Origin of the sequence: Pseudomonas sp. LBUM920 (assembly GCF_003852315.1) — a bacterium.
Lineage (GTDB): Bacteria > Pseudomonadota > Gammaproteobacteria > Pseudomonadales > Pseudomonadaceae > Aquipseudomonas.
This window is the reverse complement of the sequence record NZ_CP027762.1, coordinates 5180220-5295562: the sequence shown is the minus strand read 5'-3', so window position 1 is coordinate 5295562 and position 115343 is coordinate 5180220. Positions and strand designations below refer to the sequence as shown.

Genomic DNA, 115343 nt, shown 5'->3' with positions numbered 1-115343 from the left:
TGGCATCGAAGATCGACGACAGCGGGTTATGGTTGAAGTCACTGGAAACCAGCGGCAGGGAGTTGTAGCCGAGGATTTTCGAGTGCTGGCTGGCTTCTTTGAGCAGCGCGTTGACTTGCTCGGCGGTGGCTTCTTTCTTCAGCTCCACGGTGAGGTCGACCAGCGACACGTTGATCACCGGTACCCGCACCGCCATGCCGGTCAGCTTGCCCGCCAGTTCCGGCAACACCAGGCCCACCGCTTCAGCAGCGCCGGTCTTGCTTGGGATCATGTTCTGGGTGGCCGAGCGCGCGCGGTACGGGTCGGTGTGGTAGACGTCGGTCAGGTTCTGGTCGTTGGTGTAGGCGTGAATGGTGGTCATCAAGCCGTTTTCGATGCCCAGCTCGCGGTGCAGCACCTGAGCCACAGGCGCCAGGCAGTTGGTGGTGCAGGAAGCGTTTGAGATGATCTGGTGGGATTGACGCAAGATGTCATGGTTCACCCCGTACACCACCGTGGCGTCTGCGCCTTTGGCGGGGGCCGAGATGATTACCTTGCGCGCGCCGGCGGTAATATGAGCGGCCGCCTTGTCACGGTCGGTGAACAGACCGGTGCATTCGAACACCACGTCGATCTTGTGCGCCGCCCACGGCAACTCGGCGGGGTTGCGAATGGCACTGACGGCAATCCGGTCACCATTGACGGTCAGGCTTTCCTGATCGTGGGCAACCTCTGCTTCGAAAGTACCGTGTACGGTGTCGTATTTGAGCAGGTGGGCATTGATCGAACTGTCGCCCAAATCATTGATGGCGACGATCTGCAAATCCTGGCGGTAGCCTTGGGTATACAGTGCGCGCAGGACATTACGGCCGATACGGCCAAAACCATTGATTGCGATACGAAGAGTCATTGGAAAGTGCCTGTCGTCGATTTGTTGTAAGAATTACAAGATTATTCGCATAAAAATAGAAAACAAGCCTTTTTAGTGGCAATATTTTGTTCAATCTACAACGAGTGACCTGAATCAACTGGTCCGATGATACAAACGACACCCTGCCATCCCATGAGCTGCGGGCGTTTGATCAGCATAGACACTCAGGTCGCCACATCCGTTAGCCTGGAGTTCTACACATGCATCCCCGCGTTATTGAGGTCACCGAACGGCTTATCGCCCGCAGTCGTGCAACCCGCGAGGCTTACCTTGCGCTCATTCGCGGCGCCGCCAGCGACGGCCCGATGCGCGGTAAGCTGCAATGCGCCAACTTCGCCCACGGCGTGGCGGGCTGCGGCACTGAAGATAAAAATAGCCTGCGCATGATGAACGCCGCCAACGTGGCAATTGTTTCCTCATATAACGACATGCTCTCGGCGCACCAGCCGTACGAACATTTCCCTGAACAGATCAAAAAAGCCCTGCGCGAAGTCGGCTCGGTCGGCCAGTTCGCCGGCGGCACGCCTGCCATGTGCGACGGCGTAACCCAAGGCGAACCCGGCATGGAGCTGAGCCTGCTCAGCCGTGAAGTCATTGCCATGTCCACGGCGGTAGCGCTGTCCCACAACATGTTCGACGCCGCGCTGATGCTGGGCATCTGCGACAAGATCGTCCCCGGCCTGATGATGGGCGCGCTGCGCTACGGCCACCTGCCGATGATCTTTGTGCCGGGCGGCCCGATGCCTTCGGGCATCTCCAACAAGCAGAAGGCCGACGTGCGCCAGCGCTACGCTGAGGGCAAGGCCAGCCGCGAAGAGCTGCTGGAATCGGAGATGAAGTCCTACCACAGCCCCGGCACCTGCACCTTCTACGGCACCGCCAACACCAACCAGTTGCTGATGGAAGTGATGGGCCTGCACTTGCCGGGCGCCTCGTTCGTCAACCCGTACACGCCGCTGCGTGATGCGCTGACCCGCGAAGCCGCGCACCAGGTCACGCGCCTGACCAAAGCCAGTGGCGACTTCACGCCGATCGGCGAGATCGTCGACGAAAAATCCATCGTCAACTCCATCGTCGCGCTCAACGCCACCGGCGGTTCCACCAACCACACCCTGCACATGCCGGCCATCGCCATGTCGGCGGGCATCATCCTCACCTGGCAAGACATGGCCGACCTCTCCGAGGTGGTGCCGACCCTGTCCCACGTGTATCCAAACGGCAAGGCCGACATCAACCACTTCCAGGCGGCAGGCGGCATGTCGTTCCTGATCCGCGAACTGCTCGAAGCCGGCCTGCTCCACGAAGACGTCAACACCGTGGCCGGCAAGGGCCTGAGCCGCTACACCCAGGAGCCGTTCCTGGTCGACGGCGAGCTGATCTGGCGCGACGGCCCGATCGAGAGCCTCGACGAAACCATCCTGCGCCCCGTGGCCCGTGCGTTCTCGCCCGAAGGCGGCTTGCGCGTGATGGAAGGCAACCTCGGCCGTGGCGTGATGAAAGTCTCTGCCGTTGCCCCGGAGCACCAGATCGTCGAAGCGCCGGCCGTGGTGTTCCAGGATCAACAGGACCTGGCCGACGCCTTCAAGGCCGGTGAGTTGGAAAAAGACTTTGTCGCTGTGATGCGCTTCCAGGGCCCGCGGTCCAACGGCATGCCGGAATTGCACAAAATGACGCCGTTCCTGGGTGTATTGCAGGACCGTGGCTTCAAAGTGGCGTTGGTGACAGACGGGCGTATGTCCGGCGCGTCGGGTAAGATCCCTGCCGCGATTCACGTCAACCCCGAAGCTCAAAGCGGCGGACCACTGGCGCGGGTCAAAGATGGCGATATCATTCGCGTGGATGGCGTGAAAGGCACCTTGGAGCTTAAGGTGGACGCCGAAGAATTCGCAGCGCGCACGCCTGCCACGGGCCTGTTGGGCAACAACGTGGGGGCGGGGCGTGAGCTGTTTGCATTTATGCGCTTGGCCGCAAGCTCCGCAGAGCAGGGCGCCAGCGCCTTTACCTCTGCCTTGGAGACGCTTAAGTGAAGCTTGCGCTGGTCGGTGACATCGGTGGTACCAACGCCCGTTTTGCGTTGTGGCGGGATCAGGAGCTGCACTCGATCCGCGTGCATGCCACCGCGGATCACCACAGCCCTGAGGAGGCCATCAAGGTCTACCTCAAGGAAGAAGGCCTGGAAATCGGGGACATCGGCGCAGTATGCCTGTCGGTCGCCGGGCCAGTGAGTGGCGATGAATTTAAATTCACCAACAATCACTGGCGCCTGAGCAAAACTGCATTCTGTAAAACCTTGCAGGTGGATGAGCTGCTGTTGGTCAATGACTTCACGGCCATGGCCCTGGGCATGACTCGCCTCAAGCCCGACGAATTTCGCGTGGTCTGCGAAGGCACGCCGGAACCGCTGCGCCCGGCGGTGGTGATCGGGCCGGGTACCGGCCTTGGCGTCGGCACCTTGCTGGACCTGGGCGAAGGCCGATATGCGGCGCTGCCGGGGGAGGGCGGCCACGTCGACCTGCCGCTGAGCAGCCCGCGTGAAACCCAGCTGTGGCAGCACATCTACACCGAAATCGGGCACGTCAGTGCCGAAACCGCCTTGAGCGGCGGCGGCCTGCCACGGGTGTACCGCGCGATTTGCGCGGTCGACGGGCACACGCCGGTGCTGGACACGCCCGAAGCCATTACGGCAGCCGGCCTGGCAGGAGACCCGGTGGCGATCGAAGTGTTGAACCAGTTCAGCATCTGGCTGGGCCGCGTGGCCGGCAACAACGTGCTGACCACCGGTGGGCGCGGTGGCGTGTATATCGTGGGCGGGGTTATTCCACGCTTTGCCGACTTCTTTATCAACAGCGGTTTTGCCAAGAGCTTCAGCGACAAAGGCTGCATGAGCGATTATTTCAAAGGCATTCCGGTGTGGTTGGTGACCGCGCCGTATTCCGGGTTGACCGGGGCGGGTGTGGCACTTGAGCAGGCTTTTGCGTAGGCAGTGATGGCCTCTTTGCGGAGCAAGCCCGCTCCCACATTAAACTCATTCCAACTGGATGAATGCGGTTGAATGTGGGAGCGGGCTTGCTCGCGAAGGGGGCCTTGAAAGCAACACATGACTCAGGTTTGGCCATAACAACAAGGAGGACCCCGTGAGCGCAATCAGTAAATCGATTCTCCTCGTCGACGACGACCAGGAAATCCGCGAATTGCTGCAGACCTACCTCAGCCGCGCCGGCTTCCAGGTGCGTGGCGTGCCGGATGGTGCAGGGTTTCGCCAGGCGATGAACGAGGCGCCGTGCGATCTGGTCATCCTCGATGTGATGCTGCCCGACGAAGACGGTTTCAGCCTTTGCCGCTGGATTCGCCAGCACCCGCGCCAGGCGCAGGTGCCGATCATCATGCTCACTGCCAGTTCCGATGAAACCGACCGCGTGATCGGTCTGGAGCTGGGCGCCGACGACTACATCGGCAAGCCTTTCAGTCCGCGCGAGCTGCAAGCGCGAATTAAAGCCTTGCTGCGCCGCGCCCAGTTCGGCCAGGAACGCAGCAGCGGCGGCGATGTGTGGGTGTTTGATGAATGGCGACTGGACATGATCAGCCATCGCCTGTTTCACGTGGACGGCGAAGAGGTGATTCTTTCCGGTGCCGACTTTGCCCTGCTCAAACTGTTTCTCGATCACCCGCAACAAATTCTCGACCGCGACACCATCGGCAACGCCACCCGTGGCCGCGACCTGATGCCGCTGGACCGTATCGTCGACATGGCCGTGAGCCGCTTGCGCCAACGCCTGCGCGATACCGAAAAACCCCCACGGCTGATCCGCACCGTGCGCGGCAGCGGTTATCAACTGGCAGCCAGCGTGGTTGCCGGCAATGCCCACTGAGCATTTAAGCGAACGCCGCCGCCGTTTCCCGGTGCCGCGCTCGCTGCTGGGGCGGATGTTGCTGCTGACCTTGCTCGCAGTGCTGTTCGCCCAGGCGCTGTCCAGCGTGATCTGGGTCTCGCAATTGCGCGCCACTCAACTTGAAGGCCTGGTCACCAGCGCCCGCAGCCTGGCGCACTCGATGACGGCCAGCGTGAGTTATTTCCGCTCGTTGCCGGTGGCCTATCGCCCGCTGGTACTGGACCAGTTGCGCAGCATGGGCGGCACACGCTTTGTGGTGACCCTCAACGACCGACCTTTGGATATGCAGATATTGCCCCAGACCCCGCGCAAGCAGGCGGTGTTGCAAGCGGTGGACGAAGTGCTGCGCCAGACCCTGGGCAGCGACGTGCATATTTCGGTGGAATTCGTCAGCGCCGAGGACCTGCGTATTTTCAACGCTGGCCTGAAGCTCGATGAACTGCCGCGGTCCTGGGCGCATTACGCGTTGACCCTGGAGCCGGTGAATCCGCCGGTGCTGGTCACGCAGATCCAGCTGGCGCCGGGCGAATGGCTGTACATCGCTTCGTTGTTGCCCGAGCCCTACACCAGCCTTGAAGAACAGGGGCTGCCGTCGCAGCAGGTGTGGTTTATCGTGCTGACCAGTGGTTTTCTATTGTTGTTTATCGGCCTGTTGGTGCACTGGCAAAGCCGACCGCTCAAGCGTCTGGCGCGGGCAGCGCGGGACATGTCCCTGGGGGCTGACGTGGAGCCGGTGGCCGAAGGCGGCGGCAGCGAAGTGGTAGAAGTGGGCCGTGCGTTCAACGCCATGCGCGAACGCATCAGCCGTTACCTGACCGAGCGCAGCCAATTGTTCAGCGCGATTTCCCACGATTTGCGCACGCCGATCACCCGCTTGCGCCTGCGCGTGGAGCTGCTCGAAGACGAAAACCTGCAAGCCAAGTTCGGTCGCGACCTGGATGAATTGGAGTTGCTGGTGAAGGGCGCGCTGCAATGCGTGAAGGACACTGACATCCACGAAAACATCGAGCCGGTCGACCTCAATCATGTACTCGATTGCCTGGTGGAGCCGTACCTGGCGCCCAACGGCAATGGCCGCATCACCCAGGATGGCCGCGCCCTGGCGCCGTATGCAGGCAAGCCGCTGGCGCTCAAACGCTGCATCGGTAACCTGATCGACAACGCGTTGAAGTACGGGCAGAACGCGCATTTGCACATCGAAGACGATGGCGCGGAATTTGTCCTGCACGTCGACGACGAAGGCCCTGGCGTGCCGGAGCAGCGGCTGGAGCAAGTGTTTGAACCGCACTTTCGCTTGGCCGGGCAGCAGCAGGGCTATGGATTGGGGTTGGGCATCGCGCGCAACATTGCCCATAGCCATGGCGGTGAAGTGAGTTTGCAGAACCTGCGCGAGGGTGGTTTGCGAGTCACCTTACAGCTCCCGCGAACCCTGGACTAAAGCACACAGAGGATCAAATGTGGGAGCGGGCTTGCTCGCGAATGCAGAGTGTCAGTCACCGAAAATTTTGACTGATCCACCGCTTTCGCGAGCAAGCCCGCTCCCACATTTTGAACGCCTTTGGGTCAGATGCTCTGGCGCAACCGGGCCAAATCTCTCAGCGGCGGCGCCCCAAACAACCGGCTGTACTCGCGGCTGAACTGCGAGGGGCTTTCATACCCCACCCGATACCCCGCCGCCGAAGCTTCCAGTCCTTCGGCAATCATCAAACGCCGCGCTTCCTGCAGGCGCAACTGCTTCTGGTATTGCAGCGGGCTCATCGCGGTGATCGCCTTGAAGCGGTGGTGCAACGTCGAGACGCTGAGGTTCACTTCCCGGGCCAGGTCATCAATACGCAGCGGCTGTTCGTAGTTGCCGTTCAGCCACTTGATGGCCTGGCTCACACGATGGCTCTGACTGTTGGCCACGGCGATTTCATACAGCCTGTAACCCTGCGGCCCACGCAGCAAACGGTAAAGAATTTCGCGGTTGATCAATGGCGCCAGCATCGCGATATCTTTGGGCGTATCCAGCAGGCGCGCCAGGCGCAGCACGGCGTCGAGCAATTGGGTGTCGATGCGGTCGACGTACATGCCGCGCGAAGTCGGACGCGACGGCACGCCCATTGGCCCGGCCTCGGCGATCAGCGCCGTGAGTTGCGCCGGGTCGATATTGATGCGCACCGACAGGTTGGGATCTTCCGGCGTGGCATCGATGATCCGCCCGGCCACCGGCATCGCCACGGAGAACACCAGATAGTTGAGCGGGTCGTAGGCGAAGATTTCGTCAGCCAGGCGTACTTCCTTGCTGCCGCTGGCGAGGATGCACAGCGCAGGTTCCACCAGCACCGGCATGAAGTCGCGCGGCGTGTTGTGGCGGTTGAGGAACAACGAGGTGATCGCCGTGCCGTAGGAGCCATCTTCCCAGGTATGCCGGTGCACGATGCTGGCGAGTTCGGCGCGCTGTTTTTCCGTCTCGGCATCGAGGGGAGTGGACTTATGTTCCGACGACGACATGACGTGTCCTCTACAAGCTTTTTGATGGGATCAGCTTAGTGGCGGTCTTTGAGAAAGTGTTACGTCGATCCTGCACGATCCTTGCCTGATCCTGCGATAAGTCGCGAATCAGGCAAGTGCAGTGCCTGTCATCTGCCTGAAACACTGAACATGGCCATGGAATAAACCCGCGGGGCCAAACGTCTTATCTGCGCTTCTGGCAGGATTGTGCAATAAGCCGGCAGGAATTGACTAACCGCGCCCGCACCCGCGCCGTTATCTTTGATCCTGTGGCAGCACGCCCTCACAGTGCTTGCCGAGCATCACTTCTCAACGGGAGAGTCGAACATGTCCACCCCCATTCCCGCGAGCCATATGGCCTTTATCCGTGCCCGTAACGGGTGCAGCACCGAACTCGGTGCACGCTTGAGCAGTTTGATTGAACCGGGCCGTCAGTCTCAGGGTTGCCTGCAATTCTCGTTGCAGCATTCCCAAGTGGATCCCGATGTGTGGCTGATCTGCGGCTTCTGGAGCAGCGAGCAGGCGATGAGCGCCTACTTCAATTCGCCCGCCTTGATGATCTTTACCGAGCTATTGAACGACATGGTGGTGCGCAGCATGGACTTCCAGACCTTTACCGATGCATCCGCTGCGCATGCCTACGGCGAGTACCTGCAACTGGCCGGTTGAGAAGGTTAGAATGGCCGACTTTCCCATTGGCCAGGACCTGCAACATGGCACGTAAAGAGTTTGCCCACCACGAAGCCGTTTCCGCCTTGGTGCGTGAAGAAGAGGGTGGCTACAGCGCTGCCATTGCCGTCAAGGCACTGGATGGCATGGGCGCCCCCAGGTTTCACAAGATCCTTGAAGGACACACATTCAAGACCGCTGACGACGCCGACGATGCGGCTGCCGCGCAATTGCAGCGGTTGGTCGACGTGGACGAAGAAGGGCAATTGACCTGGTCCCCTGCCGCTGACTAAGCAACCCACCGATGCAAAGGTGGGAGCGGGCTTGCTCGCGAATGCACCGTGTCAGTCACCGAATCATTGACTGATCCATCGCCTTCGCGAGCAAGCCTGCTCCCACATTTTTTTGCCTTTCGCTCAGCGCTGAGTGGCGCCTGGGCGATACATCTTGAACAACGCCTGCGGCTCTATCTGGAAGTAATCCGCCGGGCCACCACCGCGCAAGATCGGCTCGGCGGCGGCCGTGTCGTAGATCCCATCCTTGAGCAGCCACTTGGCAATGTGCACCGCGACCACCTCGCCAAGCACCAGCCAGCTCGGCACCAACTCTTTGTCGGCGCGCTGCAGCTGAATAATCTGCGTCACTTTGCATTCAAACGACACCGGACTTTCGCCCACGCGCGGCACGCCGACGATTTTCGAGGCGACCGGCGTCAGGCCGGACAGCTCGAACTCGTTGACCTCTGGCGATACCGCCGCGCAACTCTGGTTCATCTGTTCGGCCAACGGGCGAGTGGCCAGGTTCCACACGAATTCGCCGGTCTGTTCGATGTTGTTCAGGCTGTCTTTGCGCCCGACGCTGGAAAACCCAATGATCGGCGGAATGTAATTGAACGCATTGAAGAAGCTGTAGGGCGCCAGATTCAGGCGGCCTTCGCGGTCGTGGGAGGAAATCCAGCCAATCGGCCGTGGCCCGACGATGGCATTGAACGGGTCATGAGGCAGGCCGTGGCCATTGGCGGGTTCGTAGAAATGGATATCGTCAGACATGGACCGGGGTTCCTGCTGCGGGGGGCTGTGAGGTAGCCATAGTGCAATCCATGACGGCGAATTTCCATTGGCCGGATGGAATTTTCATTGATTGCCCACCTATTTTTCACAGCGTGCCGTTCAGTCTGCGCGCCAGGTCGACACTCCCCATGAATCGGCCCCCTGCATGACTGAGCTTCGGAGCCTTTCGCACAATGAACAAACTTCCTCAGATAACCCTGGCGTTCTGGGTCATGAAAATCTGCGCAACCACCCTGGGCGAAACCGCCGGGGATTTGTTGTCGATGACCCTGAATGTCGGCTACGCCATCAGTTCGATGATCTTGATCAGCGTATTTCTCGTCACCCTGATGACGCAGCTCTGGTCGAAAACCTACAACCCGGTGTTGTACTGGATCGTGATTCTGTCCACGAGTACCGCCGGCACCACGATGTCGGATTTTATGGACCGCACCTTGGGCCTCGGGTACGCCACCGGCTCGATGATCCTGATCGTGATCCTGATGATCATCTTCGCGTTGTGGCACCTCAGCGGTGATTCGCTGAACGTGAACAAGGTCCAGACCTTTCGAGGCGAGCTGTTTTACTGGATGGCGATCCTGTTCTCCAACACCTTGGGCACCGCGTTGGGCGACTTCCTGACGGACGACTCCGGGTTGGGTTTTGCCGGTGGCGCCTTGATGATCGGCTCGGCCATTGCGGTGGTGGTAGCACTCAAATACTTCACCCAGATTTCTTCGGTGCTGTTGTTCTGGGTGGCGTTTGTGCTGACTCGGCCATTTGGCGCGACCCTGGGCGACTTCCTCACCAAGCCCCATGAAAAGGGCGGGCTGGATTTCGGCACCATGGGTTCATCGGCGGTGTTGGCGGCGGTGCTGGTGGTGATGATTGCCGGGGCGTCGTATGCGCAGCGCCGGTATGGGCGCCGGCAGCCCGTAGAGCTGACCTGACGCTGTTTATGAACCGCTGAAGAACAACATGTGGGAGCGGGCTTGCTCGCGAATGCGCCGTGTCAGTCGATTTCGCTCTGACTGATCCACCGCGTTCGCGAGCAAGCCCGCTCCCACACTGTTCAGTCCGTGGTAATGCGCGAATGCTTGCGGGTGTCTTTCATGGTCACGTAGACCACCAGCGACACTGCAATACAGGCCGTCACATACCAGTAGTAACCGGTTTCCATGCCAATGCTCTTGAACCACAGCGCGATGTATTCAGCCGTACCGCCGAAGATCGACACGGTCAGCGCATACGGCAGGCCCACGCCCAAGGCACGAATTTCCGTAGGGAACAGTTCGGCCTTCACCACCGCGTTGATCGAGGTATAGCCGCTGACGATGATCAGTGCCGCCATGATCAGGAAAAACGCGCCCCACCAGGTCTGGATGGTGTGCAGGGTGGTGAGGATCGGCACGGTAAACAAGGTGCCGAGGATGCCGAAGGCGATCAGGATCGGCCGGCGGCCAACCTTGTCCGACAGCCCGCCGACAATGGGTTGCAGGCACATGAACAGAAACAGCGTGGCCGCCGAAATGGTGGTGGAGTCGGAAATGCTCATGCCCACCGTGTTCACCAGGTATTTCTGCATGTAGGTGGTGTAGGTGTAGAACGCCAGGGTGCCGCCCATGGTCAGGCCGACCACGGTCATCAGTTCCTTGGGGTGGCGCATCAAGGTGCGCATGGCGCTTTCCTTGGCCTTTGCCTTTTTGGTGAACGACTCGGTTTCTTCCATGCCACGACGCAGGTACAGCGCGACCACTGCGCACAGGGCGCCGATGGCGAACGGGATGCGCCAGCCCCAGTCGTACAGTTGTTCGGTGGTGAGCACCTGTTGCAGCACAATCAATACTGCCAGCGCGATGAGTTGGCCGGAAATCAGCGTCACGTATTGGAAGCTGGAGAAGAAACCGCGACGTTCCTTGGTTGCCATTTCACTCAAGTAAGTGGCCGAGGTACCGTACTCGCCACCCACCGACAGACCTTGCAGCAGGCGGGCGAACACCAGCAGGATCGGTGCGCCGACGCCGATGGTTTCATAACCCGGGCTCAGGGCGATGATAAGTGAGCCGAAGCACATCAACAGCACCGAAGCCATCAAGGCCGCTTTGCGACCGGCACGGTCGGCGTACAGCCCCATCAGCCAGCCACCGATCGGGCGCATCAGGAAGCCCACGGCGAAGATCGCGGCGGTGTTCAGCAGTTGGGCGGTAGTGTCGCCTTTCGGAAAGAAGGCTTTGGCGAAGTACAGCGAGAAGGCGGCGTAGACGTACCAGTCGTACCACTCGACCATGTTGCCGACCGAGCCGCTGAAAATCGATTTGATCCGGCTGGAAGTACTGCGTTCTTTTGCCGGCGCAGCCGCCGACCCCAGAGGCAGGGAGTTGGAGTTATCCATTGAAGGATCCTTCATCTAGTTGTTTTTATGGAGCCGCACGAGCGCAGCCTGTTCGGGCTATAGCAGGAGCTGTGCCAGTTAGATCAAGGCCCGGTTTAGAAGGGTTTCAGAATGTTTTTGAGCGGAAAATTGCTGATGATTTTAGGGTGATGAGCGGAAATCCGCTTATGGCTGCTGGCCTCTTCGCGGCAAGCCAGCGCCCACCGTTCGATGTGTGAACACATTCAAATGTGGGCGCTGGCTTGCCTGCGATGGCGTCTTGGCAAACACCACAGAAAATGGCCTACAGAAACATCTCCCGCACCAACCCATGCCGCTGCATCTTTTCATTGAAGGTGCGACGCGGCAGCTGCAGCTCCGCCAGTACTGCCTTGATATCGCCCTTGTGCCGCACCAGCGCTGCTTTCAGGCAATGCGCTTCGAAGGCTTCCTGTTGCGCCGCCAGGGATTGCCCGGCCTCGATACCTTCCGGCTCCGGTTCACCCAGGCCCAGCACTTGGCGCTCGGCGACGTTGGCCAGTTCACGCACATTACCCGGCCAATCATGGCTGAGCAGCCGCCCCAGTTGCGCGCCGCTCAAGGGTTCGGCGCTGCGGCCCAGGCGCTCGGCGGCGCTGTGGGCAAAGTGGTCGAACAGTAGCGGAATGTCTTCACGGCGCTCGCGCAGAGGTGGCAGGCGCAGCTGTGCGACATTCAGTCGGTAGGCTAAATCTTCGCGAAAACGCCCTGCGCGTGCCTCTTCCAGCAGGTCCGGCTTGGTGGCGGCAATGATGCGCAAGTCCACGTGAATGCTTTGGTTGGAGCCCAGTCGCTCAAGCTTTTGTTCCTGCAATACGCGCAGCAACTTAACCTGTTGGGCCAGCGGCATGCTTTCGATTTCATCCAGGAACAGCGTGCCGCCATGGGCATATTCCAGCTTGCCGATACGCTTGCCTTGGGCGCCGGTGAACGCGCCACTTTCGTGACCGAACAATTCGGCCTCAAACAGCTGCTCGGGGATGGCGGCGCAGTTGAGCGCTACAAACGGCTTTTTTGCACGCGGGCCAAAATCGTGCAAGCAGCGCGCGACCAGCTCTTTACCGCTGCCGGTCTCGCCACGGATCAACACATTGACCGGCAGGTTCGCCAGGTCGAGCACCTGGCGTCGCAGGTTCTGCAAGCCTCGGGACACGCCCAGCAGGCTCGATTCGAGCTGCGCGCGGTGATCGGCCTGTTGATGCAGACGTCGGTTCTCCAGGATCAGTCCGCGTTTGTCCAGGGCGCGGCGAAGGCTGTTGAGCAAGGCGTCGGGGCTGAAGGGTTTTTCCAGAAAGTCATAGGCACCGTCGCGCATCGCTTCCACCGCCATCGGCACATCGCCGTGGCCGGTGAGCAGAATCACCGGCAAATCGGCATCCCGGCGTTGCACTTCGGCCAGCAGTTCAAGGCCGCTGAGCCCGGGCATGCGCACATCGCTCAGGATCACCCCGGCAAAGTCCCTGGGCAGGTGCGCCAGGCATTCCTCGGCGCGGCTGAACAACTGCACATCAAACCCTGACAGGCTCAACCATTGTTCGACGGCCGTGCGAATGCTGGCTTCGTCATCGACCACAATCACGGCGTTCAACATAGGTCGGGCGTCTCCAGCGCAATCGGTAAGGTCAAGGTGAAAACCGCGCCGTCGCCACGGTTGCCGGCGAGCAGGCGCCCGCCCAGTTCATGCACGATAGCGTAGGACACCGCCAGCCCGAGGCCGAGGCCGTCTCCTACGGGTTTGGTGGTAAAGAACGGGTCGAACACGCTGTTCAAGTGTTCTTCTGCAATGCCGCCGCCGCTGTCGCTGACGGTCAGTCGCCACAACTGTTGGTCGGCGTGCAGGCGGATCTCCAGGCGTTTGCGTGGCGTGTCGGCCATCGCATCCAAGGCGTTGCGCAGCAGGTTGATCAACACCTGTTCCAGGCGGATGGCATCACCGCGCACCCACGCGGGGCGGGTCAGGTCCAGCACCACGCCGATGGCTTCGTCGCGCAGGCGCGCGTCGAGCAAGTGCAGGGATTGGTCGACGACGGTGGCCAGGTCGAGCTTTTCGCGCAAGCCGCTGGGGCTTTTGCGCGCGAAGGTCTTGAGGTGGCCGGTGAGTGCGGCCATGCGCGTGAGCATGTCGTCCAGCGGTGTGAGCGCCTGATAGGCATCGTCCACGCGGCCGTGGTCCAGCAGCAGGCGCAGGGTCGCCAACTGCATGCGTTGGGCGGTCAGCGGCTGGTTGATTTCATGGGCGAGTGCGGCGGACATCTGGCCCAGTGCCGCCAGTTTGGCCGATTGCACCAAGCCATCCTGGGCCGTGCGCAGCGCCTGGGTGCGCTCCTCCACAAGCTGTTCCAACTCTTCGCGGCTGCGCTGGCGCAGGCGGGCCAGGCGCCAGCGCTGGGTCAGGAACAGCACCAGAAACACCAGCGCCAGCCACGAACCTGCAGCGGCGAGGCCGGCGTTGCGCTGATCCTCAAAGGCGAACTGCGGTTTGCGCAGCAGGTGCAGGGTCCAGCCTTCGGCCTTCAGTGGCATGGATTCCCAGATGTAGTTGGCATTGCCTTCAGGGCCGCTGACGCGCATCAAATGGCTGTTTTCATCGAAGCGCTGCACCGTCTGAGTTTGCAGCGGCTGCAATTGCTTTTTATCGTATTGGCGCGTGGCCTTGAGTTCGGCAAGGTCACTGGCCGACAGCGGCCGCAGGTTGCGGTAACGCCAGCCCGGCTGGTTGGCGATAAACACGATGCCGCGCGCGTCGCTGACCAGCAGCAGGTCATTGCCCTGGGCCCACTCACGTTCAAGTTCGGGGAATTCGAGCTTCACGACCATGGCGCCGAGAAACTGCTCATGTTCATCGACCACCGCGCTGGAAAGGAAGTAACCCGGAATGCCGGTGGTGACTCCGACCGCATAAAAACGCCCGGTGCCGTGGCTCAAGGTCTGGCTGAAGTAGGGGCGAAACGCGTAGTTGTGGCCGACATAACTGCTCGGCAAGTTCCAGTTACTGGCGGCCACGGCCAGGCCGTTGCGGTCCATCAGTTCCAGGGTTGAGGACTGTGCTGCGCCGTTGATGCGCTCCAGTTTGCGGTTGAGCAGGTCCTGGATGGTGGCGTCGAGCGGGCCTTTCAAGGCGCTGATCATTTCCGAATCCAGCGCCAGTACGGCGGGCAGGGCGCGGTAGCGTTCGATCAGGGTGTGCAGGGAATTGCCATAGAGCGTGAGCTGTTGATGGGCGCGGGCGGCGTCATCCACCAAGGCTTGGCGTTCGGCATGGCGAGTGGCCAAGGCAGCGGCCAGCACCGCACCGGCGATGATCAACAGTGAGTAGAAGGTCAGGCGCAGTGGGCGTGGGATCACGATCATACGGTGATGGGCAGGCACGGTAAGGGGTGAGCACCATAGCATGGGCTGCTTGGATCTTGTGGCATGCAGGCTTGTGTGGGAGCTGGCTTGCCTGCGATGGCATCACCTCGGGGTCACTGAAAAACCGATGTGCCTGCATCGCAGGCAAGCCAGCTCCCACATGATCGTGTTTGTCATTGCAACATTGCCAGTCATAAAAAAGGCGACTGGGCCATGGGCCGCAGTCGCCTTTATCCGTGCAGTGAAGTGCTTACTGCACTTCTACCGCCAGGCTTTCACTGATCTTTTTCTGCCAGATGGCAGGACCGGTGATGTGGACGGATTCACCCTTGCTGTCCACCGCAACGGTGACCGGCATGTCCTTCACGTCGAACTCGTAGATCGCTTCCATCCCCAGTTCGGCGAACGCGACTACGCGCGACTTCTTGATGGCTTGCGCCACCAGGTACGCCGCACCGCCCACAGCCATCAAGTACACGGCTTTGTGGTCCTTGATCGCTTCGATGGCGGTTGGACCGCGCTCGGATTTGCCGATCATGCCCAGCAGGCCGGTCTGCTCGAGGATCTGACGGGTGAACTTGTCCATCCGCGTGGCGGTGGTCGGGCCAGCCGGGCCAACCACTTCTTCGCGCACCGGATCAACCGGGCCGACGTAGTAGATGAAGCGGCCCTTGAGGTCTACCGGCAGGGTTTCGCCCTTGTTCAGCATCTCGACCATGCGCTTGTGCGCCGCGTCGCGACCAGTGAGCATCTTGCCGTTGAGCAATACGGTTTCGCCCGGTTTCCAGCTTTGCACTTCTTCCGGGGTCAGCGTGTCGAGGTTGACACGGCGGGCCGATGGGCCGGCTTCCCAGACGATTTTCGGGTAGGCGTCCAGCGATGGCGCTTCCAGCGACGCCGGGCCCGAACCGTCGAGCACGAAGTGCGCGTGACGGGTGGCGGCGCAGTTGGGGATCATGCACACCGGCAGCGAGGCGGCGTGGGTCGGGTAGTCCATGATTTTCACGTCGAGCACGGTGGTCAGGCCACCCAGGCCCTGGGCGCCGATGCCCAGTTGGTTGACCTTCTCGAACAGCTCCAGGCGCATCTCTTCGATACGGTTCTGCGGGCCGCGCTTTTTCAGCTCGTGGATGTCGATGGACTCCATCAACACTTCCTTGGCCATGACCGCAGCTTTCTCGGCGGTGCCGCCGATGCCGATGCCCAGCATGCCCGGTGGGCACCAGCCGGCGCCCATGGTCGGAACGGTCTTGAGCACCCAGTCGACAATCGAGTCGGACGGGTTGAGCATGGCCATTTTCGACTTGTTCTCGGAGCCACCGCCTTTGGCGGCCACGTCCACTTCCACGGTGTTACCCGGGACGATGGAGTAGTGGATCACGGCCGGGGTGTTGTCCTTGGTGTTTTTACGCGCACCTGCCGGGTCGGCGAGGATCGAGGCACGCAGGACGTTTTCCGGCAGGTTGTAGGCGCGACGCACGCCCTCGTTGATCATGTCGTCCAGGCCCATGGTGGCGCCATCCCAACGTACGTCCATGCCCACGCGCACGAACACGGTAACAATACCGGTGTCCTGGCAGATCGGGCGATGGCCGGTGGCGCACATGCGCGAGTTGATCAGGATCTGCGCGATGGAGTCACGGGCTGCCGGCGATTCTTCGCGCAGGTAGGCTTCGTGCATCGCCTGGATGAAGTCAACGGGGTGGTAGTAGGAAATGAATTGCAGGGCGTCGGCAACGCTCTGAATCAGGTCGTCTTGCTTGATCACGGTCATGAGTCGCGCTCCTCTATAAGACGGGAACATTCAATAAAGGTGGCTCAGTTGGGTGCATCGGTCGGCTGAGTCCACCTTTCCAAGGCACGCCGTAGGTGCAGGCGCGACGCTAAAAAGGCGCGGCAGTATAACCCGGCGCGGTGGCCGATACACCCGACTATGGTCAAACTCTGTCGGGCATGATTCCCTGTACGCAGCCCTTCTGATTGAGACCTTATATGCCTGAACTGCACGTCGGCGAACGCCACTGGTCGGTAGCCACCGGCAGCAACTTGCTGGATGCCCTGAATCTGGCGGGGGTGGCCGTGCCTTACAGTTGCCGGGCGGGCAGTTGCCATGCGTGCCTGGTGCGTTGCCAGGGTGAGGTCGAGGACAAACAACCCGACGCCTTGAGCCCGGCACAACGTCAGGACGGGTGGCGCCTGGCGTGCCAATGCCAGGTTGTCGGGGACGTGCGAGTCGAAACGTTCGACCCGCTGCGTGACGGTTTGCCCGCCCGGGTGGTGGGCGTCGACTGGTTGAATGCGAGTGTGCTGCGCCTGCGCTTGCAACCGGAGCGTGGCCTGCGTTATCGCGCCGGGCAGCATCTGGTGGTGTGGGCCGGACAGGTGGCGCGGCCCTATTCCCTGGCGAGCTTGCCCCAGGAAGACCCGTTCCTGGAGTTTCACCTCGATTGCCGTCAGCCCGGTGAATTCATAACTATCGCCCGCCAGTTGCAACTGGGAGACGACCTGCGCCTGGGCGAGTTGAGAGGCGGGGCGCTGCAATACGACCCTGACTGGCATTCGCGGCCGCTATGGCTGCTGGCCGCCGGCACGGGGCTTGGGCCGTTATGGGGCGTGCTGCGCGAGGCGTTGCGCCAGGATCATCAGGGCGCCATCCGTGTGATTCACCTGGCTCATGATGCCGACGCGCATTACCTGGCCGAGCCCCTGGCGCAGTTGGCTTTGCAGCACCCAAACGTCACCGTGGAGCTATGGACTGCGGCTGAGTTGACCCAGGCATTGGCGCAACTGCGGCTTGTTTCGCGGCAAACTCTGGCCTTACTCTGCGGGCATCCTGTCAGCGTCGAGGCGTTTTCCAAGCGCTTGTTCCTGGCCGGTCTGCCGCGCAATCAACTGCTGGCCGATGTGTTTGTGCCCCGTGGTTGAGCGCTGACTTCTACAGCCGCGAGATCCACCATGACCGACGCCATCCTGCTGCAACGCGAACGCGGGCTGCTGACCTTGCAGCTCAACCGGCCGGACAAGAAAAACGCCCTGACCCGCGCCATGTACACGCAATTGGCCCACGCGTTGGAGCAGGCCGATGCGGACCCTGACATCCGTGCCGTGCTGATTCAGGGCAGCCGTGAGTGCTTTACCGCCGGTAATGACATCGGCGATTTCCTCGAACAGCCGCCCAGCGACCTCGACAGCCCGCCGTTTCACTTTATGAAAAGCCTGCTCAATTGCCGCAAACCAGTGATTGCCGCTGTGGCCGGCGCGGCGGTGGGCATTGGTACGACTCTGTTGCTGCATTGCGACCTTGTGTATATCAGCCGCGATGCGCGCTTGCGCATGCCGTTCGTCAACCTTGGGTTGTGTCCGGAGTTTGGCTCAAGCCTGATCCTGCCGCGATTGCTCGGGCATGCCAAGGCGGCTGAGCTGTTGCTGCTGGGGGAGGGATTCACCGGTGAGCAGGCGGCAGCGTGGGGCATTGCCACGCAGGCGTTGAGCAGCGGTGAAGCGGCGCTGGCCAAGGCGCGGGAAGTGGCTGAACGCTTTGAGACGCTGGCGCCGGGTGCGGTGCAGGTCAGCAAACACTTGATGAAAAGTGTGGATCGCGAGCAGTTGCGTCACGTGATTGAAGAGGAGGGGGCGTTGTTTACGCAGCGGTTGAAATCGCCGGAGGCGATTGCGGCGTTGTCGGCTTTTGTCACCAGGCGGTGAATTAGCGTCAAGTGGTCGGACGTCTTCGCGAGCAAGCCCGCTCCCACATTCGAGCGTGTTTCTTCAGGGTGTGTGCGGTCAAATGTGGGAGCGGGCTTGCTCGCGAAGAGGCCAGTGACGCCAACACAACCGCCAGCCTCAAATGCAAAAAGCCCCGCCATTCACATGGCGGGGCTTTTGTTTTTCAGCCTGTCACTCAGACCATTGGATCGCCAACGTGCAGGATCTTCATGCCGTTGGTGCCACCGATGGTGTGGTAGCTATCGCCCTTGGTCAGGATGACCCAGTCGCCTTTCTCCACAACGCCGCGCTTGATCAGCTCGTCGATGGCAGCCTGGCTGACTTCATGCGGCGGCAACGAGGCCGGGTCGAACGGCACGGTGTACACGCCACGGAACATGGCCGCGCGAGCCTGGGTTTCGCGGTGCGGGGAGAACGCGTAGATCGGCACCGAGGAACGGATGCGCGACATGATCAACGGCGTGTAGCCACTTTCGGTCAAGGCGATGATCGCTTTAACGCCCGGGAAGTGGTTGGCGGTGTACATGGCTGCCAGCGCGATGCTCTGGTCGCAGCTTTCGAACACTTTGCCGATGCGGTGGCTGGAGGTCTTGCTGGTCGGGTGCTTTTCGGCACCGACGCAGATCCGCGCCATGGCCTGTACGGCTTCCAGCGGGTACGGGCCGGCAGCACTTTCAGCCGAGAGCATCACGGCGTCGGTGTAGTCGAGCACGGCGTTGGCTACGTCGGACACTTCGGCGCGGGTTGGCATCGGGTTCTGGATCATCGACTCCATCATCTGGGTCGCCACGATCACCGCTTTGTTATGGCGGCGTGCGTGCAGGATGATCTTTTTCTGGATACCGATCAGCTCGGCGTCACCGATTTCCACGCCCAGGTCGCCACGCGCAACCATCACAGCGTCGGAAGCCTTGATCAGGCCGTCGAGGGTTTCGTCATCGGCAACGGCTTCGGCGCGTTCGATCTTCGCTACCAGCCAGGCAGTACCGCCGGCTTCGTCGCGCAGTTTACGTGCGTATTCCATGTCGGCAGCATCGCGCGGGAAGGACACGGCGAGGTAGTCCACTTCCATTTCGGCGGCGAGCTTGATGTCGGCCTTGTCTTTTTCAGTCAGGGCCGGCGCCGTCAGGCCACCGCCGCGACGGTTGATGCCTTTGTGGTCGGACAGCGGGCCACCGATGATCACGGTGCAGTGCAGTTCGGTCGGGGTCGCGGTGTCGACGCGCATGACCACGCGGCCATCGTCCAGCAGCAGCTCGTCACCGACGCCGCAGTCCTTGACCAGATCCGGGTAGTCGATACCCACGACTTGCTGGTTGCCTTCGGTCAGCGGATGGCTGGTGGAGAAGGTGAACTTGTCACCGATCTTCAGCTCGATACGCTTGTTGGCGAATTTGGCGATACGAATTTTCGGGCCTTGCAGGTCACCCAGCAGCGCCACGAAGCGGCCGTGCTTGGCGGCCAGGTCACGCACCAGCTTGGCGCGAGCCTTGTGCTCGTCCGGGGTGCCGTGGGAGAAGTTCAGACGGGCAACGTCCAAACCAGCCAGAATCAGCTGTTCGAGGACTTCCGGCGAGTTACTGGCCGGGCCAAGGGTGGCGACGATTTTGGTACGACGGACGGACATGCACAGACTCCTGAGTTCAAGCGCTGGAGAAGGCTACTATGCTCTTTCGTTGTAGTCATTGTTCGTTTGCACTACTTATCGACGATTGGCTTGTTTTTGCAGCGGTTGAATAGACGAACATCCTTGAAGATTTTCGACGAGGGGTCGATACACTGCTCAAGACAGGAGAACCCCCATGCGAATTTTGCTCGTTGCTGCCCTGGCCGTCAGTGTTGTCGGCTGTACCCGCTGGTCGATGGACCACCATTTGAACAACGCTTACCGTGCCTATGGGGTGGGTGATTGCGAGCGCGTCACGCTGGAATTGTCCCAGGTTGACCGCGAGAGCCGCACCCGTCGCTACGTGCAACCGGAGGTCTCGATGTTGCGCGGCCAATGCCTGGAGCGACAGAAATTGTTCGTGGATGCAGTCCAGACCTATCAATTCATCATCAGCCAGTACCCAACAAGCGAATACGCCTACCGTGCGCGAGCCAGGCTCGACACGCTGCAGCAGTTGGGGCATTACCCCGGCGCCAGTGCTGCACAGACGCGGCCGGCGTCTTTGTAATGATATTTGTCATTCTATAGCTGGCCCGTCGCCAGTCTTGAGCTATCCTTTGGGTGTTCGTTTGTACAAGTTTCTATTCGAACGAATGCGAGGCCCGGATTCGGCAGTTGTTTAGTGACCATAGCGACGTCTGTTGGCACACCGAGATCCAGGGAGAGCGAGCCATTGGCTCGTTCCGAATCACTGGACCGGCCAGGGCATGGCCATTGGATGGCGATCTCACATGTTTACCCACCGACGGATCGAGCGGCACCAGTTACATTGCTTCCTGCAGGTATTCAACCGAGTTACCGATAAACCTATCGGTTTTCTGGGCAACGTTTCTGAAAGTGGGCTGATGTTGATCAGCCAGTTGCCCATGATGGTCGATGTGGATTTCGAGTTGCGTCTGAAAATTCCTGGCCCGACCGGCGAGTGCCAGGCAATCGACCTGACCGCGACCTGCCTGTGGAGCCATGAAGATATCAACCCGCAGCATTACGACTCGGGGTTCAGTGTGATTGAAGCGGGCGAAGAGTACAGCCAGTTGATCAGCGCCTTGTTGAATTACTTCAGCTTCGATCCGCTTCAGGCATCCGCTTAGGCATTGAACGTGTTGACCCTGGTTGGGATGGTTAGCCCGGCCTTGGCAACGTGTCTGTGTCACCGCGCTTTCAGAACACTCCGGCTTTTTTCCAACCCAGATAACGCGTGACGAGCGCGGCTCCCAACCCTGACGGGGGGGTGTCCAGTACGGATAACCCATGGGCGCTCAACCGGTCATGGAGTTCGTTGCGTGTATTGAGGTAGTCGACCGTCCCGCAATAAGCCAATGCTTCGGGCAGGGTTTGCACGGGGGCCTGGCGCAAATCATCGAGTACTTCCTCCCTGAGGCTGGCCACCAGTACCCGATGTTGTCGGCTGATACGCTTGACCGCTGTCAGCAATGCTTCATCGTCCTCATCGCGCAGATTGGTGACCACGATCACCAGCGCCCGGCGTTTTTGCCGAGCCAGCAGTTGGCTGGCCGCAGCTTGATAGTCGGCCGTCCGGCGGGTGGTATCCAGGTCGTATACCGCATTGAGCAGCAGGTTCAGTTGGCCGCTGCCCTTGACCGGCGCCAGGTAACGCGGCTGGTCACTGGCAAAGGTGCTCAGCCCCACGGCATCGCCCTGACGCAGCGCAACATAACTGAGCAACAGGCAAGCGTTGAGTGCATGGTCGAAATGTGACAACTCGCCGTCCTGACTGCGCATGCGTCGACCGCAATCGAGCATGAACACAATCTGCTGGTCGCGCTCATCCTGGTATTCACGGGCGATGGGTGTGCGTTGTCGTGCGGTAGCCTTCCAATCGATCTGACGCAGGCTGTCGCCCTCGCGAAATTCGCGCAGTTGGTGAAACTCCAGGCCCAAGCCCCTTCGCTGGCGTTGGCGTACGCCGAGTTGGCTGAGCCAGTTATCCACACCGAGCAACTGTGCGCCGTATAAATGGGCGAAATCCGGGTAGACGCGAGTGGCATCGCTGACCTCGGCAAATTGCCGTGCCGACCATAGCCCAATGGGGCTGGGCAGGTGAATTTCACAGCGGCTGAAGCTGAAGTGTCCACGGCGCAGAGGCCGCAGTCGGTAGCCCAGTTCGCTGCGTTCACCGGGGCGCAGTTCGATGCTTTGGGGCAGGTTTTCCATGCTCAAGCCGTCAGGAACATGATCGAACACCTTCACTGTGATTGGTCGCGAGTAATCGTGCGCCAGGGTCAGGCGCACTTCACCCCAGCGTCCGAGTGCCAGGCTGCCCGGCATTTGCCGCTGTATTTGCACACCGGGGCGACGCCGCAGGCGCACGGCATCCAGCAGCGCCAGCAGCAACAGCGCCAGTAACAAGCCCCAGGCTATCGAGTGCAGCGTGTCGGGCACCTTGAGCTGCAGCGCCGCTGCGGCGCCGAGCAGGATGTTGAGGCCCAACAGCACACTCAGCCAGCTCAGCAACAGGCGGGTCGGCTTCATGGGCGAGTCACTGCCGGGGCGCCGGGATCTGGTCCAGCAGTTGCTTGAGCACTTGGTCTTCCTCCAGCCCGTCGATGTCCAGTTCCGGCGCAATGCGCACCCGATGACGCAATACTGCCAGCGCGCACCCCTTGATATCGTCAGGGGTGACGAATTCACCGCCACGCAACAACGCGCGTGCCCGGGCTCCGCGAACCAGGGCGATGGAGGCCCGAGGGCCGGCGCCGATGGTCAGCCCAGGCCACGTGCGGGTGGCTCGCGCCAGGCGCACGGCGTAGTCGAGGACTTGCTCATCCAGCGCCAGTTCGCTAGCGACCTGCTGTAGGTTCAACACATCATGAGCCTGCAGCACCGTACGTAGCGGGTGCACATCGAGCATGTCTGCCCGGGACGAGCGAGTGACTTCGCGCACCATCTCCAGTTCTTGCTGAGCATCGGGGTAATCCATGCGCACCTTGAGCATGAAACGGTCGAGTTCGGCTTCGGGCAGGGGGTAAGTACCTTCCTGTTCGATAGGGTTCTGGGTCGCCAGTACCATGAAGGGCTGACCGATAGGCAGCGCCTCGCCTTCGAGAGTGACTTGGCGCTCCTGCATGGCTTCAAGCAAGGCGGCTTGAGTCTTGGCCGGAGCGCGGTTGATTTCATCGGCCAGCAGCAAGTGAGTGAACAGCGGGCCCTTGCGCAGTTTGAACTGCTCGGTATGCAGGTCATACACAGCGTGGCCGGTGACATCGCTGGGCATCAGGTCCGGTGTGAACTGGATTCGCGCGAAATCGCCACCAAAGCAACGCGCCAGGGCACGCACCAGCAACGTTTTGCCCAGGCCGGGGACGCCTTCGAGCAGTACATGACCGCCAGCGATCAGCGCGGTAAGTACGTCGTCAATCACCTGATCCTGGCCAATCACCGCCTTGCGCAATTCAACGCGCAGGGCCTGTGCCTGCTGGCTGGCGTGTTGAAGGCTTTCGGCGGTAGGGGCAGTGGCTGCAGGGAGTTCGCTCATAGGGCATTCCTGAGAGTTTGCAGGCATGCCACCTGACGGCTGAAATCGGCGCTGGTGAGCCGCTTTGCCGGGAGTGGGCCAAGGGCCTGACTGATGATGTGGGAGGGTTGGCGCGTCAGGCGTTCAAGTACCTGCCACTGTTCAGCGGTGTCGAGGTGTTCAAAGCCAGGGTGACGTCGGCGGGCAGCGCGCTGGATGTCGCGCTGCAGGGCGTGCAAGAGGGCGCCCTGGCCGGTGCGACGCAGCAGGAAATCGGCGCTGGCCTTCAAGTGTTCCTGCAACTGCCGACGTGCCCTGGGCGCAGGCGCCTGGATCGGGCCCTGGCGCATGCCGGTCCGCCAGAGTGCCAGAGCAATCAACGCCAGGAGTGCCACCAAGGCTTGGGGGAAATAGCGCATCAACAGGGTCAACAGACTGTCTACATCGCTGTTGAACAACAAGGTCACGCCAGTGCCTTGGTTGAGGTACCACAGCAGCCAGGCGTTATCGTGTTGGCCGATGCCCGGGGTTTTCCACAGCTCGCTGTCGGTTACCACGGTGACGGTGCCATGCCCGAGATTGCGTTGCATGAGATGGCTGGATTTGGCGCTGTTGGCTGAAAACTGTGCCAGGTGTTTGGGATCGGTGAGGTTGAAGTCGGTATCGAAACTGAAGTACGCCGGGGCGGTTTCATTGTCGACATAGAGTTTGGTCAGATCCGGCGTTTTCTTTTTGCGCGCCGAGGCTGGCTCATCGAAGGTTTCGCTCAAGGTCTGGTGGATGTCCAACCGATCAAGCAGCAGGTCGCCGCTTTTACCTGTCTCTTCATCCCACAGCGCTTCGGCGACCACCAGCAAATGGCCACCGGACTTTGCCCAATCGAGCAGTTCATCCACCTGGCGTGGTGTCATGTTGCCGCGATCACCCAACAGCAGAAGGCTGTTGCCTTTCGGCTGGAGGTGAGCGAGGCGTTCGAGGCTCTTGGCATGCTCGACGCTCAGGCCTTGCTGGCGCAGAAAGTACTCGGCCGCCAGATAGGGATTTTCCCGTGCTTGGGGCGATGGGCCGCGATCAACCACTTCGTCATAAGGGATCGCTTTGTGCCAGGCATAAAATGCACCAGCCCCCAACAGGCACGCCAGCAGTAGACCTGCCCACAGTAATGGGCGGTTCATTGCGCGGCGTCCGAATTGAACAACGCGCGCCATTCGCTGCAGAGCTTTTGCTGGGCGGCGAGCGGAGGCAGTCGATGGCCGTAGGCCAGGTTTTGCCAGTGGCGTGTCAGCTCATTACTGAACACCAGCAGCTGCGGTTGTTGTAATTGGTGAACACGCTCCAGGACCTGGCCTTCGGTGTCGGCGGTTTTCAGTGCAATGTTGTAGTCATGCAACAGGTGGCTGAGCAGGCCTCGGTACAAAAGGCTGAGGGCTTGCCGTGGTTGTGTGGGCCATAATTGTTCGGCAGCACTGGCGATGTCTGCGGGCAAGGTTTCTATGCCCAACTCCAGGCCGAATAACTGCGTCGGAGCGGGTTTGGTGACCCTGGATTGACTGATTGCGCGCCGACTGACAAAAGCGTGCAACCCGTCGCGGTAGTGCCAACCGAGCAATGCGAGGCCTCCAATCAACAGGCTCCACAGGAGTATTTCCAATCCCTGGCCTACGTGTTTGAAGGTGGTGCTGTTGAGGTGATCGAGCAGTGCCTGTAACCATCCGGGTAATTTGCCGTCACCGTGCGCGGTGCCTTTGGCCGCAGGCTGGTCTTCGCCGAAGCGATAGCGGGTGACGGTTTCCGGGTTTTTGAACGGGGGGAGGGCCAGCAGAGTCTTGATGGATTGACTCGCAGCCGGGGTGCTCAGTTGCGGTTGGCTACTGGACTCATCCGCCATGACCTGTGGACTGGCCTGCAGCATCAGCCCGACCGCCAAAAGCAGTAGCGTCGCCACGCTGCCCAGGCGCTGGCGTAAACGCCGGAATACCAGTTCCAGGTCCCAGGCTTCCAGTACGGTACGGCGGTTGAGGTACAGGCTGAAACCGCACGCAACGTAGATAGGCTCCCAGAACACCAATATCAACGCATAGAACGCGTTGCCCAGATGCCCCAGCCATAGCCATTGCGAACTGGTGGCGAGCGCCAACCGTTGCCAGTCCCAATCGCGTTCAACCTGCTCAGGAATGAAGAGATAGAACAGCGCCATGCAGCCAAGCCACAGGCCGATTTCCAGGTGCATGCCAATGATTGTCAGCCAGCGCGCTGCCCCTGCGTTGCGTTGTAACAGCACGCCGAGGCGGCGTTGGCGCGCCTGGCCACCCAGTCCTTCGAGTTGGCTCACTGGCAGCACGAAACTGCGGCTCAGGCTGAGACGCCGCCAGGTCAGGCTGACCAGCAACTGGCTTTTTAACAGTCGCGGCCAATGGCGCACGGCTTGTTTGACGCTGGGTGTTTCACCAAACAGTGCCTTGGAGAGTATGTACAACGGCAACCGATCGAACGCCGGCTTGAGCCACCAGAACAGCAAAACGGCGGCCAGTGGAGACTCCCATAACAACACGGTGAGCAAGGCAAATACTGGCAAGCTCACCAGCGCCCAACTGCTCATCAACAGCCAGCGATGCTCCCTGGCCATCAACACACCAAGGTCCATGGCTTCCCAGGCAGTACGGGGGCGAATTGCCACGCTGGCGTCACTCAGGCGCATGGTGAACCCGCCCGGCGAGAATCAAGTAAGCGGCCACCAGTAGCCAAAGCGCGGCGCCCACCAGATATTTGATCCAAGGCGTGATAGCGGTGGTGGAAGACCAATAGGCCTCAATCAACGCAGCGATCAGCAGAAACACCATCACCCCGCAGAGCATCTGCACGCTTTTGCGCGCCGCCAAGCGCAAGGATTCGCTGCGAGCGAGCGACCCCGGAGCGATCAGTGACCACCCCAGTTGCAAACCCGCTGCGCCGGCCAGGGCGATAGCGGTCAGTTCGAATGCACCGTGGCCGATGACAAACGACCAGAAGGTCTGGCCATAGCCAATTTCGGTCAGATGGCCGCAGATTGCGCCGATGATCAAGCCGTTGAAAATCAGAAAGAACACGCTGCCCAGGCCAAACAGCAACCCGGCTGCAAAGGTCTGGAAGGCGATGCCGATGTTGTGCATCACGTAGTAGCCGAACATCATCCAGTTTTCGCTGGAGGCTCGCTCGGCGGCGCGCCCAAGGCGGCTGGCATCGGGGTCGTACATGCTTTGCATGTCGGCGACCTGCTGGGCGCTGACGATGCTGTAGATCAGGTCGGGAAACAGGTAAACCAGCAGGGCTATTCCCAGCAGGCTGCCGAAAAACAACAGGCCGGCGATTAACACGAAGCGCCATTGCTCACGTACCAGGCGTGGGAAGTCGGCCAGGACGAAACTCAGGACCTTTGCTCCCAATTGACTGCGATGGCGATAGAGCTGCTGGTGGCCGCGCAGGGCCAATTGCTGCAGCGGATCTACCAGATAACTGCTGTAGCCACGCTCCTGTGCCAGCGCGAGGTGCTGGCACAGGCGTCGATAGTGATGGGGGAAGTCCGCCACGTCGCGGGCCTTGGCCTTGCCTTGCTCCAACTGTGTCAGTTGCGCTGCAAAGGCTTGCCATTGGGGCTGGTGACGGCTTTCGAACAGGCTCTGCTTCATGTCGGCCCCAACAAGCCACGGGCCACACCATTGAGTTGCTCTACGGCGCGTGCAGGAGAAACTTGCAGAGGAACCGCGAGGATGGACGCAAGTTCATGCACCCGTTCGGCAGAGAGGTCGCCCTGGCGTTCGGCGAAGGCGAGAATGGCGCGCTGTTCGCTCAGGTCAAGGGCGAAGGGCAGGCGCAACGCAGCCGCTTGAGGTATCCGGGGGCGGGCCAGTGATTGTTCGCGGTAGATCACCAGGGTGCCGGCGGCGAGGTCGCCGAGCCGTTTGAAATGAGGATGTTGCAGGCAACTGATGGCGCCGAGGAAGTAGCCGAAGGGCAGCATGTCGACAAAGCGCAGCAGGTTGCGGATCAACGAAGCGGACCAGCCGACAGGCGTGCCATCGTCCTGTACGACCCGAAGGCCCATGACCTGCTTGCCTGGAGAGCAGCCTTGATTGAGCACTTCGAACAAGACCATGTACCACCAGCTGACCAGAAACAGCAGCAATGCACCCAGGCCAATACCAATATTGCCCAACAGGGCCAGGGGCACGAGCAGGATGCCCATAACCAAGCCACGCAAGCCCAGGTCGAAAGCAAAGGCCAGTACCCGCGGCGGCAGGCCTGCCGGGCGCAAGGGCAGATCTATCCCCTCAGGGGTCTCGATCTGGTAGCGGGTATCCAAAGGGTTTTTCGGCATTGCGATCCCTGGCAGTGCGAAGCGGCTAAGAGACACGGATGCTAGCAGTGTCGACGGTGGAAGCAACCATTCAAGGTTTTGCTGGATATTTGTACAGCCAAGGTATCGCTGGCTTCGGACGGCCAACAGCGCCTAGACTTTGCCGGTCTTCAGCACAGGAATAGCCCGTGACCTCCATTTTTTGGTACGACTATGAAACCACCGGCATCAACCCGCGCAGCGATCGCCCGCTTCAGGTTGCCGGTATTCGTACCGACCTCGAACTCAACGAGATCGGCCCGCCGGTCAACCTTTATTGCCAGCTCAGCGACGATATCCTGCCTCATCCGGCCGCCTGCGCGATCACCGGCATCACCCCTGACGTCCTGGCGGAAAAAGGCCTGGCCGAAGCCGATTTCATGACCCGAGTGCATGCCGAACTGGCCGCACCGGGCACCTGCGGCGCCGGTTACAACACTTTGCGTTTTGACGATGAAATGACGCGCTACAGTTTGTATCGCAACTTTTTCGACCCTTACGCCCGTGAATGGCAGGGCGGCAACAGTCGCTGGGATTTGATCGATGTGGTGCGCACGGCCTACGCACTTCGCCCGGAAGGGATTGTCTGGCCAGAGCAGGATGGGCGCGTCACCCTCAAGCTTGAGCGTTTGACCGCAGCCAACGGGATCGACCATGGCCAGGCCCACGACGCCTTGTCGGACGTGCGAGCCACCATCGCCCTGGCGCGCCTGGTCCGCGAGAAACAGCCCAAGTTGTATGAGTGGCTGTTTCAATTGCGCAGCAAGCAGCGGGTGATGGATCAGGTACGCCTGTTGCAACCGATGGTACATATATCCGGACGCTTTTCCGCCGAGCGTCACTATTTGGGCGTGGTGCTGCCGCTGGCCTGGCACCCGCGCAATCGCAATGCATTGATCGTCTGTGACCTTGGGCTGGACCCGCAGGGGTTACTGGATCTGGACGCCGATACCTTGCGCCAGCGTCTCTACACGCGCCGTGGCGACCTGGCGGAAGGCGAACTGCCCGTGCCGCTCAAGTTAGTGCATATCAACCGCTGCCCGGTCGTTGCCCCGTTGAATGTGCTGCGGGCGCAGGATCGCGAGCGACTTCAATTGGATATGGACACGTACCAGGCACGTGCGCTGCGACTAACTGACGCACACGAAGTTTGGCGCGATAAGTTGGCGGCTATTTATGCCGAGGAATATTTTGCGCCGAGTGCGGATCCCGAGCAGCAGCTCTATGACGGTTTTATTGGTGATCGCGATCGTCGTTTATGTGAACAAGTCCGGGCTGCCGAGCCTTTACATCTGGCGCATCAGCAGTGGCCATTTGATGATCATCGTTTGCCGGAATTATTATTCCGCTACCGCGCGCGTAACTTTCCTGACACCTTGAACAACGAGGAGCAACAGCGCTGGAAACTTTTCTGTCAGCAACGGTTGTCGAGTTCGGAATGGGGCGCGCCGACTACCCTGTTGGCATTTAAGCAGGCGCGCGAGGAGTTGGCCGTTAGTGCTACATCGTTTCAGTGTCAGGTGCTGGATCAATGGCAGGAGTATGCCGACTCTTTAGCCGCCCGGCTGAATCTGTAGTCAGGCATTGGAGAATATTCTGACAATAAAAAACGCCAGCAAGCTGGCGTTTTTATTTTGTTGCTTATCAGGCGAAAGCCCGACCAGGCTTAGCCCAGCAGGGTAGCCCAGCCTTCAACCACGTCGCCGCCCCACTTGGCTTTCCACTCTTTCAGCGTCTTGTGGTTGCCACCTTTGGTTTCAATCACTTCACCGTTGTGTGGGTTCTTGTATTGCTTGACCTTGCGAGCACGCTTGGTGCCGGTAGTTTTCACAGCGCCGCGGGGTGCTTTAACTTTCGACTCTGGATCCAGCAGCGCGATGATGTCACGCAGGGATTTGGAGTATTCACCCATCAGGGTGCGCAGTTTGCCTTCGAATTCCAGCTCGGTTTGCAGCTTGTCGTCTTGGGACAGGTTCTTCAAACGGGCTTGCAGCTCTTTGATAGCTTCTTCGGTGGCACGGTATTCGTTGATCAGAGACATGTGGACTACCTTATGTAGAGCGCTGATTGGCAGGAGAGTGGCCTAATAATAGTCAGGCACTAACCCCAAGTAAACATTTAAGGATGCATTTATGTGAATTACGTTGAATGTTTGTAGCCCTGCTACGCAATCGAGTTAATTAGTAGGTGGTAGACGTAAAGATAATCTCGTTTATTTTCCGACAATTGCCCGTGCATCACGTTGTACACGCATAAAGCGTTGGTAAAACCTTACGCTATTAAGGGCTGTAGGCAGAGGTTGGGGACAGAATAAGCCGTAAGGAATACTGCAGTTTTTCTGCGCAATCGCTAGAATGGCCGCCTTTGCGAAGTTCTGGAGTTTCCCCCTAATGCGCACTTTTAGGCTGGTGATTGCTTGCCCGGACCGGGTTGGCATCGTTGCCAAAGTCAGTAACTTTCTGGCCTCCCACAACGGCTGGATCACCGAGGCGAGCCATCACTCGGACGATCTCAGCGGTTGGTTTTTCATGCGTCACGAAATTCGTGCCGACACGCTGCCCTTTGGTCTTGAAGCTTTTCGTGAGGCGTTTGCGCCGATCGCCGAAGAGTTTTCGATGACCTGGCATATCACCGACACCGAGCAGAAAAAACGTGTCGTGCTGATGGCCAGCCGCGAGTCCCATTGCCTGGCCGACCTGCTGCACCGCTGGCACAGCGATGAGCTGGATTGCGAGATCGCTTGCGTAATCTCCAACCATGACGACCTGCGCAGCATGGTCGAATGGCATGGCATCCCGTATTACCACGTGCCGGTCAACCCGCAGGACAAGGAGCCGGCCTTTGCCGAAGTCTCCCGCCTGGTTAAGCAGCACGAAGCGGATGTGGTGGTGCTGGCGCGCTACATGCAGATTCTGCCGCCGGAACTGTGCCGCGAATACGCCGGCAAGGTGATCAACATTCACCACAGCTTCCTGCCGTCGTTTGTGGGCGCCAAACCCTACCACCAGGCCTCCCTGCGTGGCGTGAAGCTGATTGGCGCAACGTGCCACTACGTCACCGAAGAGCTGGACGCCGGCCCGATCATCGAGCAGGACGTGGTGCGCGTCAGCCACAGCGACAGCATTGAAGACATGGTGCGTTTCGGCCGTGACGTCGAGAAGATGGTGCTGGCCCGTGGCCTGCGTTATCACTTGGAAGATCGCGTGCTCGTGCATGGCAACAAGACTGTAGTGTTCTGATACAGGTCTTGAAGAAGCACAGGCCTGGGCGTTAAATCGTCCCAGGCCTTTTTTTTTCCTGCTGTTGGGGATTGATCAATGAGCGATCCACTGGACAAAGCCACCTCCCAAGCCCCGGCGACGCTGGGGGAGGGGTGTTTAAGTCGATATGACCCGGATGACCTGGACGCTGAGGACGGCACCGAGTTTCCCGGTGCCGCTGAGTTGTGGGAGCGCGAACAGGCCAAATCCGAGCGCTCGGAAAAATAAGGGCCCGCCGCTCTGAAAAGCGGCGGGCACTGGGCTCAGATGCGGAAACTGCCCACCAACTGTTTCAGGCGTGCGGCCTGTTGTTCCAGGTCAGTGCAGGCGCGCAGGGTGGATTGCAGGTTTTCCACGCCTTCCTGGTTGAGGGTATTGATCTCGGTAATGTCCATGTTGATCGACTCCACCACCGAGGTTTGCTCCTCGGTAGCGGTGGCCACTGACTGGTTCATGCCGTCGATCTCACCAATGCGCTGGGTCACGCTGTTCAAGCGCTCGCCGGCCAGGTTGGCGATTTCCACGCTGTCCTGGCTGTGGCGCTGGCTTTCACTCATGGTGCTGACCGAGTCGCGCGCACCGACTTGCAGCTCCTCAATCATCTTCTGCACTTGCTGCGCCGACTCTTGAGTGCGATGCGCCAGGTTGCGCACCTCATCGGCCACGACCGCAAACCCGCGCCCGGCTTCCCCAGCACGCGCCGCTTCGATGGCGGCGTTCAGTGCCAGCAGGTTGGTTTGCTGGGAGATGCTGGTGATCACCTCCAGAATTTGCCCGATGTTCACAGTCTTGCTGTTCAGCGCTTCTATATTGCTGCTGGAAGCACTGATCATCGCTGACAGTTGGGTCATAGCCTTGATATTGCGATCTACCACCTGCTGGCCGTCTTCGGCCAAGTGCCGCGCATCGCTGGCCTGGCTGGAGGCTTGTGCGGCGTTGCGCGCGATTTCCTGGGCGGCGGCGCCCAGTTCGTTGATGGCGGCGGCGACGCTGTTGGTGCGGTTGGCCTGCTCGTCGGAGTTGACCATCGAGGAATTGGAAGCACTGACCACGCGCAACGCCACTTCGTTGACCTGTTCGGTGGCCGAGGACACCTCGCGGATCGAGGTATGAATCCGCTCCACGAAGCGGTTGAAGGCATTGCCCAGCGTACCGAACTCATCGTTGTTCTGGATGGTCAGGCGGCGAGTCAAGTCGCCCTCGCCATCGGCGATGTCCTGCATTGCGCGGGTCATTACGTGCAGCGGTTGCAGCAGCACGCGGATGAGCATGCCCAGCAGCGCAATGATGATCACCACAGCGATGATCGTGGCGATGACCGCCGAATTGCGGAACTCGCTGAGCATGGCGAACGACTTGTCTTTATCCACCGAAATGCCCAGGTACCAGTTCACCGAGGGCAAGCCCTTGATCGGTGTAAAGGTCACGATGTTGTCTTTACCGTTGGCTTGAACTTCACTGAAGTCAGCACTGATCTTGGGCGTGTGATTGGGGTACACGTCGGCCAGGGTCTTCATCACCAGGTTTTTGTCCGGGTGCACGAGCACTTTGCCATCGGCACTGACCAGGAAGGCATAACCCATGCCGCCGAAGTTCAGCGCGCCAATGTTATCCACCAGCGTTTGCAGGCTCAGGTCGCCGCCTACCACGCCGATGCTCTGGCCAGTTGTGGTGGTGCTGGGGGTGGCGACCGAAATGATCAATTTCCCGGTGGCGGCATCAATGTAAGGTTCAGTCAGGGTTGAGCCATTGCTGGACTGGGCGCCCTTGTACCAGGGGCGAACCCTAGGGTCGAAGCCATCGGGCATCTTGGTGTCGGGGCGGATGGTGAAGGCGCCTTTGCTGTCGCCCACGTAGGTGGCCATGAACGAGGACGTCAGGGCTTTCTGTTCTAGCAGGCCGGCGACGGCGGCGGGTTCAGGGTTGATGGCAATGTTCTGTGCTGCGTTTTCCACCAGCGCTATGCGCCCGGTGAGCCAGGTCTGAATATTGCTGGCGGTGACGTCGCCCATTTCATGCAGGTAATTATTGAGGTCGTCGCGAATCGCGTTGCGTTGCAGGTAGTCGTTGTAGAGGGTAAACAATGCGAAGGCGGCGATGACGATAAGAGCGGCTGCAAGCAGGATTTTGTGGCTGAAGCGCAGGTTTTTATTCATGGCTTGAAGGGTCCGCTAAGGTCTTGATATCCGAAGCGCGTCCTCATGGGATGCGCAAAATGGCAGCGTCAAAAAAGGTGTGGTACTTCTGGTGACAGCTCTGTAAGTCCCTTTAAGAGCCATCTGATCTGTTTTTAGACTTTGTGGGTCTTACAATTATCTGTATCGACCTGGCGGCACTAAAGATTAACCAAAGGTGACGAAATGCCTGACTCCTCGCAATTCCTTATTGGCGCCGGTCCGGACGGCCAACCTGTCGCCCAGGCCATGCGCCTGGCCAACCGTCACGGGCTGATTGCTGGCGCCACGGGCACCGGCAAGACCGTCACTCTGCAGCGCCTGGCAGAGGCGTTCAGTGATGCGGGTGTGGCCGTGTTCGCCGCTGATATCAAAGGCGATCTGTGTGGTCTGGGGGCTGCCGCGAACCCTCAAGGAAAAGTGGCTGAGCGCGTCGCCGGCATGCCCTTCCTTAATTACACGGCGAAGGCTTATCCGGTAACGCTGTGGGATATCCACGGGCAGTCGGGTCATCCGCTTCGCACGACCATCAGCGAAATGGGACCTCTATTGCTCGGCAGCCTGTTGGAACTCACCGACAGCCAGCAGTCGGCACTCTATGCCACCTTCAAAGTGGCGGACCGCGAAGGCCTGCTGCTGCTCGACCTCAAAGACCTCAAGGCATTGCTCAACCATCTGCGCTATCACCCGCAACTGCTGGGTGACGATGCCGCGTTGATGACCACCGGCTCCAGCCAGGCGCTGTTGCGGCGCTTGGCGGTGCTTGAACAACAGGGCGCAGAAGCCTTGTTTGGTGAGCCGGCCCTGCAGCTTGAAGATATTTTGCAGCCAGCCAGCGACGGCCGCGGGCGTATCCATCTGCTCGACGCCAGTCGGCTGGTACACGAGGCGCCCAAGGTGTACGCGACGTTCCTGCTGTGGCTGCTGGCCGAACTGTTCGAGCAGTTGCCGGAGCGCGGGGATGCCGACAAACCGTTGCTCGCGCTGTTTTTCGATGAGGCGCATTTATTGTTTGCCGACACGCCCAAGGCTTTGCAGGATCGACTGGAGCAAGTGGTGCGTCTGATCCGCTCCAAAGGTGTCGGCGTGTACTTTGTCACTCAATCCCCCGGTGACTTGCCTGACACGGTCTTGGCGCAACTCGGTCTGCGTATTCAGCACGGCTTGCGGGCGTTCACCACAAAAGAGCAGAAATCCCTGCGCGCGGTGGCGGATGGCTTTCGGGCCAACCCGGCGTTCGACACCTTGTCGGTGCTCACAGAGCTGGGCACCGGTGAGGCGCTGGTGGGCACCTTGCAGGAAAAGGGCACGCCGCAAGTGGTCCAACGCGTGCTGGTCGCGCCGCCGCAATCGCGCATCGGGCCGCTCAGCGAAGCCGAACGCGCCGCGCTGATTGCCAGCTCGCCGTTGCTGGGGCGGTATGACAAGCCGATTGACCGGGAGTCGGCCTATGAAGTGTTGATGGCGCGCAAGGAGCTCGGGCCGACTGAGGCAGCCACGCCTGCTGCCGAAGAACCAAGCTTTACCGACAAGGCCGGAGCATTTTTGGGCACCACGGCCGGCAAGGCACTCAAATCAGCCATGCAACAGGCCGCCAATCAGATGGGCCGGCAGTTGGTGCGGGGTTTGTTGGGCTCGTTGCTGGGCGGCAGCAAGCGTAAGTAGCTATTCAGATTTGGGCTTGGCGTGCGCGGCCAATCGTTCCAGTGCCGCGCGCAAGCCCGGATCGCTGATCCCGTCGGCCGTTGCCTGAATGGTTTCGGCCGCATTCATCGAAAGGTTGATGGTGTGCCCCACCGCGCCTTGCTGCACGGTAGGCGGCTGCACCTTGAACTGGATACGGGTCAAACTGGCAAATTCGTCAAAGGCCATCAATTGTCGCTGCAGGCGTTTTTGCTGATAGCGCAAACGGGTCGCCCAATGACCGTCGGTGACAATTAACAGCAAATTTCCTTCGCGCCAGGACGCCACATGGCAATGTTCACGTGCGGCAGGTTGTAGCTGGCTTTCTACCAGGCGTTGCAAATGGCCCAAGCGTTGCGCATGGCCGAAGATGGCTTTCAACGGCTTGGCTTCGCGGAGCAACACGCTGGGCGCGCGGGCTGTAAGAGGGCGAAATGCCATGTTTAGACACCTTAAGTAACAGAGCCGCCATCTTAGCAGAAAGCGCCTGTGTGCCCCCCAGCCAATGCGTCACCCAGCGCTTTGCTCGTAAAATCAATAGGTAACTTCTGTGCCAGATGGGTTGAAGTTCCAGCAAAAGCCCTTATTTTAAACAGGCCCTCTCACAGCGCCATGCCAGCATCGGGGAATAACGCCACTTTCCTCACCCACGATTCCGGGTAGAATGCGCGTTCGCATGCGGCCGTGAGGGCTGCTCGGGCCACTCACGGTGCGCCCTCCATCCCTATGTGTGGAAGAACCTGCCGATATGTTTGCGCCTTTGTTAAAGAAACTTTTTGGAAGCAAGAATGAGCGCGAAGTTAAACGCATGCTCAAGACGGTGCAGCTGGTCAATGCCTTCGAAGAGCAGATGGTTGCCCTTTCGGACGAGCAATTGCGCGCCAAGACCCAAGAGTTCAAGGCCCGCATAGCCAAAGGTGAAACCCTCGACAAGCTGCTTCCCGAAGCCTTTGCGGTCGCCCGTGAAGCCGGCAAGCGTGTCATGGGCATGCGCCACTTCGACGTGCAGTTGATCGGCGGCATGACCTTGCATGAAGGCATGATTGCCGAAATGCGCACCGGTGAAGGCAAGACCCTGGTGGCAACCCTGGGTGTTTACCTCAACGCACTGTCCGGCAAGGGCGTGCACGTTGTGACGGTGAACGACTACCTGGCTCGCCGGGATGCCAACTGGATGCGCCCGCTGTATGAATTCCTCGGCCTGACCGTCGGCGTGGTAACGCCGTTCCAGCCGCCGGAAGAGAAACGCGCCGCTTACGCTGCCGACATCACGTACGGCACCAACAACGAATTCGGTTTCGACTACCTGCGCGACAACATGGCGTTCAGCATGGAAGAAAAATTCCAGCGCGAACTCAACTTTGCCGTGATCGACGAAGTCGACTCCATCCTCATCGACGAAGCCCGTACCCCGCTGATCATCTCCGGCCAGGCCGAAGACAGCTCGCGCCTGTACACCGAGATCAACAAGTTGATCCCGCGTCTGGAGCAGCACATCGAAGAAGTGGAAGGCGTGGTGACCAAAGAAGGTCACTTCTCCATCGATGAGAAGACTCGTCAGGTCGAGCTCAACGAAGCCGGTCACCAGTTTGTCGAAGAGATGCTGACCCAGATCGGCGAGCTGGCCGAGGGCGAAAGCCTGTACTCGGCCCACAACCTGGGCCTGTTGACCCACGTGTATGCCGGCCTGCGCGCCCACAAGCTGTTCCATCGCAACGTCGAATACATCGTCCAGGACGGCCAGGTCGTGCTGGTTGACGAACACACCGGCCGTACCATGCCGGGTCGTCGTCTGTCTGAAGGGCTGCACCAGGCCATCGAAGCCAAGGAAGGGCTCAACATCCAGGCTGAAAGCCAGACGTTGGCGTCTACCACTTTCCAGAACTACTTCCGTCTGTACAACAAGCTGTCCGGCATGACCGGTACGGCCGACACCGAAGCGTTCGAGTTCCACCAGATCTACAACCTGGCCGTGATGGTGATTCCACCGAACAAGCCGCTGGCGCGTAAAGACTACAACGACCTGGTGTTCCTGACGGCCGAAGAGAAATACGCGGCAATCATCAACGACATCAAGGACGGCATGGCCCAGGGCCGTCCGATCCTGGTGGGTACTGCCACCATCGAGACTTCCGAGCACGTGTCCAACCTGCTCAACAAGGAAGGCATCGAGCACAAGGTTCTCAACGCCAAGTTCCACGAAAAAGAAGCCGAGATCATCGCTCAGGCCGGTCGCCCAGGCGCACTGACCATTGCCACCAACATGGCCGGTCGTGGTACCGACATCCTGTTGGGCGGTAACTGGGAAGTGGAAGTCGCGGCGCTGGAAAACCCGAGCCCTGAGCAGATCGCTCAGATCAAGGCCGACTGGCAAAAACGTCACCAGGCCGTGCTGGAATCCGGCGGCCTGCAGGTGATCGCCTCCGAGCGTCACGAATCGCGCCGTATCGACAACCAGCTGCGTGGTCGTGCCGGTCGTCAGGGTGACGCCGGTTCGAGCCGTTTCTACCTGTCGCTGGAAGACAGCCTGATGCGCATCTTCGCCTCCGATCGGGTGAAGAACTTCATGAAGGCCCTGGGCATGCAGTCCGGTGAAGCGATCGAGCACCGCATGGTGACCAACGCCATCGAGAAGGCCCAGCGCAAGGTAGAAGGCCGTAACTTCGACATTCGTAAACAACTGCTCGAGTTCGATGACGTCAACAACGAACAGCGTAAAGTGATTTATCACATGCGTAACACGTTGCTGGCCGCCGACAACATTGGCGAGACCATTGCCGATTTCCGTCAGGACGTGCTCAACGCCACCGTCAGCGCGCATATCCCGCCACAGTCCCTGCCTGAGCAGTGGGATGTTGCCGGTCTGGAAGCGGCGTTGAAAAGCGACTTCGGTGTCGACCTGCCGGTTCAGCAGTGGCTGGACGAAGACGATCACCTGTATGAAGAAACCCTGCGCGAGAAGGTGATGACCGAGCTACTGGCCGCGTACAACGAGAAAGAAGAGCAAGCGAGCGCCGAAGCGCTGCGCACCTTCGAGAAACAAATCGTACTGCGTGTGCTGGACGACCTGTGGAAAGACCACCTGTCGACCATGGACCACTTGCGTCACGGTATCCACTTGCGTGGTTATGCCCAGAAGAACCCGAAGCAAGAGTACAAGCGCGAGTCGTTCACGCTGTTCTCCGAGCTGCTGGATTCGATCAAGCGCGATTCGATTCGCGTGCTGTCCCACGTTCAGGTGCGTCGCGAAGATCCGATCGAGGAAGAAGCTCGCCTGCGCCAGGAAGCCGAAGCATTGGCTGCGCGCATGCAGTTCCAGCACGACGAAGCACCGGGTCTGGAAGCGCCTGAGGTGTTGGGCGAAGAGGTCGATGTGGCCTTGGCGCAAACCCCGGTTCGCAATGATCAGAAGCTGGGCCGCAACGAACTGTGCTGGTGTGGTTCGGGCAAGAAGTTCAAACACTGCCACGGCGAAATCAACTAAGATTTTTGCCTGACGCTGCAACACCCCGCGCCGCGACCGGCATCAGCCGTCGCGGCGTTTTGCCATTAATTCCCACCGTCGATAGCGACGGCACAGACATCACCTATTTTTAAGGAGCGCATTCATGGCTGTTGGTCTTGGTCCTTTGCCCACATTGCACCCGGTTGCCGGTTTTGAACTCGGTATCGCTTCGGCCGGCATCAAGCGCCCCGGGCGCAAGGATGTGGTGGTGATGCGCTGTGCCGAAGGTTCGACCGTCGCCGGTGTGTTCACCCTTAATGCCTTCTGCGCCGCGCCGGTAATCCTGGCCAAACAACGCGTGGCCGGTTCGATTCGCTACCTGCTGACCAACACCGGTAACGCCAACGCCGGCACAGGCGAGCCTGGCCTGGTGGCCGCTGCTCGCACCTGCGCCAAGCTGGCCCAGTTGACTGGCGTAGACGCCAGCCAAGTGCTGCCTTACTCCACCGGCGTAATCGGTGAGCCATTGCCGGTAGAAAAAATCGAAGGCGCCCTGCAAGCCGCGCTGGATGACTTGTCTGTGGATAACTGGGCTGCCGCTGCCACAGGCATCATGACCACCGACACACTGCCAAAAGGCGCGAGCCGTCAGTTCGTGCACGACGGCGTGACCATCACCGTGACCGGCATCAGCAAAGGCGCGGGCATGATTCGCCCGAACATGGCCACCATGCTCGGCTACATCGCCACCGACGCCAAAGTCTCCCGCGACGTGTTGCAACGCTTGATGCTGGACGGCGCCAACAAGTCGTTCAACCGCATCACCATCGATGGCGATACCTCGACTAACGACTGCTGCATGTTGATCGCCACCGGCCAGGCCAACCTGCCGGAAATCACCTCCACCGAAGGCCCGCTGTTCGCCGCGTTGAAGCAGGCGGTGTTCGAGGTGTGCATGGACGTGGCTCAGGCCATCGTCCGTGACGGCGAAGGCGCGACCAAGTTCGTGACCGTTGAAGTCAATGGCGGCGGCAACCACCAGGAATGCCTGGATGTTGGCTACACCGTGGCGCATTCGCCGCTGATCAAGACTGCCTTGTTTGCCTCTGACCCGAACTGGGGCCGCATCCTCGCCGCCGTTGGCCGTGCCGGCGTGCCTGACCTGGACGTGAGCAAGATCGACGTGTTCCTTGGCGAGGTGTGCATTGCCAGCCGTGGCGCCCGCGCCGAAACCTACACCGAAGCCCAGGGCTCGGCAGTGATGCAGCAGGAAGAAATCACCATCCGCATCGAACTGGGTCGCGGTGAGTGCAGCGAAACGATCTGGACCACTGACCTGTCCCACGAGTACGTGAAGATCAATGCGGAATACCGCACCTGACAGCCAAGAGGATAAGCGCGGTGAAACGAGTGCATGTAGCAGCAGCGGTGATCCGCGGTGTCGATGGCAGGATCCTGCTGGCGCGCCGTGCCGATACCCAGCATCAAGGCGGCCTCTGGGAATTTCCCGGTGGCAAGGTGGAGGCCGATGAGTCGGTTGCTGCCGCCTTGTCCCGCGAATTGCAGGAAGAACTGGGCATCCAGGTCACCACGGCACGCCCGCTGATCAAGGTGCAGCATGACTACCCGGACAAGCAGGTGTTGCTGGATGTCTGGGAAGTCTCGGCCTTTACCGGCGAGCCCCATGGTGCCGAAGGGCAGCCGTTGGAATGGGTGGCCCCGCGAGACTTGATCAACTATGCGTTCCCCGCAGCGAATGCCCCGATCGTGGCGGCGGCGCGGCTGCCGGCTGAGTACCTGATTACCCCGGGCGAGCTGGAAACCCCGACGTTGCTGCGCGGTATTCAGAAGGCGATTGCCGGGGGCATCAAGCTGGTTCAGCTGCGTGCGCCCAATGGTTACGACCCTAAGTACCGTGACCTGGCGGTGGACGCCGTTGGCCTGTGTGCCGGCAAGGCGCAATTGATGCTCAAGGGCCCGTTTGAGTGGTTGGGGGATTTCCCGGCGGCCGGCTGGCACATGACGTCGGCGCAGTTGCGTAAATACGCGAGCAAGGGACGCCCGCTGCCGAAGGATCGCTGGTTGGCGGCTTCCTGCCATAACGCTGAAGAACTGGCGCTGGCGCAAATGATGGACGTGGATTTTGTCACGCTGTCACCGGTGCAGCCGACACAGACGCATCCGGGTGCTCAGCCATTGGGTTGGGAGCAGGCGGCCGAGTTGATCCGTGGGTTCAGCAAGCCGGTGTTTTTGCTCGGCGGCGTAGGGCCGGCTGAGCGGGAACAGGCTTGGGCCGCTGGGGCTCAGGGTGTGGCAGGTATTCGGGCGTTTTGGCCGCAGGTTTGATGGTGTTCTGACGGGCCTGTTCGCGGGCAAGCCCGCTCCCACAGTCGACCGGGTTCCAGCGTTGGAAAGCAGTCAAATGTGGGAGCGGGCTTGCTCGCGAAGGGGCCAGATCAGTCACCGCAAAACTCAGTGTGGCTTAGCCGCCGCCTGCCACAACACCTCCGCAACCCCCTGGCGCTTGGCAATCACCCGTGCCGCCACAAACAACAAGTCCGACAACCGATTGATGTACGCCAACCCCACGCCTTCCAACGGTTCAATCGCATTCAACTGCTGACACCGCCGCTCCGCACTGCGCGCCAGGCTGCGGCACACGTGCGCTTGGGCGATCAGCGCTGAACCACCGGGCAAGATGAAGTTTTCCAGTGGCCCGACTTCCTCGTTCCAGCGATCAATCGCCGCTTCCAGCCGATCAACTTCGGCCGCATTCAATGCCTTGTACACCGGCATCGCCAGCTCACCGCCCAAATCGAACAACCGATGCTGGCAAGGGGTAAGCACCTCAATCACATCGTCCAGTTGCGGATGCTTGCCGCTCTGCTCTTCAAGGCTGGCCAGCAGTAAACCCAACTGGCTGTTGAGCGTGTCCACCTCGCCGATGGCTTCCACGCGCGGGTGGTCCTTGGGCACGCGGCGGCCGTCGCCCAGGCCGGTCTCGCCTGTGTCGCCGGTACGGGTGTAGATCTTCGACAGGCGAAAGCCCATGGTTATTGCTCCAGTTGAGTCAGGTCAAAGGTTGGCATTTGGCTGCCGGCCAACGGCAGGCGCAGGGTGAAGCAGGTACCTTGGCCGAGGGTGGAATGGACTTCCATCTGGCCCTTGTGGTTATTGGTGATGATGAAATACGACACCGACAGCCCCAGCCCGGTGCCTTGGCCGATTTCCTTGGTGGTGAAGAACGGCTCGAAAGTGCGTTTGCGCACGTTTTCGCTCATGCCGATGCCATTGTCTTCCACCTGGATCTCCGCCCAGGGCGGGTTGAGGCGGGTACGCAAAATAATGCGCCCGGGCTCGCGGTCGTCTTCACGCAGGTGAATGGCCTGGGCGGCGTTTTTCAACAGGTTGAGCAGTACCTGTTCCAGTTCGTTGGCGGTGCCGGGCACCGGGCCTAGCTGCGGGTCGAACTGGCGGATGATTGCCTGACCCTTGAAGTCGAAGCCGATCGTCAGGTCGAAGTCATTACCGGCAATTTCCACTGCCTGGTCGATCAGTGCCGGCAAATCGCAAGGCGCCATTTGGCGATTGCTGCGGCGGCTGAAGCTGAGCATGTGCGTGACGATCTTCGCCGCGCGTGCGCCGGCTTGCTGGATGCCATCGAGCAATTGCGGGACTTCGCGGCCCTGCAGGTAGCGGTTGACCACCTCCAGTTCGATGCCCGCCTGTTCCGCGTGTTCCAGGTTTTTCGGCAGGTCGGGAGACAGGCGGCGGCGGATGTTCTGCACGTTGTGCAGGATTGCCCCGAGCGGGTTGTTGATTTCGTGGGCCATGCCCGCGGCCAGGCCGCCGACGGAGAGCATTTTTTCCGACTGCACCATCATTTCTTCCAGCGACAAGCGCTGGGTGATGTCGTCGATACGGATCACCACCCCGCGCCCGGCGCCGCCCATCAAGGGGTAGAAGGTCAGGGCGTAATGCTTGGCCTCGTCATCCTTTATCCAGGTGACGCGCTCAATGCGTTCAACCGTGTGTTGCTCAACCGTGGCCTTGATTTGCGGCAGGTAGGGCTTGAGTGGCTGGAACGCGAGGAAGATCGGCTGGTTCAGCGCTTCGTCCAGGCGCGTGCCGGAAAGCGCAGTGGCTTCCTGATTCCACTGGGTGACGTAGAGTTGTTCGTCCAGGGCGATCAGCGCAGAAGGCATCGAGTCGATAATGCTGTTGAGGTAATTCTGGAAGCCCGTAAGTTTTTTCTCGATCTTGCTGCGAACCTGCACCTCGAGTTCCAGCTTGCGGTTGGTGTGGCGCGTCTCTTCGGCCAGGCCCTGGGCTTGTGCGTAGGCGGCCTGGGAGTCGTCCCGCGCTCGCTTGAGCTGATGCTCGCGGGCTTCGATACGCGACAGCATGGTGTTGAACGCTTCGGCCAGGCTGCCGATTTCATCATGGTTGCCGCGCCCGGCACGCAGGGCGTAGTTTTCTTCGCGGGTCACCTGGCGCGACAGTTCTTCGAGTTCGTGAATCGGGCGGGTGATCAAGCGTTTGATCTGCCGGGCGATGACCAGCCAGAGCAATACGCTGAAAATCAGGATGCCGAGGCTGGCTGTCAGCGTGCCGGTATAAAACGCCACGGGTAGCTCGCTGCTGGCGACCAACAGTAAATGCCCCGGAGGCTGGCCGGCGCGGGGCAGGGTGATGACCTGGTTGCTGCGAAATTCGGTGACGCGCCAGGCCTCGATATGCCGGTAGTTGTCCGGCAGGTGCAGGCGGTTGCCATGTTGCATTTGGGCCAGGCGGGTGCCTTCGCCGTCATACAATGCGGCGGCGCGTAATGGCGAGTAACTGGTCAATTCGCTGAGCAGGGCGTCGGCCTTGGCCGGGGATTCGAGGGCTTCGGCGGCGAGGGCGGGGTTGGACACCAGGCGACCGATGGCCTGCAACGCCTGCGGGGCCATGCTTTCCTGGGAAATCCAGTAGGCGGCGCTGATAAACGTCAGATTGGCCACCAACAATACGGTGGTCAACAACACCAGCAGGGCGGCCAGCAGTTTCTGCCCTACCGGTAGGTTTTCAAGACGCTGGCGCAATGGCATCAGGGTTTTTCCAGGTGATAGACAGGTAGGCAGGGTAGCGCGTGCCTCAGTCGGTGGCTAATCCGCGTGTGCGTAAGTGGTCGATCAGCCGCGCTTGCACCTGTTGCAGATGCGGCAGGACCAACTGATGGCGGGCTGCCGCCTGGCAAGCGTAGCCCAGCAGGTAGCTGATTTCGGTGCGCCGGGCGTTGGCCACGTCTTGATACATGGAGGAGTAGTTGGCCGCCGTCGCGTGGATGACCCGCTCTACTTCGCTGTGTAACGCCTCTGCGGCGGCCGGTTGACCGCAGCATTCGAGCAACTCGGTCAACTCGGCGCACAAGGTCGCCACTTCGCATTGGTGGTCGTGCAGGCCGCCATTGCGGCACTGGTAGAGCACGGTCAACGGGTTGATCGCGCAATTGAGCGCCAGCTTGCGCCACAGGCGGGTGAGAATATCGGTGCTCCATTCGTGGGGAATGCCGGCGGCGTGCAGGTCGTCCAGCCACAGCGGTGGCGTCGGGTGGCCCGCGTCCCCCAGCCAAGTGTAGCCATGGCCGGCAAAGACCACGCGCCAATCGCCGTCGCGGAATGCGCCTTCGGTGCTGGAGGCGAAGATGCAGCGGGCCTGCGGCAGCTGCGCGGCCACGGCATCCTGGCTGCCCAGGCCGTTTTGCAACAGGATCAGTTCGGCGTCCGGTACCAGCCGGTGTTGCAGCTGTGCGATGGCGTTTTCGGCGTCGTAGGCTTTGCACGCCACCAGCAGACGATGAATGGGTTCTTGGCTGTGGGGCGTTTCGCCGATCACTGGGTAGGTGTGTGCTACGCCATGCTCTACCAGCGTCAGGCCTTTTGCCTGCCGGTAGCTGGACAGGCGGGCCTCATCCCGCAGGATCAGCCGCACGGGCACGCCCGCGCGCGACAGGCGTGTGGCCCACAGTGTGCCCAGGCTGCCGGCGCCGAGAATGTGCCAGGTAGTCGACATGAGTTTTTGCTCCGTAGGGTCGCTCACAGTGAACAGCTCGAAAGAACCGCTATAATGCCTCGGCATTTTAGCTTGGGCGCGCTCCATCTCTACTGAGCCCGCCCCTTATATTGGAGAAATGACATGCCTTCGTTCGACGTGGTATCCGAACTGGACAAACACGAAGTCACCAACGCCGTCGAGAACGCCGTCAAGGAATTGGACCGCCGCTATGACTTGAAAGGCAAGGGCAGCTTCGAGTTCAAGGAAAAGGAACTGACCGTCAACCTGACCGCTGAAGCCGATTTCCAGCTGGAAGCGATGATCGAGATTCTCAAGCTGGCCCTGGTCAAGCGCAAGATCGACGTGCAGTGCCTTGAAGTCAAGGACGCCTACGCCTCCGGCAAGCTGATGAAGCAGGAAGCCGTGCTCAAGGAAGGCATCGACAAAGAGCTGGCGAAGAAGATCGTCGCGCATATCAAGGATGCCAAGCTGAAAGTCCAGGCCGCCATCCAGGGTGAACAGGTTCGCGTGACCGGCAAGAAGCGTGACGATCTGCAAGAGGCAATCGCGGCCCTGCGCGCCAAGACTTTCGACATGCCGCTGCAGTTCAATAACTTCCGCGACTGATGGCACTTTGCGGAACCTGCGGGTGTTTTTGACGTCCCACGCCCCAGAGTCTGTGCCTACACTTGAGCCCCACGGGGCTCATTTGCGTTTTATGGCAGTCAATCAAGCCGCACATCCGCGCAACAGGAGAAGATAGATGGATTTGAACGCTGAAGTGGATCACCTGATCAAGACCTCGCAGTCCTGGATCCCGATGATTATGGAATACGGCAGCCGGGTGTTGCTGGCAGTGATAACCCTGGCCATTGGCTGGTGGCTGATCAACGTATTTACCCACCGCGTAGGGCGCTTGCTGGCCATTCGCAATGCGGACCTGGCGCTGCAGCACTTCATCACCAGCCTTGCCAACATCGCATTGAAAGTCATGCTGATTGTCAGCGTGGCCTCGATGATCGGCGTGGCAACCACCTCGTTCGTCGCCGCCATCGGTGCGGCCACCCTGGCTATCGGCCTGGCGTTGCAAGGCAGCCTGGCCAACTTCGCCGGCGGCGTGCTGATTCTGCTGTTCCGCCCGTTCCGCATCGGCGACTGGATCGAGGCTCAAGGCACGTCCGGGACGGTCGACAGTATTCAGATCTTCCACACCGTGCTGCGTACCGGCGACAACAAAACCGTGATTGTGCCTAACGGCATCCTGTCCAACGGCATCATCACCAACACCAACCGCCAGCCTACCCGCAAGGTAGTGTTCGACGTGGGTGTCGACTACGAAGCCGACTTGCAGAAAGCCCGTGAAGTGCTGCTGGAACTGGCGAAAGACCCGCGCGTGCTGACAGACCCAGCAGCGGTGGCGGTGGTGTCGACGTTGGGCGACAGTTCGATCACGGTGTCTTTGCGTTGCTGGACCAAGACTTCCGATTACTGGGACGTGGTGTTCATGCTTAATGAACTGTCGCGTGATCGCTTGAAAGGCGCGGGCATTGATATTCCGTTTCCACAGCGCGTTATCCGCGTGATGCAGGAACCGGCTGCGAAATAACTAAGCGCAGTGTATCGAACTTGGCCGAATGGTCAGGTTCAATGCGCGCCGTTAACCTCGTTAGTTAGCTTGCTAGTTATTTTTTCAGCGAAATAAAACTGCAATAAAAAAGCCGCTCCCTTGTAAACAGGGGAGCGGCTTTTTATTTAAGGCCGAGGCCTTAAGCCATCGTTGTAATCAAACTGGCAATTACAAGATGTTCAACGGGTATTGCGCGATCAGACGCAGTTCGTCGATAGACGCCGAACCGTAGTACACGCCATCAGACGAACGATAGGTCGCTTGACGCACGCGCAGGCTCAGGTCTTTTGCTGGACCGCTCTGAATCACGTACTTGGCTTCGATGTCACGTTCCCACTCTTTGCCGTTGGAGGTCTCTGCGGTATTAGCGCCGGTACCTTTGACGTAGCGAGTCATGAAGCTCAGGCCCGGCACGCCGAAGGTGGCCATGTTCAGGTCATAACGAGCCTGGAACGATTTTTCGTCTTCTGCGTTGAAGTCGGAACGGGCGATGGAGTTGGCCAGGAAAATCGTGCCGCCGCCGTCTACGCCGTAGCCGTAGTCACCGTCACCGCTGACTTTCTGGTAGGCCAGGGTGAACGTGTGAGCCTGGATGGTGTACGCGCCTTGCAAGCTGTAGGCACGGTTGTCCAGTTTGGTGGTGCCGTCTTTTTCTGCGCGTTGCAGGCCGGCGCCGTCGCTCTTGGTGCTGTAGATGTTGAAGTCAACGGCCAGGGACTGTTCGTTGCTCAGCGCGTGAGTCCAGTTCAGGTTGGCGTAGGTTTTCTTCCAGTAGTCTTCAGTCTTCGCGTAGTAGAGGCTGGCGCTGACTTCTGGAGTCAGGGCGTAGACACCGCCGATGAAGTCGGTTTTGGTCAGGCCCAGGCTGTCACGGTAAGTCTGTGCTTGTGCCACGCTCGAGGTGAAGTGACCACCTTCAAGTTTCAGGCCCTTGATCTCGTTGCTGGTGATCGAGATACCTTGCGGCAGCTCTGGCAGCAAGCGGCTGTCATCGGAGGCGAATACCGGCGCGGTGGTGTACTGGTCGCCGACTTTGAGCACGGTGTCGGAGATGCGGAACTTAACAGCGCCGCCGCCTTTGGAGTAGTCGTCTTGCGCGCGGCCGTCTGCACCGGTAGGGAACAGGCCAGTGCCCGAACGACCCTTGCCGCTGTCGAGTTTCACGCCCAGCAGGCCGATGACATCAACACCGACGCCGATGGTGCCTTGGGTGTAGCCCGACTGGAACAGGCCGTTGAAGCCCAGGCCGGTTTCGTCTACACGGCTTTTGCCGGTGTCGTTGTTACGGAAGTCGCGGCTGAAGTTCAGCAAGCGAGTGTTGATGCTGAAAGTACTGTCTTCAACAAAGCCCTTGGAATCGTCCTGGGCGGACGCCATTGCGAACTGCGAGGTGCCTGCTGAAACAGCCAGGGCGATCATGCTCCACTTCATCACGCGCATCGTGATTTGCTCCTTTGGTTTTAGGAAGAGTACTGCCGTCCCACCTGTATTTTTATCTGGGCGGCTCTTTCTTTTTTGTGTCGGCGCAAAGTTATATCACGCGGACCCTATTGACGATACTTACCCATCTATCCTTTCAGCTTCTTTACGAGGCTGTCGTAAATTGCTATTTCCATGTCGCAAATTCACAGCCCGATTGTCACCAGGCTGACAACTTAAGTGCTGTTTTCAGACCGCTTTCGAAGTTTGAAATCTTCCGTGATACGCACTCAATCGCTTGTGTTTTTATCGCGAAACACCTGCTTCCAAACGGGTGTCGTTGCCGACGATAGTGGGGTGAATGCAACAAGCGTGCACAAAGCGGTAACCGAATGTCATTTTTTCGTGAAAAACGTTACGGGAGTGTAAAAACCGCATAAGCACGGGCTTTTTACGCCGTTCGATTTGGGCTTGACGTCCAGGTGTTACACCTGTGAAGACGTACCTAAATCCTGTGCCAGAGAAAAACGTTACCGGTTGACCCCCATGAGTGGGTAATCGGCGGATCCCTTTGAAGCACAGGTGGGTCATTTTGGTGCATCCCGTCGAGGCCCGATTTAGCGTAGCTCAAATATTCGCCTGCCTCTAAAGGGTGCAAGTTTTTTATCCGCATGCATCCAGGCTTTCCGCATTCGCCGTGAAGCGTTGCGCATTCAAAGGTATGCTGGGCACCTGAAATTGACCTGCCAAACGGAGTGCCCGCGTGTTCGCCTTAGACCAACGCCTGCAACAAGACACACTGGCTATTGGGGACTTCCCGCTCTGCCGCCTGCTGCTGTCCAATGACTCGAATTACCCATGGTTCATCCTGGTGCCGCGCATTGACGGTATCAGTGAAGTGTTTCAGCTGGATGTCGCCGATCAGCACACCTTGTGGCAGGAAACCACGGCCCTGGCGGCGTTATTGAACGAAGGGTTGGCAGCCGACAAGATGAACATTGGTGCGCTGGGTAACGTTGTCAGCCAGTTGCACGTGCATGTGATCGTGCGCAAGCGTGATGACGCCGCCTGGCCTGCACCGGTGTGGGGCAAACATCCGGCCCGACCGTACACCGAAGAGCAAGTAACGGCGATACGCACCCGACTGCGCGCTTTATTGCCTGCCGGCTTCATCTTTAGCCAGGACTGAATTATGGATCTGCAAGACCGCGTCACCGACCTGGAAAGCCGCCTGGCCTTTCAGGACGACACCATCGAGACCCTCAATGACATTCTGGTCACCCAGCAGCGGGCGGTAGAGCGCCTGCAGCTGCAGATGACGGCGCTGCTCAAGCGTCAGGAAGAAATGGGTGGCCAGTTCGAGTCATCCGAAGAAGAAGCGCCGCCGCCACATTATTAGGGCGCGCCATAAAAAAACCGCGACCCAGCCAGGCTGGATCGCGGTTTTTTTGCGCCGAGAAAGTATCAGCGACGCGGCAATGCCGCGATCACGTCTTCGGCTTGCAGGCCTTTGTCACGGTTCATGACGGAGAACTCCACGCGCTGGCCTTCGACCAGAACGCGGTGACCTTCGCCACGGATGGCCCGGAAGTGGACGAAGATATCGTCGCCCGAATCGCGGGAAATAAAGCCGAAGCCCTTGGATGTGTTGAACCACTTCACGGTACCGGTATCCCGGTTGGTCATGTCGTAGTTTTGCGTGGCTGCCGCTGGAGACGAACGGTAGAAGCTGATGGCCAGGTGAAGAACGATAGCGACCACAGCAATCACCAGGCTGAGCAGGATAGCCGGGTGGCCGCCGACTTCAGGCATAGGTGCCAGGAGGGTGAGGGTTTGAACGACAACGGTCAGTACCAGCAGCGCGCTGACCAGGTTTTGCAGTTGATGACGTGTGCCTTTGTTCCAGTACGGGATCACCGGTGCCAGCGTCAGGTTAAGAAGGCCGAACAAAGCCAGGTACAGAGCGTCGTGTTGTTCCAGGTAGGGAGGGCTTCCCTGTTGCAAGCTCGGTATAAAGGACAGCAGCAACGCTGCAACGCCCGTTAGCAGGTGGACGATTTTCAACATTTTGATTAACTCACGTTAAGAAGGATCACAAGGAAGAGCTGACGGGCACGGTTCGCTTCTGAACAATGGGAGGCGTTGGGCACGTGCACGGGTATCAGCCTATGTGGTGCGCCGCGCAAATTAACGGCAACCACACGCCGTCTATTTAACAGCAAAGGCTGTGCCTACTCAAATCAAGCATTTCGGGGTGTTGCAGGCGCGATGGCATTTCTGCTTCAAACACTTGTCCTAGACAGGTGCGGAGTTTTTCGGCGGCATTTCGGGCGTTTTCTTACTCAAGGCTGAGGCCTGCGCGCCGCCGATTGAACGGGGACCGCTGGGTGTTGCAAGCCTGTCATGCAGCGGGGCGATTTGCCGCACGCCAGTTGCGTGTGTCGGGCTGCACACAGCCTGCACTCTTGCTAGAGTGGTCCTGCACCTGATCAATGAATGCTCGTCAATTGAAGGGGAAAAACATGGCAATCGATATTGGTATCAGTGAAGAAGATCGTAAATCCATCGTCGATGGGCTTTCACGGCTGCTGTCCGATACCTATGTACTGTATTTGAAGACCCACAACTTCCATTGGAACGTCACGGGCCCCATGTTTCGTACGCTGCACTTGATGTTTGAAGAGCAGTACAACGAACTGGCGTTGGCAGTGGACTCCATTGCCGAGCGTATTCGTGCCCTGGGTTTCCCGGCGCCGGGTGCCTATTCGATCTACGCCCGTCTGTCTTCGATCAAGGAAGAAGAGGGTGTGCCCAGCGCAGAAGAGATGATCAAGCAATTGGTGGCGGGCCAGGAAGCCGTGACCCGCACCGCGCGCGGTATCTTCCCGTTGCTCGATAAGGTCAGCGATGAGCCGACCGCCGATCTGCTGACCCAGCGTATGCAAGTCCACGAAAAAACGGCGTGGATGCTGCGTTCCCTGCTCGAAAATCAGTAACGCTCCAGCCCCAAAAGCAAACCGAGCGGTGCCGTCCTGGCGCCGCTCGCTTGTTTCTCTGCGCTTCCTGGCGTTGTCCTACGACTATCGACTCCGCGTCTTCTGGCTGCCTGGCACGTCCTGCTGTTTTATAGGGCCACTGTCCGATGGGAGAAACCCATGGGCTGCTGTTTGGCAATGGAGTGTCAGGTGTATGTCACGCGGAGTGGGTAGTGGAGTGATGGAAACCTGCGGTTTTCATAAGATAAAAGTCGATCCTTTCGCTAAAGGCTTCGATATGGGACTGGCCAAGCCATTGTCCCGGTCGGTCAGGCTCAACGGGTTTTCCACGTGCCTGCGGCTTGAGCAGATCTATTGGAATATCCTCACGGAGATAGCCAGGCTCAATGCCTGCTCAGTCAGCGCATTGCTGTCTTATGTCGATCGGGAAGTGCATTTGCGGTACGGAGGAGTGAAGAACTTCAGTGGCTTGGTCAGGGTGGTATGCGTGGTTCACGTATTAAAAGGCAATACGGCGTCGCACCACCCTGACTAGTCAGGTGGCACCGGGCCGGCCCGCTACCTGGCGGGCAAGGCCTGGGGCAGAAAGCCGGCTGCGCTGCTTCGATTTACCAGATATAATCCCGCGCTTTGCTGCGCGTGCCGGGTCTTTACCCACAGGGCGGGTGCAGCGCAGTAATGATCTGATCGCCGAGACATCTCCATGCCCATGTACGATTATCAATGTGCTTCCTGTGGTCATCAGTTGGAAGCCATTCAGAAAATCAGCGCAGCGCCGCTGGTCGATTGCCCTGCCTGCCAGGCACCTGAGCTGAAGAAGATGTTGTCCATGCCGGGCTTTCGCCTGAGCGGCGGTGGCTGGTACGAGACCGACTTCAAGACCGGCGCCAAGAAGAATCTGGCGGGCGGCGACAAAGCAGACTGAGTTGAACTCTACGCGCAGGCTCCTGCATTATCCGTCCCCTGCTTAACTGTACGGTGACGAGGCGAGCCTCCACCGAAATTCGAATTACGAGAAGTGAAACCACTATCATGATGCGCAGCCACTATTGCGGCCAACTGAACGAGACCCTGGATGGTCAGGAAATCACCCTGTGCGGATGGGTTCACCGTCGCCGTGACCACGGCGGGGTGATCTTCCTCGATATCCGTGATCGTGATGGTCTGGCCCAGGTGGTGTTCGATCCGGACCGCGCTGAAAGCTTCGCCGCCGCCGACCGCGTGCGCAGCGAATATGTTGTGAAAATTACCGGTAAGGTTCGCCTGCGTCCGGCCGGTGCCGTGAACGCGAACATGGCGTCCGGCGCGATTGAAGTGCTGGGCTACGAGCTCGAAGTGCTGAACGAGTCGGAAACCCCGCCGTTCCCGCTCAACGAATACTCCGACGTCGGCGAAGAAACTCGCCTGCGCTACCGCTTCCTGGACCTGCGTCGTCCGGAAATGGCCGAGAAGCTGCGCCTGCGTTCGCGCATGACCACCAGCATCCGCCGCTTCCTCGACGAAAACGGCTTCCTCGACGTCGAAACGCCGATCCTCACCCGGGCCACTCCGGAAGGCGCGCGTGACTACCTGGTGCCGAGCCGTACCCACGCCGGTTCCTTCTTCGCCTTGCCGCAATCGCCGCAACTGTTCAAGCAACTGCTGATGGTGGCCGGCTTCGACCGTTACTACCAGATCGCCAAGTGCTTTCGCGACGAAGACCTGCGCGCCGACCGCCAGCCGGAATTCACCCAGATCGACATCGAGACCAGCTTCCTCGATGAAAAAGAGATCATGGGCCTGACCGAACAAATGATCCGCAACCTGTTCAAGGAAGTGCTGGACCTGGAATTCGGCGAGTTCCCGCACATGACCTTCGAAGAGGCCATGCGCCGCTACGGTTCCGACAAGCCAGACCTACGTATCCCGCTGGAACTGGTAGACGTGGCCGACCAGCTCAAGGAAGTTGACTTCAAGGTGTTCAGCGGCCCGGCCAACGACCCTAAATGCCGCATCGCCGCCCTGCGCGTGCCTGGCGGCGCGAGCATGCCGCGCAAGCAGATCGACGACTACACCAAGTTCGTCGGCATCTACGGTGCCAAGGGCCTGGCGTACATCAAAGTCAACGAGCGCGCCAATGGCGTTGACGGTCTGCAATCGCCGATCGTGAAGAACATTCCGCTGGACAACCTGAACGCGATCCTCGATCGCGTTGGTGCGGTCGACGGCGACATCGTGTTCTTCGGCGCCGACAAAGCCAAGATCGTCAGCGAAGCCCTGGGCGCGCTGCGGATCAAGCTGGGCCACGACCTGGACCTGCTGACCTGCAAGTGGGCACCGATGTGGGTCGTCGACTTCCCGATGTTCGAAGAGAACGACGACGGCAGCTTCAGCGCCTTGCACCACCCGTTCACTGCGCCGAAGTGCTCGCCTGAAGAGTTGGAAGCCAACCCGGCAGGCGCGCTGTCGCGTGCCTATGACATGGTCTTGAACGGCACCGAGCTGGGTGGCGGTTCGATCCGTATCCACCGCAAAGAAATGCAACAAGCGGTGTTCCGCCTGTTGGGCATCAACGAAGCCGAACAGGAAGAGAAATTCGGCTTCCTGCTCGATGCCCTGAAGTACGGCGCGCCGCCGCACGGTGGCCTGGCATTCGGTCTGGACCGTCTGGTGATGCTGATGACCGGCGCCCAGTCGATCCGTGAAGTGATCGCCTTCCCGAAAACCCAGAGTGCTGCGGACGTAATGACCCAGGCTCCGGGCGTGGTGGATGCCAAGGCGCTGCGCGAGTTGCACATCCGTCTGCGCGAGACGCCAAAGGCTGAGTAAGGCTGCTGCGTGGAAGCGCACTGAGGTTTACGCAGTCTAAAAAGGCGCATCTTCGGATGCGCCTTTGCGTTACAAGGGTTGTGCTTTCAAGAGGGAAATCCTGCCTGGGGCGGGATTGATAAGGTTTCTAGAGAATTTCGGAGTTGTGTTATGGCTGGCCATTCCAAGTGGGCGAACATCAAGCACCGCAAAGAGCGTCAGGATGCCAAGAAAGGCAAGATCTTCACCAAGTGGATTCGCGAGCTGACCGTCGCTGCCCGCCAAGGCGGTGGTGACCCGGGCTCCAACCCGCGTCTGCGCCTGGCGCTGGACAAGGCTCTGGGCGCGAACATGAGCCGCGATATCATCGACCGCGCCGTGGCCCGTGGTGCCGGCGCCGCCGACACCGACGACATGGTCGAACTGAGCTACGAAGGCTACGGCCCGGGCGGCGTGGCGGTGATGGTCGAGTGCATGACCGACAACCGCAACCGTACTGCGGCAGCCGTGCGCCATGCGTTCAGCAAATGCGGCGGCAACCTGGGCACCGACGGTTCGGTGGCCTACCTGTTCGAGCGCAAGGGGCAGATTACCTTTGCGCCGGGTACGGATGAAGACGCGCTGATGGAAGCTGCGATGGAGGCTGACGCCGACGACGTGGTGACCAACGAAGACGGTTCTATCGACGTGTTCACCTCGTTTGCCGGCTTCTATGCGGTGCGCAACGCGCTGGAAGCGGCAGGTTTCAAAGGCACTGACGCGGAAATCGTGATGCTGCCGACCACCAGCGCCGAACTGGACCTGGACGGCGCGCAGAAAGTGCTGAAGATGCTGGATATGCTTGAAGACCTGGATGACGTGCAGAACGTGTACTCGAACGCCGACATCCCTGAGTCTGTGGCCGAGCAGCTAGGCTGAAGGGCGATGTAGATCAAAATGTGGGAGCGGGCTTGCTCGCGAAAGCGGTGTATCAGTCAGCATATGAGTTGACTGACACATCGCTTTCGCGAGCAAGCCCGCTCCCACATTAGAGCTTCTCTGTATCAAAAATTGTTTTTACCCAACCCGCAGGCGTTATGACTTTAATCCTAGGTATCGACCCCGGTTCGCGCATCACCGGTTTTGGCGTGGTGCAACAGACCCCGCGCGGCTGCGTCTACGTCGCCTCGGGCTGCATCCGTACCGGCGCGGGCGAGTTGGCCGAGCGCCTGCAGATTGTCTACCGCGGCGTGCGTGAAGTGATCCAGACCTACGGCCCGGTGACCATGGGCATCGAAAAGGTGTTCATGGCCAAAAACGCCGACTCTGCGCTCAAGCTTGGCCAGGCCCGTGGCGCCGCGATTGTTGCCGGCGCGGAGGAGGGCATGGAAATCGCCGAGTACACTGCGACCCAGGTCAAACAGGCTGTGGTCGGCACCGGTGCGGCGAATAAGGAGCAGGTGCAGATGATGGTCATGCACATGCTCAAGCTCACCTCAAAACCGCAAATCGACGCCTCCGACGCCCTGGCCATTGCCATTTGCCATGCGCACACGCGCTCAAGCTTGCTGCCGCACGGCTTGGGCACGGCACGCAGTCGTGGCGGCCGGCTGCGTCTCTGATAGCATCAGCGCAATCGTTATTTCCGGTCAGGCCTCGATCTGACCCCAAGCTTTAAGGATCTGAACCGTGATTGGACGCTTGCGCGGCACCCTGGCTGAGAAACAGCCGCCGCACCTGATTCTGGATGTGAATGGGTTGGGGTATGAGCTGGAAGTGCCCATGACCACCCTGTATCGCCTACCGTCGGTCGGCGAGCCGCTGACCCTGCACACCCATCTGGTGGTACGGGAAGACGCGCAACTGCTCTACGGTTTCATTGGCAAGCGCGACCGCGACTTTTTCCGCGAGTTGATTCGCCTGAATGGCGTAGGGCCAAAGCTCGCGCTGGCATTGATGTCGAGCCTGGAAGTCGATGAGCTGGTGCGCGCGGTGTCGGCCCAGGACACTTCGGCGTTGACCAAGGTGCCGGGCGTCGGCAAGAAAACCGCCGAGCGCCTGCTGGTAGAACTCAAGGACCGCTTCAAGGCCTGGGAAGTGGTGCCGAGCATGTTTGCCCTGGTGCCGAACCAGCCGGACATGCCGGCAGGCCAGGTCGCCAGCGCCGAGAGCGATGCGGTCAGCGCGTTGATCTCCCTGGGCTACAAGCCTCAGGAAGCGAGCAAAGCCGTATCGGCCATCAAGGACAAGAACCTGAGCAGCGAAGACATGATCCGCCGAGCCCTGAAGGGAATGATTTAAGTGATTGAAGCTGATCGTCTGATCGCGGCCACTGGCCCGCGCGACCGTGAAGAAGTCCAGGACCGGGCCATCCGCCCGCTGAGCCTGGCCGAATACATCGGCCAGCCCACCGTGCGCGAGCAGATGGAGTTGTTCATCCAGGCCGCGCGCGGGCGCAGCGAGTCCCTGGACCACACCTTGATCTTCGGCCCGCCGGGGCTGGGTAAAACCACGCTGGCGAACATCATCGCCCAGGAAATGGGCGTGTCGATCAAGTCCACCTCCGGCCCGGTGCTGGAGCGTCCGGGTGATCTGGCGGCCCTGCTGACCAACCTTGAACCGCACGATGTGCTGTTTATCGACGAGATTCACCGGTTGTCGCCCATCGTCGAAGAAGTGCTGTACCCGGCCATGGAAGACTTCCAGCTCGACATTATGATCGGCGAAGGCCCGGCGGCCCGCTCGATCAAGCTCGACCTGCCGCCGTTCACCCTGGTGGGCGCGACCACCCGCGCGGGCATGCTGACCAACCCGCTGCGAGACCGTTTCGGCATTGTTCAACGTCTAGAGTTCTATAGCACCGCAGACCTGGCGACGATTGTCAGTCGTTCGGCGAGTATTCTTGGCTTGCCGCTCGACCCGGAAGGCGCCTTTGAAATCGCCCGTCGAGCGCGGGGCACGCCGCGGATTGCCAACCGTTTATTGCGACGTGTGCGCGATTTTGCTGAAGTGCGCGCCAAGGGTCATATCACCAAGGCCGTGGCCGATTTGGCGTTGAACCTGCTGGATGTGGACGAACATGGCTTCGACCACCAGGATCGACGTCTACTCTTGACCATGATCGAGAAGTTCGACGGCGGCCCGGTGGGTGTGGACAGCCTGGCGGCGGCGATCAGCGAGGAGCGTCATACCATTGAGGATGTGCTGGAACCGTACCTGATCCAGCAGGGGTACATCATGCGCACGCCAAGGGGGCGGGTGGTGACGCGTCATGCTTATTTGCACTTCGGGTTAAACATTCCGTCACGATTGGGCGAGATGCCTGTAGTAGACGAATTCCTGGATGCAGTGGACGATTAAAAAGCTCACGTCAGTCGATTTATCTGATGTTTGTGCTGTCCTAGTGGCTGGTAGCGTCATTCAGTTGCTGCAAATGTTTCAGAGAATGGAAAAAACAGTTGCCCAGCCGGATTGGCAACCTGAGGAGTAAGCACTAGAGTATGCGCGCGCAAAACGGGGATCAGTCGTTCGCACATCGCTGTCGCGTTTATTACGAGGACACCGATGCCGGCGGCATCGTTTATTACGTCAACTACCTCAAGTTCATGGAGCGGGCTCGAACCGAGCGGCTACGGGAGCTGGGCTTTGCCCAATCCCAGCTGGCAGGGGAGGACCTGTTATTCGTCGTGCATTCCAGCGAGGCGCGTTATCACGCACCGGCGCGATTGGACGACGAGTTGCTGGTCAGCGCTGAAGTAATCGAATTGAACCGTGTCAGCCTGCGCTTTAAACAGCAAGTCAGGCGGGCAACGGATGCAACGCTGCTCTGTGAGGGGCAGTTCCTGGTGGCCTGTGTGCGCACCAATAGTTTGAAACCCCGGGCCATTCCCGAAGCTCTACGTGCGGCCTTTGCCGGCGTAAGCGGCGCGGGTAAACAATCAAAGCAGGAGATTTAGCGTGGAACCTACCGTCGTCGACCATTCCTCCATGTGGAGCCTGGTCAGCAATGCCAGTGTCGTGGTTCAACTGGTGATGCTGGTCCTGGTAGCCGCATCGGTTACCTCTTGGGTCATGATTTTTCAGCGCAGCAATTTGCTGCGTGCCGGTCGACGTGCCCTGGAGAGCTTCGAAGAGCGCTTCTGGTCGGGTATCGACCTGTCCAAGCTGTACCGCCAGGCCGGCAGCAACCCGGACCCGGATTCGGGCGTCGAGCAGATCTTCCGCGCTGGCTTCAAGGAGTTCTCCCGCCTGCGTCAGCAACCGGGCGTTGACCCGGAAGCAGTCATGGAAGGCGTGGCCCGTGCCATGCGCGTCGCGATTTCCCGCGAAGAAGAGAAGCTGGAGCAGAGCCTGCCGTTTCTCGCCACCGTCGGTTCCGTGAGCCCGTATATCGGCCTGTTCGGTACGGTGTGGGGCATCATGAACTCCTTCCGTGGCCTGGCTCAGGCCCAGCAAGCGACCCTGGCCACCGTGGCCCCGGGTATCGCCGAAGCCCTGATCGCTACCGCGATCGGCTTGTTCGCTGCTATCCCCGCAGTAATTGCCTACAACCGTTTTGCCGCGCGCGGCGAGACCTTGATCAGCCGTTACTACACCTTCGCCGACGAATTCCAGGCGATCCTGCACCGTAAAGTGCACACCAGCGAAGAATAAGCAGGTAATTCCCAATGGCTTTAATCGCTCGAGCTCGCAAAAAGCGCAAGCCGGTCGCCGAGATGAACGTAGTGCCTTACATCGACGTGATGTTGGTGCTGCTGGTCATCTTCATGGTGACCGCGCCGATGCTCAATCAGGGCGTGAAGGTTGATCTGCCCAAGGTTTCCAGCGAAGCCTTGCCGCAAGACAACAACACTCAGGTCCTGACCATTTCGATCAAGGCTGACAAGACCTATTACTGGAACCTTGGCAGCGAAGTCGACACTCAGAAACAGCAGGACAAGGCCATGACCTTGCCGCAGATGACCGATGCCGTGACCAAGATCATCCGGTCCGGCAACGAAGGCGGCAAGCACACCCAGGTGTTCATTCGCGGCGACAAAGTGGTCGACTATGGTTCCGTCATGGGCGCCATGGGTGGGCTGCAGAAGGCCGGCGTGGGTAACGTTGGCTTGATTACCGAGGCGCCCTGATGCAGCAACAGCGAGAGCCGTCCGCCTCGGAAAGCTACTTCTGGCCTAGCGTCTGGGCAATTGCCCTGCACGTCCTGGTGTTTGGCATGCTGTTCGTCAGCTTTGCCATGACCCCGGACTTGCCGCCAGCCAAGCCGATCGTGCAGGCGACCCTGTATCAGCTGAAATCGAAAAGTCAGGCCACCACCCAGACCAATCAAAAGATTGCGGGTGAGGCCCAGAAGTCGGCTGCGCGCCAGACTGAAGTCGAACAGATGGAACAGAAGAAGGTCGAGCAGGAAGCGGTGAAGGCTGCTGCGGAACAAAAGAAAGAAGAGGCGGCTCAAAAGGCCGAGGAATCGAAAAAGGCTGACGAAGCCAAGAAAGCTGACGAGGCGAAAAAGGCTGATGAAGCCAAAAAAGCCGATAAAGCTGCCGAAGCTAAAAAAGCCGAAGAGAAACAATTGGCTGATATAGCTAAAAAGAAGTCTGAAGAAGAAGCCAAAAAAGCTGCCGAAGAAGAGGCCAAGAAAAAGGCCGCTGAAGACGCCAAGAAAAAGATAGTCGAAGACGCGAAGAAGAAAGCCGCCGAAGACGCCAAGAAAAAAGCTGAAGCAGACGAGGCGAAGAAGAAAGTCGCCGACGACGCGAAGAAGAAAGCTGCCGCCGACGCCAGCAAGAAAAAGGCCCAGGAAGCAGCACGTAAATCCGCCGAAGAGAAAAAGGCCCAGGCCTTGGCAGATTTGCTTTCCGACACGCCGCAGCGTCAGCAAGCCTTGGCCGATGAACGTGGTGATGAAGTCGCGGGCAGTTTCGACGACCTGATTCGGGCACGGGCAGCGGAAGGCTGGACACGTCCACCTTCGGCACGCAAAGGCATGACAGTAGTGCTGCAGATCGGCATGTTGCCGGACGGTACGGTGACTTCGGTCAGCGTGGCCAAGTCCAGTGGTGACGGTTCGTTCGACAGTTCGGCGGTTGCCGCGGTCAAGAACATTGGCCGGTTGACCGAGATGCAGGGAATGAAACCAAGCGACTTCGCTCCCTATCGTTCATTCAAGATGACATTCACACCTGAGGATCTAGCCTTGTGAGAAACCTTCTTCGAGGAATGCTTGTCGTTATTTGCTGTATGGCAGGGATAGCGGCGGCGGATGAAAAGAACATCCTGGTTACCAGCGGTAGCGATCGGGCCACCCCGATTGCCGTAGTACCGTTCGGCTGGCAGGGCGGCAGCGTGCTGCCGGACGACATGGCCCAGATCGTCAGTGACGACCTGCGCAACTCCGGTTACTACGCGCCGATTCCGAAAGGCAACATGATCAGCCAGCCTAACCAGGCCAGCGAAGTTGTGTTCCGTGACTGGAAGGCGGTGGGCGCCCAGTACCTGATGGTCGGCAACATCACGCCGGCCGGCGGTCGCCTGCAGATCCAGTACACGTTGTTCAACGTGGCCACCGAGCAGCAGGTCTTGACCGGCAGCGTATCGGGCACCGCCGAACAACTGCGGGACATGGCGCACTACATCTCGGACCAGTCGTTTGAAAAGCTGACCGGTATCAAGGGTGCTTTCTCGACACGTCTGCTTTATGTAACGGCTGAGCGTTTCTCTGTAGACAACACTCGTTACACTTTGCAGCGTTCGGACTACGACGGCGCACGCGCTGTAACCTTGCTGCAATCGCGTGAGCCAATCCTGTCGCCGCGCTTTGCGCCGGACGGCAAGCGTATTGCCTACGTATCGTTCGAGCAGCGCCGTCCACGTATCTTTGTTCAGCATATCGATACAGGTCGTCGCGAGCAGATCACCAACTTCGAAGGCCTCAACGGTGCACCAGCCTGGTCGCCGGATGGTTCGCGCCTGGCGTTCGTGCTCTCCAAGGACGGCAACCCGGACATCTACGTGATGAACATGGCTTCGCGCCAGATCAGCCGTGTTACCAGCGGCCCGGGCATCAACACCGAACCGTTCTGGGGTAAGGATGGCTCGACCATCTACTTCACCTCCGACCGTGGCGGCAAGCCACAAGTTTATAAAGCGAACGTGAATGGCGGTGGCGCAGAACGCGTGACCTTTATTGGTAACTACAATGCCAATCCTAAGCTTTCGGCCGATGAAAAGACGTTGGTGATGATTCACCGTCAGGATGGTTTCACTAATTTCCGGGTTGCGGCCCAGGATTTGCAGCGCGGAACCGTAAAAATCCTCACAGATACCAACCTTGATGAGTCAGCTACTGTTGCGCCCAACGGCACCATGGTAATCTACGCCACCCGCCAGCAGGGCCGGGGAGTCTTGATGCTCGTGTCCATTAATGGACGCGTAAGGCTCCCGCTTCCTACCGCTCAAGGCGAAGTCAGAGAACCGTCCTGGTCCCCTTACCTGAACTGACGCGGCGCTACAAAAAGAAGTACTTAACACACTGGGGTTCATTAGGAGTTTCACGATGGAAATGCTGAAGTTTGGTAAGTTTGCTGCTCTGGCTCTGGCTCTGTCCGTAGCCGTTGGTTGCTCGTCTAAAGGCGGCGACAATGCCGGTGAAGGCGCAGCTGTTGATCCAAACGCTGGTTACGGCGCTAACACTGGTGCAGTTGACGGCTCCCTGAGCGAAGAAGCTGCTCTGCGCGCTATCACCACTTTCTACTTCGAATACGACAGTTCGGACCTGAAGCCAGAAGCCATGCGCGCTCTGGACGTTCACGCGAAGGACCTGAAAGCTAACGGCGCTCGCGTTGTTCTGGAAGGTAACACTGACGAACGTGGTACTCGTGAGTACAACATGGCACTGGGCGAGCGTCGTGCGAAAGCCGTTCAGCGCTACCTGGTACTGCAAGGTGTTGCTCCAGGCCAACTGGAACTGGTTTCCTACGGTAAAGAGCGTCCAGTTGCTACTGGCCACGACGAGCAGTCCTGGGCTCAAAACCGTCGCGTCGAACTGCGTAAGTAATTCGTCATGCGAACGTGCCGTCGTGCTCTAACTGTATTGGCTCTCAGCCTCGCACCGCTTGCGGTGTGGGCTGCGGTTCCTGTGGAAGATAGCAACTCTGGCTATAACAATAGCGGGAGCAGTTATCCGCCAGCGGGTTATGGCACGAACGGCGCCTATGCTGGGGGAGCGGCTACGTCCGCTCCCTCGGCACAGGGCGAACTGTTCAACCAGCTGCAACGCATGCAGGATCAATTGTCGCAGCAACAAGGCACGATTGAAGTGCTGCAGAATCAAGTGAACCAGCTTAAGCAAGAAGGCCTGGAGCGTTACCAGGATCTTGACCGACGCATTGGAGCCGGCGTTACACCTGCCGCCACTCCTGATAATTCTTCTGCCGGTGGCGCACCAAGCGCCGCCGGTGGTGCAGCAGCAGGGGCCGCGGCGGCAAGCCAAGCCCCTGCCGCCAGCAGCGAACCGGGTGATCCGGCGAAGGAAAAGCTGTATTACGATGCAGCCTTCGACCTGATCAAAGCCAAGGATTTCGATAAGGCCAGCCAGGCCTTTACCGCATTCCTGCGCAAATACCCGAACAGCCAATACGCGGGCAATGCCCAGTACTGGTTGGGCGAGGTCAACTTGGCCAAGGGTGATTTGCAAGGTGCAGGCCAGGCTTTTGCCAAGGTCAGCCAGCTTTACCCAAAGCACGCCAAGGTGCCTGATTCGCTGTACAAACTCGCTGACGTAGAACGCCGCCTAGGTCACACCGACAAGGTCAAAGGCATTCTGCAGCAGGTGGTTGCCCAGTATCCGGGTACCTCCGCTGCCCAGTTGGCACAGCGGGATCTGCAGCGCTTGTAAGCGATGCTTCCCGTTTAGAAGAAACCCGCGCCTGGCGCGGGTTTTTTCGTTAGAATCCACGCCCTTTTATGAAACACGCTTCCTGGGGTTTACGCGTTTGCGCAATTCCTTGAAGTGCCTGACGGAGGCGGACAGCCTGTTTAGCTGTTACGCCCGTGGCGACTATGCAAGACACATTACGTATTACCGAAGTTTTTTACTCGTTACAGGGTGAAACGCGCACTGCTGGCCTGCCGACTGTATTTGTACGGCTGACCGGCTGCCCCTTGCGTTGCCAATACTGTGACAGCGCCTACGCCTTCAGCGGCGGCACCGTGCGCACCCTGGACAACATCATCGAGCAGGTTGCCGGTTTCAAGCCGCGCTACGTCTGTGTGACGGGCGGCGAACCCCTGGCCCAGCCCAATGCCATCGCGCTGCTCAAGCGGCTGTGTGACGCCGGTTACGAGGTTTCACTCGAAACCAGCGGCGCCCTGGACATCTCGGCCGTGGATCCGCGCGTCAGCCGTGTGGTCGACCTCAAGACCCCTGGCTCCAAAGAAGCGCACCGCAATCTGTACGCCAACATGGACCTGCTGACCGCCAATGACCAGGTCAAGTTCGTGATCTGTTCCCGCGACGATTATGACTGGGCGGCTTCCAAGCTGATCCAGTACGGGCTGGACCGTCGTGCAGGCGAGGTGCTGTTCTCTCCCAGCCATCACGACCTGAACGCTCGCGAACTGGCTGACTGGGTGGTGGCGGACAACCTGCCGGTGCGCCTGCAGTTGCAGCTGCACAAATACCTGTGGAATGACGAGCCGGGGCGCTGACATGGCTGATCAAAAGCGTGCAGTCATCCTGCTTTCCGGCGGTCTGGACTCGGCCACCCTGGTGGCCATGGTCCGCGCCCAAGGCTTCAACTGCTACACCCTGAGCTTCGACTACGGCCAGCGCCACCGCGCCGAGCTGAACGCCGCCGCGCGCGTGGCCCGTGACATGGGCGTGGTCGAGCATAAGGTGATCGGTCTCAACCTCAATGGCATCGGCGGGTCCGCGCTCACCGACAGCAGCATTGCCGTGCCCGAGGCGCCCAGTGAAGGCATTCCGCTGACCTATGTGCCAGCGCGCAACACCGTATTTCTGTCTCTGGCGCTTGGTTGGGCTGAAGTATTGAATGCGCGCGACATCTTCATCGGTGTCAACGCGCTGGACTACAACGGCTATCCAGACTGCCGACCAGCGTACGTCGAGTCATTCGAGCGCATGGCCAACCTGGCCACCAAGGCCGGCGTAGAGGGGCAGGGCTTCCATATTCAGGCGCCGCTGCAGAACATGACCAAGGCGGACATTGTGAAGACTGGTGTAGCACTTGGCGTCGATTACACGCTGACTGTTTCCTGCTACCAGGCAGACGATGACGGCCGTGCATGTGGGAAATGCGACGCCTGCCGACTGCGCGCAGAAGGCTTCCAAGCGGCCGGAATTACTGACCCCACGCGTTATTTCTGATTTATTTAAAATAAGGTGTTGAATAATCCTTAGAAATCAGTATTATACGCGCCACCACACAGCGGGTCGTTAGCTCAGTTGGTAGAGCAGTTGGCTTTTAACCAATTGGTCGTAGGTTCGAATCCCACACGACCCACCATTTTTGGCGGTTTAGAAAATCCGGAAGGCCCACGCAAGTGAGGATTTCCGGGTTTTTTTTTGCCTGTGATTTGGGCCTTGCGACGCCAGGCTCTACTGCGAGCCCTTGGCATACAGACTTATCGCAGCCTGTGCATCGATCAATAGGTAAACCCAGCCCGCTCGGGCTGAGCCTGCCACCAAGCCCCCAATGCTTTGCCACGCCGAGCGGTTAGCCAAACCGCCCGGTAATGTAGTCCTCAGTCTGCTTCATCTTCGGCGTGGTAAAGATCTGGTCGGTCTTGCCGTACTCAATCAATTCCCCCATGAACATGAACGCGGTGTTGTCCGACACCCGTGCGGCCTGCTGCATGTTGTGGGTCACGATGATCACCGTGTACTGCGTCTTCAATTCCGTAATCAATTGCTCGATGCGCCCGGTGGAAATGGGGTCGAGCGCTGAGGTCGGCTCGTCCAGCAGCAACACTTGCGGGCGCAGCGCGATGGTGCGTGCGATGCACAGTCGCTGTTGCTGGCCACCGGAGAGGCTCTGTGCGCTCTGGTTGAGTTTGTCTTTCACCTCATCCCACAGGGCGCCGCCGCGCAGGGCTTGTTCGACGCGATCGTTCATTTCGCGGCGGGAAAGTTTTTCGTGGTGGCGCACGGCGTAGGCGATGTTGTCGTAGATCGACATCGGAAACGGCACCGGCTTTTGGAACACCATGCCCACGTGGCTGCGCAGGCGATTCATCGAGTAGCCGGGAGCGAGGATGTTTTCGCCGTTGAGCAGCACTTCGCCACGGGCTTCCTGCTTGGGGTACATCGAGTAGATGCGGTTGAACACGCGCAGCAAGGTGGATTTGCCGCAGCCTGAAGGGCCGATGATGGCGGTGATACGTTTTTCCGGGATATCAATGTCGATGGCGTTCAGCGAGCGCTGGTTGTTGTAGAAAAACTCCAACCCGCGCACCTGGATTTTGGTTTTTTCGTGAGCAATGCCGGTGGCGTCCATCAGTGAGACCTATTGCGTAAAAGAATCAGGCGGGATGTCAGGCTCAGCACCAGCACGAACAGCGTCAGCACCAGTGCACCCGCCCAGGCGAGCGCGTGCCAGTCATCGAACGGGCTCATGGCGTACTGGAAAATAACCACGGGTACGCTGGCAATCGGCTTGAGCAGGTTGCTGCTCCAGAACTGATTGCCGAAGGCGGTGAACAGCAAGGGCGCGGTTTCCCCGGTGATCCGCGCCAGGGCGAGCAGGATGCCGGTGACGACGCCGGCCTTGGCCGCTCTCAACACAATCTGCAGCGTCAGCTTCCATTGCGGTACACCCAATGCCAAGGCTGCTTCGCGCATGGTCGAAGGTTGCAGCTGGAGCATTTCATCGGTGGTGCGCACCACTACCGGGATCACCAATAACGCCAGGGCCAGGGCGCCGGCGATGGCGGAAAACCCGACCTGATGGTTGGTCAGCAGGTTCAGCGGCAGGATGACGCCGGTATAGATAAACAGGCCCAGCACAATCGACGGCGCCGACAGCAGGATGTCGTTGATAAACCGCACCGTGGTGCCCAGACGCGAGTGGCGGGCGAACTCCGCCAGCCAGATTCCCGCCATCAGCCCGATGGGCGTGCCGATCAACAGCGCGATGCCGGACATCAGCGCGCTGCCGTAAAACGCATTGGCCAGTCCGCCTTCGGTGCCGGGTGGCGGAGTCATCTGGGTAAACAGGCGCAGGTTGAGCGCCTGAAACCCATTGATGAGGGTGGTCAGCAGTATCCACGCCAGCCACAGCAAGCCAAAGGCGGTGGCGCCGCAACTGAAGAACATGGCCACGGCGTTTTTAAGCGCGCGTTTGCGGTACAGGCGTTCGTGAGTGTTCATAACCCTTCCTTACGCGACAGGCGCATCAGCATCAGGCGCGCCAGTGCCAGCACCACGAATGTCACGATAAACAGCAAGAAGCCCAAGGCGATCAGCGCGGAGCGATGCAGGTCGGTGTAGGCTTCGCTGAATTCGTTGGCGATGACCGAGGCAATCGAGCTGCTGGGCATCAACAGGGACGCGGAAAACTGTTGCGCGTTACCCAGTACGAAGGTCACGGCCATGGTCTCGCCAAGGGCGCGGCCCAAGGCGAGAAAAATCCCGCCTACGACGGCCGAACGGGTGTAGGGCAAGACGATGTCCCACACCACTTCCCAGGTAGTGCTGCCAAGCGCGTAGGCCGATTCTTTCAACGGCGTGGGCACACTACGAAACACCTCATGCATCACCGAGGTGATAAACGGCATGATCATCACCGCCAGCACGATGCCAGCAGTGAGCATGCCAATTCCCAACGGCGGGCCCTGGAACAGCGAGCCAACAAAGGGCAGGGCACCCAGGTAGTCATTGATCAAGGGCGAGAGGTGTTCGGCCATGAACGGCCCGAACACGAACAGGCCCCACATCCCATAGATGATCGAGGGGATACCGGCGAGCAGTTCAATGGCCGACGCGACCGGCATCTTCAGCCAGGGTGGCGCGACTTCGGTGAGAAAAATCGCAATGCCGAAACTCACCGGCACCGCAATCAGCAAGGCCAGAAACGAGGTGACCAAGGTGCCGTAAATCGGCACCACAGCACCAAAGTGGTTGTTCACCGCATCCCATTCGGTGCTGGTGATAAAGCTCCAACCAAAGGTCTTGAACGCCAGGCCACCGCCCCACAGGGTCGAGGCCGCAATGGCACCCAGCAGCACCAACACCAGCATGGCTGCGCCGAACATCGAGCGTTTGAACCACAAGTCGTGGCGTTGATCGCGGGTGGCACGACGGTCGCCCGCGGTCTCGCCTGCGTGAGTAGTCATAACCAGCGGGTGGACGGTGTCGTTCATATCAGATGTGCTCACCGCCTCCCGCAATCAATGAGGAAGGCGGTTGTAGGGCGAATCAGTTGGCGAAGTCAGACTTCCAGTAACCTTCGATGCGCGACACCAGGGAGTCCGGCAGGGCTACGTAGTCCAGCGCTGCTGCCTGTTGCTGGCCTTTTTCCAGCGACCATTTGAAGAAGCTGAACGCTGCCTGGCTTTGCTCGGCATTCTTGGGCTGCTTGTACATGATGATCCAGGTGGTCGCCGTGATCGGCCACGCGCCTTCGCCTGGGGCATTGGTCATGATCAGGTTGAAGTCTTTGGCATTGGCCCAGTCGGCGGTGTCCGCGGCTGCCTGGAAGGCCTTGGCGTCAGGTTTGACGAATTTGCCCGACGCATTCTTCAGCTGGGTGTAGGTCATTTTGTTCTGCAGCGCGTAGGCGTATTCCACAAAGCCGATAGAGTTCTTGATCTGCTTCACGTAGGCCGAAACGCCTTCGTTGCCTTTGCCGCCCACACCCACCGGCCACGGCACAGTGGTGCCGAAACCGATCTTGGTTTTCCAGCTGTCACTGACTTTGGCCAGGTAGTTGGTGAAGTTGTAAGAGGTGCCCGAACCGTCGGAGCGGTGCACCACGGTGATGTTTGCCACCGGCAGGTTCAAGCCAGGGTTGAGCGCGGCGATGGCCGGGTCGTTCCAGGCCTTGATGTCACCGAGAAAGATCTTCGCCAGCACGTCGCCGTCGAGCTTCAACTGGCCCGGCGCAATACCTTCGACGTTCATCACCGGCACGATGCCGCCGATCACGCTGGGGAACTGGCCCAGGCCGCCGGCCTTGAGTTCATCGGCGGACAGCGGGGCGTCGGAGGCGCCGAAGTCCACGGTGGCGGCCTTGATTTGGGCAATACCGCCGCCGGAGCCGATCGACTGATAGTTGATGCGGTTGCTGGAGTTCTTGCTGTAGTCCTGCGACCACTTGGACAGCACCGGGTAGACGAAGCTGGAACCGGCGCCGGTAACGTCAGTGGCGTGGGCCACGCCGCTCAGGCACAGGGCGGCGAACAGAACAGACAGACTTTTTTTAGTCGGCAACATCACGACAACACCTCAAGGGAAGGGGTAAGTGGATAGGTCCACCTGTCCAGGACGTGACGATTTAATTCCTGAGATATGTCTGTTTAATGACGGTTTGGCTTTATGAAGAAACATTTAGAAATGTTTGCGGCGATGAACGCGGGCTTGCCCACGTCCACCGCCGCCGTGCTGCTTAGTTGATGCTTTGGTCGACCCCCGCCTGCAGCACCTGGTTGTCACTGTGCCCGCCCACCCGCAGCGGCCCAACGTTGAAGGCTTGATCCTTACGCGTGGCGTCGTCCTGTTTCTGGGTCAATTCATCCTTGGCCCCCAACGCCAGGTTGACCGGTGATTTGGACAGGTTCAGCCCCACATCCGCGCGGTAGTCGCTGCCAGCCAGCGTCGTTGCCGTCACCTTGGAACCGCCCAAGTCGACCTTGCCATTGTCCGCACTGATCCGCGCGCCCGTGAGGCGAGTTTCACCACTCACCTGCAGGTTGACGGCCTGGGTACCGCGCAGGCCCGACGCTTGAGTGACGCTGTCTTTCACCCCATGGCTGACGTCCAGCTTCAATGTCGGGGTGTAGGACGTGTTGCCGCTTTTGTCGCCAAACAGCACGCCTTCTGCCGTATCGGCCACCGCACTGCCGGTGGTGTTCTTGCCGCTGACGGCGTAGCTGTCAGTGGTTTTTGGCCAGACCTTGTCCTTGAGGTCGGACAGCCGAGTGCCCACGGCCTCCTTCTTGTCCGCCAGGTAAGCCTTGGCTTTGTCCACGCCTGTACCGAAGGCGCCACGCGGCTTGGGGTTCAGGTCGTAGCTGCCGCTGCGGGTGAGTTTTTCGCCGAGGCGCTCCTTGGCGTTGCCGACGCTGTTGACCACACTGTCCTTGGCCGAAGCCAGATGCTCGGTGCCTGTGTCCACGGCGTTTTCGAGCTTTTCACGGTGCTTGTCGAACGCGCCCTCGGCCTTGGCTTGCACCTTGTCCTTGAGCGGGCCGCTGGCCTTGGCCAGTTTGTTGACCACGCCGGGCTGGTTTTTTTCGGCATCCAGCTTGGCGTCGACGTTGACCTGGGTGCTGCTGACTTGATCCTTGCGGCTCTCGACAACGAGGTCGCCGCCGACGTTGCCACTGACGTGCTGCGCTTCGATCCGCGCGCCAGCCAGGTGCGTATCACCGGCACTGTTGATGATCACGTTATCTGCCTTGATCAGGCTGTTCTGCTGGGTGGTGCCCTGCAGGCGATCCACGTCGACCTTGGCCCGCGCATTGATGGCGTGCTGGGTCTTGGGTGTGTCGTGCTCACCGGCGTCGGCCAGGGTGGTTTTGCCGCCGCTGCCGCCTGCGCCCAGGGTCACGCCCCAGGTGTTATTCGCCTGGGTCGATTGCGCCGATTCTTGCAGGATGCCGCCGTTCTGCGCCTCCAGATTGACGCTGTCAGCCACCACCTGGGTGCCTTGCAAGTGGATGGCATCCGCCGTGGCGGCGCCGCTGGTGAGGCTCACGTTGCCGTTGCTGTGCAACTGGCCGACGCTAACGCCTTGGTCGTTTTCCGCGCCTTTGCCGATGTTGAAGTTGGCGCTCAAGCTGCCAGTCGTGCCGCTGCTTTCGGCGCTGCTGGTCTTGCCGGCCCCCAGCGTCAGGCCGCCGCCCAGGTTGCTGGTGCTGCTTACGTGAGTAGCGGTGGCCGCCTGCAGGTTCAGCTTGCCGCCGGCGTTGAGGCTGATGTCACCGGTCTTCGCGGTGCTACTGCCGACCTGAGTGCCTTGCAAAGTCATGTCGCCACCGCTGCTGAGCTGGACCGGGCCGTTGCCCTGCAGCGTCGCGACGCGCGCCTGACTGTCGTGGGCGTCCAGGCGCTTGTTGTCCAGTTGCACACCGGCACCGAGGTTGATGTTCGTACCGTTGCTGCCGGTTGCCGTGCCCACGGTCAATGAACCGCTGCCACGCAGGCTGTTATCGCTGTTGTTCTGGGTATCGTTGGCCTGGTTCAGCGCCAATTCGCCACCGGCCTTGAGGTTGACGCCGGCCTGGCCGCCGTTGAACTGGCTGCCTGCATAACGCGCGTCGCCCTTGGTTTGGATGTTCACACCCTGGGCTCCGGCATAGCTGCCAACCACCGCCGTGCTGCCGGACTCGCGCACATCGCTGCTGCCGCCCGCGCCGCTGCCGCGAATGTTCAAGTCTTCACCGGTGCTGGTGTAGACCCGCACGCCGGCCTTGGCGTCCACGCCTTGCTCGCTGCTGCTGTGGGTGTTGGCGGCCGCCGTGGCGAAGTGCTCGCCGGCCTTGATCTTCAGCCCGCCCTCGCTGGCGCGGTATTGGCTGCCTTGATCCTTCAGGGTGTTGGCGACATTGACCTGCACCGTGCCACCACTGAACTGGCTGACCACGGCAGTGCTGTCCTGCTGTGTGCGGGCCTTGTTGGCATGGCCGACTTCCACATCCAGCCCGACATTCGGTTGCTCCAAGGCATCCAGCAGGCCGGGCTGATGGAATTTGGCCTGGGCCACGCCTTCGACGGCTTTTTCGATTGGCCGGGTGAGGCCTTTGTATTCAACATTGGCACCGACGTCGGCGGTCCAACCGTTCTGCTTGTGGGTACTGGTCTGGGTGTTATGCGCCGCCTGGTTATCGACCTGGGCCGCATTGACCTGCAACGCGGACCCCGCCTTCACCTGCGCGCCCTGGCTGGTGAGGGTGTTGCCGGCGTTGATCGTCAGCGTGCCGGCCGACGTCACGCGGCTGGTGTGCGCTGTGGTTTCGTCACGGGTGTCATTGCTGCTCTGATGGCTGAACTGCGCACCACTGCCGGCTCGGTCCAGGCCGCCGGTGTAGTACACGCCGCCGGCAGTGGTGGTCGCGTCGGTTTGATTGCGGGTGCTGTCATCGGTCGCCAGCAATTCGACGTTTTTACCCCTCACGCTCGCATCGCCTGCTGTGGCTTTAAGGTCGGAGCCTTTGATGCTCACGTCGCCACCCGCCGTCACGGCCAGGCTGGCGCCGCTGAGGCTGGAGGCCTGCTGCTTCGTGGTGGCGGTTTTGCTGGTGTGCTGCTGGTCTGCATAGTTCACGCCCGCCCGGTATTGACGGCTGCCGTCGGCGGTTTCCTTGGCGTAGCCATCAAAGCCCCGCGTGTGAGTGCTGGTGGTGGTGTGGGAGGTGTTTTCAGCCGAAGCGACTTTGATGTCTCCCTTGGCATCCGCTTGCAGTTCGCCTGCCGCAGAAACCTTGGCGCCGCTGACGCTGATGTCCTTGGCGCTGCGCAGTGTGAGGTTGCTGTCCGAGCGCAGGTCGCTGGCGACCACGGTGCTGTCCTTGAGGTTCTTGCGACTTTCATCCTTGCTGATGCCGAAGAACTTACTGTCGTTGCTGTGGCTGTTGTCGTGGGACGTGTCTTGCACGCCGTCGATCACCAGCGAGCCGTTGTCGCTGATCACGCTGGCCTGTTGGCCGCCGCGCGCCTGGCTGCCGCTGATGCGCACCTCGTCGGCCTTGACGATCAGCTTGCCGTCGGCGTTGACCTTGCTGCCGGTGTTCAGGGTCTTGCCCTTGTCGCCGTCGCCGTTCTTGCCGAAGAAACTGCCGCCAGTCAGGTCACCGGAGTAAGCGTTGTCGCGGCTGCTCTGGGTGCGGCTGGCGCTGGTGATGTCCACTTGGCGGGCGGCCAATTGAATATCGCCCGCCGATTTCAACTCGGCGCCCTGCAGCTGCAATGTTTGCTGGCTGGTCAGCGCCAGCGTCTTGCCGGCCTTGAGGCTGCTGGTGACGCTGCGCTGTTCGCTGCTGGAGTTGTCCCAGTTGGCTTTCCACAAGTGCTTGCGATGGTTGCCCTGGTCGCGGGTTTCATGGGTTTGGGTGGCGGCACTCAATTGCAGGTCGGCGCCGCTGTCGACGCGCAGGGCTTGGCCCGCTTCGACGGTGCTGGCCTTGATCTCGGTGTTGGCGCCGGACGACAGCGCGGCGTTTTGCTGCGCGACGACGCTGTTGCCGTGCTGGCGCGAGTCCTTGTCGGTGGTGGTGCGCTCGTAGGTTTCGTAGGTGAACAGGAAGTTGCTGTTGTTCCACTGTTCACGCTTCTCTTGCAGCGTGCGGCTTTCCAGCGTGCTGAGCGTCAGGTTGCGGCCGGCGTCGAGCTTGACGTTGCGCCCGCTGACGTCAGCGGCAGCCAGGCTCAAGTCCTTGGCGCTGTGCACGTCGACATCGCCCTGGCGACTGTGCACGCCGGCGCGGGTGGCGGCGAGGCTGTCGGCGTGGACCTGGCCGCTGATATCGAGGTCGCCGGCCGAGCTGACCTTCACCCCGTCGCGGCCTTCGACTTGCACCGCGCCCACCCGCACGCCGGCACCTTCGGCGGTGCTGATGATGTTGATGCGGCCAGCCTGCATGGCCCCAAATAGACGAGCGTCGATGCGCTGGTCCTGGGTTTTGCTCGCCGGGTCAACCTGGCGCACCTGGCCGCTGGCATAGTCAACCTGATTGCGCCCCACCGTGAGGTTCAATTGGTCACGCGCGCTGAGGCGCCCGTCGCTGTCGATGCGCGGCGCGATCAGGTTGATCGAACCCGCGTCGTTTTGCAGGCCCTGGCCTTGCACCGTCAGCTGGCCGCTGGCATCGCGCGTTGTCAAACCTTGCAGCTTGCCGTCGTTGAGTTCAGGGCGGCCCACCACCAGGTTGGCATTCGGCGTGTTGATGAAACTGCCGCCGTTGACGGAAATCCCGTTGGGGTTGGCCAGCACGTAATCGGCGGCGCGGCCAAAAATCTCCTGGGCGCCGTTGATGGCCGAGGCGTTGCGGCTCACCACTTCGTTAAGGATCACGCTCGCCGCCTGGCCCTGGAACTGCGGGTTGGCCGCCAACTGCCCGGCGAGTTGCGATTGGCCGGCCTGCAAGGCGTTGTTCAACACCACGCCCTGGCGATCGACGTTGTAGTCCAGGAACTGGTTGTGGGACAGGCCACCGGCGTTCGGCGCGACGATGTTGACGATGGGCACGCCGCCCTGGTTTTGCAGCTGCGGGGTACCGCCAGGCCCTTCGACTACCGTCAAGCCACCGGCCAGCACCAGCTGCGGCAGCAGGAACAGGCTGGCGATGGCCCAGCGCAGTTTGCCCTGAGGGGAAAGGTGAAACGTATGGGTGTCAGTCGGCATAAATATATTCGCTCTGTGTTGGCTGATCCGCGACGTGCGTTGTTCGTTGCAACGCTGCTGAGGGGGTCAGGTACGGCGGTTGACTCAGGCTAAAAACCGGTGGTTGCTCATATTTGCAGGCTCAAGCGCGTCAGCCAGACCTCCGGCTCCTGGCCAAACCTTGTGGGGGTGTTGAGGTTGCGTTGGTAATCGAGGTCCAGTTGCACGTTCTTCCAGCTGAGGTTGAGCCCGGCACTGGCCCCGCTCAGGCGTTGGCCCGGTGCGCCGTGTTCGCGCTTGACCCAGCCGTTGTCCAGGCCCAGGCGTGGCGTGATTTTTACCGGCAGGTCGCTGTTCAGCGGCAGACGCAAGGTGTTGCGCCACACCGCGCCGATGGCCCCCGACGCACTGTTGTCGCGGTAGCCGCGCACCGCCGAGTCGTCGGTGCCCAGCAATTGTTCGATGGCGGGCAACGTATCCGGGCTGTATTGCGCCGAGAGCTGGCTCTGCCATTGCCACGCTTGGCCCAGCCATTGGCCGTTGCGCCATTGGGTGAGGTTGGCGCGGTACTTGTGGAATTGCGCCTGGGGCAGGTTGTTCTGCGTGTGGTCAGCATCGCGATCGGCGCCGAACCAGGTCAGGCCCTGGGCGTAATTGACATCGAGGTTCCACACCGCGCTGTTGAGCCAGAACAGATTCACGCCAGCCTCGGCCACAGTCAGCGTCGGGCTCTGGATGCCCAGGCGAACCTTTTGCAGGTAGCTGTCGACGTCCTTGTAGGCCAGTTGCAGGTTGGCGCTGAGTTGATGGCTTTGGTCGCGCCACAGCACGCGGTCGGTGCGCAAGCTGACCTGATCGGTGCGGCCACTGTTGTAAAACGTGGCGCGGCTGAGCTTATACGGCGAGCGGTATTCGGTGTGGCTGGCGAACAGGCTGTAGGTCCAATAACCATAAGGGATCGAATAAAACAGGCTGTTGCTGCGGCTGTAGCGCGGGCCGTGGTTGAGGGTGTCGCTGAAGCTCAGGTTGAGCGCATCGTTAAGCTGCAGCGGGCTGTCCAGGCTCAGGCTGATCGCGTTGCGATCACGCCCGGTGCCGGCGCTGCCGAGGTTATCCACGCCCAGCCCCAGACCCCAGCGTGAGGCGCTGCTGCGCGAGCGCAGGATAATGCGCGAGGCGCCCGGCGCACTGCCAGGGGCGATGTCGGCAGTGAGGTCGACCGAGCGCAGACGGTTGAGCTGGTCCAGGCCTTGCTCCAGGTCGCGCAGGTTCAGCGGCTTGCCGAGCATCCCCGCAAACGCGCCGCCTAACGACACCGGCAGGCTTTGGTCGGCCAGCTCGATGGCTTCCAGGTAGCCTTCTTCGACGTGAACATCCAGCGGCTGACCGGCAACGGGCGTGCTGACGAGGTACGGACGGCTGGCGATATAACCGGCTTCGACATACAGCCGGGTGATCTCCGCCAGCAGGCGATTGATCTGGATAACGCCCATGCAGGGCGCAACATAGGGGTCGATGTGCTTGCTCAGCTCAGCCTTGCTGAACAGCGTGACACCGACCAGGCGTGTACCGCTCAACGGCCAGCAACGCTGGTCTCTGGTGATGTCCGCAGGCAGGGCTGGCGTGGCGGGCTGCGTACCGAAGCTGCCTCGTTGCATCTGCCGTTGGCGCTGCTCCAGTTGTAATTGCTGCAGGTCGCGCTGCTGTTGCTGCTGCAGGCGCAACGCTTCCTGACCTGGCTGCGGCGCATCGGCGGCGGCAGCCGGCAGCGCGCACAGGCAGAGCAGGGCAATACCCAGTCCGCGCAGATAACACCGGCGTTCGGTTGAGGGCTGACTCGGCACTCGACATCCTTAACGTAGAAATACTGACAAACGGCCGCTGAGCCAAACCTTGGACTCAGGGGACTTGCCGCACTTGAGTCATCATTAAACGGTTTGTTACATCGGCTGTAGGATTTATTACGTAAAACGTGAGGAATGCCGCGTTATTCAGTAAAAAAATGCACAAAGGTGGTGCGAGTGCGGGGCCTGGGCGCGGGTTGGGGGTTGGTTTTACGGGTTTTGGTGGCAGTGCCAGGGTGCGGGTCGGTTTTTGATTGTTGCAGAGGAGTGGCTTAATCGAAGTGTTTATAGACGGGGCGGGTGCGGCCCCGTCTCAGGCTTAGCTTTGTGCGGTGAGGTTCAAGCGACTCTTGACGACTTTCTGCAGGAGCACGGCCAGTGCTTCGGTGGAGTAGGGCTTTTGCAACAGCACAAAACGCTGGGCTTCTTCCTGGGCGATACGTGCGTATTCGTCGTTGTAACCCGTGGTGAGCACCACCGGCAGCCACGGGTAGAGGGCTTCGAGCGCATCGAGCAATTCCAGTCCGCTCATGCCCGGCATGGAAATGTCGGAGAACACCACCTGGAAGCTTTCCGGGTTCGGCGCGAGGGCCTCGAGCGCACTGTTGGCGTCCGCGACCCAAAGCACTTTGAAACCCATTTGCTCCAGGGTCTGCGAGGTGTAGAGGCCGACGTCGGGGTTGTCCTCAACCATCAGCACGCACAGGTCCGTGGCGATGGGTACGTCGTAACTGTCCTGGATGACGGGCATCAAGCCGGCCTCGACCTTGGGCAGGTACAACATAAACTGGCTGCCCTTGCCGCATTCGCTTCGCACCAGGATTTCACCGCCCGACTGCTTGGCAAAGCCGTACACCTGCGACAACCCCAGCCCGGTGCCCTGGCCAATGCCCTTGGTGGTGTAGAAGGGTTCGAAGATTGCGTCGAGCTTTTCCGGAGGAATGCCCGAACCGGTGTCGCTCAACTCAATGGTCACGTATTCGGCGACTCGCACCGGATGGGCGCGCACTGAAGGCAGCCACGTAGCGGTTGCCACCCGGATCGCCAATTGGCCATTGCCGGCCATGGCATCCCGGGCATTGACCACCATATTCACCAGGGCAGTGTCGAATTGGCTTTCATCGGCGTTGATAAAGCAGGGTTCCTGCGGCACCTCGATGGTGACCTTGACGCGTGAGCCGGTCAGGCTGTCCATCATTTCGCCCACGCGCAGTACGCTGTTGCCGACGTTGAAAACCTCCGGACGCAGCGCCTGGCGGCGCGCGAAGGTCAGCAGTTGGGCGGTCAGGCGCGCGGCGCGGTCCACGGTGCTGGCGATGGCTTCCACGTACTTGATGCGCCGCTCTTCGCTCAAAGAAGGCGTCTTGAGCAAGTCAGCGCAAGACTTGATGACCGTCAGCAGGTTATTGAAATCGTGTGCGACGCCGCCGGTGAGTTGGCCGATCGCTTCAAGCTTCTGCGATTGACGCAGGGCGTCTTCCGACAAGCGCAGGGCTTCCTTGGCTTCTTCTTCGGCCTGGATATCCCGGCCCACCGCGTGGATGTAGTCGCTGTCGGGCACGGCGGTCCAGGCGATCATGCGGTAGCTGCCATCCTGGTGGCGGTAACGGTTCTTGAAGTTGGGAAAATTCTTGCCGTCCCCCAGGCGGCTGACCGCCGAGGAGGAGACCGCGAGGTCTTCCGGGTGCACCAGGGCCAGCAGCTGGCTGCCCACCAAATCATGTTCGGTGTGGCCGAGCATGCGTGTCCAGGCCGGGTTCACCGCAGAGATGACGCCGTCGAGCTGGGCGACCAGCATCAGGTCCGGCGACAGGCGCCAGATACGATCGCGATCGCGCGTGCGCTCCATCACCCTTTGCTCAAGGGATTCGTTGAGTGTGCGCAGGGACTCTTCGGCTTCACGCAGGGCGGTGATATCACGCGAGACACACAGGATCTGTTCCGGCCGGCCGTCGCTGTCGAGGATCGGGCTGACCTGCACATGCCACCATTTCAGGTTGCCGGCCAACGTCTCGGCAGGGCCGATGAAACTTGCGCTTTCGCCATTTTTGGCGGCCTCTACGGCAGCCTTGGCATCCGTGTTTCCCTTGGCCTGCCAGAAGTCGGGCCAGGGGCAGCCGCGGATCGCGTTGAAGTCACTGACTTCCATGATTTTCATGCCGCCTTCGCTCATGAAGGTGAGGCGGGCATCGAGGTCCAGAACCTTGATGCAATCGTTGATGCTGGCCAGAACGCGCTCGGTAAACGCTTCGCTTCTGCCCAAGCCGGTGGCGGCCAGCTCGCTTGGCTCTGAGCCGATCCCGACAGTGGTATTCATTTGAGTTTGGCCGAATGGGTTAAATGGGCCTTATCATGTCATTACGATATCTATCCCACCAGCGACTTCCGCACGTACGGTGCTGACTGGCGCCGGCAAAGCGTTGGGGTTGACGCTCAGGCGTCGGGTACTCGCGACGCGTCAGCCAGACACCCTCAATGCAATCAGCTTTCAAGGGCGGGCCGCCCAGGCGTGACGGGCAGATAAAACCGGGCGGTCACGATCAGGTTCAAAGGTCATAAAAAGACGCTTAAAAACGAGCAAAGTCTTTGAAAAATCTAGAATTGTCCGACAATCCCGCGCATGAAAAACTCTTCATAAACGCCGCGCTCGAACGTTGGTAGTTTTCCCGGCGCTGACCAATTATTCGAGTCCTAATAATGAATAACAAAACTCTTAAAGGCGCCCTGGCGCTTTGCGTTTCGCTTGCCTCTACACAACTGCTGGCCGGTGGCTTCGCCCTCAATGAACAAAGCATCAGTTCAATGGGCACCGGTTACGCCGGGCGTTCTTCCTCGGCCGACGACGCCAGCACGGTGTTTGGCAACCCGGCCGGCATGTCGCGCCTCAAGCACAATGAAGTCAGCATCGGGGCGACCTACCTGGATGCCAAAACCAATATCAAGGACGCCAGCTCCAGCCAGGGCGGCGTCGATAATCCCGGCACCAACAAGGGCGACATGGTCCCCGGCATTGCCGTGCCGATGGGTTACCTGGTCACGCCGATCGATGAGCACTGGGCGTTTGGCCTGGGGGTCTACGCACCGTTTGGCCTGGTGACCGACTATGAACACAGCTTCCAGGGCAATGGCTTTGGGAATAAGAGCAAGATTCAAGTCCTCACCGTGCAGCCGACCGTCAGCTACGCGTTCAATGACAAAGTGTCGGTAGGTTTCGGCCCGACCTTCAACAAAATCAGCGGCGAGCTTGACTCCAAGGTACCGGCGTTCGGGCTGGGGACGGAAACGGCCAAGATCAAGGGCGACGACACCGCGATGGGCTTCAACGCCGGTATCCTGGTGCAGGCGCTGGACAGTACCCGCGTCGGCCTCACCTACCATTCGCAAGTGGTGTATCACTTGAGTGGCCATACCGACGCCTCGGGCGTGCTCTCCGACCTGTTGGATGGCGGGGCACAGAAGTACGACGCCAAGCTGAATGTGACCACGCCGTCTTCCGTGGACTTTTCCGTCACTCACCAACTGACCGATGCCTTGACCCTTTACGTGGGCAGCACCTATACCCGCTGGAGCCAGTTGAAGAAGATCACGGTGAACAATTCCGGCGTGTCCGAACTGACGGCTGAGCTGGCAGGCCTGGATTCCATCACCGAGCAGGAGCACTGGCACGACACGTGGTCCCATGCGATCGGCCTGTCGTATCAGCTCAACAAACAACTGGTGCTGCGCACCGGCTTCTCGGTGGACCAGACCCCGACCAACAATACCGACCGTTCCGTACGTATTCCTACAGGCGACCGTACCGTGTTCAGCCTCGGTGCCGGCTGGACGCCAGTGGATAACCTGACCTTTGACGTGGCCTATTCCTACCTGAAGGAAGAGCCGATCAAGATTCGCGACAACAACCCTCAGTTGGCACTGACCTACGATGCCAAGTATGAGAACAGCGCCAATGGTTTCGGGGGCTCGGTGACTTACCGCTTCTGACGTGCGCCATCGCGTAAAGAGCCAGTTTTTTGGCATGGCTCTTTGCCTTTCATTTTGGTTTCAGCGCTGTTAATCCCGGCGTGTCTTGGTTAGATTGAACGCTACTCAGCTTTTAAGACACGGACTGTCATGACTACGCTAACGCCTATTATCGCGACCAATCCCCTCATTGTTCGGGCTGCGACCACCGCGCCTCCCGCCACCCTGGCGAACACTGTCGGCGTCTCACCGACGCGGCCTTCTTCAATAGTCAGCCTTGGCAATCCGGCAGCCGATGTCGTCGATACCTACTCTCGAAACGGTGTGTTGCCCGGCCAGGAAAGCGTGCGGACCTGGGAAAACAACAGCGATGATTCGATCACCTGGGTCATCAACTCCAGCTTCCACTCGGTCACTACGGCCAGCCGCTACAGTGGGCTGGGCGCTGCGTTGGTGGACCAATTCACCAAAGGTGGCGGTGCCGCTATTTCCCAGTCGCTGCTCAACACCACCGCTGACCGCGCCGGCGACACCGATGCAATCAAGGCGGACCAGACGCTGCTGCACAGCAAGGCCGACAACCAAGTCAGCCTCAGCATCAAGACTGCCAGCGGCAAGACGGTGACGTTCAGCCTGTCCAGCCAGAAAGATGGCCTGGGCGTACAGGCCACTGTAGAAGGCGGGGAGTTGAGCGCCGATGAACTCAAGGCCGTCGGCCAGTTGGGCAGCGCATTCCAGGCCTCGGTCGACGGGCTGACCGCCGTGCCGCCGAAACTCGACTTGAGCAAGCTGACTCAGTTCGACGCCAAGCTGCTGTCGTCGGTGGACCTCAATGCCAAGGTGAAGGCCTCGAACGGTGAGGACATTACTCTGGCCTTTCATGCCGACAGCGATAGCCGTACCACGCGCATGAGTGGCCCGGCGGGTCAGATTGACCTCACGGTGGACCTGAGAAACGCGGCGATCCTCGGCGATGCCAAGCAGCAGGCCAAGGCGCTGCAAACCTACCTAGCGCAGTTCGACCGCGTCGAGCAGCGCGGCAGTGCCAACGCGGACCTGATGACCATGTTCAAGGACGCGTTCAGCGCCATGAACAGCAACTATCCGCCCGGGGCTGGCGCTGCGAACCCGCTGACTCATAACCCGACCGACAAAGGCTTGCTGACGGGCCTGGCTGACTTCAAGGCCTCGATCAAACAGGCGGCGGGTGCGCCCAATTCGATGCGTCGGTCGGAAGTTGAGGGCTTTTCCTACAGCGTGTCGCAGAAGACCCAGGTCAATGCCCGCAGCACGGGCGACCGCAGCGTCACCCAGAACCAGCAATCGCTGCTGTCGGCCAGCTTCCATAAAGGCCTCGACGGTGGCAAACCGCCGGTTTTTGACGGCTCTCGCGAATCGCAGAATTACCTGTATGTGCAAGTGCAGGACAAGGCCAGCAGCACCGCAACCTTCGCCTATAAAGACGGCCGACTGACGAATGCGTCCGTTACCCAATCGGCTTCCCAGAACACCCACACGCAGAAGTACGTGATGGGCAACCGGGTGCAAGACAGCGTGGTGCCGAAGGAAGCCTCAACCAGGCGTGACTACCTGGCGCTGCTTGAGCACGCCGCCCAGGCGAGCAAAAAGCACAAGGATGCCTTGGAGCATTCAACGTTGAAGGATGCCTTGGCCAACATGCATGACTCGATCCTGTTGCAGAACGATCCGGATGTGCTGATGCGCTGACGTTCGGCGTGGTCAAAGCGGGAAGGCCCAGTCATGAGCCTTCCCGTTTTTTTGCCGGACCAGCGCGCCTGCGCAGGCCAGATTAGGCTTTTGAATCGATTCGATATTCTGTAGCCTTGCGCAGCTTCACCCGTGCTTGATGAACACAATCACTTCGTCCGGCGGCGCCCGAAAGGCTCCAGAGCCGGTGGTACACTCGACTTTCGCGCAACTGCGCCTGCAGGTCTTGCGAACATGACGCAAATTTCCGAACGCCTACTGGTTCAAGCTCACCTCGACGCCAAGCAGCCCAAGGCGCTCAGCGCCGAAGAAGAGGTAAGCCTGCGTACCGCCATCGCTGCCGAGCTCAAGGCTCAGGACGCGGTGTTGGTCGCCCACTTCTACTGCGACCCGGTGATTCAGGCCCTGGCCGAAGAAACCGGCGGCTGTGTCTCCGACTCCCTGGAAATGGCCCGCTTCGGCGCAGCCCACCCGGCCAAGACCGTACTGGTCGCCGGTGTGCGTTTCATGGGCGAGACCGCCAAAATCCTTACGCCCGAAAAACGCATCCTCATGCCCACCCTGGAAGCCACCTGCTCTTTGGATCTTGGCTGCCCGGTGGAGGAATTTTCGGCGTTCTGCGATCAGCATCCCGAGCGCACGGTGGTGGTGTATGCCAACACCTCGGCGGCGGTGAAGGCGCGGGCCGATTGGGTCGTTACCTCAAGCTGCGCACTGGAAATCGTCGAAAGCCTGATGGACAACGGCGAGACGATTATCTGGGGGCCGGACAAGCACCTGGGCACCTACATTCAGCGCCAGACCGGCGCAGACATGCTGCTGTGGGACGGCGCGTGCATCGTCCACGAAGAGTTCAAGTCCAAGCAGCTCGAGGACATGAAGGCGCTGTACCCGGATGCCGCGATTCTGGTGCACCCGGAGTCGCCGACGTCGGTGATTGAATTGGCCGATGCCGTGGGTTCCACCAGCCAATTGATTGCAGCGGCCCAGCGCCTGCCGAACAAGACGTTTATCGTCGCGACCGACCGCGGCATTTTCTACAAGATGCAGCAGCTGTGCCCGGACAAGGTCTTCATCGAGGCACCGACTGCCGGCAACGGCGCGGCCTGCCGTAGTTGCGCGCATTGCCCGTGGATGGCGATGAATACACTGGAACGCACGCTGCAATGCCTGCGTGAGGGCAGCAACGAGATCTTCGTCGAGCCGTCGGTGATTCCGCACGCGGTGCGCCCGTTAAAGCGCATGCTGGACTTCACCCAGGCGGCGCGGCTCAAGCTTGCCGGCAACGCTTAATTTAATTGTAAACACGGTCAAAATGTGGGAGCTGGCTTGCCTGCGATAGCATCACCCTGGTCTGCCTGATAGACCGTGGTGCTGCATCGCAGGCAAGCCAGCTCCCACAGTTGTTTTGCGTAGTTTGGAATTACTTTTTCTGCTTCGGAATTCGCACCAGCTGCGTATCCGAATAGATGTCATGCCAGCTGCGTTTTTGCTTATCAAACAGCGACCAGATAAAACCCAGCCCAACGCACAACCAGGACGCAATCGACACCACAAACCGCAACAGCGCCTGCCACAGGCTGATCCGCGAGCCGTCGGCGTTCTGCACGCGCACGCCCCACACCTGCATGCCCAGGGTCTGGCCGGAATAGGTCCAGAACTTGGCGAAAAAACCAAATAACACAAAAAACAGAATCGTCGACAGCAACGGGTCACCGTCCAGTGCACCGGACTCGGTGAGTGCGCGCATCTTCGCCTCGCCGATAAAGGCCATCCACACCAGCTTGTAGATAAACGCCGTGACGATCAGCAAGGCAGTGCACAGGAGAAAGTCATAAAACATCGCTGCCAGGCGACGGCCCAGGCCAACGGCGGGAAACTCGCCTTGAGGGCTCAGCAGGGGTTTGGACATGGCAGTCTCTCTAGAGGAAAAAGCCATTTTACGAGCAAACGCTTATAAAAAAGCCCCTGATGTCACCATCAGGGGCTTTTTGTCGCAGCAAGGATCAGCCTTCTGCTTGTACTTCGTCAGCCTGCATGCCTTTCTGGCCTTGCACGGCGACGAACGTCACTTTCTGGCCTTCTTTGAGGCTCTTGAAGCCGTTGCCCTGAATAGCGCGGAAGTGCACGAACAGATCCGGACCGCTTTCTGGAGTGATAAAACCAAACCCTTTCTCGTCGTTAAACCACTTGACGGTACCGCTCTGACGATCAGCCATTTTCTTATTTCCTTGACGCAAAAAAATTAATGACAGCCCCTTTCACATGAAAGAGTACTGGGCTGAGTTGCAGGAAAGTAAGAGACGTCGAACGGGTTGTAGCAAACTTTGGCTACTGCCCAGGTCCAGGTTCAAAGCGACCCATGCAAACACAGTGGGCAAACTCTACGCCAACTAACAGAGAAAAAACAAGCCCCGCCAAAAGCCCAGCGTTTGCTTGGCTTCGTGACTGTTTGATGGGTAATGTGGATCCCGTTTATTCGATAGAGTTGATCACTTGTTATAGGTTGTCCGCTATTACATTGACTATCGTCGATGCACTGTTTTATGGCGGTTGCGTTACAGTTTAGTGCACGTTAACGCAACCGCGTTACTTATAGGAACAGTCAATCAGCCTCGGAAGTAACGTTGTGGCACGAATGGCATTTTACTTACACGTAATGGCACCTTTTTCCCACGTACCAACGCAGACAATTCGGTGTCCAGTGCGATGAATGCGCTGTCCAGGTAACCCATGGCAAGCGGGCCGCCCAAGGTCGGGCCAAAGCCGCCGCTGCACACGCTGCCGATCACGGTGCCCTGCGCATCGACGATCTCTGCACCTTCACGCACCGGGGTACGTTCCTGTGGCAGCAGGCCGACCCGCTTGCGGCTCACACCGGCTTGTTGCTGGGTGAAAATGCGGTCGGCGCCAGGGAAGCCACCGGCACGCGCGCCATCGGCACGGCGAGCCTTGGAGATGGCCCACAACAGGCTGGCCTCAATCGGCGTGGTCTCGGTATTCATGTCGTGGCCGTAGAGGCACAGACCGGCTTCCAGGCGCAGCGAGTCACGGGCGCCCAGGCCGATGGCCTGCACTTCGGTCTCGGCCAGCAGGCTGCGCGCCAGGCTCTCGGCGTTGGCGGCGGGCACGGAGATTTCAAACCCGTCTTCGCCGGTGTAGCCGGAACGGCTGACATAGCAGTCCACTCCCAGCAGGCGCAGGGTGGCGAACTGCATGAAAGTCATCTTGGTCACTTCCGGCGCCAGGCGCGCCAGTACCTTCACCGCCGCCGGGCCTTGCAGGGCCAGCAGGGCGCGCTCTTCAAACAGCGGCTCGATCGTGCACTGCTCGCCAATGTGTTGGCGCAGGTGCGCCAGGTCCTGGTCCTTGCAAGCAGCGTTGACCACCAGGAACAGTTCGTCGTTACCCAGGTTGGCCACCATCAGGTCGTCAAGAATGCCGCCCTGATCGTTGGTGAACATCGCGTAGCGCTGCATGCCCACCGGCAGGTCGATGATGTCGACAGGCACGAGGGTTTCCAGGGCCTTGGCGGCATTCGCGCCGGTCAGGCGGATCTGGCCCATGTGCGACACGTCAAACAACCCGGCCTGTTCACGGGTGTGCAGGTGTTCCTTCATCACGCCCAGTGGGTATTGCACCGGCATGTCGTAGCCGGCGAAGGGCACCATGCGCGCGCCCAGCTCAAGGTGCAGCGCATGCAGTGGAGTTTTCAACAGGGTTTGGGTGGACATATTCAGCTCCTGAAAAACGTGCGGACGCGCTGTTAGGCGTCAGCACTCGATAATGTTGACCGCCAAACCGCCACGGGCGGTTTCCTTGTATTTGCTTTTCATGTCGGCGCCGGTCTGGCGCATGGTGCGGATGACTTTATCCAGCGAGACGAAATGCTGGCCGTCACCGCGCAAGGCCATGCGCACCGCATTGATCGCCTTGACCGAGCCCATCGCATTGCGCTCGATGCACGGCACCTGCACCAACCCGCCAATCGGGTCGCAGGTCAGGCCGAGGTTGTGTTCCATGCCGATCTCGGCGGCGTTCTCCACTTGAGACACGCTGCCGCCCAGCACTTCACACAGTGCGCCGGCTGCCATCGAACAGGCCACGCCGACCTCGCCCTGGCAGCCGACTTCGGCGCCTGAGATCGAGGCGTTTTCCTTGTACAAAATCCCGATGGCGGCGGCGGTGAGTAAAAAGCGCACCACGCCGTCTTCATTGGCGCCGGGGATAAAGCGCATGTAGTAATGCAAAACCGCCGGCACAATCCCGGCCGCGCCGTTGGTGGGCGCCGTGACCACGCGGCCACCGTTGGCGTTTTCTTCGTTGACCGCCAGCGCGTACAGGTTGACCCAGTCGAGCACCGACAACGGGTCGCGCAGCGCCGACTCAGGGTTCTTGCACAGCTGTCGATGCAACGCGGCAGCACGGCGCTTGACCTTCAAACCGCCGGGCAAGATGCCTTCATTGCGACAACCCGCATCCACACAGTCCTGCATGACCTGCCAGATGTTCAGCAAGCCAGCGCGGGTTTCCGCTTCCGGGCGCCAGGCACTTTCATTGGTCAGCATCACCTGGCTGATCGACAGCCCATAGGTGGCGCAATGCCCAAGCAAGTCCTTGGCGTGTTTGAAGGGGAAGGTCAGCGGCGTGGTGTCTTCGACAATCCGGTCGGCGCCGGCCGCGTCTTCGTCCACCACAAACCCGCCACCGACCGAGTAATACTCGCGGCTGCGGATCTGGATGCCGGCGGCGTCGAAGGCCCGAAAAATCATGCCATTGGGATGGTAGGCGAGGGGTTTGCGAATCATCGCCAAATGTTCTTTCTCGTTGAACGCAATGCTGTGTTCACCGAGCAGGTTCAAGCGGCCGTCGCTGCGCATCTGCGCCAGGCGTGCAGCCACGGTTTCAGTATTCACGGTGTCCGGGTGTTCGCCTTCCAGGCCCAGCAACACGGCCTTGTCGCTGCCATGGCCTTTGCCGGTGGCGCCCAGCGAGCCATAGAGTTCCACCTTGATGCCGGTGGTGGCGCTCAACAGGTTGTCGCGCTTGAGGCCCTCGACGAAGCGAGCGGCGGCGCGCATCGGGCCAACGGTGTGGGAACTGGAGGGGCCGATGCCAATCTTGAACAGGTCGAACACGCTAAGGGACATGGTTGTTCTCCGGTTTCTTATTATTTTTGAAGACTGGCTCGGTTCAAATGTGGGAGCGGGCTTGCTCGCGAATGCGTTGGTTCAGTCACCAGATGTATCAACTGGTACACCGCATTCGCGAGCAAGCCCGCTCCCACATTTTTGACCGTGTTCCTCCAGTCAGATCAGGCGTAGCTTTCGATCGACGGGCACGCACACACCAGATTGCGGTCGCCAAACACGTTGTCGACCCGGCCAACCGGCGGCCAGTACTTGCCCTCAATCAACGACGCAACCGGGTACACCGCTTGTTCACGGCTGTACGGGTGGCTCCATTCGCCGACGATTTCAGCGGCAGTGTGCGGCGCGTTTTTCAGCGGGTTGTCGTCCTTGTCCAGCGTGCCGTTTTCCACCGCGCGGATTTCTTCGCGGATGGCAATCATCGCGTCACAGAAACGGTCCAGTTCTTCCTTGGATTCACTTTCGGTCGGCTCGATCATCAACGTGCCGGCCACCGGGAACGACATGGTCGGCGCATGGAAACCAAAATCGATCAGGCGCTTGGCCACGTCGTCCACGCTGATGCCGCTGCTGTCTTTCAACGGGCGCAGGTCCAGGATGCACTCGTGCGCCACCAGGCCATTGCTGCCGGTGTAGAGCACCGGGTAGTGCTCTTCGAGACGACGGGAAATGTAGTTGGCATTCAGGATCGCCAGTTGGGAGGCGCGCTTGAGGCCCGCGCCGCCCATCATGCTGATGTACATCCAGGTGATCGGCAGGATGCTCGCGCTGCCAAATGGCGCTGCGCACACCGCGCCTTCCTTGCGTTCCATGGCCGCGTGGCCAGGCAGGAACGGGGTCAGGTGCGATTTGACGCCAATCGGGCCAACACCCGGGCCGCCACCGCCGTGCGGGATGCAGAAGGTTTTGTGCAGGTTCAGGTGGGACACGTCGCCGCCGAACTTGCCCGGTGCGCACAGGCCGACCATGGCGTTCATGTTGGCGCCGTCGATGTACACCTGGCCGCCGTTGTCGTGAATGATCCCGCAGATCTCGCGGATGCCTTCTTCGAACACGCCGTGGGTGGACGGGTAGGTGATCATCAGCGCGGCAAGGTGCTCGCGGTGCTCGATGGCCTTGGCGCGCAGGTCTTCGATGTCGACGTTGCCGCGTGCATCGCAGGCGGTCACGACCACGCGCATACCGGCCATGTTGGCGGTCGCGGGGTTGGTGCCGTGGGCCGACGACGGGATCAGGCAGATGTCGCGGCGCGCTTCGCCACGGCTCTGGTGATAGGCACGAATCGCCAGCAGGCCGGCGTACTCGCCCTGGGAACCGGCGTTCGGCTGCAGCGAGATGGCGTCGTAACCGGTGGCCGCGCACAGCATGGCTTCCAGCTCGGACGTCAGTTGCAGGTAGCCAGCGCTTTGCTCGGCCGGGGCGAACGGGTGCAGGGCACCGAATTCGGCCCAGGTCACCGGGATCATTTCGCTGGCGGCGTTGAGCTTCATGGTGCACGAGCCCAGCGGGATCATGGTGCGGTCCAGCGCCAGGTCCTTGTCGGCCAGCTTGCGCAGGTAGCGCATCAGCTCGGTTTCGGAGTGATAACGGTTGAACACCGGGTGGCTGAGGATCGGCGACTGGCGCAGCAGCGCGGCCGGCAGGGTGCTTTGAACGTTGGCGTCGAATTCCGGCAGGGCTTTGCCGTCCGCGAAGATCGACCACAAGGCTTCGATATCCGCCTGGGTGGTGGTTTCGTCAACCGACAGGCCCAGGCGCTCAGCATCCACCACACGCAGGTTGATGCGCTGGGCGCGCGCCTTGTCGTGCAGGGCCGCGGTGTTGGCGCCGGTGTTGAGGGTCAGGGTGTCGAAGAAGTGTGTTTGCTCAACCTTCAGGCCCAGCGCGCTCAGGCCTTTGGCGAGAATCGCGGTCAGGTGATGAATGCGGTTGGCGATCTGGGTCAGGCCTTTGGGGCCGTGGTACACGGCGTACATGCTGGCGATGTTGGCCAGCAGCACTTGCGCGGTACAGATGTTGCTGGTGGCCTTCTCGCGGCGGATATGTTGCTCGCGGGTCTGCATGGCCAGGCGCAGGGCCGGCTTGCCGAAACGGTCGACGGACACGCCGACCAGACGGCCCGGCATGTCGCGCTTGAACGCATCCTTGGTGGAGAAATACGCCGCGTGCGGGCCACCAAAGCCCAGCGGCACGCCGAAGCGTTGCGCGCTGCCGATGGCCACGTCGGCGCCGAATTCACCCGGTGGGGTCAGCAGGGTCAGGGCCAGCAGGTCGGCGGCGACCGCGACCAAGGCATTGGCAGCGTGGAAACGTTCGGTCAGTTCACGGTAATCAAACACGTCACCGTTGCTGGCCGGGTATTGCAGCAGGGCGCCGAAGAATGCGCTGACGTCGGTCAGTTCACGCTCGTCGCCCACGACCACGTCGATACCCAGCGGCTCGGCACGGGTGCGCAGCACGTCGAGGGTTTGCGGGTGGCTGTGGATCGAGGCGAAGAAGGCGTTGCTGCCCTTGTTCTTGCTCAGGCGCTTGCAGAAGGTCATGGCTTCGGCGGCGGCGGTGGCTTCGTCGAGCAAGGACGCGTTGGCGATCGGCAGGCCGGTGAGGTCGCTGATCAGGGTCTGGAAGTTCAGCAGCGCTTCCAGACGGCCTTGGGAAATCTCGGGTTGGTACGGGGTGTAGGCGGTGTACCAGGCCGGGTTTTCCAGCAGGTTGCGCAGGATCGGCGACGGCGTGTGGCAGTTGTAGTAGCCCTGGCCGATGTAGGTCTTGAACAGTTGGTTCTGGCTGGCGATGGCCTTGATCTTGGCCAGGGCCTGAGCTTCGCTCAAGCCGTCTTCCAGGCCGAGCACGCTGGTGCCCTTGATGCTTTCCGGGATCACGCTGGCGCTCAGGGCTTCGAGCGAGTCAAAGCCCAGCTTTGCGAGCATTTGCTGCTCGTCTTCCTGGCGTGGGCCGATATGACGGGCGATGAATTCGTTGGCGGTGCTGAGATTGATCGTCATGGCGCGCTCCTCAGGCTTGGGCGTTGGCTTTGATCAGGCGGTCGTACGCATCCTGATCCAACAGCTTAGCCACTGCGTCGGCATCGGCGGGTTTAAAGCGGAAGAACCAGCCTTCGCCCATCGGGTCTTCGTTGACCAGTTCCGGGCTGTCGCTGAGTTTGTCGTTTACGTCGAGAACTTCGCCGTCCAGCGGCATGTACACGCCGCTCGCTGCCTTGACCGACTCAACGGTGGAGGCTTCTGCGCCCTTAGCGTAAACCTGCAACTCCGGCAGTTGCACGAAAACCACATCACCCAGCGCGTTTTGCGCAAAAGCGGTGATGCCCACGGTGACGCTGCCATCGGCTTCGGCGCGCAGCCATTCGTGATCTTCAGTGAAACGCAACTCGCTCATGGAAACTCCTCGGGGCCAGATTCGTCTGGTGGACGGGATTGGAATAATGAGGAGTTACTTAGCAATATCGCGGCCAATGTTATTAATTCGTTATAAATCAACGGTTTAATAAAATCGGTGAGGAGTTGGAAAGATTGGCCTGTAGCGATTTCGCTACAGCTGGGCCGCTGAAAAAAAGCCTATGTGGATCAAAGCCTTGCATGGCGCGCAAAAAACAGGGTTGTAGCGATATCGTTACGCTGTAGCGCTTTCAGTACGCTGGATGTCGTTCTCAGACTAGATTTGGCATGCAATCCAATGTGGGAGCGGGCTTGCTCGCGAAAGCAGTGTGTCAGTCAGCACATCTGTAGCTGACCCACCGCTTTCGCGAGCAAGCCCGCTCCCACCTATAGATCGAGTGCGTTCAGGGTTTGTTTGGGATGCCGTACTTGCGCAGGCGGTGGGCAATCGCGGTGTGCGAAGTCTGCAGGCGGCTCGCCAGTTGGCGGGTCGAGGGGTAACTGGCGTAGAGCTTTTCCAGCAGGCTGCGCTCGAAGTCTTCCACTGCTTGTTCGAGGCTGTCGACTTCACCGTCGCTTTGGCGCGCCACCGACGTGCCGGCGATGTCCAGGTCGCCGATGTCCACCAAACTGCTTTCGCAAATCGCGGCGGCGCGGAAGATCACGTTTTGCAGCTGCCGAACGTTGCCCGGCCAGCGGTTTCCCAACAGCGCCGGATAGGTGCCCGGCGCCAGGCGGCACACCGGGCGCTGGATCTGCGCGCAGGCCTGCTGCATGAAGTAGCGGGCGAGCAGCAAGATGTCCTGGCCGCGCTCGCGCAACGGCGGCACTTCGACGTTGAGCACATTGAGGCGGTAGAACAGGTCTTCACGAAAGGTGCCTTCGCTGACCATCTTTTCCAGGTCGCGGTGGGTGGCGCTGAGGATGCGCACATTGACCTTTACTTCGCGGTCGCCGCCGACGCGCCGGAAGCTGCCGTCGTTGAGAAAACGCAGCAGCTTGGCCTGCAAATACGGTGACATCTCGCCGATTTCATCCAGAAACACCGTGCCTTGGTTGGCCAGCTCCATCAGCCCCGGCTTGCCGCCGCGCTGCGCGCCGGTAAAGGCGCCGGGGGCGTAGCCGAACAGTTCACTCTCGGCGAGGTTTTCCGGCAGCGCCGCGCAGTTCAAGGCCAGAAACGGCGCACTGTGGCGCGCGCTGATGGCGTGACAGGCCCGCGCGACCAGCTCTTTGCCGGTGCCGGTTTCGCCTTGGATCAACAGCGGCGCATCGAGTGCCGCGACGCGCTGCGCACGCGCCTTGAGGGTGCGGATCACCGGTGACTCGCCCAACAACGCATCAAAGCCTTCGGCATGGTCGTGGTGCAGCGCCGACAGTTGCTCGCCGATGCGGTTGGGCTGGTACAGCGTCAGCAGGGCGCCGGCGTCGGTGATCGGCGTGGCGTCCAGCAAAAAAGTCTGGCCGTTGACGCTGATTTCGCGCAGCGGCAGGCGAAAGCCGTGTTCCAGCAAGGTCTCCAGCAGCGCCGCGTCGTTGAACAGCTCGCTGATGCTTTCCCCCGCCGGCTCGCGGCCGTACAGGGCGATCAGCGCCGGGTTGGCCAGCAGGATCTTGCCGGCACTGTCCAGCGCCAGCACCGGGTCGGTCATGGCGGCCAGCAGGGCGTCGAGTTGCAGGTGGCGGCGTTGGCCGGGGAGGATGTCCACCACCGTGACCGCCTGTACACCGTGCACGCTGAACAGCGCGTCGCGCAGTTCTTCGAGTACCTCGGCGCTCAGCGTCGGCGCATCGATGTAGACGTTGGGCGGCACCATCTCCACCGCATCCAGGTTGAGATTGCGCCCACCGAGCAGGGCCAGGACTTCCTGGGTAATGCCGACGCGGTCGATGAAGCTGACGTGGATACGCATGGGGCGGTTAACGATTCTGGGGAGCGTGAGGCGGCAAGTATGCCTTGGCGCTGAGGGAGATCAAAATGTGGGAGCGGGCTTGCTCGCGAATGCGGTGTGCCAGTCGCTTGATTCATTGACTGAAAGACCGCATTCGCGAGCAAGCCCGCTCCCACATGGAGGGTGTTGTGTCAGTGCGAACGTGTTATCCCAAGTGCTCGGGCTTGACCGGATCCCCGGGCTTCACATCCAGCTGATGCCGTACGTCCTCAAACATCAAGTCGTACTGCTTGTGCATCTGGCCGTTAAGCGTCGCGATCTTGGGCATGCCATATTTCTGCGCGATGTTCATCGCATGGCGCGCAAAATCAAAGGCCTGGTCCTTGGGCAAAAAGAATTCCTCCTTGAGGTCCTTGCCCTGCACCGAACCGTGCAGCTTGAAGAGCATTCCCTTGCCTTCCTTTGGGTCCTGGCTGACCTCGTAGTCGATGCACAGGTTGTAGCTGTAGTCATCCTTGTTGAGCGCGTGACGTTCGACGTGCAAGTGACCGGGTTCAAAGGTGGCCATAGGCGTATCTCCTTTACTTCACAGATAGGTGATGCCAGGTTTTGCCGTGCTGATGCGTGTACCGGCACTGCCCTGGACGATGGCTTCGATGTCCGAGAGTGAACCGATGACGGCGGTTTTTCCAGTCTGGCGGGCGAACTCGCAGGCGGCTTGTACCTTGGGGCCCATGGAGCCGGCGGCGAAGCCGAGTTTTTCCATGTCGTCGGGGTGGGCCTGGCCGATGGCTTTCTGGGTCGGCTTGCCGAAGTCGATAAAGGCCGCATTAACGTCGGTGGCGATCACCAGCAAATCGGCGTCCAGTTGCGCGGCCAGCAGGGATGAGCACAGGTCTTTGTCGATCACCGCTTCAATGCCACGCAGCTTGCCGTCCTCGCCGTACATGGTCGGGATGCCGCCGCCACCGGCGCAGATCACGATGGCGTTTTTTTCCAGCAGCCACTTGATCGGGCGGATTTCAAAGATGCGTTTGGGGCGTGGGCTGGCAACCACACGACGATACTTATCGCCGTCCGGGGCGATGGCCCAGCCTTTTTCGGCGGCGAGTTTCTCGGCTTCGGCTTTGGCGTATACCGGGCCGATGGGTTTGGTCGGGTTTTTGAAGGCCGGGTCGTTGGCGTCCACTTCCACCTGGGTCAGCAAGGTTGCGAACGGCACTTCGAAGTCCAGCAGGTTGCCCAATTCCTGTTCGATGATGTAGCCGATCATGCCTTCGGTTTCGGCGCCCAGCACGTCCAGCGGGTAGGGCGACACGCTGGTATAGGCCGCCGCCTGCAACGACAGCAGGCCGACTTGCGGGCCATTGCCGTGGGCGATCACCAACTCGTTGCCGGGATGGATCTTGGCGATCTGTTCGGTGGCGATTCGGATGTTGGCGCGTTGGTTATCCGCGGTCATGGGTTCACCACGGCGGAGCAGGGCGTTACCGCCCAGTGCAACGACGATACGCATAAAGAATGTCCTTCTGAAAGTTCTAGGTTGCGAACACAGGACCCAATGTGGGAGAGGGCTTATGTGGGAGCCGGGCTTGCCTGCGATGGCATCACCTCGGTACATCTGAAATACCGAGGCGTCTGCATCGCAGGCAAGCCAGCTCCCACAGAAGCACTCCCACATTGACTGCGTTCCAACAGTGGGAGCGGTGTTGGGTTAGATATCCGCCAGCGCCGACACCAGAATCGCCTTGATGGTGTGCATGCGGTTTTCCGCTTGCTCAAAGGCGATGTTGGCCGGCGACTCGAACACCTCTTCGGTCACTTCCACACCATTGGCCAGGTTCGGGTAACGCGCGGCAATGTCCTTGCCCACCTTGGTTTCGCTGTTATGAAACGCCGGCAGGCAGTGCATGAACTTCACGCGTGGGTTGCCCGAGGCCTTCATCATTTTGGCGTTGACCTGGTACGGCAGCAGTTGCTCGATACGCTCGTCCCACGCTTCCACTGGCTCGCCCATCGACACCCAGATATCGGTGTGGATGAAGTCCACGCCTTTGACCGCTTCTTTCGGGTCTTCAGTGATGGTGATGCGCGCGCCGCTCTCTTCGGCAAACGCCTGGCACTGCTTGATGAAATCCTCGTGTGGCCACAGGGCTTTCGGCGCGCCGATGCGCACGTCCATGCCCAGCTTGGCGCCGATCATCAGCAGCGAATTGCCCATGTTGTAACGCGCATCGCCGAGGTAGGCGTAGCTGATGTCATGCAGCGGCTTGTCGCTGTGTTCGCGCATGGTCAGGGTGTCGGCGATCATTTGCGTCGGGTGGAATTCGGCGGTGAGGCCGTTGAACACCGGCACGCCGGCGAACTTGGCCAGCTCTTCGACGATTTCCTGTTCAAAGCCACGGTACTCGATGGCATCGAACATGCGGCCCAATACGCGGGCGGTGTCTTTCATGCTTTCTTTGTGGCCGATCTGCGACGACACCGGGTCGATGTAGGTGACGTGGGCGCCCTGGTCGTGGGCCGCCACTTCGAACGCGCAACGGGTGCGGGTCGAGGTTTTTTCGAAGATCAGCGCGATGTTTTTGCCCTTCAGGTGTGGACGCTCGGTGCCGGTGTATTTGGCGCGCTTGAGGTCGCGGGACAGGTCCAGCAGGTAGTGCAGCTCGCGGGTGGTGTGGTGCATCAGCGAGAGCAGGCTGCGGTTGCGCATATTAAAAGCCATGGTGGATCTCCTTCTGTTTAGGTTATCCCCTTGGCCGGCGCCTCATGAGCGGCGGCCAAGGTTTGAAAGTTAGTAGTCGATTGGGTCGCGGATGATCGGGCAGGTCATGCAGTGGCCGCCGCCACGGCCGCGACCGAGTTCACCGGCGCTGATGGTGATGACTTCCACGCCGGCCTTGCGCAGCAGGGTGTTGGTGTAGGTGTTGCGGTCGTAGCCGATCACCACGCCAGGCTCCACGGCCACTACGTTGTTGCCGTCGTCCCACTGCTCGCGCTCGGCGGCGAAGCTGTTGCCGCCGGTCTCGACCACGCGCAGCGCCTTGAGGTTGAGTGCTGCGGCCACGGTTTCGAGGAAGTTGGTTTTCTCCCGCTGGATATCGATGCCGTGGGGCTTGCTTTCATCCGGGCGCAGGGTGAAGGGGATGATCTGGTTGACCACTTCCGGGAAGACGGTGACCAGGTCGCGGTCGCAGAAGCTGAACACGGTGTCCAGGTGCATCGCCGCGCGGGATTTGGGCAGGCCGGCAACGATCACGCGTTCCACGGCTTTGTTTTTGAACAGGTTGCGCGCCAGTTGGCCAATGGCCTGGTGAGAAGAGCGCTCGCCCATGCCGATCAACACCACGCCATTGCCAATCGGCATGACGTCGCCGCCTTCCAGCGTGGCGGCCCCATGCTCCTGGTCGGGGTCGCCGTACCAGATCTGGAAGTCTGCGTTGGTGAACTCGGGGTGGAATTTGTAGATGGCCGAGGCCAGCAGGGTTTCCTGGCGTCGCGCCGGCCAGTACATCGGGTTCAGCGTCACGCCGCCGTAGATCCAGCAGGTGGTGTCGCGAGTGAACTGGGTGTTGGGCAGCGGCGGCAGAATGAAGCTTGCGTGGCCGAGGAAGTCGCGGAACATCTCGATGGTCTTGCCACCGAAGCTGCTCGGCAGGTCCTCGGCCGACACGCCACCGATCAGGAACTCGCTGATTTTGCGCGGCTCAAGGCTGCGCAGCCAGGAACTGACTTCATCGACCAGGCCAAGGCCCACGGTGTTTGGGGTGATCTTGCGTTCCAGAATCCAGTCCAGCGCTTCGGGGATGGCAACGATGTCGGTCAGCAGGTTGTGCATTTCCAGCACATCGATATCCCGCTCGCGCATCTTGGTGACGAAGTCGAAGTGGTCGCGCTTGGCCTGGGCCACCCACAGCACGTCATCGAACAGCAGTTCATCGCAGTTGTTGGGGGTCAGCCGCTGGTGGGCCAAACCTGGGGAGCACACCATGACTTTGCGCAGTTTGCCGGCTTCGGAATGTACGCCGTACTTCACTTTTTCCGTGGTCATTACAGATCCTCCAGTAGAAAACACTTACAGAGTCAAGAAGCCGTCGTAGAGGCCATAGGCAGCCACCAGGGCGCCAATGACGACGGCGGCGAAAATCAGCTTCTCGACGTTGGTGAAAATCGGTTTGCCCAATTCATGCTTGGCTTTGGCGAACAGGATTACGCCAGGTGCGTACAGCAGGGCGGACAGCAGCAGGTATTTCACGCCGCCGGCGTAGAGCAGCCAGACCGCGTAGATCAACGCGATGGCGCCGATGAACAGGTCTTTCTTGCGTTCGCGCAGGGCGTTTTCGTAGGTCTCGCCGCGCACCGCCAGCAGCAACGCATAAGCGGCCGACCACAGGTAAGGCACCAGGATCATCGAGGTGGCGAGGTAGATCAGCGACAGGTAGGTGCTGGCGGAAAACAGCGTGATCACCAGGAAAATCTGCACCATGGCGTTGGTCAGCCACAGGGCGTTGGCCGGCACGTGGTTGGCGTTTTCCTTACGCAGGAACTCCGGCATGGTGTGGTCCTTGGCGGCGGCGAACATGATCTCCGCACACAACAGCACCCACGACAGCAGCGCGCCCAGCAAGGAAATGATCAAGCCGACGCTGATCAGCACTGCGCCCCAATGACCGACCACATGCTCCAGCACGGCGGCCATCGACGGGTTCTGCAACTTGGCCAGTTCCGGCTGGGTCATGATCCCCAAAGACAGCACGTTCACCAGCATCAGGAACAGCAGCACGGTGATAAAGCCAATCACCGTGGCCTTGCCCACGTCGCTGCGTTTTTCCGCCCGCGACGAGAAGATGCTCGCGCCTTCGATGCCGATGAACACCCACACGGTGACCAGCATCATGTTGCGCACCTGGTTCATCACACTGCCCAGGTCCGGGTTTTTAACGCCCCAGATGTCAGCGGTGAAGATGTCCAGCTTGAACGCGAACAGTGCGATCAACACGAACAGCACCAGCGGCACGACCTTGGCGACGGTGGTCACCAGGTTGATGAACGCCGCTTCCTTGATCCCGCGCAGTACCAGAAAGTGCACGGCCCACAGCAACACCGACGCGCCAATCACCGCTGCCGGGGTGTTGCCTTCGCCAAAGATCGGAAAGAAGTAACCGAGGGTGCTGAACAGCAACACGAAGTAACCGACGTTGCCCAGCCAGGCGCTGATCCAGTAACCCCAGGCTGACGAGAAGCCCATGTAGTCGCCGAAACCGGCCTTGGCGTAGGCGTACACGCCGCCGTCGAGGTCGGGTTTGCGGTTGGCCAGGGTCTGGAACACGAAGGCGAGGGTCAGCATGCCGATGGCGGTAATCACCCACCCAATCAACACCGCACCCACATCGGCGCTGGCGGCCATGTTTTGCGGCAGTGAGAAGATCCCGCCACCAATCATTGAGCCCACGACCAGCGCAACCAGCGCGCCTAATCGAAGTTTTCCGGGAGATTCAGACATTGCATGACTCCAATGCAGGAGAAGAGAGACCACAGAATAATTCCGTGCGCTAATCAAACAGCTGACTCAGATCACTTCATTGGCACATTCCATTGTGAATTAATGACTTAGGGGTAAGAACCCTGAGCAATAGTGTTCCTCGCAAAGTCGCGTCCCAGAGCGGCTCTGCGTTGTGATTAATCATTTAGTGCGTTTATGTGGACTTTTGAAGCTAGCCCCTTTTGCTGAATGTGCAAACTTTTTCGGGACGGACTGCCAAATAGCCGGAAGCTGGCAAAGTGCCTGCCTATTTAAATTCTAAATAAACCTAAACTATATAAACTGTCATGCCATTACGTTATGAGCTTGACCGTTTTATCGCTGTCTTTAATAAACGTTACACTCGCTGAACTAATTAGTTGAGTGCACGGTCGTCAGCTCAATTGTTAGTTATTCAGGAGTGTCCATGTCGCAACCGGCCCAAAAACTCAAACTCAGTGCGCTGATCGCCCTGGTGGTGGGCTCAATGATTGGCGGGGGGATTTTCTCCTTGCCGCAGAACATGGCTGCACGCGCTGAAGTGGGCGCCATATTGATCGGCTGGGCGATCACCGCCGTGGGCATGCTGACGTTGGCCTTCGTGTTTCAGACCCTGGCCAACCGCAAGCCCGAACTGGACTCCGGGGTGTATGCCTACGCCAAGGCCGGTTTTGGCGACTACATGGGGTTTTCGTCGGCCTGGGGTTACTGGATCAGCGCCTGGATGGGCAATGTCGGTTACTTCGTGTTGCTGTTCAGCACCCTCGGCTACTTTTTCCCGGTGTTCGGCCAGGGCAACACGCCGATCGCCATCGCCTGCGCCTCGCTGTTGTTGTGGGCCGTGCATTTTCTAGTGATGCGCGGGATCAAGGAGGCAGCGTTCATCAACCAGATCACCACCGTGGCGAAGATCGTGCCGCTGCTGATGTTTATCGTGATCGCCGGTGTGGCGTTCAAGGCGGATATCTTCACCCGTGACATCTGGGGCCTGGGCAACCCGCAAGTCGGCAGCGTGGTTGATCAAGTGCGCAACATGATGCTGGTCACCGTGTTTGTGTTCATCGGCATCGAAGGCGCCAGCGTGTATTCGGCGCGGGCCGAGAAGCGTTCGGACGTCGGCCGGGCCACGGTAATCGGGTTTCTTGGGGTCCTGGCGCTGCTGGTGCTGGTGAATGTGTTGTCCTTGGGAATCATGAGCCAGCCGGAATTGGCGCAGTTGCAAAACCCGTCCCTGGCGGGCGTGCTGGAACATATCGTCGGCCCTTGGGGCGCGATGGCGATCAGCATTGGCCTGGCCGTGTCCTTGCTTGGCGCCTTGCTGTCCTGGGCGCTGCTGTGCGCGGAAATTCTGTATGCCACTGCCCATGACAAGACCATGCCGGCTTTCCTGAAAAAGGAAAACGCCAACCAGGTGCCGGTCAACGCGCTGTGGCTGACCAATGTGATGATCCAGATCTTTCTGGTGATCACGCTGTTTTCCCACAGCACCTACACCACACTGATCTACCTGGCGTCTTCGATGATTCTGGTGCCGTACCTGTGGTCGGCGGCCTATGCGGTGCTGTTGAGTGTGCGTGGCGAAACCTACGAAGGCGCCCGCCGCCAGCGCATGCAAGATTTGCTGGTGGGCCTGATTGCCCTGGCGTATGCCGTGTGGCTGCTTTATGCCGGCGGCTTGAAATACCTGCTGCTGTCGGCACTGCTGTATGCGCCCGGTGTGATTCTGTTCGCCCTGGCCAAGCGCGAGCAGGGCCAGCCCTTGTTCACCCCTGTGGAAAAAGGCATTTTCAGCTGCGTTGTCGCCGGCGCGGGGTTGGCGGCATATGGCTTGTATGGCGGGGTATTGTCGTTGTGAGACTGGCGTATCAGCCGCCCTATGACTGGGCGGCGATGCTGGGCTTTTTGTCCCTGCGTGCGATCACTGGGCTGGAAAGTGTCGAGGCAGGTGTGTATCGGCGCAGCATCCATGTTGACGGTTGCCACGGCTGGATCAGCGTTGCGCCGGGCGCGGGCGATTGGTTGGAAGTAGGCGTCGAGGTTTCTGACGCGGCGGCGCTTGCTGAGGTCGAGCGGCGTTTGAGAGCCATGTTCGACCTGGACGCCCAGCCCGGGTTGATCAACGCGCAATTGGCTGCCGACCCGTTGATGGCGCAACTGGTGGCGGCGCGTCCGGGCCTTCGCGTGCCGGGCGCGTGGGACGGTCTGGAACTGGCGATTCGCGCAGTATTGGGCCAGCAGATCACGGTGGTCGCAGCCATTCGCCTGGCGGGCAAGCTGGTGGCGCAGTATGGCCAGCCACTGGCAACCCCACACGCGGGTATCACCCATCTGTTCCCGACGCCGCAGGTGTTGGCGCAGGCGGATCTGGCGACGTTGGGCATGCCCAAAGCGCGGGGCCGCACGATGTCCGGTGTGGCTCAGGCGTTGCTGGATGACCCGCAGTTGTTTGAGCCCAAAGCCAGTCTCAACGACGGCGTGGCCCGGCTGGTGGCCTTGCCGGGGATTGGCGACTGGACCGCGCAATACATCGCCATGCGTCAAATGCGTGAGCCGGATGCGTTTGCGTCGGGGGATGTTGGGTTGATCAATGCATTGGCGGCATTGGAAGGCGGGCCGGTTTCGGCGCGCCAGTTATTGGTGCGGGCTGAGGCGTGGCGGCCGTTGAGGGCGTATGCAGCGCAGCATTTGTGGGCGTCGCTGCAACGGGCGGATTGATGGCGTCTGTTAGGGCCTCTTCGCGGGCAAGCCCGCTCCCACAGGTTGACCGCATTTCAAAGGATGTACTCGGTAAAGCCTCTTCGCGGGCGAGCCCGCTGCCACAGGTTGACCGCGCTCCAAAGGATGTACTCGGTAAGGCGTCTTCGCGGGCAAGCCCGCTGCCACAGGTTGACTGCATTCCAAAGAATGTACTCGGTAAAGTCTCTTTGCGGGCAAGCCCGCTCCCACAGGTTGACCGCATTCCAAAGGATGTACTCGGTAAAGTGTCTTCGCGGGCAAGCCCGCTCTCACAGGTTGACCGCACTCCAAAGGATGTACTCGGTAAGGCGTCTTCGCGGGCAAGCCCGCTCACACATGTTGACCGCGTTCCAAAGGATGTACTCGGTAAGGCGTCTTCGCGGGCAAGCCCGCTGCCACAGGTTGACCGCGTTCCAAAGGGTGTACTCGGTAAAGCGTCTTCGCGGGCAAGCCCGCTGCCACAGGTTGACCGCATTCCAAAGGATGTACTCGGTAAAGCGTCTTCGCGGGCAAGCCCGCTCCCACAGGTTGGCCGCGTTCCAAAGGATGTACTCGGTAAAGTGTCTTCGCGGGCAAGCCCGCTCTCACAGGTTGACCGCATTCCAAAGGATGTACTCGGTAAAGCGTCTTCGCGGGCAAGCCCGCTGCCACAGGTTGACCGCGTTCCAAAGGGTGTACTCGGTAAAGTGTGGGAGCGGGCTTGCCCGCGAAGGCGGTCTTCAGGTCACCACTGAGCCCGGTGCGAGCCCAATTCCCCCGCCGGCAAATCCCACTGCAGCGGCGTGCCGCTGAGGGTGACCGGTGCCAGCAACCGATGGGCCTGACCCCACGCCGTCTGCTCCACCACCAACCCCTGGTCACTCGGCTCTTCGGCCCGTAACGCCGGTTGCTGCGGCACCTGTCCGGCTTCCACCAGCAACTTCGCCGTGCGCGCCAGTGACAATCGCGCCGAGCCGCCACGCCCGGATTTAAAGCGTTCGCTTAGCGCCTGGATCGCGCTGGCTGCCATCAAATACCCGGTGGCGTGATCCAGCGCCTGCACCGGCAGCGGCACCGGTTTATCCGACTGCTTCCAGGCCATGCCCGCGTCGGCAATCCCGCTGCTCATCTGCACCAGGCTGTCGAAGCCGCGGCGATTGCGCCAGGGGCCGCTCCAGCCATAGGCATTGAGGCTCACGTCGATCAGCCCGGGGGCGAGGGTCTGCAGTTCTGCGGCGGTGTAGCCCAGTTGCTCAAGGGCGTCGGCGCGGTAACCGTGAAACAGGATGTCGGCGTCCTTGAGCAGCGCTTCAAACACCTGTCGGCCTTCGGGGCTCTTCAAGTCCAGACGTGCGCAGCGTTTGCCCAAGGTCATTTCCGGCACCACGCCGGGTTCGTTCCAGTCAGGCGAGTCGATGCGCAGCACGTCGGCGCCGAGCCCGGCGAGGAAGCGACTGGCCACGGGGCCGGCCAATACGCGCGTCAGGTCCAATACCTTGATGCCCGCCAACGGGCGCGCCACCGAGCCAAGCCAGGGTTTGTCGGTGGTGGTGTCGAAGGTCTGGCGCTGCACCAACTTCTCGGCATTCACCGCCAACCCCTGGGGATGGGTTTGCCAGGCCTGCCACGCGCGCATCTGCGCTGCGCAGCCGTTGACATCGACAATCGCCTGCTCCAGCTCGGCGGCGTTCCACGTAGCAACGTTTGCGGCCATTTCGGCGCGGTCATTGACCTTGCCCAAGACCCGTTCGGCGGCGGCGCGGTGATGCGGGGCGTTGGTGTGCAGGCGAATCCAGCCATCGGCGCAGGCATAGTCGCCGGCCACCGGGTCCCACAGCGGCGGTGTTTCCCAACCCAAGGGGCGAATCGAGGACGAAAACCAGAAGGAGGCGAGGCGCCGGTCCACGCTGACGCTGGGCAAACGCCCGGTCTGTTGGTGGATAAGGTGAGCCACGGCCTGGCCGGCTGCGCCAATGCTGGCGCTGGCCAGTTCGGTGACGGCGAAGGTCGAGGGCAGGGCGCCAGCCTCGGTGAAAGTCAGCGGGGATTGCGGTAGATCGAGTGCGGCTTGGATGGGAGTCAGCAGGTCAGTCATCAAAGGCCCTCCGTTAGAGAAGGGCCACTATAGAAGATCCTCACACCGGTGTGACAACTCCCGGTTCCAACGGCAGGTCGATGCTGGCGATGAAACCTCCGTCGGGGTGATTGGCCAGGATCAGGCTGCCGCCATGGCGTTCCGCTGCGCGCCTGGCAATCGCCAGACCCAGGCCGTGGCCTTGGGCAGCCTGGCCGGGCGCGCGGTAAAACGGTTCGCCCAATTGGCTGAGGTGTTCGGCTTCGACGCCGGGGCCGTGGTCGCGCACGCTGATCAGAATGCGCTCGCCGTGGCGCCGGGCGTGCAACTCGATCGGTTGACCCTGTGGGTTGAAGCGCTGGGCGTTGCGCAGCAGGTTATCCACGGCGCGCTCGATCATGGTCGGCCAGCCCTTGAGCGCCAGCTCGGGGTCGGCGGTCAGTTGCACCACCTGGTCGGGAGCGCCGAGCTGGGCGTCCTTTTGCAGGCTTTTGAGCAGTGGGTTGAGGTCGACTTCTTCGGCACTCGCGTTGTCGGCATCGACGCGGGCCAAGACCAGGATTTCGCTGATCAGCGCTTCCAGGCGATCGCACTCGCGGGTCAGGCGTGGCCAGAGTCTTTCGCGTTCTTCAGGGCTTGCGCGTTCGGCCAACGCCAGGGCGATGCGCAAGCGGGCCAGGGGTGAGCGCAGTTCGTGGGACACGTCGCGCAGCAACTGGCGCTGGCTGCCGATCAGGCTTTGCAGGCGGGCGCCCATGCGGTTGAAGTCGGTGGCCAATACGCCGAATTCATCGCGTCGGTTGGCCAGGCGCGCCAGGCTGTTTTGTTGGTAGGTGGCCTGGCCCAGGTCATGCACCGCGCCGCGCAGACGGCTGAGCGGGCGGGTAATGGACAGCGTCACCAGCAGGCTGAAGAGGGTCAGCACCACCAGCGCAATCGCCAGCGCACTCAGCGGCCAGAGCAGGCTACTGCGGTGCCAGGCGTCGAGTTCCGGGTGCGGGATGCGGTAGATCAGCAGGTAGGTGTCGCCGGTTTTTTCACTGGTGTACTCGGCGGTCAGGCGGCGCCACGGCAGGTGGCCGTCCTGGCTGTCATTTTGCCGGGCCTCGAAGGCGGCGGCGCGGCGGGGGAACGTACCGCGCACCACCGGCTCGCCGCTTTCATTGAGCACCTGCACGTCGATGTGGTACTGGCGTTTGCGTTGTTGCAGTAAATCCTGAGCGGCGTCCTCGCCCTGGGCTTCGTAGAGTTGCGTCCACTCCTGCGCCAGGTTGTTGAGGCCGGGATGACGGCTGAGAATCCAGGCGTCCTGGTTGAGCATGTGCCCAAGCAGGATCGACAGCCCGGCAACCAAGGCGATGGCCAGCCAGAAACTGGCCAGGATGCGCCAGAACAATGAACGCACAGGAAACCCTCAAGCAGGAAAAGCCCAGCGGCGCGAGCCACTGGGCTGGGGTGGTAAAGCTAGAGCATTATTGCGCTTTTTGCGGCTGCTGGGCTTTCCAGGCCTGGAATTCCTTCCACTCGGCGCGGCGTTCGGCTTGTTTCTTGACGATCTCGTCGAATTTCTTCTGTTGATCGGGCTTGAGCACGGCGCGGATGTCAGCCTGGGTTTTTTGCTTGGCGGCGGCCATTTCGTTTTTCATGGCTTGCTGGTCAGCGGCTGGGAGTTTGTCCAGGTACTTGCGCACGATCTCTTTGCGGCCGTGCCATTGTTCACCCATCAGCTTGCCGATTTGCTCGCGCTGTTCGCGGCTCAGGTCGAGTTGGCTCAGCGGGCCGCCTTTGCCACGCGGACCGTGTTCACCGCCGTGGCCCGGGCCACCCATCATGTGGCCTTCAGGGCCGCCCATCGGGCCTGGGCCTTCTGGCGCGGCGGCCATGGCAACGGTCGGCAGGGCAGCGGCGAACATCAAAGCGATAAGGGTCTTGCGCATGGTGATTCTCCTGTCTCTATTCCGGTGAGTCCGGATGTGAGTAGGTTACTCAGATCAAGGTCAGCGGCGGTCAGGTGTGGGTAAAGCTTGGGTAAAGAGGGGGTTGGTGGGGGCTGACAAAACTTGGGGTGGGGTTGGGGCTGAGTGCATATCCGTTGCTGCGGTTATGGCCACTTACGGTTCCGCTCTTACAGCGGGTCACTTTTGGCAAACGCCCCAAAAGTAACCAAAAGGTCTTTGCCCCACCACTCGGCACCTCGCCCAGGCTCGGTGTGCCCTCACTCCGGCTTGAATCCGTGGGCCGCCGCGACGGGCCATCCATGGCCCAACGCAGCTAACCCGGCGTCCTGCCGGGTTACCCACGGATTCAAGCCTGCGTTCGGCCAGCGTGGTTGACGGGGCCTGTCAGATCAAAGTCAAAAGCAGATCAAAAGCAGAGCACGGCGGCCTAGTAGCCGACCTGAGTGGTTGAAGCAAAAGCAGATCAACAGCACGGCAACGCACCTCTATCTGATGCACAGAGATCCAAATGTGGGAGCGGGCTTGCTCGCGAAGGCGGTGGGTCAGTTAGTTCATGTGTAGCTGACACGCCGCCTTCGCGAGCAAGCCCGCTCCCACAAGTTGACCGAGTGCAGCCGCCAGCACTGCACCGCTCTGCTTTTGCTTTTCTGTGGGAGCTGGCTTGCCTGCGATGCAGACAACTCGGTCTATCAGGCACAACCAGTTGATGCCATCGCAGGCAAGCCAGCTCCCACATTTGATTGAGTTCAGCCTTCAAGATCAGGTCGGCTGTCAGGCCGCCTTGCTTGCGCTTTTGATCTAACCACTCAGGTCGGCTACCAGGCCGCCGTGCTCTGCTTTTGATCTTGATCTGCTGTTGACTTTGATCTTAGGCGCCCCGTTAAACCACGCTGGCCGAACGCAGGCTTGAATCCGTGGGTAACCCGGCAGGACGCCGGGTTAGCCGTGTTGGGCCATGGATGGCCCGTCACGGCGGCCCACGGATTCAAGCCTTCGTTCGGGCACACCGAGCCTAGGCGAGGTGCCGAGTGGTGGGGCAAGAGCCCTTTGGTTACTTTGGGGCTTTTCCAAAGTGACCCGCCGTAAGGGCGGAACCCAAAGCGGCCATCACCCAAACAACGGATATACCCCCACCCCAAAAGCTCGCCCCAAGGCCCAACCCCCCGCAATCCTCAGAGGCTGTAATAATACCCGCGACTACGCAACGCCACGATCCGTGGTCGGCCATCCGGGTGTGGGCCGATCTTTTTACGCAGGTTGCTCACGTGCATATCCAAGCTGCGATCGTAAAGGGTCAACTTACGCCCCAGGGCAATCTGCGCCAGTTCCTGCTTATCCAGCGGTTCACCCGGCTGGCGCAGCAAGGCTTCAAGCAGGCGACTCTCGGAAACGGTGAGGGCAAATTCCTGCTCATCGATGGTCACCACCCCACGCACCGGGCTGAAGCACAGGTCGCCCAGTTCCAGCTGAGTAGACACCGCCGCCGGATGACTGCGGCGCAATACGGCGCGCAAGCGGGCAGTCAGTTCGCGCGGGTCGCAGGGCTTGGCCAGGTAATCGTCGGCGCCCAGCTCCAGGCCGAGGATGCGGTCCAGCGGCTCGCCCCGTGCCGAAAGCATCAGCACCGGCAGTTCCGGATGGTCGTTGCGCAATTGCTTGAGCAGCTCCAGGCCGCTGCCGTCGGGCAGCATCACATCAAGCACCACTGCTGCAGGGGCGCTGTCGGCCAGGGCTTTGCGCGCGCTCAAGCCGTCGTGGCAGGCGCGCACCTGGAAACCTTCCTGGCTCAGCCAACTGGTCAGCAGCTCGCAGAGCTCCTGGTCATCATCTATCAGTAACAGCTCGCTCATGACTCACTCAATTTAGCCATTGTCGACGGCGACGGTGCCCACCGCTGGCGAAGATACCGCACAGCAGGGCGATCAGGGCGACGGCCCCTCCGGTGACAAACCACTGTTGTTGCTCGGTCAGCCAGCGGGTCAAGGCGCCGCCTTGTGATGCTTTGAGTTGCTGGGCCAGGCGTTGGTTCTCTTGGCGCAAGCGACTCAGTTGGGCACTTTCGCGGGCAGTGTCTGCGCTTTGCAATTGCTTGCTCAGCTCTTCACGCAGCCGTTCACTTTCTTTCAAACGTTGCTGCAACTCGGTGATCTGGCTGCCGGCACTCAGGGACAGGGGCGTGGAACTGCCGGTGTTCGAGGTTTCTTCAGCGTGGGCGGTAGCCCCGATCGTTAACACGGCCAACAGACACAACTGACGTAAGCGCATCGGAACTCCTGATTCCACACGAATATTCAGAACGTTGTCGGCAGGTTACCGAGAATAATGAGCAATTAGGAGCGCGCCGAACCGAATAGGTTCGGCCCGGCTTTATTAAAGAAAGCGGTTCAAGGCAGGACTTGCTTGAACGGCTTGATCACCACATCAGCGTAGACGCCTGCTGCTACATACGGGTCGGCCTTGGCCCAGGCTTGGGCGTCGGCCAACGACGCAAACTCGGCGACGATCAGGCTGCCGGTGAAGCCGGCGTCGCCTGGGTCGTTGCTGTCCACGGCCGGGTGTGGGCCGGCCAGCACGATGCGGCCTTCGGCTTGCAGCTGTTTGAGGCGTTCGATGTGGGCCGGGCGCACGGACAGGCGTTTTTCCAGCGAGTTGGCAACGTCGGTAGCAATGATGGCGTAGAGCATGTCAGTCCTCGGTTTTCGGCGTGGTAGGGGCGGTGTCATGCAGATGGCGCGACAGGTAGATACCCTGGCCGATCAGGAACAATACGGTCATGCCCAGGCTGCCGAAGACCTTGAAGTCGACCCAGTAGGCCTGGAAGGTAAAGGCCACGAACAGGTTGGCGGCGCCGCAGAACAGGAAAAACACGATCCAGGCCACGTTCAAGCGTGTCCACACCGGGTCCGGCAGGGTCAGTGCATGGCCCATGATGCGCTTGATCAGCAGGCGATCACCGATGAAGTGGCTGCCGATGAAGACCAGGGCGAACAGCCAGTTCACCACGGGGGCTTTCCATTTAAGGAAGGTTTCGCTGTGGAAGGCCAGGGTCAGGCCACCGAATACCAGGCAGGCAATCAGGGTCAGCCATTGGCTTTTTTCCAGCTTGCGCTGGGAGATGAAGATGGCGCCGTAGACCACGATCGAGCTGATGATCAGCACGGCGGTGGCGCTGTAGATGCCCCCGAATGTCAGCTCGTGACCGGCGATATCAATGAGCCTGGGGTCGAGTTTGGTAACGATGAAAAACAGCAACAGCGGGATGAAGTCGATGAATTGTTTCACAGTAAGAGCCAGAAGCTGGATGTGGCGGCATAATAACAAACATCCTTGGTTGCGATAGCGCCAGCTGACTTGAGGTTACACACCCCCGTGAATGTTGATTTGCACTGCCACAGCACGGCCTCCGACGGCGCCCTGGCGCCCGCGGTACTGGTTGCGCGTGCGTTTGAAAAAGGCGTGCGAGTCCTGTCTTTGACCGACCACGACACCCTCGAAGGCCTCGATGAAGCCCGTACGGCCGCGCATGCGTTGGGCATGCAGCTGGTCAACGGCGTGGAATTGTCCTGCACCTGGGGCGGCGCCACCATTCATGTGCTCGGTTACGGTTTTGATCAGAACGCCGCGCCGTTGGTCGAGGCCATTGCCCAATTGCACGATGGCCGCTGGCTGCGGTCCGAAGAAATAAGCCGCAAGCTCAGCCTTAAAGGCATGCCCAATGCCCTGGAGGGCGCCCGCGCCATCCAGCAGGAACTGGGCGACAGCGGCAACGCACCAGCCCGTCCGCACTTTGCCGACTGGATGGTGCGTGAAGGTTTTGTAAAGGATCGCGCCGAGGCCTTTCGCAAATGGCTGGGCGCCGGCAAGTTGGGTGACGTCAAGCAACACTGGCCGACCCTGGAAGACACCGTCGCCACTCTGCGGGCCGCTGGGGCCTGGGTCAGCCTGGCGCATCCTTGGCATTACGATTTCACCCGCAGCAAGCGCCGCAAGCTGATTGCCGACTATATTGGAGCGGGCGGCCACGCTATCGAAGTGGTCAACGGGCACCAACCCGCCGATCAGGTGGGCAGCCTGGCGATACTTGCTCGCGAATTTGGTCTGCTGGTCAGCGCCGGCAGTGACTTTCATGGCCCAGGCGGCTGGTCCGAGATTGGCGAGTATCGCCAGGTACCGGAAGATCTGCCGCTGTTGTGGGGGCGATTCAAGCATGACCCCATTATTGCCACCGTCTGAACAGGTAGAACACGTGAGTCAATTCTTCCAGATTCATCCGGAAAACCCTCAAGCGCGCCTGATTAAACAGGCCGTGGAGATCATCCGCGCCGGCGGCGTGGTGATCTACCCAACCGACTCGTCCTACGCCATTGGTTGCCAAATCGGCGACAAGAACGCGGTTGAACGGGTCAGACGCCTGCGTGACCTGGACAAGAATCACAACTTCGCACTGATTTGCAGCGACCTGTCCCAACTTGGGCTGTTTGCGAAGGTCGACACCGGCACCTTCCGCCTGCTCAAGGCCCATACGCCGGGGCCCTACACCTTTATCCTCAACGCCACCCGCGAAGTACCGCGTTTGTTGCTGCACCCCAAAAAGCGCACCATCGGCCTGCGTGTGCCGGAGCATCCGATTGCCCTGGCGTTGCTGGCTGAACTGGGCGAGCCGCTGATGAGTGTGTCGTTGATCCTGCCCGGTGAAGAAGAGCCGCTGTACGACCCGTACGAAATGCGCCGCCTGCTGGAAAAACACGTCGACTTGATCATCGACGGCGGCTACGGCGGCAACAAGGCCTCCACCGTGATCAACCTGGCCGACGGCGAGCCGGAAGTGGTGCGTGTGGGTTGCGGCGATCCGACGCCGTTCATGGTCGAGGCCTGAATGTCGGTCGTCGAAACCGTCGACAGCCAGGCCGGCGCCCAGCAGGAACTGCCGTTTGCCATGGTCTATGGCCAGGCGGTCCTGGAAATGCCGCTGGACCTGTACATCCCGCCGGACGCCCTGGAAGTGTTCCTTGAAGCCTTCGAAGGCCCGCTGGACTTGCTGCTGTACCTGATCCGCAAGCAGAACATCAATATCCTCGACATCCCGGTGGCGGAAATCACTCGCCAGTACATGGGGTATGTCGAGCTGATGCAGACCGTGCGCCTGGAGCTGGCCGCCGAGTACCTGGTGATGGCCGCGATGCTCGCCGAGATCAAGTCGCGCATGCTGTTGCCGCGCTCGGAGACCATCGAAGCCGAAGAGGACGACCCGCGCGCCGAACTGATCCGTCGCCTGCAAGAGTACGAACGTTTCAAGGCCGCCGCCGAAGGCATCGACGGCCTGAGCCGCGTTGGCCGTGACGTGGTGGTGCCCAAGCTCGACGCCCCGGAAGCCCGGGCGCGCAAGCTGCTGCCGGATGTGAGCCTGGAAGAATTGCTGATGTCCATGGCCGAAGTGCTGCGCCGGGGCGACATGTTTGAAAGCCACCAGGTCAGTCGCGAGGCGCTGTCGACCCGCGAGCGCATGAGCGATGTGCTCGAACGCCTCAAGGGCGGCGGGTTTGTACCCTTTGTCGAGTTGTTCACCAAAGAAGAAGGGCGCCTGGGGGTGGTGGTGACCTTTATGGCGATCCTTGAGCTGGTCAAGGAATCCTTGGTCGAGCTGGTCCAGAATGAGCCTTTTGCGGCTATCCACGTGCGGGCGCGAGCCGAATAACGAGCTGAATCGATGAATTTGACTGAACCCCGCGAACTGGCGCCGCTGCTGGAAGCCTTTCTCCTGGCCTCGGGTAAACCGCAATCCCTTGAGCGCCTGTTCGAACTCTTTGAAGAGGCCGAGCGCCCTGAGCCACCGGTGTTCAAGAAGGCATTGGAGATCCTGCGCAAGTCCTGCGATGGTCGCGCCTTTGAGCTGCGCGAAGTGGCGTCGGGTTATCGCCTGCAGATCCGTGAGAAGTTTTCCCCCTGGGTCGGCCGTCTGTGGGAAGAGCGCCCACAGCGTTATTCGCGGGCGATGCTGGAGACCATGGCGCTGATCGCCTATCGCCAGCCAATCACCCGGGGCGAAATCGAGGACGTGCGCGGTGTGGCGGTCAACAGCCATATCGTCAAGACATTGCTGGAGCGTGAGTGGATCCGCATCGTCGGCTACCGCGATGTGCCCGGCAAACCGGCGATGTTTGCCACCACCAAGGTGTTCCTCGACCACTTCAACCTGAAAAACCTGGATGACCTGCCGCCGCTCGCCGAACTGCGCGAGATGGAGGCCGAACCGGTATTGGATTTCGACGACGCACCGGTTCCTGCCAGCCTGCAGGAACTCGCCGACGCCACGGCCGAGCCGGAAGAGCCGAAGGACGAGACCAGTTTCCATACCTTGTTACTCGAATTGGACGACATGGAGCAGGGGATCAAGACAGACTTCGACGACTTGCTGCGTGACGGTGCGAGTGAACCGCAAACCCAGGTGAACGGTGAAACCGCGCCCGAGGTCGAAGTTGAACCGGAACCGGAACCGGAACCGGAACCGGAACCGGAACTGGAACCGGAAGCCGAGCCAGAACCGGAGCCCGAGGAAGACATCCTTGGCGTGGCTGAAGCCCGCGAGAAACTCCTGGCTGCCGTCGCCGCCCTCGAACAACCGCCGTTGAGCGACGAGGAAGACGAAGCCCGGGCGCTGGCCGAGGCCATCGAAAACGAACGCCGCCAACTCGAAGACTGACGCACTTCGATGTGGGAGGGGGCTTGCCCCCGATAGCAGTGCCCCAGTGACAAAAATGCAGGCTCACACACTGCATCGGGGCAAGCCCCCTTGCCACATTGGATCTCCATTGTCTGGATTGTCTGGGAGAAAACATGAGTTCCACCAAAGACCCGTGCATCAGCATCTGCAAATTCAGCGACGATATCTGCGTCGGCTGTGGCCGCAGCAAGCGCGAAATCCGCGCCTGGAAGAAGCTCGACAAGGTCGACAAGCGCACAGTATTGGCCGAAGCCGAGCTGCGCCTATTGGCGTTGGGCGCCACCGGTCGGCGGAAAAGCAAATGACTGCGCCTTAATCGACTAGTCTGTGATGCGCGACGCGCGCCATGCGCGTATGATTCGCGACCCTTTGGCGACGTATTCGCCCAAAGCCCCGCTTTCAACACTCCTCAGGCCACGCCTGAATCGACCCACCGGGAGGTGCTTAAGATGAACGACCAAGACCAGAACGACAGCCAGGAAATCGGCCCAGCAGGCGAAAAACTGCAAAAGGTGCTGGCGCGTATCGGCGTGGGCTCGCGCCGCGACGTCGAAGCCTGGATCACCCAGAAGCGCATCAAGGTCAACGGCGTTGAAGCCACCCTTGGCCAGCGCGTCGACCTGCACGATGCAATCACCATTGATGGCAAGGTCATCAAGCGTGAAGAGGCCGCCGAATCGGTGCGCCGCGTCATCATGTACAACAAGCCCGACGGCGAGATCTGCACCCGTGACGACCCGGAAGGCCGTCCGACCGTGTTCGACAAGATGCCCAAGCCGAAAGAAGGCCGCTGGATCAACATCGGCCGTCTGGACATCAACACCACCGGTTTGCTGATGTTCACCACCGACGGCGAGCTGGCCAACCGCCTGATGCACCCGTCCTACGAGATGGACCGTGAATACGCCGTGCGTGTACGCGGTGAAGTCGATGACGAGATGATCGAGCGCTTGAAAGCGGGCGTCGTCCTTGAAGACGGCCCGGCCAAGTTCACCGACATCAAGCAGGCGCCAGGCGGCGAAGGTTTCAACCATTGGTACCACTGCGTGGTGATGGAAGGCCGTAACCGTGAAGTGCGTCGCCTGTGGGAATCCCAGGGCCTGGTGGTCAGCCGCCTGAAACGCGTGCGTTTCGGCCCGGTGTTCTTGAACTCCGACCTGCCGATGGGCCGCTGGCGCGAAATGAGCCAGTACGAGGTCGATATCCTCAGCGCTGAAGTTGGTCTGACGCCGGTTGCCATGCCGCAGATGAACGCCAAGAGCAAAGACAAGCTTGAGCGTATGCAGCGTAAATCGTCGCGTCCTGTGGCCCGTACCGAACGTGTTGCCCGCACCCTGCGCCCCGCGCTGAACGCGCCGGCCACCGGCGGTCGCATCTCGCGTGAGCCGCACATCGAAGGCGAGCGTCGCCCAACCGCGCCGTCCCGCCAGGAAGGCGAGCGTGGCCCTCGCACCCCGCGTCCTGCGCGTGGCGGCGAAGCACCAAGCGGCGGTCGCGGCAACCGTGGTGAAGGCCGTGGTGCTCCGGCATCCGACCGCCCAGCCGACAGCGCCAGCACCAAGCGTCCAGCCAAGCCGGCAGCGAACAAGCGTCCTGGGCCGAAACTGGTCGCGGACGAGCCGTCGGGCAAGCGCCGTGGCGCCCCGGCCGGTTCGGGCCAGCGTCCTGGTTTTGGTCGCAAGAAGCCGCAGTGATGTAAGTGCTGCACAAAAAAAACGCCAACCCTTGGGTTGGCGTTTTTTTGTGCCATGAAATACGGTCAAAAATGTGGGAGCGGGCTTGCTCGCGAATGCGGTGGAGCAGTCAGTACATCGGGTGACTGACACTGCGCATTCGCGAGCAAGCCCGCTCCCACATTTGTATCTCCGGTGTTTCTGAATTTTGTGCTCAGAACGCAAACGTTCCATCAAACACCGGCTTGTCATCCAGCGCCAACACGCCGCTGGCAAAGATCAAATCCAGGTGATGACTGCCTTTCTGCCCGCCGCCCAAGCCCAGGTGCAAGCCGCAATGGCGCTCCTCGAACCCGGCATTGCGCGCGTACAAATCCTTGACCCCTTCATTGGTGCCAATCCCCAGCTCTTCCACGCGACGGTTGGACGGGTTGGCATTCAAGTACTTGTTGAAATCGTCCGCCAAGCCCGGCACATCGCTGGCCACGCTGCAAATCGTCGAGTTCTCGATCCACAGCTCCAGCGGTGATTGCAGTACGCCGTATTTGCGCGCAAACGGGATGGTGCTCAGAAACGTGCCGACAAACCGCACCTGGCCGTTGATGGCCTCGCTGTGCGTGGCGATCTCGCCCGGCGCCAGGTCATGGTTGCCGACGCCATTGATATTGGTCCACTTCTTGATGCTGCTCATCGGCGCTTCCAGGCGCGAGCCGTGTTTGTCGGTAAAGCTCAGCACGTTGGCCTGGGACATGCGTCGGATCAGCGTGGCGTTGAGGTCGGCAATGCGTTGCGGCTCGACGCTGAAGGTGTCGTAGAAATAGTCGCCGTAATCCTTGAACAGCAGGGATTTCTTCCAGTGCTCGGCCATCACCTCCTGCAGGGCGCGGATAAAGTCCGGGCCTTCGGCGCGTGGGTTGGGCAGGGTCGAGGAATCGTAGAGAAACAGGTACAGGTCACAGGTTTCGATGGCCTGGGCCAGGGTATCGCCGGCGGCCAGGTCCAGGCGCTGCAACTGGAAATTGAATCGGGCGGCGCTGCCGTGGGTGATCGCCTGGGCAATGGCGTCATAGCGCTCGGTGTGGCCCAGCAGCACGGTTGGGCGGCTCAGGCCATTGAGGGCCGGGTGATGCGCAAGGTAGTAGAGAAAGTGTTCGACGGCGCGGGCCTTGTCCATGACGTGTGTCCTTCTGTGCCTGGGGTAAGGGGGCAGGTGCCGTGCACAACACCTGCCGGTTGCCTGCCGGGTGTTAGAAAGGCCACATCGCGGTGCCAAAGGGCACAACGGCATCAGCTTGCATCATTTCAACGGCGGCCTCATGGGTCGGCGCTTCAAACCAATCGTCGAGTTGCAGTTCGGTTTCCAGGTCGTTTTCCAGTGCTTGCATGGTGTATCTCCTAGAGGACGTTGTTTGAGAACGGCTTGCCAACGGGCTTCGCTGGCAAGTGAAAGAACCTAGGAGAGTGTGTTTCAGAATGCAAAATATTTATTGACACGGTCTCATTTGGATTTTTTCTTCTGTTTTTTAGCGGCGGTTTTTTATTCAGAAAAAACAACGGACTGGCGAAGCTAATTTGTAGGATTTTTCATACTGACATTTTTCCGTTTTCTGACGGATCAAGCGCGGCTGTAACGCTTATTTTCCGGGCTGTAACGATTAATTTACGATAAACACGCGCCCTTATTGGACACCCCGGCGCTGTAAGGAATGCCTGACAGATTGTCACAGGCACGCCCCGGGGGCGGCCCGAAGCTGTCGAGCGGTGTACAATGCGCCGCGTTTTACTGTGACTCCCTTGCGTACCTACGCAAAAGGCCAAGACCTCAGGGTTTATCCACCCTGATCACTCCGCCTGGCCACGAGCCGGACGGGTTCGATTTCGTCACAGATAAAAACAAACAGGTGACGCATGACCGTTAGAAAGACGCTGTACTCCTGGTGCCTGCGCTGGGGTTTGAGCGGCGCTGCTTGAGTCGAGATTCAAGGCAGCAACGTGCATTCAACATCATCAAACCTTGCGTGAGATCCTTTTCATGAGTGGACCCCATTCCTCTTCAGGCGAGCTGAAACGCGGCCTGAAAAATCGGCATATCCAGTTGATCGCCCTCGGTGGCGCCATCGGTACCGGCCTGTTCCTGGGCTCGGCCGGGGTGCTTAAATCAGCCGGGCCGTCGATGATCCTGGGCTACGCCATCTGCGGCTTTATCGCCTTCATGATCATGCGCCAGCTCGGCGAGATGATCGTCGAAGAGCCGGTCGCCGGTTCCTTCAGCCACTTTGCCCATAAGTACTGGGGCGGTTTCGCTGGCTTCCTGTCGGGCTGGAACTGCTGGATTCTGTACATTCTGGTGGGCATGTCGGAGCTGACGGCGGTCGGCAAATACGTGCACTACTGGTGGCCGGAGATCCCGACCTGGGTCTCGGCGGCAGCGTTCTTCGTGCTGATCAATATGATCAACCTGGCCAACGTCAAAGTCTTCGGCGAGGCCGAGTTCTGGTTTGCCATCATCAAGGTAGTGGCCATCGTCGGCATGATCGCCCTGGGCAGCTACCTGCTGGTCAGCGGCAGTGGCGGACCGCAAGCCTCGGTGAGCAACCTGTGGGACCACGGCGGTTTCTTCCCGCATGGCGTCAGCGGTTTGGTGATGGCCATGGCGATCATCATGTTCTCGTTTGGCGGCCTGGAGATGCTCGGTTTTACCGCAGCCGAAGCTGACCAGCCGCGAACGGTGATCCCAAAAGCGATCAATCAGGTGATCTACCGCATCCTGATTTTCTACATCGGCGCGCTGGTGGTGCTGTTATCGCTGACACCGTGGGACAGCCTGCTGGCAACCCTCAATGCGTCCGGCGATGCCTACAGCGGCAGCCCGTTCGTGCAGGTGTTTTCGATGCTGGGCAGCAACACTGCCGCGCACATCCTTAACTTCGTGGTGCTGACCGCAGCGCTGTCGGTGTACAACAGCGGCACCTACTGCAACAGCCGCATGCTGCTGGGCATGGCCGAGCAGGGCGATGCGCCCAGAGCCCTGGCGAAGATCGACAAGCGTGGCGTACCGGTGCGTTCGATCCTCGCGTCGGCGGCGGTCACCCTGGTGGCGGTGCTGATGAATTACCTGATCCCGCAACACGCGCTCGAGCTGCTGATGTCGCTGGTCGTGGCCACGCTGGTGATCAACTGGGCGATGATCAGCTTCTCGCACGTAAAATTCCGCCAGCACATGGACCGCACCGGCCAGGTGCCGCTGTTCAAAGCGCTGTGGTACCCGTACGGCAACTACGTTTGCCTGGCGTTCGTGGCGTTTATCCTGGTGATCATGCTGATGATTCCGGGCATTCAGGTCTCGGTGTACGCGATTCCGGTATGGGTGGCGTTCATGGGGCTGTGCTACTGGATCAAGAACAAGCGCAGCGCTGAAGCGGCGTTGACCACGGCGAGTGCGGCGTTGAAGTAAGCCGTGTTGCCTCAACAGAAAACCCGGCGCCTTGCCGGGTTTTTTGTCGGAGCCGACAGGGTAGACTCGCGCCTTCTTTTTCATCGACCCTTGCCCGGAGGCTTCATGCAGCACATCGATATCGACGGCGGCAGCTTGCAGCGCGATGAGGTGCAAGACCTGATCGACCAGCACCGCGGGCCGTTGCGCTTGATGGGCGTCGATTTGAGCGGGGCAGACCTGTCGCGGATGGTGCTGGAGCATTGGGTGTTCGAGCGCTGCACACTGGCGCAA

102 protein-coding genes, 1 tRNA gene and 1 pseudogene (2 of these 104 cut by a window edge) are annotated in these 115343 nt (G+C 60.3%); 53 read left to right on the top strand and 51 right to left on the bottom strand.

Features of this window, described 5'->3' with window-relative positions; all coding sequences use genetic code 11:
• Positions 1 to 889 carry the 5' portion of a type I glyceraldehyde-3-phosphate dehydrogenase gene (gene gap, locus C4J83_RS24505; RefSeq protein WP_106578345.1) on the bottom strand. 113 nt of this gene lie to the left of the window's left edge, so only the first 889 of its 1002 coding nucleotides appear in the window; its start codon is at positions 887 to 889; its stop codon lies beyond the left edge, outside the window.
• 221 nt (positions 890 to 1110) lie between these two features.
• On the opposite strand from gap, the gene edd reads away from it, so the two are divergent.
• The 4 genes from edd (at position 1111) to C4J83_RS24485 (ending at position 6238) form a co-directional block, all read left to right on the top strand.
• The gene (gene edd, locus C4J83_RS24500; protein ID WP_124418382.1) at positions 1111 to 2937 is read left to right on the top strand and encodes a phosphogluconate dehydratase; all 1827 of its coding nucleotides are present in this window, start codon (positions 1111 to 1113) and stop codon (positions 2935 to 2937) included.
• Entirely contained in the window at positions 2934 to 3890 is a 957-nt protein-coding gene (locus tag C4J83_RS24495) for a glucokinase (RefSeq protein WP_106578347.1), read from the top strand. The genes edd and C4J83_RS24495 overlap by 4 nt, the downstream gene beginning before the upstream one ends.
• Positions 3891 to 4044: 154 nt before the next feature.
• Positions 4045 to 4779: a response regulator gene (locus tag C4J83_RS24490; RefSeq protein WP_106578348.1), complete on the top strand. Its 735-nt coding sequence runs from the start codon at positions 4045 to 4047 to the stop codon at positions 4777 to 4779.
• A 31-nt stretch (positions 4780 to 4810) separates the two neighbouring features.
• Entirely contained in the window at positions 4811 to 6238 is a 1428-nt protein-coding gene (locus C4J83_RS24485) for an ATP-binding protein (RefSeq protein WP_372239339.1), read from the top strand.
• Positions 6239 to 6363: 125 nt separating this feature from the next.
• Here C4J83_RS24485 and C4J83_RS24475 read toward each other — a convergent pair whose 3' ends face one another.
• Complete coding sequence (locus C4J83_RS24475) at positions 6364 to 7293, bottom strand: AraC family transcriptional regulator (protein WP_106578351.1); 930 nt, start codon at positions 7291 to 7293, stop codon at positions 6364 to 6366.
• Positions 7294 to 7620: 327 nt separating this feature from the next.
• On the opposite strand from C4J83_RS24475, the gene C4J83_RS24470 reads away from it, so the two are divergent.
• Together C4J83_RS24470 and C4J83_RS24465 are read left to right on the top strand one after the other, a co-directional pair.
• A complete protein-coding gene (locus C4J83_RS24470) occupies positions 7621 to 7962 on the top strand; it encodes an antibiotic biosynthesis monooxygenase family protein (protein ID WP_124418380.1) in 342 nt (113 codons plus the stop codon).
• 44 nt (positions 7963 to 8006) lie between these two features.
• A complete protein-coding gene (locus C4J83_RS24465) occupies positions 8007 to 8255 on the top strand; it encodes a hypothetical protein (protein ID WP_106578353.1) in 249 nt (82 codons plus the stop codon).
• 123 nt (positions 8256 to 8378) lie between these two features.
• On the opposite strand, the gene C4J83_RS24460 is transcribed toward C4J83_RS24465, so the two are convergent.
• Positions 8379 to 9011: a flavin reductase family protein gene (locus tag C4J83_RS24460; protein ID WP_119736923.1), complete on the bottom strand. Its 633-nt coding sequence runs from the start codon at positions 9009 to 9011 to the stop codon at positions 8379 to 8381.
• A gap of 194 nt (positions 9012 to 9205) precedes the next feature.
• Between C4J83_RS24460 and C4J83_RS24455 the strand changes: the two genes are divergently transcribed.
• Entirely contained in the window at positions 9206 to 9961 is a 756-nt protein-coding gene (locus C4J83_RS24455; RefSeq protein WP_124418379.1) for a COG4705 family protein, read from the top strand.
• 122 nt (positions 9962 to 10083) lie between these two features.
• Here the strand turns inward: C4J83_RS24455 and C4J83_RS24450 are convergent, their stop codons facing one another.
• The 4 genes from C4J83_RS24450 to C4J83_RS24430 form a co-directional block, all read right to left on the bottom strand.
• Positions 10084 to 11403 (bottom strand): MFS transporter, encoded by a 1320-nt coding sequence (locus tag C4J83_RS24450; protein ID WP_106578356.1) that lies wholly within the window; start codon positions 11401 to 11403, stop codon positions 10084 to 10086.
• Between the two features lie 283 nt (positions 11404 to 11686).
• Complete coding sequence (locus tag C4J83_RS24445) at positions 11687 to 13012, bottom strand: sigma-54-dependent transcriptional regulator (protein ID WP_106578357.1); 1326 nt, start codon at positions 13010 to 13012, stop codon at positions 11687 to 11689.
• Positions 13006 to 14772: an ATP-binding protein gene (locus tag C4J83_RS24440; RefSeq protein ID WP_124418378.1), complete on the bottom strand. Its 1767-nt coding sequence runs from the start codon at positions 14770 to 14772 to the stop codon at positions 13006 to 13008. The genes C4J83_RS24445 and C4J83_RS24440 overlap by 7 nt, the downstream gene beginning before the upstream one ends.
• A gap of 250 nt (positions 14773 to 15022) precedes the next feature.
• Entirely contained in the window at positions 15023 to 16546 is a 1524-nt protein-coding gene (locus tag C4J83_RS24430; RefSeq protein WP_119736934.1) for a fumarate hydratase, read from the bottom strand.
• Between the two features lie 218 nt (positions 16547 to 16764).
• Between C4J83_RS24430 and C4J83_RS24425 the strand changes: the two genes are divergently transcribed.
• Positions 16765 to 17697 (top strand): iron-sulfur-binding ferredoxin reductase, encoded by a 933-nt coding sequence (locus C4J83_RS24425; RefSeq protein WP_124418376.1) that lies wholly within the window; start codon positions 16765 to 16767, stop codon positions 17695 to 17697.
• Between the two features lie 30 nt (positions 17698 to 17727).
• Positions 17728 to 18477, top strand: a complete 750-nt coding sequence (locus C4J83_RS24420) for an enoyl-CoA hydratase-related protein (protein WP_106578360.1) — start codon at positions 17728 to 17730, stop codon at positions 18475 to 18477.
• A 196-nt stretch (positions 18478 to 18673) separates the two neighbouring features.
• On the opposite strand, the gene pyk is transcribed toward C4J83_RS24420, so the two are convergent.
• Positions 18674 to 20125: a pyruvate kinase gene (gene pyk, locus C4J83_RS24415; protein ID WP_106578361.1), complete on the bottom strand. Its 1452-nt coding sequence runs from the start codon at positions 20123 to 20125 to the stop codon at positions 18674 to 18676.
• A gap of 175 nt (positions 20126 to 20300) precedes the next feature.
• On the opposite strand from pyk, the gene C4J83_RS24410 reads away from it, so the two are divergent.
• A complete protein-coding gene (locus C4J83_RS24410; protein ID WP_106578362.1) occupies positions 20301 to 20675 on the top strand; it encodes a tetratricopeptide repeat protein in 375 nt (124 codons plus the stop codon).
• 223 nt (positions 20676 to 20898) lie between these two features.
• On the top strand, positions 20899 to 21258 hold the full coding sequence (locus C4J83_RS24405) for a PilZ domain-containing protein (protein WP_106578363.1): 360 nt from the start codon (positions 20899 to 20901) through the stop codon (positions 21256 to 21258).
• A 70-nt stretch (positions 21259 to 21328) separates the two neighbouring features.
• Here C4J83_RS24405 and C4J83_RS24400 read toward each other — a convergent pair whose 3' ends face one another.
• The 6 genes from C4J83_RS24400 to C4J83_RS24375 are packed head-to-tail and all read right to left on the bottom strand — an operon-like array spanning position 21329 to position 27996.
• Positions 21329 to 22660 (bottom strand): DUF58 domain-containing protein, encoded by a 1332-nt coding sequence (locus C4J83_RS24400; RefSeq protein ID WP_124418375.1) that lies wholly within the window; start codon positions 22658 to 22660, stop codon positions 21329 to 21331.
• Positions 22661 to 22667: 7 nt separating this feature from the next.
• Complete coding sequence (locus C4J83_RS24395) at positions 22668 to 23663, bottom strand: AAA family ATPase (RefSeq protein WP_124418374.1); 996 nt, start codon at positions 23661 to 23663, stop codon at positions 22668 to 22670.
• Positions 23660 to 24817, bottom strand: a complete 1158-nt coding sequence (locus C4J83_RS24390) for a DUF4350 domain-containing protein (RefSeq protein WP_124418373.1) — start codon at positions 24815 to 24817, stop codon at positions 23660 to 23662. The genes C4J83_RS24395 and C4J83_RS24390 overlap by 4 nt, the downstream gene beginning before the upstream one ends.
• On the bottom strand, positions 24814 to 26340 hold the full coding sequence (locus C4J83_RS24385; protein ID WP_119736949.1) for a DUF4129 domain-containing protein: 1527 nt from the start codon (positions 26338 to 26340) through the stop codon (positions 24814 to 24816). Before C4J83_RS24385 ends, C4J83_RS24390 begins: the two co-directional genes overlap by 4 nt.
• A complete protein-coding gene (locus tag C4J83_RS24380) occupies positions 26327 to 27307 on the bottom strand; it encodes a stage II sporulation protein M (RefSeq protein ID WP_124418372.1) in 981 nt (326 codons plus the stop codon). Before C4J83_RS24380 ends, C4J83_RS24385 begins: the two co-directional genes overlap by 14 nt.
• The gene (locus C4J83_RS24375) at positions 27304 to 27996 is read right to left on the bottom strand and encodes an RDD family protein (protein WP_124418371.1); all 693 of its coding nucleotides are present in this window, start codon (positions 27994 to 27996) and stop codon (positions 27304 to 27306) included. Before C4J83_RS24375 ends, C4J83_RS24380 begins: the two co-directional genes overlap by 4 nt.
• A gap of 167 nt (positions 27997 to 28163) precedes the next feature.
• On the opposite strand from C4J83_RS24375, the gene sbcB reads away from it, so the two are divergent.
• A complete protein-coding gene (gene sbcB, locus C4J83_RS24370) occupies positions 28164 to 29591 on the top strand; it encodes an exodeoxyribonuclease I (RefSeq protein ID WP_124418370.1) in 1428 nt (475 codons plus the stop codon).
• An 89-nt stretch (positions 29592 to 29680) separates the two neighbouring features.
• Here the strand turns inward: sbcB and mvaT are convergent, their stop codons facing one another.
• Positions 29681 to 30055 carry a histone-like nucleoid-structuring protein MvaT gene (mvaT, locus tag C4J83_RS24365; protein ID WP_005790963.1) on the bottom strand — a complete coding sequence of 125 codons (375 nt, stop codon included), beginning with the start codon at positions 30053 to 30055 and terminating at the stop codon, positions 29681 to 29683.
• A gap of 349 nt (positions 30056 to 30404) precedes the next feature.
• Between mvaT and purU the strand changes: the two genes are divergently transcribed.
• The gene (purU, locus tag C4J83_RS24355; RefSeq protein ID WP_005790961.1) at positions 30405 to 31253 is read left to right on the top strand and encodes a formyltetrahydrofolate deformylase; all 849 of its coding nucleotides are present in this window, start codon (positions 30405 to 30407) and stop codon (positions 31251 to 31253) included.
• A 78-nt stretch (positions 31254 to 31331) separates the two neighbouring features.
• Positions 31332 to 31502: a hypothetical protein gene (locus C4J83_RS30560; protein ID WP_164487960.1), complete on the top strand. Its 171-nt coding sequence runs from the start codon at positions 31332 to 31334 to the stop codon at positions 31500 to 31502.
• A gap of 35 nt (positions 31503 to 31537) precedes the next feature.
• On the opposite strand, the gene C4J83_RS31190 is transcribed toward C4J83_RS30560, so the two are convergent.
• Complete coding sequence (locus C4J83_RS31190) at positions 31538 to 32302, bottom strand: methyl-accepting chemotaxis protein (protein ID WP_370004806.1); 765 nt, start codon at positions 32300 to 32302, stop codon at positions 31538 to 31540.
• A 141-nt stretch (positions 32303 to 32443) separates the two neighbouring features.
• Positions 32444 to 33286, bottom strand: a pseudogene (locus tag C4J83_RS31185) (HAMP domain-containing protein); the annotation flags it as partial.
• A 348-nt stretch (positions 33287 to 33634) separates the two neighbouring features.
• Between C4J83_RS31185 and C4J83_RS24345 the strand changes: the two are divergent.
• Positions 33635 to 35113, top strand: a complete 1479-nt coding sequence (locus C4J83_RS24345) for a helicase HerA-like domain-containing protein (RefSeq protein ID WP_124418368.1) — start codon at positions 33635 to 33637, stop codon at positions 35111 to 35113.
• Here the strand turns inward: C4J83_RS24345 and C4J83_RS24340 are convergent, their stop codons facing one another.
• Complete coding sequence (locus C4J83_RS24340) at positions 35114 to 35572, bottom strand: DUF721 domain-containing protein (RefSeq protein WP_124418367.1); 459 nt, start codon at positions 35570 to 35572, stop codon at positions 35114 to 35116. It abuts the gene before it with no gap.
• Between the two features lie 307 nt (positions 35573 to 35879).
• Here C4J83_RS24340 and secA point away from each other — a divergent pair, with 307 nt between their 5' ends.
• The 3 genes from secA to C4J83_RS24325 all read left to right on the top strand — a co-directional run bounded on the left by secA (position 35880) and on the right by C4J83_RS24325 (position 40922).
• Entirely contained in the window at positions 35880 to 38615 is a 2736-nt protein-coding gene (gene secA, locus C4J83_RS24335) for a preprotein translocase subunit SecA (RefSeq protein WP_124418366.1), read from the top strand.
• Positions 38616 to 38739: 124 nt separating this feature from the next.
• The gene (gene argJ, locus C4J83_RS24330; protein WP_106578376.1) at positions 38740 to 39957 is read left to right on the top strand and encodes a bifunctional glutamate N-acetyltransferase/amino-acid acetyltransferase ArgJ; all 1218 of its coding nucleotides are present in this window, start codon (positions 38740 to 38742) and stop codon (positions 39955 to 39957) included.
• A gap of 20 nt (positions 39958 to 39977) precedes the next feature.
• Entirely contained in the window at positions 39978 to 40922 is a 945-nt protein-coding gene (locus tag C4J83_RS24325; protein ID WP_124418365.1) for a Nudix family hydrolase, read from the top strand.
• A 126-nt stretch (positions 40923 to 41048) separates the two neighbouring features.
• Here the strand turns inward: C4J83_RS24325 and C4J83_RS24315 are convergent, their stop codons facing one another.
• From C4J83_RS24315 to C4J83_RS24305, 3 genes are read right to left on the bottom strand one after another with little or no spacing between them, the layout of a single operon-like run.
• Positions 41049 to 41627: a cob(I)yrinic acid a,c-diamide adenosyltransferase gene (locus C4J83_RS24315; RefSeq protein ID WP_106578378.1), complete on the bottom strand. Its 579-nt coding sequence runs from the start codon at positions 41625 to 41627 to the stop codon at positions 41049 to 41051.
• A 2-nt stretch (positions 41628 to 41629) separates the two neighbouring features.
• Positions 41630 to 43666: a sensor histidine kinase gene (locus tag C4J83_RS24310; protein WP_106578379.1), complete on the bottom strand. Its 2037-nt coding sequence runs from the start codon at positions 43664 to 43666 to the stop codon at positions 41630 to 41632.
• 46 nt (positions 43667 to 43712) lie between these two features.
• Positions 43713 to 44630, bottom strand: coding sequence for a putative 2-dehydropantoate 2-reductase (locus C4J83_RS24305; protein WP_124418364.1), 918 nt, complete (start codon positions 44628 to 44630; stop codon positions 43713 to 43715).
• A 123-nt stretch (positions 44631 to 44753) separates the two neighbouring features.
• On the opposite strand from C4J83_RS24305, the gene C4J83_RS24300 reads away from it, so the two are divergent.
• The gene (locus tag C4J83_RS24300) at positions 44754 to 45239 is read left to right on the top strand and encodes a YajQ family cyclic di-GMP-binding protein (protein WP_003193880.1); all 486 of its coding nucleotides are present in this window, start codon (positions 44754 to 44756) and stop codon (positions 45237 to 45239) included.
• Between the two features lie 136 nt (positions 45240 to 45375).
• Positions 45376 to 46218 carry a mechanosensitive ion channel family protein gene (locus C4J83_RS24295; protein WP_106578381.1) on the top strand — a complete coding sequence of 281 codons (843 nt, stop codon included), beginning with the start codon at positions 45376 to 45378 and terminating at the stop codon, positions 46216 to 46218.
• A gap of 189 nt (positions 46219 to 46407) precedes the next feature.
• On the opposite strand, the gene C4J83_RS24290 is transcribed toward C4J83_RS24295, so the two are convergent.
• Entirely contained in the window at positions 46408 to 47679 is a 1272-nt protein-coding gene (locus C4J83_RS24290) for an OprD family porin (protein ID WP_106578382.1), read from the bottom strand.
• A 742-nt stretch (positions 47680 to 48421) separates the two neighbouring features.
• On the opposite strand from C4J83_RS24290, the gene C4J83_RS24285 reads away from it, so the two are divergent.
• Complete coding sequence (locus tag C4J83_RS24285; protein ID WP_106578383.1) at positions 48422 to 48847, top strand: HIT domain-containing protein; 426 nt, start codon at positions 48422 to 48424, stop codon at positions 48845 to 48847.
• Between the two features lie 3 nt (positions 48848 to 48850).
• Positions 48851 to 49057, top strand: coding sequence for a SlyX family protein (locus C4J83_RS24280; RefSeq protein ID WP_017847119.1), 207 nt, complete (start codon positions 48851 to 48853; stop codon positions 49055 to 49057).
• Between the two features lie 65 nt (positions 49058 to 49122).
• Here C4J83_RS24280 and C4J83_RS30950 read toward each other — a convergent pair whose 3' ends face one another.
• A complete protein-coding gene (locus C4J83_RS30950; protein ID WP_106578384.1) occupies positions 49123 to 49725 on the bottom strand; it encodes a cold-shock protein in 603 nt (200 codons plus the stop codon).
• A 455-nt stretch (positions 49726 to 50180) separates the two neighbouring features.
• Between C4J83_RS30950 and C4J83_RS24270 the strand changes: the two genes are divergently transcribed.
• From C4J83_RS24270 to C4J83_RS24185, 18 genes are all read left to right on the top strand, one after another.
• Positions 50181 to 50654 carry a Dps family protein gene (locus C4J83_RS24270; protein ID WP_003193874.1) on the top strand — a complete coding sequence of 158 codons (474 nt, stop codon included), beginning with the start codon at positions 50181 to 50183 and terminating at the stop codon, positions 50652 to 50654.
• 193 nt (positions 50655 to 50847) lie between these two features.
• Entirely contained in the window at positions 50848 to 51189 is a 342-nt protein-coding gene (locus C4J83_RS24265) for a ribbon-helix-helix domain-containing protein (protein ID WP_119736966.1), read from the top strand.
• Positions 51190 to 51357: 168 nt separating this feature from the next.
• On the top strand, positions 51358 to 51579 hold the full coding sequence (locus C4J83_RS24260; protein WP_017139808.1) for an FmdB family zinc ribbon protein: 222 nt from the start codon (positions 51358 to 51360) through the stop codon (positions 51577 to 51579).
• Between the two features lie 107 nt (positions 51580 to 51686).
• The gene (aspS, locus tag C4J83_RS24255; protein ID WP_056858570.1) at positions 51687 to 53462 is read left to right on the top strand and encodes an aspartate--tRNA ligase; all 1776 of its coding nucleotides are present in this window, start codon (positions 51687 to 51689) and stop codon (positions 53460 to 53462) included.
• Positions 53463 to 53612: 150 nt separating this feature from the next.
• The gene (locus C4J83_RS24250; RefSeq protein ID WP_106578386.1) at positions 53613 to 54359 is read left to right on the top strand and encodes a YebC/PmpR family DNA-binding transcriptional regulator; all 747 of its coding nucleotides are present in this window, start codon (positions 53613 to 53615) and stop codon (positions 54357 to 54359) included.
• A gap of 158 nt (positions 54360 to 54517) precedes the next feature.
• Positions 54518 to 55042, top strand: coding sequence for a crossover junction endodeoxyribonuclease RuvC (gene ruvC, locus C4J83_RS24245; RefSeq protein ID WP_016975450.1), 525 nt, complete (start codon positions 54518 to 54520; stop codon positions 55040 to 55042).
• Between the two features lie 67 nt (positions 55043 to 55109).
• Positions 55110 to 55721: a Holliday junction branch migration protein RuvA gene (ruvA, locus tag C4J83_RS24240; RefSeq protein WP_025854761.1), complete on the top strand. Its 612-nt coding sequence runs from the start codon at positions 55110 to 55112 to the stop codon at positions 55719 to 55721.
• A complete protein-coding gene (gene ruvB, locus C4J83_RS24235) occupies positions 55722 to 56780 on the top strand; it encodes a Holliday junction branch migration DNA helicase RuvB (RefSeq protein WP_003193867.1) in 1059 nt (352 codons plus the stop codon).
• A 140-nt stretch (positions 56781 to 56920) separates the two neighbouring features.
• Positions 56921 to 57376: a tol-pal system-associated acyl-CoA thioesterase gene (gene ybgC, locus C4J83_RS24230; RefSeq protein WP_071484353.1), complete on the top strand. Its 456-nt coding sequence runs from the start codon at positions 56921 to 56923 to the stop codon at positions 57374 to 57376.
• Position 57377: 1 nt separating this feature from the next.
• Positions 57378 to 58073, top strand: coding sequence for a protein TolQ (gene tolQ / locus C4J83_RS24225; RefSeq protein ID WP_003209819.1), 696 nt, complete (start codon positions 57378 to 57380; stop codon positions 58071 to 58073).
• 23 nt (positions 58074 to 58096) lie between these two features.
• Entirely contained in the window at positions 58097 to 58549 is a 453-nt protein-coding gene (tolR, locus tag C4J83_RS24220) for a protein TolR (RefSeq protein WP_161630238.1), read from the top strand.
• Complete coding sequence (gene tolA, locus C4J83_RS24215) at positions 58549 to 59622, top strand: cell envelope integrity protein TolA (RefSeq protein ID WP_106578387.1); 1074 nt, start codon at positions 58549 to 58551, stop codon at positions 59620 to 59622. Before tolR ends, tolA begins: the two co-directional genes overlap by 1 nt.
• A 17-nt stretch (positions 59623 to 59639) precedes the next feature.
• Entirely contained in the window at positions 59640 to 60920 is a 1281-nt protein-coding gene (gene tolB, locus C4J83_RS24210; protein ID WP_043205819.1) for a Tol-Pal system beta propeller repeat protein TolB, read from the top strand.
• A 55-nt stretch (positions 60921 to 60975) separates the two neighbouring features.
• Positions 60976 to 61476 (top strand): peptidoglycan-associated lipoprotein Pal, encoded by a 501-nt coding sequence (pal, locus tag C4J83_RS24205; protein WP_003209827.1) that lies wholly within the window; start codon positions 60976 to 60978, stop codon positions 61474 to 61476.
• 6 nt (positions 61477 to 61482) lie between these two features.
• Positions 61483 to 62316: a tol-pal system protein YbgF gene (ybgF, locus tag C4J83_RS24200; RefSeq protein WP_119736970.1), complete on the top strand. Its 834-nt coding sequence runs from the start codon at positions 61483 to 61485 to the stop codon at positions 62314 to 62316.
• Positions 62317 to 62480: 164 nt separating this feature from the next.
• The gene (gene queE / locus C4J83_RS24195; RefSeq protein WP_124418363.1) at positions 62481 to 63128 is read left to right on the top strand and encodes a 7-carboxy-7-deazaguanine synthase QueE; all 648 of its coding nucleotides are present in this window, start codon (positions 62481 to 62483) and stop codon (positions 63126 to 63128) included.
• 1 nt (position 63129) lies between these two features.
• Positions 63130 to 63807 carry a 7-cyano-7-deazaguanine synthase QueC gene (queC, locus tag C4J83_RS24190; RefSeq protein WP_177416160.1) on the top strand — a complete coding sequence of 226 codons (678 nt, stop codon included), beginning with the start codon at positions 63130 to 63132 and terminating at the stop codon, positions 63805 to 63807.
• Between the two features lie 63 nt (positions 63808 to 63870).
• A tRNA-Lys gene (locus C4J83_RS24185) sits at positions 63871 to 63946 on the top strand.
• 210 nt (positions 63947 to 64156) lie between these two features.
• Here C4J83_RS24185 and pstB read toward each other — a convergent pair.
• From pstB to C4J83_RS24150, 7 genes are all read right to left on the bottom strand, one after another.
• Positions 64157 to 64936, bottom strand: a complete 780-nt coding sequence (gene pstB, locus C4J83_RS24180; RefSeq protein WP_106578391.1) for a phosphate ABC transporter ATP-binding protein PstB — start codon at positions 64934 to 64936, stop codon at positions 64157 to 64159.
• The gene (gene pstA / locus C4J83_RS24175; RefSeq protein WP_106578392.1) at positions 64936 to 65808 is read right to left on the bottom strand and encodes a phosphate ABC transporter permease PstA; all 873 of its coding nucleotides are present in this window, start codon (positions 65806 to 65808) and stop codon (positions 64936 to 64938) included. Before pstA ends, pstB begins: the two co-directional genes overlap by 1 nt.
• Positions 65805 to 66800: a phosphate ABC transporter permease subunit PstC gene (gene pstC / locus C4J83_RS24170; protein WP_124418361.1), complete on the bottom strand. Its 996-nt coding sequence runs from the start codon at positions 66798 to 66800 to the stop codon at positions 65805 to 65807. Before pstC ends, pstA begins: the two co-directional genes overlap by 4 nt.
• 55 nt (positions 66801 to 66855) lie before the next feature.
• Positions 66856 to 67872 (bottom strand): phosphate ABC transporter substrate-binding protein PstS, encoded by a 1017-nt coding sequence (gene pstS, locus C4J83_RS24165; RefSeq protein WP_119737129.1) that lies wholly within the window; start codon positions 67870 to 67872, stop codon positions 66856 to 66858.
• Between the two features lie 172 nt (positions 67873 to 68044).
• The gene (locus C4J83_RS24160) at positions 68045 to 73000 is read right to left on the bottom strand and encodes a hemagglutinin repeat-containing protein (RefSeq protein ID WP_124418360.1); all 4956 of its coding nucleotides are present in this window, start codon (positions 72998 to 73000) and stop codon (positions 68045 to 68047) included.
• 107 nt (positions 73001 to 73107) lie between these two features.
• Complete coding sequence (locus tag C4J83_RS24155) at positions 73108 to 74823, bottom strand: ShlB/FhaC/HecB family hemolysin secretion/activation protein (RefSeq protein ID WP_124418359.1); 1716 nt, start codon at positions 74821 to 74823, stop codon at positions 73108 to 73110.
• A 319-nt stretch (positions 74824 to 75142) separates the two neighbouring features.
• On the bottom strand, positions 75143 to 77140 hold the full coding sequence (locus C4J83_RS24150) for a hybrid sensor histidine kinase/response regulator (RefSeq protein WP_234452525.1): 1998 nt from the start codon (positions 77138 to 77140) through the stop codon (positions 75143 to 75145).
• Positions 77141 to 77520: 380 nt separating this feature from the next.
• Here C4J83_RS24150 and C4J83_RS24145 point away from each other — a divergent pair, with 380 nt between their 5' ends.
• The 3 genes from C4J83_RS24145 to nadA all read left to right on the top strand — a co-directional run bounded on the left by C4J83_RS24145 (position 77521) and on the right by nadA (position 81807).
• Positions 77521 to 78807 (top strand): OmpP1/FadL family transporter, encoded by a 1287-nt coding sequence (locus tag C4J83_RS24145; protein WP_124418358.1) that lies wholly within the window; start codon positions 77521 to 77523, stop codon positions 78805 to 78807.
• Positions 78808 to 78936: 129 nt separating this feature from the next.
• On the top strand, positions 78937 to 80514 hold the full coding sequence (locus tag C4J83_RS24140; RefSeq protein WP_256660625.1) for a lactate dehydrogenase: 1578 nt from the start codon (positions 78937 to 78939) through the stop codon (positions 80512 to 80514).
• Positions 80515 to 80748: 234 nt separating this feature from the next.
• The gene (nadA, locus tag C4J83_RS24135) at positions 80749 to 81807 is read left to right on the top strand and encodes a quinolinate synthase NadA (protein WP_124418357.1); all 1059 of its coding nucleotides are present in this window, start codon (positions 80749 to 80751) and stop codon (positions 81805 to 81807) included.
• Positions 81808 to 81937: 130 nt separating this feature from the next.
• Here the strand turns inward: nadA and C4J83_RS24130 are convergent, their stop codons facing one another.
• From C4J83_RS24130 to arcD (C4J83_RS24070), 12 genes are all read right to left on the bottom strand, one after another.
• On the bottom strand, positions 81938 to 82426 hold the full coding sequence (locus C4J83_RS24130; protein ID WP_124418356.1) for an RDD family protein: 489 nt from the start codon (positions 82424 to 82426) through the stop codon (positions 81938 to 81940).
• Between the two features lie 94 nt (positions 82427 to 82520).
• The gene (locus C4J83_RS24125; RefSeq protein WP_014339904.1) at positions 82521 to 82733 is read right to left on the bottom strand and encodes a cold-shock protein; all 213 of its coding nucleotides are present in this window, start codon (positions 82731 to 82733) and stop codon (positions 82521 to 82523) included.
• Positions 82734 to 83123: 390 nt separating this feature from the next.
• Positions 83124 to 84248, bottom strand: coding sequence for a glycine cleavage system aminomethyltransferase GcvT (gene gcvT, locus C4J83_RS24120; RefSeq protein WP_124418355.1), 1125 nt, complete (start codon positions 84246 to 84248; stop codon positions 83124 to 83126).
• A 39-nt stretch (positions 84249 to 84287) separates the two neighbouring features.
• Complete coding sequence (locus C4J83_RS24115; protein ID WP_106578399.1) at positions 84288 to 85664, bottom strand: L-serine ammonia-lyase; 1377 nt, start codon at positions 85662 to 85664, stop codon at positions 84288 to 84290.
• Positions 85665 to 85828: 164 nt separating this feature from the next.
• Positions 85829 to 88669 (bottom strand): aminomethyl-transferring glycine dehydrogenase, encoded by a 2841-nt coding sequence (gene gcvP, locus C4J83_RS24110; protein ID WP_106578400.1) that lies wholly within the window; start codon positions 88667 to 88669, stop codon positions 85829 to 85831.
• Between the two features lie 10 nt (positions 88670 to 88679).
• Positions 88680 to 89063, bottom strand: a complete 384-nt coding sequence (gene gcvH / locus C4J83_RS24105; RefSeq protein WP_106578401.1) for a glycine cleavage system protein GcvH — start codon at positions 89061 to 89063, stop codon at positions 88680 to 88682.
• A 403-nt stretch (positions 89064 to 89466) separates the two neighbouring features.
• Complete coding sequence (gene gcsR, locus C4J83_RS24100; RefSeq protein ID WP_106578402.1) at positions 89467 to 90975, bottom strand: transcriptional regulator GcsR; 1509 nt, start codon at positions 90973 to 90975, stop codon at positions 89467 to 89469.
• Positions 90976 to 91159: 184 nt separating this feature from the next.
• Positions 91160 to 91522 carry a DUF5064 family protein gene (locus C4J83_RS24095; protein WP_119737150.1) on the bottom strand — a complete coding sequence of 121 codons (363 nt, stop codon included), beginning with the start codon at positions 91520 to 91522 and terminating at the stop codon, positions 91160 to 91162.
• A gap of 18 nt (positions 91523 to 91540) precedes the next feature.
• The gene (gene arcC / locus C4J83_RS24090; RefSeq protein ID WP_124418354.1) at positions 91541 to 92470 is read right to left on the bottom strand and encodes a carbamate kinase; all 930 of its coding nucleotides are present in this window, start codon (positions 92468 to 92470) and stop codon (positions 91541 to 91543) included.
• 198 nt (positions 92471 to 92668) lie between these two features.
• Positions 92669 to 93679: an ornithine carbamoyltransferase gene (locus C4J83_RS24080; RefSeq protein WP_071484378.1), complete on the bottom strand. Its 1011-nt coding sequence runs from the start codon at positions 93677 to 93679 to the stop codon at positions 92669 to 92671.
• Between the two features lie 69 nt (positions 93680 to 93748).
• The gene (arcA, locus tag C4J83_RS24075; protein WP_106578405.1) at positions 93749 to 95005 is read right to left on the bottom strand and encodes an arginine deiminase; all 1257 of its coding nucleotides are present in this window, start codon (positions 95003 to 95005) and stop codon (positions 93749 to 93751) included.
• 24 nt (positions 95006 to 95029) lie between these two features.
• Positions 95030 to 96457, bottom strand: coding sequence for an arginine-ornithine antiporter (gene arcD, locus C4J83_RS24070; protein WP_106578406.1), 1428 nt, complete (start codon positions 96455 to 96457; stop codon positions 95030 to 95032).
• A 445-nt stretch (positions 96458 to 96902) separates the two neighbouring features.
• Here arcD (C4J83_RS24070) and arcD (C4J83_RS24065) point away from each other — a divergent pair, with 445 nt between their 5' ends.
• Both arcD (C4J83_RS24065) and C4J83_RS24060 read left to right on the top strand, forming a co-directional pair.
• The gene (gene arcD, locus C4J83_RS24065) at positions 96903 to 98330 is read left to right on the top strand and encodes an arginine-ornithine antiporter (protein WP_124418352.1); all 1428 of its coding nucleotides are present in this window, start codon (positions 96903 to 96905) and stop codon (positions 98328 to 98330) included.
• Positions 98327 to 99190 (top strand): DNA-3-methyladenine glycosylase family protein, encoded by an 864-nt coding sequence (locus C4J83_RS24060; RefSeq protein ID WP_124418351.1) that lies wholly within the window; start codon positions 98327 to 98329, stop codon positions 99188 to 99190. Before arcD (C4J83_RS24065) ends, C4J83_RS24060 begins: the two co-directional genes overlap by 4 nt.
• Positions 99191 to 99935: 745 nt before the next feature.
• On the opposite strand, the gene C4J83_RS24055 is transcribed toward C4J83_RS24060, so the two are convergent.
• From C4J83_RS24055 to C4J83_RS24015, 7 genes are all read right to left on the bottom strand, one after another.
• Positions 99936 to 101285 carry a CoA transferase gene (locus tag C4J83_RS24055; protein ID WP_124418350.1) on the bottom strand — a complete coding sequence of 450 codons (1350 nt, stop codon included), beginning with the start codon at positions 101283 to 101285 and terminating at the stop codon, positions 99936 to 99938.
• A 40-nt stretch (positions 101286 to 101325) separates the two neighbouring features.
• Positions 101326 to 102669 carry a sensor histidine kinase gene (locus C4J83_RS24050; protein WP_124418349.1) on the bottom strand — a complete coding sequence of 448 codons (1344 nt, stop codon included), beginning with the start codon at positions 102667 to 102669 and terminating at the stop codon, positions 101326 to 101328.
• 67 nt (positions 102670 to 102736) lie between these two features.
• Positions 102737 to 103201, bottom strand: a complete 465-nt coding sequence (locus tag C4J83_RS24045) for an LTXXQ domain protein (protein ID WP_106578411.1) — start codon at positions 103199 to 103201, stop codon at positions 102737 to 102739.
• 1193 nt (positions 103202 to 104394) lie between these two features.
• Complete coding sequence (locus C4J83_RS24030) at positions 104395 to 105072, bottom strand: response regulator transcription factor (protein ID WP_119741452.1); 678 nt, start codon at positions 105070 to 105072, stop codon at positions 104395 to 104397.
• A gap of 7 nt (positions 105073 to 105079) precedes the next feature.
• Positions 105080 to 105487 (bottom strand): SH3 domain-containing protein, encoded by a 408-nt coding sequence (locus tag C4J83_RS24025; protein ID WP_124418347.1) that lies wholly within the window; start codon positions 105485 to 105487, stop codon positions 105080 to 105082.
• A gap of 119 nt (positions 105488 to 105606) precedes the next feature.
• Complete coding sequence (locus C4J83_RS24020) at positions 105607 to 105906, bottom strand: YciI family protein (RefSeq protein ID WP_106119611.1); 300 nt, start codon at positions 105904 to 105906, stop codon at positions 105607 to 105609.
• Between the two features lies 1 nt (position 105907).
• Complete coding sequence (locus tag C4J83_RS24015; protein WP_124418346.1) at positions 105908 to 106504, bottom strand: septation protein A; 597 nt, start codon at positions 106502 to 106504, stop codon at positions 105908 to 105910.
• Positions 106505 to 106591: 87 nt separating this feature from the next.
• Between C4J83_RS24015 and C4J83_RS24010 the strand changes: the two genes are divergently transcribed.
• From C4J83_RS24010 to rluB, 6 genes are all read left to right on the top strand, one after another.
• Positions 106592 to 107455 (top strand): PHP domain-containing protein, encoded by an 864-nt coding sequence (locus C4J83_RS24010; protein ID WP_106578416.1) that lies wholly within the window; start codon positions 106592 to 106594, stop codon positions 107453 to 107455.
• 13 nt (positions 107456 to 107468) lie between these two features.
• Positions 107469 to 108098: an L-threonylcarbamoyladenylate synthase gene (locus C4J83_RS24005; protein WP_106578417.1), complete on the top strand. Its 630-nt coding sequence runs from the start codon at positions 107469 to 107471 to the stop codon at positions 108096 to 108098.
• Positions 108099 to 108917: a segregation and condensation protein A gene (locus tag C4J83_RS24000; RefSeq protein WP_106578418.1), complete on the top strand. Its 819-nt coding sequence runs from the start codon at positions 108099 to 108101 to the stop codon at positions 108915 to 108917.
• 12 nt (positions 108918 to 108929) lie between these two features.
• Positions 108930 to 109922, top strand: a complete 993-nt coding sequence (gene scpB, locus C4J83_RS23995; RefSeq protein ID WP_124418345.1) for an SMC-Scp complex subunit ScpB — start codon at positions 108930 to 108932, stop codon at positions 109920 to 109922.
• Positions 109923 to 110056: 134 nt separating this feature from the next.
• Positions 110057 to 110248 (top strand): DUF1289 domain-containing protein, encoded by a 192-nt coding sequence (locus C4J83_RS23990; protein ID WP_005790815.1) that lies wholly within the window; start codon positions 110057 to 110059, stop codon positions 110246 to 110248.
• A gap of 144 nt (positions 110249 to 110392) precedes the next feature.
• The gene (gene rluB, locus C4J83_RS23985; RefSeq protein WP_106578420.1) at positions 110393 to 111637 is read left to right on the top strand and encodes a 23S rRNA pseudouridine(2605) synthase RluB; all 1245 of its coding nucleotides are present in this window, start codon (positions 110393 to 110395) and stop codon (positions 111635 to 111637) included.
• 193 nt (positions 111638 to 111830) lie between these two features.
• On the opposite strand, the gene C4J83_RS23980 is transcribed toward rluB, so the two are convergent.
• Both C4J83_RS23980 and C4J83_RS30555 read right to left on the bottom strand, forming a co-directional pair.
• The gene (locus tag C4J83_RS23980; RefSeq protein WP_124418344.1) at positions 111831 to 112790 is read right to left on the bottom strand and encodes a CgnE/CgnB domain-containing protein; all 960 of its coding nucleotides are present in this window, start codon (positions 112788 to 112790) and stop codon (positions 111831 to 111833) included.
• 73 nt (positions 112791 to 112863) lie between these two features.
• Positions 112864 to 113001: a hypothetical protein gene (locus C4J83_RS30555; RefSeq protein WP_003175756.1), complete on the bottom strand. Its 138-nt coding sequence runs from the start codon at positions 112999 to 113001 to the stop codon at positions 112864 to 112866.
• Between the two features lie 647 nt (positions 113002 to 113648).
• Here C4J83_RS30555 and C4J83_RS23970 point away from each other — a divergent pair.
• Positions 113649 to 115070, top strand: a complete 1422-nt coding sequence (locus tag C4J83_RS23970) for an amino acid permease (protein WP_124418342.1) — start codon at positions 113649 to 113651, stop codon at positions 115068 to 115070.
• 105 nt (positions 115071 to 115175) lie between these two features.
• Positions 115176 to 115343, top strand: the 5' end (the start) of a protein-coding gene (locus tag C4J83_RS23965) for a pentapeptide repeat-containing protein (RefSeq protein WP_106578424.1). 516 nt of this gene lie beyond the right edge of the window; only the first 168 of its 684 coding nucleotides appear in the window; the start codon lies at positions 115176 to 115178; the stop codon falls past the right edge of the window.

Excerpts from the sequence above, each read along its gene's own strand:
- C4J83_RS24055 (WP_124418350.1), bottom strand. The coding sequence starts at position 101,285 with ATGACTGACCTGCTGACTCCCATCCAAGCCGCACTCGATCTACCGCAA.
- pstC (WP_124418361.1), bottom strand. The coding sequence starts at position 66,800 with ATGAACGACACCGTCCACCCGCTGGTTATGACTACTCACGCAGGCGAG.
- queC (WP_177416160.1), top strand. The coding sequence starts at position 63,130 with ATGGCTGATCAAAAGCGTGCAGTCATCCTGCTTTCCGGCGGTCTGGAC.
- C4J83_RS24305 (WP_124418364.1), bottom strand. The coding sequence starts at position 44,630 with ATGTCGACTACCTGGCACATTCTCGGCGCCGGCAGCCTGGGCACACTG.
- C4J83_RS24160 (WP_124418360.1), bottom strand. The coding sequence starts at position 73,000 with ATGCCGACTGACACCCATACGTTTCACCTTTCCCCTCAGGGCAAACTG.
- pstS (WP_119737129.1), bottom strand. The coding sequence starts at position 67,872 with ATGTTGCCGACTAAAAAAAGTCTGTCTGTTCTGTTCGCCGCCCTGTGC.
- C4J83_RS24025 (WP_124418347.1), bottom strand. The coding sequence starts at position 105,487 with ATGCGCTTACGTCAGTTGTGTCTGTTGGCCGTGTTAACGATCGGGGCT.
- arcA (WP_106578405.1), bottom strand. The coding sequence starts at position 95,005 with ATGACCACGGAAAAAGTGAAGTACGGCGTACATTCCGAAGCCGGCAAA.
- C4J83_RS24345 (WP_124418368.1), top strand. The coding sequence starts at position 33,635 with ATGCCTGACTCCTCGCAATTCCTTATTGGCGCCGGTCCGGACGGCCAA.
- queE (WP_124418363.1), top strand. The coding sequence starts at position 62,481 with ATGCAAGACACATTACGTATTACCGAAGTTTTTTACTCGTTACAGGGT.
- C4J83_RS24455 (WP_124418379.1), top strand. The coding sequence starts at position 9,206 with ATGAACAAACTTCCTCAGATAACCCTGGCGTTCTGGGTCATGAAAATC.
- aspS (WP_056858570.1), top strand. The coding sequence starts at position 51,687 with ATGATGCGCAGCCACTATTGCGGCCAACTGAACGAGACCCTGGATGGT.
- pyk (WP_106578361.1), bottom strand. The coding sequence starts at position 20,125 with ATGTCCGTCCGTCGTACCAAAATCGTCGCCACCCTTGGCCCGGCCAGT.
- gcsR (WP_106578402.1), bottom strand. The coding sequence starts at position 90,975 with ATGCGTATCCACGTCAGCTTCATCGACCGCGTCGGCATTACCCAGGAA.
- arcD (WP_106578406.1), bottom strand. The coding sequence starts at position 96,457 with ATGTCTGAATCTCCCGGAAAACTTCGATTAGGCGCGCTGGTTGCGCTG.
- C4J83_RS23990 (WP_005790815.1), top strand. The coding sequence starts at position 110,057 with ATGAGTTCCACCAAAGACCCGTGCATCAGCATCTGCAAATTCAGCGAC.
- C4J83_RS24115 (WP_106578399.1), bottom strand. The coding sequence starts at position 85,664 with ATGTCCCTTAGCGTGTTCGACCTGTTCAAGATTGGCATCGGCCCCTCC.
- C4J83_RS24130 (WP_124418356.1), bottom strand. The coding sequence starts at position 82,426 with ATGTCCAAACCCCTGCTGAGCCCTCAAGGCGAGTTTCCCGCCGTTGGC.
- C4J83_RS24465 (WP_106578353.1), top strand. The coding sequence starts at position 8,007 with ATGGCACGTAAAGAGTTTGCCCACCACGAAGCCGTTTCCGCCTTGGTG.
- C4J83_RS24290 (WP_106578382.1), bottom strand. The coding sequence starts at position 47,679 with ATGCGCGTGATGAAGTGGAGCATGATCGCCCTGGCTGTTTCAGCAGGC.
- ybgF (WP_119736970.1), top strand. The coding sequence starts at position 61,483 with ATGCGAACGTGCCGTCGTGCTCTAACTGTATTGGCTCTCAGCCTCGCA.
- C4J83_RS24385 (WP_119736949.1), bottom strand. The coding sequence starts at position 26,340 with ATGCGCCTGAGTGACGCCAGCGTGGCAATTCGCCCCCGTACTGCCTGG.
- C4J83_RS23970 (WP_124418342.1), top strand. The coding sequence starts at position 113,649 with ATGAGTGGACCCCATTCCTCTTCAGGCGAGCTGAAACGCGGCCTGAAA.
- C4J83_RS23980 (WP_124418344.1), bottom strand. The coding sequence starts at position 112,790 with ATGGACAAGGCCCGCGCCGTCGAACACTTTCTCTACTACCTTGCGCAT.
- nadA (WP_124418357.1), top strand. The coding sequence starts at position 80,749 with ATGACGCAAATTTCCGAACGCCTACTGGTTCAAGCTCACCTCGACGCC.
- C4J83_RS24260 (WP_017139808.1), top strand. The coding sequence starts at position 51,358 with ATGCCCATGTACGATTATCAATGTGCTTCCTGTGGTCATCAGTTGGAA.
- C4J83_RS24440 (WP_124418378.1), bottom strand. The coding sequence starts at position 14,772 with ATGATCGTGATCCCACGCCCACTGCGCCTGACCTTCTACTCACTGTTG.
- C4J83_RS30950 (WP_106578384.1), bottom strand. The coding sequence starts at position 49,725 with ATGTTGAAAATCGTCCACCTGCTAACGGGCGTTGCAGCGTTGCTGCTG.
- argJ (WP_106578376.1), top strand. The coding sequence starts at position 38,740 with ATGGCTGTTGGTCTTGGTCCTTTGCCCACATTGCACCCGGTTGCCGGT.
- edd (WP_124418382.1), top strand. The coding sequence starts at position 1,111 with ATGCATCCCCGCGTTATTGAGGTCACCGAACGGCTTATCGCCCGCAGT.
- C4J83_RS24460 (WP_119736923.1), bottom strand. The coding sequence starts at position 9,011 with ATGTCTGACGATATCCATTTCTACGAACCCGCCAATGGCCACGGCCTG.
- mvaT (WP_005790963.1), bottom strand. The coding sequence starts at position 30,055 with ATGTCTCTGATCAACGAATACCGTGCCACCGAAGAAGCTATCAAAGAG.
- C4J83_RS30555 (WP_003175756.1), bottom strand. The coding sequence starts at position 113,001 with ATGCAAGCACTGGAAAACGACCTGGAAACCGAACTGCAACTCGACGAT.
- secA (WP_124418366.1), top strand. The coding sequence starts at position 35,880 with ATGTTTGCGCCTTTGTTAAAGAAACTTTTTGGAAGCAAGAATGAGCGC.
- pstA (WP_106578392.1), bottom strand. The coding sequence starts at position 65,808 with ATGAACACTCACGAACGCCTGTACCGCAAACGCGCGCTTAAAAACGCC.
- tolB (WP_043205819.1), top strand. The coding sequence starts at position 59,640 with ATGCTTGTCGTTATTTGCTGTATGGCAGGGATAGCGGCGGCGGATGAA.
- C4J83_RS24300 (WP_003193880.1), top strand. The coding sequence starts at position 44,754 with ATGCCTTCGTTCGACGTGGTATCCGAACTGGACAAACACGAAGTCACC.
- rluB (WP_106578420.1), top strand. The coding sequence starts at position 110,393 with ATGAACGACCAAGACCAGAACGACAGCCAGGAAATCGGCCCAGCAGGC.
- C4J83_RS24145 (WP_124418358.1), top strand. The coding sequence starts at position 77,521 with ATGAATAACAAAACTCTTAAAGGCGCCCTGGCGCTTTGCGTTTCGCTT.
- C4J83_RS24020 (WP_106119611.1), bottom strand. The coding sequence starts at position 105,906 with ATGCTCTACGCCATCATTGCTACCGACGTTGCCAACTCGCTGGAAAAA.
- C4J83_RS24425 (WP_124418376.1), top strand. The coding sequence starts at position 16,765 with ATGCCTGAACTGCACGTCGGCGAACGCCACTGGTCGGTAGCCACCGGC.
- C4J83_RS31190 (WP_370004806.1), bottom strand. The coding sequence starts at position 32,302 with ATGGTCAACTCCGACGAGCAGGCCAACCGCACCAACAGCGTCGCCGCC.
- C4J83_RS24000 (WP_106578418.1), top strand. The coding sequence starts at position 108,099 with ATGTCGGTCGTCGAAACCGTCGACAGCCAGGCCGGCGCCCAGCAGGAA.
- C4J83_RS24420 (WP_106578360.1), top strand. The coding sequence starts at position 17,728 with ATGACCGACGCCATCCTGCTGCAACGCGAACGCGGGCTGCTGACCTTG.
- C4J83_RS24315 (WP_106578378.1), bottom strand. The coding sequence starts at position 41,627 with ATGGGCTTTCGCCTGTCGAAGATCTACACCCGTACCGGCGACACAGGC.
- arcC (WP_124418354.1), bottom strand. The coding sequence starts at position 92,470 with ATGCGTATCGTCGTTGCACTGGGCGGTAACGCCCTGCTCCGCCGTGGT.
- tolA (WP_106578387.1), top strand. The coding sequence starts at position 58,549 with ATGCAGCAACAGCGAGAGCCGTCCGCCTCGGAAAGCTACTTCTGGCCT.
- C4J83_RS24470 (WP_124418380.1), top strand. The coding sequence starts at position 7,621 with ATGTCCACCCCCATTCCCGCGAGCCATATGGCCTTTATCCGTGCCCGT.
- C4J83_RS30560 (WP_164487960.1), top strand. The coding sequence starts at position 31,332 with ATGAGCGATCCACTGGACAAAGCCACCTCCCAAGCCCCGGCGACGCTG.
- pal (WP_003209827.1), top strand. The coding sequence starts at position 60,976 with ATGGAAATGCTGAAGTTTGGTAAGTTTGCTGCTCTGGCTCTGGCTCTG.
- C4J83_RS24140 (WP_256660625.1), top strand. The coding sequence starts at position 78,937 with ATGACTACGCTAACGCCTATTATCGCGACCAATCCCCTCATTGTTCGG.
- C4J83_RS24475 (WP_106578351.1), bottom strand. The coding sequence starts at position 7,293 with ATGTCGTCGTCGGAACATAAGTCCACTCCCCTCGATGCCGAGACGGAA.
- C4J83_RS24340 (WP_124418367.1), bottom strand. The coding sequence starts at position 35,572 with ATGGCATTTCGCCCTCTTACAGCCCGCGCGCCCAGCGTGTTGCTCCGC.
- C4J83_RS24445 (WP_106578357.1), bottom strand. The coding sequence starts at position 13,012 with ATGTTGAACGCCGTGATTGTGGTCGATGACGAAGCCAGCATTCGCACG.
- C4J83_RS24150 (WP_234452525.1), bottom strand. The coding sequence starts at position 77,140 with ATGAATACCACTGTCGGGATCGGCTCAGAGCCAAGCGAGCTGGCCGCC.
- C4J83_RS24295 (WP_106578381.1), top strand. The coding sequence starts at position 45,376 with ATGGATTTGAACGCTGAAGTGGATCACCTGATCAAGACCTCGCAGTCC.
- C4J83_RS24410 (WP_106578362.1), top strand. The coding sequence starts at position 20,301 with ATGCGAATTTTGCTCGTTGCTGCCCTGGCCGTCAGTGTTGTCGGCTGT.
- purU (WP_005790961.1), top strand. The coding sequence starts at position 30,405 with ATGCGCACTTTTAGGCTGGTGATTGCTTGCCCGGACCGGGTTGGCATC.
- C4J83_RS24390 (WP_124418373.1), bottom strand. The coding sequence starts at position 24,817 with ATGAACCGCCCATTACTGTGGGCAGGTCTACTGCTGGCGTGCCTGTTG.
- C4J83_RS24270 (WP_003193874.1), top strand. The coding sequence starts at position 50,181 with ATGGCAATCGATATTGGTATCAGTGAAGAAGATCGTAAATCCATCGTC.
- C4J83_RS24380 (WP_124418372.1), bottom strand. The coding sequence starts at position 27,307 with ATGAAGCAGAGCCTGTTCGAAAGCCGTCACCAGCCCCAATGGCAAGCC.
- C4J83_RS24395 (WP_124418374.1), bottom strand. The coding sequence starts at position 23,663 with ATGAGCGAACTCCCTGCAGCCACTGCCCCTACCGCCGAAAGCCTTCAA.
- C4J83_RS24400 (WP_124418375.1), bottom strand. The coding sequence starts at position 22,660 with ATGAAGCCGACCCGCCTGTTGCTGAGCTGGCTGAGTGTGCTGTTGGGC.
- gcvP (WP_106578400.1), bottom strand. The coding sequence starts at position 88,669 with ATGACGATCAATCTCAGCACCGCCAACGAATTCATCGCCCGTCATATC.
- arcD (WP_124418352.1), top strand. The coding sequence starts at position 96,903 with ATGTCGCAACCGGCCCAAAAACTCAAACTCAGTGCGCTGATCGCCCTG.
- scpB (WP_124418345.1), top strand. The coding sequence starts at position 108,930 with ATGAATTTGACTGAACCCCGCGAACTGGCGCCGCTGCTGGAAGCCTTT.
- C4J83_RS24280 (WP_017847119.1), top strand. The coding sequence starts at position 48,851 with ATGGATCTGCAAGACCGCGTCACCGACCTGGAAAGCCGCCTGGCCTTT.
- C4J83_RS24450 (WP_106578356.1), bottom strand. The coding sequence starts at position 11,403 with ATGGATAACTCCAACTCCCTGCCTCTGGGGTCGGCGGCTGCGCCGGCA.
- gcvH (WP_106578401.1), bottom strand. The coding sequence starts at position 89,063 with ATGAGCGAGTTGCGTTTCACTGAAGATCACGAATGGCTGCGCGCCGAA.
- C4J83_RS24265 (WP_119736966.1), top strand. The coding sequence starts at position 50,848 with ATGTCACGCGGAGTGGGTAGTGGAGTGATGGAAACCTGCGGTTTTCAT.
- C4J83_RS24030 (WP_119741452.1), bottom strand. The coding sequence starts at position 105,072 with ATGAGCGAGCTGTTACTGATAGATGATGACCAGGAGCTCTGCGAGCTG.
- ruvC (WP_016975450.1), top strand. The coding sequence starts at position 54,518 with ATGACTTTAATCCTAGGTATCGACCCCGGTTCGCGCATCACCGGTTTT.
- C4J83_RS24430 (WP_119736934.1), bottom strand. The coding sequence starts at position 16,546 with ATGACCGTGATCAAGCAAGACGACCTGATTCAGAGCGTTGCCGACGCC.
- pstB (WP_106578391.1), bottom strand. The coding sequence starts at position 64,936 with ATGGACGCCACCGGCATTGCTCACGAAAAAACCAAAATCCAGGTGCGC.
- C4J83_RS24310 (WP_106578379.1), bottom strand. The coding sequence starts at position 43,666 with ATGCCATTGCGCCAGCGTCTTGAAAACCTACCGGTAGGGCAGAAACTG.
- gcvT (WP_124418355.1), bottom strand. The coding sequence starts at position 84,248 with ATGTCCACCCAAACCCTGTTGAAAACTCCACTGCATGCGCTGCACCTT.
- C4J83_RS24080 (WP_071484378.1), bottom strand. The coding sequence starts at position 93,679 with ATGGCTTTTAATATGCGCAACCGCAGCCTGCTCTCGCTGATGCACCAC.
- C4J83_RS24095 (WP_119737150.1), bottom strand. The coding sequence starts at position 91,522 with ATGGCCACCTTTGAACCCGGTCACTTGCACGTCGAACGTCACGCGCTC.
- C4J83_RS24045 (WP_106578411.1), bottom strand. The coding sequence starts at position 103,201 with ATGCGCAAGACCCTTATCGCTTTGATGTTCGCCGCTGCCCTGCCGACC.
- C4J83_RS24405 (WP_106578363.1), top strand. The coding sequence starts at position 20,899 with ATGTTTACCCACCGACGGATCGAGCGGCACCAGTTACATTGCTTCCTG.
- ybgC (WP_071484353.1), top strand. The coding sequence starts at position 56,921 with ATGCGCGCGCAAAACGGGGATCAGTCGTTCGCACATCGCTGTCGCGTT.
- C4J83_RS24250 (WP_106578386.1), top strand. The coding sequence starts at position 53,613 with ATGGCTGGCCATTCCAAGTGGGCGAACATCAAGCACCGCAAAGAGCGT.
- C4J83_RS24375 (WP_124418371.1), bottom strand. The coding sequence starts at position 27,996 with ATGCCGAAAAACCCTTTGGATACCCGCTACCAGATCGAGACCCCTGAG.
- C4J83_RS24125 (WP_014339904.1), bottom strand. The coding sequence starts at position 82,733 with ATGGCTGATCGTCAGAGCGGTACCGTCAAGTGGTTTAACGACGAGAAA.